This is a genomic window from Mycoplasmopsis bovigenitalium (assembly GCF_002356075.1).
In the GTDB taxonomy this organism is placed as follows: domain Bacteria; phylum Bacillota_I; class Bacilli_A; order Mycoplasmatales; family Metamycoplasmataceae; genus Mycoplasmopsis; species Mycoplasmopsis bovigenitalium_A.
This window is the reverse complement of sequence record NZ_AP017902.1, coordinates 173,015-288,357: the sequence shown is the minus strand read 5'-3', so window position 1 is coordinate 288,357 and position 115,343 is coordinate 173,015. Positions and strand designations below refer to the sequence as shown.

Here is a 115,343-nt window from a genome sequence, read left to right as displayed (position 1 = left end):
AACTTGATATTAATTTTTTTCACGTTGTCTCCTTTGTTCATAAGCGAACATACTCCACATAAATTACTTACAAGGTCCTCAACAACTTATGGCCTAGTAACAACCTTATGCTTCACCGTATAGTTGCTTTAATATTCTATAATAAAATATTTTTTTGCCTAATAAAAAGTTTAAATTTTTTGCATGGTTTCTAAACACCAAAAGAAGTTGTAACAAAAAATGCATTTTTGCGCGATTTTATGGCTAAAATCGTATTTTTTAAAAAATAATCAAATTCAATGTTTTGATCAGTCTTCTTGCTCAATTCATTTATTTCTGTGCAAATAAAACAAAAAAATTTACTAAACACCAAGAAGAGTTGTTAGTAAATATAATATTAATAATTATCATTTATTTTATATTTAAGCCAGCTATTAAATGTAATTTTATCTAATTCAGGTTTTTGTATCTATATTATAAATTTTACTTGGTTGACCTGAACTGGGACCAAAATCATAAATATTTTTAATTTGTGGAAAAACATCTTGTGCTTGTTTGAGTTCAATTGGCGCTTGTCCTGAAATGTTGGCGCTTGTCATATAAACTGGGCCATTTTTTAGTAAATATTCTATTAATTTAGGTTGGTTGGGCATTCGAAAACCTTGATTATTGACTATCAAACTATAAGCGCCAGGTCAATATTTTTTTGCAAATTCTTCTGCTTCACTATTTCATTGACTAAATTGGCGCGCTTGTTCAAGTGAGCCAACTAATATTATTATTTTTTTGTTTTTGTTTCGTTTTTTGAGTGTGTAAATTTGCTCAAGGGTTTGCTCACAAATTGGGCCCGCTATTCCACAAACAGTATCTGTACTAGAAATAAACAAATTATTGTATTTCATTGTTAACCGCCATTAATTTTTTGTTGTCAAAATCCAATTTTAGAATTTGATTTTTTTCTATTTTGAATTCAAAATCGAGTATATTGGGAAAAACAGAAGCAATATAGTTTAAAATAAATTCATAAACAACTATCATTGCAACAACGTCATTGTGACAGTATTCTTTAAGACTTTCAAGTTTAGCATTTCATTGAGTTTCACCAATCATACCCGATGAACGACTAATGGCAATTTCTAGTGCCATTGAACCATTTTTAACATCTAAATTTGCATATTCTTTAATTGAAAAGCGATATTTGTACTTGTTTTTACTAATCATTTTTTCAAGTTTTTTAATACTTGTGAATCCTAAAAGTTCAACAATTCTAATTAATCTTATATCGTTTATGCCTTTATTTAATTGAGATTGGGCATTTTTGCATACATTAACATAATCTTCAAGAGTGCCTGTAAAATTCTGAAAATCAAGGTCAAATATTGGGTTGTGGTATTTTGAATATGGCACATATTTAGTGCCAAAAATTAAATTATTTGAACTGATTGGTTTTTCAGCTTTATTAAAAAATCAAAGAAGGTCAAAAGTATTGTTTATTATGTGCAAAACAATTGATTGAAATTCTAAAAAACTTTTAATGTTGCGTTTTTCCATTTCATAAATGAATGCTTTATTGGATTTTTTGTATTCATTTTCAACAAAATCACGAATTTCAAGGTTTCTTGAGTTTTCATAGTTTTTATTAAATACAACATATTTATCGGCTTTATTTTGATAAACCTCTAATATGATGTCAACTAAATCAATTAATTCAAGATTTTTCGGGTCTTTAACAATATCATTTTGATAGTTTACTGCCCCATTAATAGTTTTAATTACTGACACTTGACTAGGGACTTGCCTTCAAGATTTTAAATTATCAAATAATGGAATTAAATTTGTTACCCCTTCATAGTCGTACCATACAATGCTTTGGTCTTTAACTAAAAGCTCGCTAATTAATTCAATTGCTTCAGAACTGAAATAGTTTGGAAATGCATACAATGAATCTACATTACTTTTTACAATGTTTATATAGTTTTGGTCAAGGATTCCTTTTTGGGCTGCGTTGCAGCCATTATGGCCAGCTGAAAATAAATATTTATCGCCTAAATAGAGGTTTTTTATTGTGTTATTTAATATTTTGTTTTTTGCTCAAGATGTATCACTATTTAGCACGCTAAATGTTTTTACACCATTTTTAATTTCTGAATATACAGGCAAAGTAATTTGACGTGCTTCAATGATTTTCGCAATCTTTTGGTCAAAATCAAATAAAACACATTTTTCGTTTTTATTGTATTTTAACTTGCTTAGATCTCCATCCTTATTTTGGCGCGGGTTAGCTCAAACTAAATTATTTTTAACTGCATTGATTATAGTAGTAGGAATGCCCTCGCAAATACCTTTTTGCATGACCCAACCAGCATTAATTTGTTCAGAAAGTTTAATTTCATTTTCTTCTTTATATAAAGTAACACCTTTTCTGCCAACTGATTTTGTTGATTGTGAAGATTGGATTCCTTCTGTAAAAACAAATGAAATAGTGCCTTTTTTATAGCGATTTGGACTAGGGTCAAAAATAATAAATTTCACATTTTGAACTACTAAACCGCAATTAATGGCAGTGTTATAAACGAAATGCGCTGTTAAATAATCATTTATTTTAGTACTTGATGTTGGTTTATATAAAAATAGTGTTTTGGATGTTTTATCATAAGCAAAACAAGTGGCTTTAACATAAAAATTTTCCTTAGTCTTAACTTTATAGACAAAAACAGGATCAATAATCAATTCTTTATCGTCATTAAAGATGAAATCAATTATGTTTTGATTAGCATTATGAAGTGTTTCCGTTGTATAGATTCTCTTATTAAATTGAACTTTTTCAATTGGAATATCAATACTTTTAATCAAAAAGTCTACCGCTTGAGAGTAAGCTTTTTCAAACATTCCTTTGTTTTCAGATTTATAGTTTCATTCATTAGATAAAAAGGCTTCATTTTGGTTTTTGTAAATCTTGTCTAGTAACTCATCTTCTTCATCATCTTCAATATCACTAAAAGCGAAATTATGCATTGTAGTTGATGATTTAGCTTCATTTGTTTTTTCTAATTCATACAATTTAAACTCATTTGCGTCAATATTAGGGATGTTGTATAAGCCATCTGAATCCTTTGGAGCTCAGATAAAATAATCTTGTGCGATATAACTATCCCGATAATGATTAAAAGTAATTACAACATCTTTTTCTTTATCTAACTTTTGAAAATTCGATATCTTCATCTATTTCTCCTAAAGCTTTTCATTTAGTAAATAAATTAAATCATTCTTCTTCATTGTGACAAGCTAGATATTCAACAACCATTGCATCTCTTCTAGCATCATAAATTGGACTAATGCCAGTTCTTGAATAGTGATTGTAAAAATCAATTATTTTTTGCAAGTCATCCTTAGAACGATTTGGGTCAACTGAAAAGGCGAATGATTCAATATGACGCTCAAATATATTGATATTTTGGGGGTCAAAATAATCATTTTCTTCTAGAAAAGCAGCAACAATTACATACTTATCATAGCCTAATAAATAGGCGTATAATTCAGCTTGTTTTCGATAATCTAGTGGTAAATTCATCCCATTATCTTTGATTCATAAATCTCTTTTTTTAGATTGAACAGATTTCATTTCTAAAACAATTTTTTTGCTTGGTATCAAGCCATCAGGAACTCCCCCTACTATTGGATGCTTATTTTTAAAATAATCATAACCCACATCTTTCGCAACTATGTGTTGAATATCTTCAATTTTTGTTTGTTTTCTTAATGCATCAAAAATTTTAGGTTCAACTGCTTCTCCAGCTATTACATATTTTTGCTTGAAAACTGGCATTGCTAGCCTTGCCATATGTAAAAAAGCTAAAAATTTGCCCTTGAATGCATCAGTTTCAAAAATATTACCAATTGAAGAACCACCAAACTTTTTAAAACCATTAAAAGAACCAGTTTCATTTGATAAAAGCTGATTGTGATATTCCGGTCTCAATTTTACAGTTTGACTTCTAATATCTAAATCGTAGTGCACACCATTATATTTCCGCATATTCCGCCTCTATTATTATATTAATTAATTTATAATTAATATAATACTGTAAATTTAGAAAAAAATAAATTTTTTCATATTTTTTTCAATTAATAATAGTGAAAAAATTGTAATAAAAAAACTCGCCAAGGAGTTTTTAACGAATAAATCCGCCAATTATAAGAATTATCAACGAAATTGCTATTCCAGTAATAAATAATAATAAAGCTCAAACTAAAATGTAGTCAGATAGCGTGTTGTGATGTTTTTGTTTGATTTCATTTTTTTCAACCACAACATCTTTTTCTGTGATTTCATCAAATGTTTTTGAATCACTTAACATACATTTTGAACACGCGTACAATTTGTCTGATTTTTCTTCTAATTTATCAAAGTTGAATTTTGCATTTAAAACTTCTGTTGAATGTCTGCCTTTTCATAGTTTGTAATTTACAAAAACCTTATTTAAGGTGATATTCACATCAATAACTTCAAGTCTTAGTGCTTCATCAAGTTTTATATTATTTGCGCCAACTTCAATTGCAGTTGGTTTGTCCTTTAAGTCAACATATAATTTAGCGCTTGCTACTAATTGTAAGAATTCTTCATCTGTCACAGCATCGCACGCAGGGTAAATTTTATCAACACCTTCTTTTGCATGTAGATAATTGAATGTAGCTTTTGTAGTTTTTGAGATAAAACCATCTTTTTCAAAATGATAAAACACAAAAGCATGCACATCACCAGTAACTGCAATAGATTCAACAACAAGTTTTAACACTGAATCAGTTTTAACTCTTGTTTTAGAGATTAAAATTGGTTTTCTAGCATTCTTAACATCAACGTAAATAATTGAATTTTCAATTAATTTGTCAAATTCTTCTTGAGTTAGCATTGCTTCGTTTTTTGCATTAGATTCTTTAATTTTAGTTGTTTTAGTGGTATCTTTTTTAGATTTTTTAGCTTTTTTAGATTCTGATTTTTCAATTAATTCTTCTTTATTAATGTATTCTATTGCATCCTCATCCTTAACAGAATTTGATTTTAGTTGCTCAAGAATATTTTTAACCATTTCAACGCCAGCAGTTCCTCTAAAAGCTGCATCACGGTGGAATCAAACTTTAGTTTTTTGTTCTAATTTCATTGATTGATTGATAAATTCATTCAAAGCTTCAGCAAATGTTTTAAAGTTTAAGTGTTTTTTCTGACCCATTTTTTTAAGGTTGAATGATAAGTTTCTATTTTTATCAAAGAATTCTGATAAATAGAATCTAACTAGTGTTGATTTTTTTGACATATTACCCCCTAAATAATATTAATGTTTAAATCTTACTCTAAAATAACTTGTTAATTAAAAAATAATTAAAAAAACACAATTTTTTCAATAAAAAGTGTCTTTAAAATCACTTATTTCAATATTATTTCAATAAAAAGGAAAATATGTTTAATTCATAACAGAAAAGTTAATTGATTAAATATTAGCTTTTCGATTTTAAGCAAGTTTAATTAATAATTTAACCTATCATTACTTCTTCTTGAACATAGTCATAGTGATATTTGTATGTTTTTTTGCCACCTCAAACAAGAATAGTGCTGCTAATTCCAAATTGTCCTATGAACATTACTAAAACAAATGTGATTTTTGAAGCTATATTTAATTCTTCAGATACCCCTATTGTTAGACCACTAGTTCCAAAAGCAGATGATACTTCAAAGATTAAGTGAACAAACCCATAGTCAGTACTTGATTTTTGACCATTATAAACTGGTGCACTTGAATAAGCAATAAATGTTGCAACAAATATTAAAAGAAGTGAAATACTAAAAATTATTGAACTCATTTTAACTGTTTCATCACTAATTTTTCTCTTGAATGCGCGAACACTATGACGTCCCGCAACCCTTGAACATAAAGAAAGAAATAGAATTGCTAAAGTAGTAGTTCTAATACCACCACCTGTTGATACAGGCCCTGCGCCAATAAACATTAAAATTGTCATAACCAATATGCTTGCTGGCGAAAGTGTTTGCAAATTAATTGACGAATAACCCGCAGAACGAGTAGATAAAGTTAAAAATAATAATGACCAAGTTTTCTCAACTCAATTGCCATGGTCTTTTTGTGCTCAAAAATGAATTGCACTATTTCGTGCCGCTAATTCAAAAGAAAGCATTAGCACAAAACCAATAAAAGTAGTTATAAAATAAGTTAGTACACTTAATTTAGTAATAAGTTTAAACACATATTTACGGTGTGTTTTTTTTCTGTTTTTAAATTTATATTTAATGTAGTTTGTAAGATCATAAATTACCGGAAATCCTAATCCACCAATTACAAATAGAATTATGAAAATGACTTGCAGTTCAATATTGTGATAATATGACATAATTGAATTTTGACCAATTATGTCAAAACCGGCATTATTTAAGGCAGAAATAGTATGAAAAAATCCATATCTGAATGCTAAATTTCAATCTTTATAAGGCGAAATAAATCGATAGTCACCATTAGCGCTTGAATAAGTAGTTTCTAAACCATTAAGTTCCTTAAATTGCCCTAATCCTCTTGGTTGTGCATAATAAAAGTAAAAAGTTAGTATAAAACCAAAGATAAAAGTTATGAAAAATAAACAGTAAAGTGAACGAATTATAATTTTTTTAGCAGTCCCAAAGTCATCACCACCTCGTTCATGAGCGCCCATACTCATTTCATTAATTGAACTCTTTGCTTTTGGAAATAAAATCGATATAAAAAATATCTTAAGTGAAAAAATTCCAACGCCACCTATCATAATTAAAATCGCTATGACCGCTTGACCAAAAACATTTCAAGTATCATAAGTAGTTTTAGTGACTAATCCAGTATCACTAAATGAAGAAGCAGTAATAAATAAAGCATCAAAATAACCAACATTATTTTTGCCTGTTTGAGAAATTGGACTATATAAAATTAAGCTACAAATTATGATTATTGCAACATAACTTAGAAAAATTATTCTAATTCCTGAAATTTTGGTTATTTTATGAATAAATTTTAAAAATTTTTGCTTAATTTCACCATTTTTTCAATGACGTTTAAGTTTAGACTTGCTCATAGTTTTAATTTTATTACATTATTTTAAAATTATTTATAAACTAAAATATAAATAAGAATTTTTTTAAGTCTCTATCATTATTGTACCGCTAAATTAAACAACTTTAAAATAATTTTTTTTATTTTTAAATATTTTTTTATTATTGCTCTTTATTGTTAAGTGGTTAAATATAAATGGGAGAGATTATTCTCTCCCAAGTGTGTTACTTTAGATGACGTGAAATTCTTTAATCTATTCCTAAAACGCAAGTATAAATATTTGTTTAATTCTCAATAATGATAGCTGCTCGACTCCGGCTGATTAATTTTTCTAAATTTTTAAACGTATTTAATATTCGATCTATTTTTTTGATCGTTAATCCTTTCTTAAACGTATTCAAAATATCATGGGCACCCGAATTTTGGGGTGTTTTTTATTTCAGCATGAACTCTTTATATATTTGGTTATTCTCTGTTTCTGAAATATGAAAATAATTATAAGTTGTATTTATATCCTGGTGTCCCATTTGTTTTTGCACCATTTTAACATTTGCGCCCTTTAATAACATATAAGTTGCAAAACTTCTCCGCAATGTATGCGCGCTGCATTTATCACCAAAAATCTTTTTAATATAAAGATTAAGCGAAGTATTTTTTTGTTTGTTTACCTTATTGCCATAAAATTTAAGTTTTTGCCAAGTTTCAACATTGTAGAGAATTTGGCGTTTTTTATTACCTTTACCAAGCACAAAAATTTTGCCGTCCACTTCTTTTAAATTTTTAAGGTCGCTATATCTGCAACCAGTCTCAAAAATAAAACGGGTTAATATTTTATAATAATGAAGTGCTTTGCTATCTGTTGCTAATAATTCCGTTAATTCGTAAATTTGTTCCCTTGTTAAAACGTCCCGATAAATTGAGTCGGGTTTTTTAATTTTTAACATTTTAACTTGTAAGTATTTCTCCTTTTGTTTTGTAAATTTTAAATAAAGTAAGTAAACAACTTTAAGCAAGTGCTGATAACCCGAACTTTTTGAGTTGTTGCATATAATTTTTAAAATATTAAAATGACTATTATTTTCTACGTCAAAAATCTTTTTCAAAATATAAGCGTAGCTTGTAATTGTTTTAGTTGATAAATTGCGGAACTCGCACCAGTTTATAAAACGCTCAACCATAATCACTCCTAAAGGTTTATTTATTTATTTATTTATTTATTTATTTATTTATTTATTTATTTATTTATTGACCATCATATTGACCATCATATTGACCATCATTTAGAGGTAATAATTTATTTAATTAATTTATTATTTTGTGCCACTTGTGGGAAATTATCAACCACGTATTTTTCTAGTGCTCTTATTGTTATAAAACTTAGATTAATTCCCATTTGTTTTTTTAATTCGTCTAATGCACCTAGCAGTTCAGGGCATCCATAAATAGTTATAGTTTTATTGTGTGGTCTTTGTTTGTTGTTCATATTTGCCTCCTATGTTTTAATTAACAAATTAACCGACAAAACTTAAAATTATATTTTTGCGATTTTTGTTTGTCCCCTACCACCAATAGTACACAGTTAAAACAAAAAAAAAAAAAAATAAAAAAATATAAAGCGGGCGTTATTTTATGGTTTAAGGTTTTAAGGTTTTAAGGTTCTGGTTTCATTAGGTTAATAAGGTTATAAGGTTAAGGTTATAAGGTTAAGGTTATAAAGTTAAGGTTAAGGTTATATAGTTGTAGTTATTTATATTTAGCAGTTATATAAGGGGGGATATATAAAAAAGTGGGGGTTATTTAAAAACCCACCCGCCTACCTTTTCGTGCATTTTTTCCAAAATTGTGGAACTTTTCCGCAAATCCTAAAAAACTTTAAAAGCCAAATTTTTGCAAAATCAGGAGTGAAACTTTGAATATCTAGTGAAGATTAGGCCCTAAAAATGTAAGAAAAACCCCCCCTCTAGTGAAAATTGACCCCAAAAAATGTAAGAAAACACCCCCCTCTAGTGAAAATTAGCCCCCTTTTTGTGAAAGGCACTAGAAGAAATTCAAAAAATGAAAAACGCTCCTAACTTTCACTAGACCCCCCTTTTTTAACGCAAAAAATAAGGCTAATTTTCACTAGACCCCCCTTTTTTAACGCAAAAAATAAGGCTAATCTTCACTAGATATTGCGTCCCCAAAAATGAACAAATTACAAAAACGCAATTTTTGCCCTTTTTTATTGCTTAATTCTCTATTTTTCTATTTTTACTATTATATTTATTTACTAACTACTATTAAAAAAATAAAATATATAAAAAATAGGGGTAAATAGGGGGTAAAAATATATAAATAAAAAAAATTTAAAGTAGTTTGGCAAAATTTTAATTTTCTAACCCTGAAAAATTAAGTTTTTAAATTTTTTTATTTCTTTTTCTTTATAATTTTTTAAGTATAATTACGGCTTTTAATTTTAAAAAGGAGTTAAATGTTCAACAACTTTAAAAACCCTAAACAAATTGAACGCTTAAAAACTGAAATATTAAATAACAGCAATGACCACAAGTTGTTAAATTCATTTATTGGAGAAATGACCCTTTTTGCTGTTGACGATTTAATAACCAAATTAAATGAATTACAAAATATTCACAAGGTTTGGAATAATGAAATCAAGGTTAAGCGTTTGAATGTGTTAAAGAAAGAGCTGGAGTTTTTAACATTAGAAATAGACGAAGAAAAAAAATCATTAAAAAAAGAGCGAGAAAAATTAAAGTCGGTGAATTTAAAAGACAGCGACGAGAATAACGAAAATATTTATTTATATGACATGGCGAAGAAGTGGTGCGTTAATTCAATTAAAATGCTTGACAAAATGAACCGACGCTTTGACGAGTTATCACGAGAATATACACTTTTAAAAAATGACAATGAATTATTTGCTTTCGACAGCAAAGGGCGACCAATTGCTAAAACTAGCGAAGTTCAAAACATTTTACAGTCAATCACCTTGCATATTAGTAGCAACTTGCAACTGAATATAAATTCGGAAAAACTTAAAAAATTAATAAGCAGCGAAGAAGTGCTAGAGGACGATTTCTAGTGGATTGTTTGGCATTACTTAAAAGCGATTACTGAAAAAAGGTTTTTGATTATTTTGAAACTAACAAACCAAGCGACCCCGTTTGTTCTTTTGCTTTTGAAGTTTTAGAAAATAAAAACAAATATTCAAGTATGGTAATTTTGGCAGTTGCCCGTCATTTACTTTTTTATTATCGGTGAAAAAATGAAAGCGACTTCCCTTTTTACTTTGACACAAGCACCTTGGACAAGTTGCAAAAATTCGCCAATAAGATAATTATTCCTGAAACTTCGCAAAGTTTTATTTTTCCAAATTTTAGGTTATTTATTGCGGGTTTTATTTTAGGTTGAAAATATAAGCAAGACCCGACTTCATTTATTACATCCGAAGTTTTTGACGTTGAAGCAAGAAAGCAATGGAAGTCTTCATTCTGAGCAATGATGGCTCTTGCTACTAGTCGGGGTTTACTTGGCGATGGTAAAAGTGAGGTTTATTTTTGCGGACCACATAAAGAGTCGAGCAATATCCCGTACAATATCGCACTTGGTTATTTAAAGCGTAATAAAGTTATGCAGAACAAGTTCGAAAGGTTTAATAGTATAAGAATAGTCTCACGCAATCAAGGGCTTATTAAAGCACTTCCTTTTGATAAAGCGGGACTAGAAGGGAAAAACCCGTCGCTTGTTATTTTGACTGAGTACCACTTGCACAAAGACGACACAATGCAAGAGTCGGCAAAATCTTCGAAAAATTTATCCCGTAAAAATCAGCTAATAGTTTATGACACAACAAAAGGGAACAACATTAACAGCTCCTGCTATTATCGAGAAAAAGACTATAAAACTTTTTTGATTGAACAAATACAAACCCCGCAAACTATTCACCCGAATTATGGCATTTTTCTTTTTTGTGCTGAATTAGACGAGCAAGACATAGAAAATTGAAAAAATAGCGATTTATGAGTTAAAGCAAACCCCGCCCTTGGTCTTAGTGTCTCGCTTCAAGATTTAGAAAATGAATTTGCAGCAATTACAACCGCACAAGCTGAAGCAGAATTTAAAGCAAAGCGCCTAGGGATTTGGAGCAATATCGGCACGGCACACTTTAACGTTAGTCAAGTTTTAGAGTGTTTAAATGAAAGTGCCCCAATTGTTGAGAATTGACTGCGCAATCACTCACTCTCTGAATTAAACGCCTTGGTTGGTCTTGACTTGTCTTCAAGCAATGACACTACCGCAATTGCCATAAATTGAGAGCTGCCAATTGAAGGTGGCGAGAGCATATATATTTTTAAGGTGCATGGCTTTATACCTGAAGGGCAATTAATTAAAAAAGAATTAAGCGATAGAGCAAGATACCGCGAGTGAGTAAATAAGGGAATTATGACAATTTCACCGGGCAACGTTATAGATTATTCGCTTATTGTTAACAAATTGCAAGAATGAAAAAATGAATTTAAGATAGATAAAGTTTTATATGACCGCTGAGAGTTTTTCGCCGTAAAGCAAAATTTAATTAATACGAATATTTTTCATGACAGTCAATTAAAAGAAGTAAAACAAGGGGTTTATTTGAACCCTGCTTTTCAAGAGTTCGAGATTAAATTAATGCGAAAAAAAATTCATTTTTTAGACTTTAACGAAATGCTTATTAACCATTTGCTAAATATTCAAATAAAAAACACATCGTCAAGTTCTGAAACCTTTTTTATTAAAAAATTAACCAATAATTCCCGCATTGACGCCTTTATTGCTTGCCTTAATACTTTAAGTGAAAGACATAACGTTAATTCTAATAATTCTGATTTAGTTTATGATATAATTACAACATAGGTCACCATAGGTGAATTACTTGCAATTTCACGTCAAAAGATAAATAACACGCGGAAAGGTCAAATGTCACGTATTGGCAACTTTTTCAAGCGTTTATTTAAAAAACCAAAAAGCCTAACTGCTAACGCTCAACGTTATCAGGATTTTTCGCATTCCCTTTTTGACAATTCTTCAAGTGATTTATTGCGAGCGCTAACCCCGAGTGAATTTCTAATGTTTGGCTTATGTGTTAGAGCAGTTCAACTTATCGCAAACGACGTGGCAAAAGTTAATTTTAACCACCGCAAAAAAACAAACACCGGAGAATGAGAAAACTTGTCACACTCTGACGTTCTGCACTTGCTGAATGAAAAACCAAATAACACTCAAACACCTTGAGAATTTAAAAAGACGATAATTTGGAACTTGCTACTTTATGGTTGCGCACCTATTTTGATTTTAAGAGACGAGAACGGCGACGCTTTGGAATTGCTCCCTGTTTATCCGTACTATATCCAAAAAGACGAAAGCGACGGCGAAGTTTCTTATACATATTTAAAAACTAAAAACCCTTTTAAACTTTACAAAGACGAAGTCATTTGGATTGACTACGAACTTATTGACGGTTTTGATAATTTAAGCATTAGGACTTTGTTCAAGTCAACAATTGCCAAAGTTCGAGAAAATGAACTAAGCACCTTAAATGCTATTAGAAACGACCTTCGCTACAATATGTTCGTAAAAATTAAAGACGCAACAAACAAAGAACAAAGAGAAGCAGCAAACCAAGCATTGAGCGCAATGGTAAGAGAGCAAAAAAGGACGGGTTCTTTTGGAATTGTTATCGACGAGAAGTGAGACCTTGGCAAAGCGTCCGACGTTATCAACATTCAAGTAGATTTTCAGACAAGAAACCAACTAGGACGAGAATTTGCCGCTTCATTAGGTATTCCACCTTCCAAATTAGGAATTGACGACCCTAACAAATACAATAGCAGTGCTGAATTAAACCGTGCTTATGTTGATAATTCTTTAAAACCTTTATTAATAAACATATGCCAAAAAATAACCCAAGTATTGCTGCCACATTATGAACAAGTTACTTTTAAGGTTCTTGACTTGCTGAGTGTTGACATTAAAGCGGTGCAAGAATTCGCAGCTAGTGCAATAAATAACGGTTATGCTACTGCCAATGAGATAAGAGAGTTGCTCGGGTTTGACAAACACCCAGACGGAGACAAACTATTAGCAAATGGTACACTTACCCCTGTTTCTTTTTTATCTCAGCAAACAAATCAAGACAACAACACAAAGGAGGTTAAAAATGATAAATAAACAATTGTTATATTTCAACCGAAACAAAGCACAATTAGACGGCAAGAAAATAGAAATGCGCATTGAGTTAGACAGTTGGTCTCCTGTTTATGTTGACGCATTAGGGCGCAAGTATCGCGAAAAAATAGCGCCCGACGCTTTTGATAAAGAAATAGAAGGTGGCAACAAGATAAATTCCTATTTAGACCATAAAATGTCTATTGAGTATCTTTTAGCGTCAACAAAAAACGGCTCGCTTGTTGTTGAAAAGAAAGACAAAACGATTTTTGCCACCTTTGAAGTTGACAATAACAACCCCCTACACTTAAAGGTAGCCAAATGAATTGAAGAAGGGGTGGTTGAAAGTAATTCGTTTATTTTTAACAATGTTGAATATGAAAGAATAAACCACGACAAATCAAGCGAGTTAGACTATGAATTGATTTTTACAAAAGGGCAATTGTTAAGCATTGACCCCGTATATGAAGGGTTTTATAGTCAGGACACTTGTCGCGTTTATTCAAAAAATGAAAATGAGCGAGTAATTGCCGCTGATTTTATAAACAAGGAGGAAAGAATGCAACAAAACGAAGAACAAGAAATTAAAACAACTGAACAAGTTGCAGAAAACAAAAACAATGACCAAATTGAAAGGGGACTAGAAATGACTGAAAAAATTACAAACATTGAACAACAATTAGACAAATTAATTGCTGCCAATGAAAAAAGAAACCAACAACTTAGAGAATTGGCAAGTTCAAAATCAAACGTTGAAAATGAAGAACTAAGCGAAAAACAATTCAAAGAATTACGCAAAAAAGCCAAATTATCACAAAAAGACAAAATCAGAATGTTTAATAAAACCATTGACTTATTAACAGAAGAACAAAAAAACGAAATTCGCCTAATTGACAGTAGCGTATATAACTCAATGTTTAAACGTTCACTAGACGCTACCACAGATTTAAAAGGGTTAGCACTAATCGAAAACTCAACACTTCCGGGGATTTTAACTGAAATTAATGCAATTTTCCCAGAGTTTACAGAATTTACCCAAGTATTACCATTAACTGGATTGGATGAAATTAGTAAATCAATTTATGTGCCAGACAAAAAACCAGTTACCGCAATTGCTGAAGGTGCTGAAGCGACCGAATTTGGTGGTCAAACATTTAAAGTAAAACTTAAACCTTCTCGTTATGTTTTAAAACTAACTCAAAACAACGCACTAACAAACGGGGACGAAGCGTGAGCTGCACAAATTCAAAACGCAAAAGACGGAATTTATAGAGGTTTAAGAAAATCGCTATATACTGGATTATTTGCTGGTGCTGCTTCAAACTTTAGCGCAAGTACATATACTGGCGGATTTACATTAGAAGCAAAAAGAACAACCGCAAAAACAAAAGAATTTACATTCGAAGACATTGAGGTAGTTGTTAAAGATTTAATCGCAAAATATGGGGACGCTGTTTTAGATAAATACATTATTGCAACACACCCAGACACATTGCAACACTTAGAACTTAAATGAAAAGAAGAAATCCTAGATGCAAGAAAAGCACTATATGACCCAGTCAAAAGAACTTATAGGGGAATTCAAATCATTATCTCTGACGACTTTGTCGACAAGACAATTGAAACCGGCAAAAACGTCGCTGCTATTTTTTCAAAAGACGCATTGCTTGCTTATGGTTTAACAATTACAGTAAGCGAAAACATTTACGTAGATATGGGAAAAGACTTATCGCACAAATATGTACAAACAAGAGGTGAAATTAAACTAATTGACCCGCACGTAAATTCAAGATTTATCCAAGTTAAGTAGTTGTGCGCTACTTTTCTTTATATTTTAAAGTTTAGGGGGTTTTATGTATCCAAATCAGGAAATATACGAGTGGTTATATGCTTTAAAATTACGCCTTGCAATCTCTGACGACTTGCGGGACGAGTTGCTTTTAAACTACATAGAAGTAGCACACAAAAACATATGGACGCAGTATTACGAATTAAAGTTAGAAAATAACGAAATACCCGACCATAACTGAGCATGAGATAAAACAACAAAGTTGGCGGTTCTGCATTTAGCGGCGACCTATTTTGAAAACCCCGACATTGTGCTACAAGCTGACAAAGTAAGCGATAAAAGAATGATTTATAGAATATTAGGAGGAAGGGTAAGTTATGCCAAGAGTTAATCACGTCGACGTTAGAAACTATAAAGAACCTTTTTTAGTTATTAAATGAGTGCGCAACAATTCTGACGGGTTAGAAAGTGCCAGAGAATTTAGTTCGCGGTTTGTTTATGGTTCTATTATGCGAGATAGAAACATTGCAACTAGTCCAAATGAAAGAAGCGAAACCGAAGTTTTAAGCATTAAAGTTTTGAACATTGGGACTTATATTGACGTGGGCGACTTAATTTACAGAGCGAAAAAAGTTTTTCAAATTACCGCCATTGATTCTGACCAATTCAACCGACAAGAACAACACATAAAGGCAACTTATGTGAGCGACATAGAAAAACAACCTGACCTTTTTGAATATGTTAAAAAATTGCCCTTTAATGAAAGCGTAAAAAAGGGTGGTTTTGCTTATGTTGATTGGGTAAATTCTGAAATAAAGAAATTAACAACAAAAGACGAGGATTTACTAAGCCAAATAAACGCAAATGTGGAGCAATTACAAGCAAAAGACAGCGAACTAAACAAACAAATTGCACAAACTACGGAAAATCTAACTCAATTAATCAATAAAAACACTTCTAACGACGAGAAAACTCAAGGTAGTATAAAAACACTATCTAGTGATTTGAATGAGTTTAAAAGCCAAATAAACGCAAATGTGGAGCAATTACAAGCAAAAGACAGCGAACTAAACAAACAAATTGCACAAACTAACGAAATTTTGGACGATCGAACAGTTAAAATCACCGAAAGTGTTGTTGAAGTTGAGCAAAAACTAACGAAAAATATTAAAACAGTAAGTGACGGAATAAAAGAGTTAGAGCAAAAGCATAAGGGAGATATTTTTAGCGTTAATTCTGAAATCGCCCAAAACAAAGAGCAAATAACCGACATTAAGGACGATATATCAAGAACAAAACAAGAATATAACGTGCTTTTTGATAATGTTAAACAAGACGTAACAAATTTAACCAAGCAAGTTAACTCAAACACAGAAAAAGCAATCTCGCAAGGTGCAACCGTTCTACAACTAGAACAAGATAACGAAACAATTCAGACAAGACTTAGAGAAATTACAGAGAAAAACAACACTCAAGACTTAGCAATTGAAAGCATGCAAAAGTTGCAAGAAGTCGGCAATTCTAAAATTTTAGAAGTTGACCGCAAACGTGAGGAAAATGTAAGCAGCCTAAGTTCTCAAATTGAAAAAGTTAGCGCAACTAATGAAGAACAAAGTGAACTAATAAATAAATTACAACTAGCGCTTACTGCTAACACAGAAGCAGACAGCGAAACATTACGTAAATTTAACCAACTAAGCGAAGAAAACAAGCAAAAGCACGTTGAGTTGCATGTTAAAGTTGCCGGCATTGAAAGAGCAAACCAACAAATATTAGAAAAAACTAACAAAATTGACACTATTGACAATTCGGTTAATGTATTAAATTCAAAACAAGCAAGGTGAGACACCGTCGCTTCTCAGTTTGACGAGTTTAAACATATGAGCATAGAGAATGGTCGACAATTTAGGCAATTTAAGAATAAAACAACAGAAGAGCAAGAACGCCAAAAGGATATTTTGTCAGGTCTTCGTGCTTCTGTTAAGGAAGTTGCAGATAGAAGAATATCGCAAAAAATCAATAGTATGTTTGAGCGATTGGTTAAGTTGGAAGAAAAAGCAAATTCGTTGAATGCGAGATTTGGAGATGTTGAAAGAAAAGCCGATGACGCTAATAAGCATTTAGGCAGCGTTCGTTTCGAAGTAGAGTGGGAACAGATTGGCAATATTACCAAAGATAATCCTACGCCGGGGACCGTTATTGGGTCGTTCGGTAATATTAGCAGTGGCGATGCTAATCACATTTATTTGTTCGCTTTTAATTTTAAAGTTTATGGCCGTTGGTTTGCTTATCAATACCTACAACTACAAAAAAACGACAAAGATTATCGAAATGTTATTATGGCTCCTATACATACTGACAAAGAATGAGACAATGATACCTTAGCCAATGACCCTGATTACCTTATTCTAAGTGTCAGTGATGGACGCGTTAAATACCATGGAGCAACTTCTGCAAGATGAGGAGATATTAAAATGCGTGATAGAGGACTTGAACAGGTTGAGGTTACGGTTTACAAACAAACATATAACCTTATTAAACCTTGGTAACTATGCCAAATAATAAAAATAACGACAATGAAAACAATTATTTTACCGCTTTATTTGTGGGGGTGTCGTGAGTAATAATTTTAATGATTTGATTAGCATAAGCGAGCCAAAAAAATTAGTTAAAGATTTTAATACTTTAATAAATAAGAAAATTAACCGCATAAAGTTTTTGCAAATAGCGCACGGTAATTCTTCTGTTTCTTGATTAAATACTCAAAGTAATTTAATAACTAACAAAGCCAAGCAATTCGCACCGGATAGTTCATTTGCTAATAAGCGAAATAATGCTACAAACAGCACAAGCAAACAAAGACAGCATGGCAAGTTAATAAATGAAATAAAGCAAACGACCACAATTTCAACGCAAGGTATTAGGAATTCAATTACTTTAAATAAAGAAATTAAGGGTTATCAAAGGGGTATTTATTTTTCAATAATTCGGGGTTATAGAAAGAACCAAGAAGGTAAAAAAATTAAATACAAATACTCAAAACGTGGTGCGCGGACTAATTTATTTAATCGCGGTTTTAGGGTTGTTCTTGGTAATAATAACAATTTTGTAAAGCGTTATATTCACGAAGTCTTTGTCCCTGAATTTAACAAGGAGAAATAATGACCCATAAATTAGCCCTAGATATTTACGAGTTTTTAAAAAGTAATTTAAAAAATTTACCGCCTTTTAGTTTTCAAATTATCGAACAAGACGGGGAAAATAATTCTATTTTATTTATAAAAGAACCAACGAGCGCATTTGAAAAGTATTTTAGCGATTTTGCGCAAAGGGTGCGCTTTCGAATTGTGCTAGTTAATAACAAATTAGCACACCGCGAACAACTAGAAACACTGCAAGGCGTAATTGATACTCTTTGCAATTATTGAGAAACTCAGAATTTTAAAATATTACAAAAGCAAGTTAATAACATTCCTGTTTTTCAAGAAACTAAGCACAATAATTGAGTTCAAATTGACCCCGTGCGTTTTAGTTTAGAAGCACAAGAATATTACGTTGATTTGGATTTACTTTATACACAAAAAGGAGGTGACAATGTTTAAGTCAAACAATACAAGTGAATTATGAATTGCAACCAAACCACAAGCTGACGAATTAGAAAAGGATTATAAGCAAATTAAGTTTATAACCGAATTAAAACACAACTACAACGTCAAAAAAGAAGACCGAACTTATTTCCATAATAAAGGCAAAACCACCGCTATTACTACTGGCGTTTCTGAGTCGCTTACTGTTTCCATTGATTACGATGACGAACAGCAAGCCCACAAGTATCTTTTAAAACTATTGTTAGGAGATATTGAAAACCTAAATAACCAATTCATAAAAGTTAAACTAAAAAACTTTTCAACCGGAACAAAAACCGCAGATATTGAAATAACCGGCAAAACTACCATTAACTTTAAAAACCATATCCCATCGGGAAACGCTGACGAAATTGTCAAATTACAAATTGATTTTATACCACAAGACGACGCTTGAAAAATTAGCGAAATTGAACACCAAGAAGACAATAGGGAGGAATAGTTGAGTAAGTTTGAATTAAAGGATTTAGAGCAATACAACGAGGACGATATTTTCGTCATTGACTCGCAAACACAGTTCAAGTTAGACACAAGCGCACATAGCATTTTTAAGTTGCAAAATTTCCTAAATAAAAACCAAAACTTTAACAATTTATCCGCAACACTAGACAAAGACTCGGACCTTGAATTTTTGCGCATAATGCTAAGCGAAAAAGACGCATTGCGGGTAGTTAATGAATTTAGCAAGAAATACAAAATGAGCACAATTCTTTATATTGTGCATGAAATGTTTTCGTTTTGATTTAAACAAACAACCGGACAAGATATAAACGCGGTTTTAGAAGCACAGCAAACAAAAAAGTAAATTCGCCCGTTATTGATTATATAAAAGACTTAGACCTTATTATTCCGGCACTAAAAACACAGTACAACATAGAACCAAATGAACTTTTAAGACTAAAAGCAAAAACCTTTTTGGTTTATATATCTGCACTAAATGACGAGCACTTGCTTTCTAAGGTTATTGTTGCACGGTCAAATAGTGGTGAAGATATGTCGGAAGAATATAAAAAATTACGAGAAATTTACAAGTTAAATGACAAGCAACAAAGCGACCCATTGGCAAATTTTGCAAGGTCTATGACTAAAAAGGAGAATATATGGCAGTAGGGCATGTTAATTTAGATATTAAGTTAAGAGCAAAAAACCTAAACGCAGAACTAGGCAAAATTGAAAAGCAATTCCAGTCAACCGTTAGCGGTATTAAAAATATGCTTATTGCTTCAAAACTCGGGTCTTTTTTACTGGCGGGTGCTAACGATTCAATAAACCAATATATGACAAATATGCGGTTGCTTGCTGGTCTTAGTGAGTCAGGTTTAGGCAAGGAAAACAGTACAAGACTTTTAGAAATTGCCGACGGTTTTGAAAACATAGGATATAACGCCGAAATGGCGGCGGATAGTTTCAACCAGTTTATTATTACAGGAAAAGCAACCGTGCTGCAATCAATAGGTATTTACCTTGACCAAAACCAAAAAAGCATTTTAGCGACCGCAACCGCACAAGACCGGCTAAATTGAGTTATGAGCGAAGGCAATAAAAAAATGCAAGAACAAGCAAAAAATATGCCCGAGCATATAAGAAACCAACTCCAACTAAGAAAAGCCATTGATGACACTAAAAAAGCCCTTGGTTCTTCGTTTTTACAAGTAATTAACAATATGGTCAACGCTCTTGGTGGTTTGGGCAATGCTTTAAGGATTGCAATTGCCGCATTTGCTGCTTATAAAATTGCCATGATAATTGGTAATGTTGCCATTGGTATTTCTAAGGCGATTGCTCTTGGTTCCGTGTTTTCTGCTCCTATTGCAATTGCCATGGGGGTTGGAGCATTGGCAAGTATAGGCGCTTTAATTGGTGCTGCTGGTTTGGCGTTTAGTTCAATTCCTAACTCTGACAATTCAAGCAAACAAGACGTCAACGTTGACGTAAGCAACGACATTGTTATAAATGTTTCAAGCGATAGATACGGGCGAGAAATCGTGCAAGGTGGCGGTAAATAATGCGTATAAAAGACTTCTCGGGAAATTTGCAGTTAATTATAGACGGAGACAACCAGTGAGCATTTAGCAAGGATATAGAATTCAACTACCACGCCACCAACTTTTCGCGGGTTGTTCTTCATAATGTAATTCATAAGGAAATTTTAGAAAGTGGGCTACATTTTAGCACCCACCCTTATATGTCTAAATTAGACACATTAGCACTAGCAACACTAACAAGCAATGGCAAGGCAATTTTTACCGGTCTTATTAATTCGCAAGGTCGTTATTCATTAAACCCCAAAGCAATAAAAGACAGAAGCATTGAATTAGTAGACATAAGACTTTGGTTATCTAAAAAAACACCCCCTGACCTAACTTTTGAAGACGTCAACCCGTCTGACGCATTGGACGCAATAATTGAAACAATGCAAGAACCTAAAATAAAGCGGGGCAAGGTATCTTTTTCGGATAATACGCCAATTAGTGCATATGATACAACCAACAAGTCCCCTTATAGTTTGCTTAAAGACGTTCTAGCAGTACAAACAAAATCCTTTTTATATTTTAACCAAGACCAAAACGGCAACTTGTTAATAAACTATGCTTCTGAATTTGATTTTTTAAATAGAGAAGTACCGGTTTTAAACTATGACAATTGAAGTGAATTCCAACTTTTAGACATTAAACTAGAAGAAAACACAGACGGTTATTTTAATAAGTTAAGGGTTGCGAGCGACAATGTTTTAAGCACTTATGAAATTAATGAAAAAGTTTCCGCAACTAACGAAATGAAGTCAATTTGAGTATCTCAACCAATCGGCAAAATTGCAAGCAATGGTTCCGAAGCAAAAAGTTATTATATTAAAAACAATAACACCGAAAAAACTGAACTTTTAGAAATTGCAACAAAAGAAGAATACACAAAAGGCAAAAAATGCCATTTATATTTCAATGAAGGTGAAAGGGAGTTAGTTTTTAACAATGTATGAGACTGAGACAATACTACCTTAAATATTTTTTACCATTCATTAAATAAAGGCGGGGTAACTGTTGAAAATGCGAGCGAGATTAGCAGAATTAGAGAATTAAACACATTTAATGGCGACGTTTTCAAATTCGAGCAATTCAACGACCTTGCCGACTATGGTGACCTTTTCAATAAAGCGAAAAATTATTTAAATATTAATTCAAGACCCCGAAAAGAATTAAAAATAATTACAACAAAACCATTTTTAGAAATTGGCGACTTTGTAGAGTTGGCGTTTAATGATTTCAAATTTGACGGGCGTTATGTTTGTTATGGTTTTAATGTGAAATTTTCCGCAAATGTTAACTCCTTGCATATAACCTACGACTTGCGAAATAGTTTTAACTCAGATACCTTAGTCAATTTTTACGACGATGACGGGTACAGAAAAAACCCGCTTTTATTAAGGACAAGAAATAAAACACTTTACAAATTTAAAGATTACGTAGTAAATGACGGTAATTTGCATTACTTATACAATTTTAAAAATTTAAAAACAATTAAAAACACTCAAATATTAGAAAAAACCAAAGTTATAAAAAGAATATAAAAAAAAAAACCACTAGGGTTTCTGTTTAACAAGTTTATAAGTATTATAAGAAGCATAACCGCCACTTGTTGCTGTAATAATTGACATAAATAGGGTTACAATAATTCAATTGGTTTTTATAGCATTAAGTGCTTGGTAATTCACCGTGATTGGGCCGAAATGTTCAACTCGTAAACTGTGCACTATTTTTCAAAGGTCTTTTATTGGAACTATATCATAAGGACTTGAAACTTGGAGACCTTTGTCATTAATTACCGTTGGTTTTGCATATATAACTCAGTTATTAGGGTCCGTTTTGTCAAGTGTTAAAATATCCGATCCTTTTAAGTCTTTTAGCCCTTCTTTAAAAATTTCTTGTAGTGCTTGTTCGCTCGCTGGTCCTAGAGAGTTTACAATTAGCGATTGATAAGCCGATTGTTTTCTAGAAAAAGCCTCAAACAAATAAACAGAATCCGGGTGAATTTTAATAGCGTCCTTCGTTAATTTTGTATTAATACCACTTGCCAATTTTATGAATTCTTTCTTTTCCGTTGGTTCAAAAACTCTGAAGTATAGTTCATTTGCTATTTTGTAGCTTTTAGTTATTGTAGCAACAGCATAAATTGCATAAATTAAAACAACAATGCTAATAGCAAAAAGAACCCAAAAAAATACTGTTTTTATCTTTCTTATTCTCATATTAAAACAATTATAACAAAAGGAGAACAAATGACTAAAAGTTGATTTAGTGCACTTGTTAAAGGTTTAACTAAAACCGACAATAATTTAGAGCCTTCTCAAAATGCGAATGACTACCAATATGAGGTCAAATTAGCACCAAAAGACATAGGGGTAAAGTTTTCGGCAAATATTGCAGAACTTGGCGTAGACTTTTTACAAGCATATCCCGAGTATTTGCAAAAAACAGAAGAAGTGCCGGGAATATTAAACACTAAGACGCTTGTTGCTCGCTTTTATAACTCAACGCGAATTGTTAACGTTTTTAATTATATTAATGGTTCATTTGTTGAAATTATCGACAATTACGCCGCAAAAAATAAAAAAGTAAAAGCATATTTTAAAGATCCACTAAATAAAAAACCATTGCCAAAATTTAGGGACGTTATCAAAACGCGAATTGGTTATCTTGTGGGAATTGTTGAAAATGCGGGTAAATTAGAATTTATAAAATTCAGTGACTTATTAAGTGAGCAAGCATTAAATAATTTAGATTTTTTCGTTGCTTTTAGTGTTTCATTGCCTTATTTTGACGATTTGTCCGCTAATTTAATTTTTGGATTGGATGAAAGTTTCGTGGATAATAATCTAATTGACTTGCTTATCTGAAACGAAACAACTCAAAGGATTTGATATTTTCAAATAAAAGCCGAACAAATTGAAAAAAACCCAATAAAAGTCAACTCCTTAATAAATTTTAAGGATAAACAAAACATAGACGAATTAAAGGTCACCAACGTTTCGAGTTTAATTATTACAACCGCAGAAAAGAAAAACACAAACAACAAAAAAAGCAATTTTATAATTGGCAATATTCTCGTTGGTGTTGATTATGGTTTTGGTTATGATGTTTTTAAACCTAATAAGGATTTGAAAATAACGGTAAATTATAACAAGCATGCAATACCTAGACCTGGTGATTATGTACATTTAAGAAATTGAGAGCATTTATTCGCAGAAATAAAAGGCGGTTATCATAATGGCGCTGCTGCCGCTTTAACTGATTGAAGTGAAACCATAGTTTTTAAAGCCAATCTCTCAGAATGACAAAGCAAAATAAAGCAGAAACTTCGCGAGTCAATAAGTTATAGCTGAGACCTTGAGCGTTCGTTTATAACTTCTAGAATTATGTTTAGAATGCCTTTAAAATACAATGGACCAAGTAATTTAACCCCCGGTGCTTTCATTGAGTACGCTAAGCAAAAAGACCCAGCGTTTAAGGCATATTATGAGCAGAAGGAAAGAGGAAGCATCCCTACTAACCTTATTAGAGAGTATTTTCATATTGAATTTATTAATGATAATCCCGGTGAATTTACTGCCTATTTAGCGGAGCCTGCTTGAGGTCATGATAATTTATATTGACCAATAACTCGTTCACTTACTGAAACATTTAGCAATGAGGATCGTTGAAATATCCTTTTAAATAATCCAAACCCCGAGGTCTTTATATCTTTAAGAATAATAAACCAAGAAAAAATTAATTTTAAACTTTTTACCGGTAATTTATTACCGATTTTTGAAAGAGAGATAGTTCTTTGGGGATACAAAGCGATAACTTCCGGATTATTCTCTTATAGAGATAAAGACATAGCGCTAATTAATAGCAACCTGACCATTTCAAGTGCTTTAAAATATGACCAAAGCGTAAGAAAAGGAAGCGAAGTTTTAAATATCAGTTTTATTAAAACCGATGACGATGAAGTAAATTTCAGATTAGAGCAAAGCGTTGAAAATATCCAAAAAACCGGCATTGGTTCAATTGGCAAATTAAACGAAATACTAATGCCAATTAGAGAAGACAACGGCAACTGGTCGCTTTATAGTTTTACGCAAGAAGTAAACGGCGAGACAAATTACAAAAACAAAGTCCAAAAACTCGCCAATATGAGCCCGCATGCTAATATTAACCCCCGAGTTATACCACTAAGACGAGAAATTTACGACATACCTTGGGTGTTTATTGTGGACGATAATTTTATAGGTGCATACAATGGCAATAAAACCCTTGTTATAGATAGCGGACAAATTGGAGCAAGTTTTAACACATTGCCAATTAATGAATTTATGGTGTTTAGAGAGCAGAATGCCGTAAGGTTCTTAGTTGATATAAATTCTAAAAAACGAATGATAAACCTACGATATGACGGTAAAGAATTTAATGAGAGCAATTGACCTTATATATTTAAACCAAATAACACAAGGCAAACGCTAAAAAATAATTTTAAACCGTCGCTAATTTATGAAAAACACGGCGAATTTTGTGTTCCTATTCATTCGGTAAAAGTAAATAACAATACAGTTAGTTTTATTGGCAACATTGACAAAAACACCTTAAATTCACCCAGTGGCATAGATACAAAACACACAATTCAATTTTTAGACAATAACGGCAATGTTATTGACGAGATAAGCGACTTTTTACAATATAAACATAAAAACGATAATTTACAAATGAGCCTATATAAAACGTTCAATTGAGTAGCATTTAAAAACAAAACAAAAAACGCCCAATGAAGCAATAACATTGCGAACTTGTTTTTAGACCCTACCATAATTGACCAAATGCTAATAACTCACTTGCGTTATGAAGTTTATAAATCGGATTACATTTTAAGAAATCAAGAGCCGCAATATGTCGGTACGTCAATTCAAACACACACGCAAAAAATTCTAGACCAAGAATTAGTTATTGAAAACAATGAGGCAAAATTGGTTATAGATTTTGCAGTAGAAAACGACCCACACAATGAAACAATTATCCGCAAGTTTCAAATAGGAGACGAGAAAACCAACCGCTTCGAACTACTTGACACAGTGCCGGAAATTATTACACCAAAAAGCGAAAAGGGCGGTTATGTACATTATGAACTAACAATTGGTCTTTTAAAACTCATATAAGGGAGCGCAAATGATAACACTTATTATAATGTGGATAATGAAAGCAATAGGTGCAACAAGCGAACAAATTTATAGAGTGCTGCCCGCTGTATCTGACTTAGACATAATCGAAAAAATAAAAGAGCTAGACATTTACAGCTATTTCGATACTTTGTCGCGAACTAATAAGGCAATAATTTATTTTGTTTTAACTTTTGAGTTAGCGAGTGAATTTTGAGCCTTTATGTTATTTTTAACAAGGTGAGTGCCTAAGAAATGACAACAAAGAAAAAACAGAGTGCAACACGACGCCGAAAACCTAAAAAGCATTAAATGAAAAATTGAAAACAACTTCGAACTAACAAGTAAAGAGTTGAAATTTTACAAAAAATACAGTAAGGCAAACACAAAATCATAACAATTGCCACAAGGAGAAAATATGAAAAAATTTAATAAATTTATTTTGGCAAGTACGCCAATTTTAACAATTGCGGGAATGTCAGTAATTTCTGCTTCTTGCTCACCAAAAAAAGTATACAAATACGCAAAAGAGAAATGAAAAAACAGAAAGAAAAACAACCCACAAACCCAACCAACACCAACACCTACAACTACACCAACAACTACAAGCCAACCAAACAACACAGCAAAATAAAGGAATAAAATGCATATTTGAATTGAAAGACTAAGCAACAAATGAAAAGCCGTGGTAATGTCAATTAGTGCTGTTGTGTTCATTGTGGCGCTTTGTTTGCTTATTAGTGCTGTTGCTAACGACGGGGTCAATAAATTTGCTAAGGTGTTTTATATTCAGGAAACAATCCAAATCAAAGACGACCGTTGAAAAGATTTTTTAGCATACGCACAAGAAGAAAAACTAGACCCTAAGCACATTAATAAATTGCGAGAAATCTTCGGTGAAAATTTAACAATAGAGCACGAGTATTTAAACTCGCTAGGTTTTTCATTCTTTAACTTCTCAATGGTCTTATTAATGTTTATATGCTACAACTCAATAAGTGCTTCTGTATTTATGACAATTAAATTAGTTGAAAACAACGTTGACAGATTAAGACGCGAAAGCCTAATTGACCAGTCTTCATATCATACAATTATTAAATTGCTAAATGAGCAAAGAGAAAAAAACATAAAGCAAAAGAATAGCACAATAAACATGGAGTTATTAGAGCAACAAATCGAGAACGAAGAACAATTAGCAAGTGAGGTAATTGACGATGAGTAATAAACAACCAAGCACAGAAGAACAACTAGTCAAATTTTTAGAAAAAGAGAAAAAACTAACCAAACCGAAAAAAACTTTTACTATTATGGGACTAAGTGGCGTTTCTCTGTTTTTAACTGTTTTTCTAATATTCTTCCCATTTAAAGACGGTTCAGTATTTGAGTTAATGCTTTTAGATTTTAAAAACAACACCTGAAACTCTGCGACTATATTTCAGATTATTCTACAAATTAGCGTTTGAGCGTTCTTAATTTGAAAACTAACAACCAGAATACAAGAAACCGTGCTTTATTATAAAAAGCGCAAACTATTCAATTTTGAAGTTTTAACAAAAAGCGCTATGAATTTACACACACAAGGAGGCATCGTGCCAAACATTTTAAAAACCAAAGATAAAGACAAATATATAAATTTTGTAGTGAACGGGATACTTGACGCTTTTATTAAAGACAGCGACCCGCTTTCGAGCAATTGTAGTCTAGAAATTAAAACAATTATCGAAGACGAAACACTAACAAGAAAGCAAAAAATCCAAAAAATTAAAGAATGCATAGAACGAGAAGGTCACAAAATAGACAACACACAAAAAGTCAAATCAATTAAGCAAGTATAGTTTTATTTTTAAAGGGGGGGGGGTTTAAACCAGGACAAAAAAAGTTAACACTGAGGTGTTGGCTTTTTTGTCCGAGTTTAAGGGGGAGGCTAACACCAAAAGTGTTAGCTTTTTTAAATTTTCAAATGCAACAAAAAGGAGAATACAAATGTCAAGACACTTTATCAAAGAAGAGTTTGATATGATTTATAAAATCTACAATGAATTTGGGTTAAAACAAACAATAAATTATATAAATGATATTTCGCCAGACACAAATTTTATAACGAGAAAACATCTACTTGAAAGAATCAGAAAAATTATAAGATACTATAATAATGGTATGCAAGATCAATTATTAGATAAAAAGGGTGCGAACAGAAAGCCAGGTAGTGGTAGACCTAAAAAACCAATCGAACCCGATTGAAACGAATTCACAAAAGAAGAATTAATAGAAATAGCTAAGAGATATTACGAGATCAATAAAAATAAATCAAAATCAGGAAAACTTAGTGAAGCTAAAAAACTAAATATTCCCTACAGTAAATCTGCAAAAATTTTTAATGTATGCAGACAAGCAGTAGCAAAATTTAAAACTAGAGTTATAAAAGTAAAGGAACACAAAAACGATGCAATAATTAGAAAATCCTTTCTTGATAACAAAGGTAGATATGGTCGCTTAAGGTTGAGTGCTTATATTTCTATGAAATATAATATTTACATTAACCCTCGAAGTCTTGGAAGAGATTTAAAAAGATTGAATTTAATATGCAAAATTAGAAAACAAAGAAGAAAGAGCGAAATTAAGAACACTAAATTCGCTTTGCCAGATATTGTTAAACGCGATTACAATGACAAATTAAACAGAAATATTTTCGCTACCGATGTTTCATATGTAAAAGCGCCAAGAGATGTTAAGGATAACCATGTATTTTTGTCTGTAATAATTGAGCATAAAACTAAAAAAATCAGAGATTTTAAATTATCTGTAAACAATGATATTGATTTAGTTATGGATAATATAAATACATTTATGTCTATCGATAAAGATTTTATTATTCATTCAGACCATGGATTTCAATACACTTCAAAAATCTATATTGACAAAATAAATAAAATGGGAGGAACTGTTTCATTATCCCGTGTAGGAAATTCTTTGGATAATAGGGAGGTTGAATACTGATTTTCTATTATAAAAAGCGAATGTTTAAATGAATTAGATTACAGTAAAATAACTTTAGAAGATCTGAAAAAAATAATTGCTGATTATATATTTTGATACAACAACTATAGAATTCAATCAATTTTAAATTGAAAAACACCACAGCAATATGCTATGATGTTAAAATAATATTAAACTGTTAACTTTTTTTGTCCTAGTTTAAAGCGGCCTATATTTTTTTGTGCCCCTAAAGCGCTAAATACGCAAAAAAATTCAAGCCCTAAGACTTGAATTTTTGAATTTATTTCCAAGGTGAATTTTGGTAGCTTGAACCAAGTAGATCATCAACTAGAGTATAACCAGCTTTAGTTAACTCGTCTTTGGTTGTGTATTTAGTTACTGTGCCCTTTTTAAAATCGGCAACTGGGTTAAATAAAACTTTATTTTCACCATTTGTAAATTGAACAAAGTAATGTTTTGAATTATCATTAGTTTTATTAAATGCTAATAATTGAACATCAGTTGGATTAGTTAAATACATTGCAAACGCAACTAACTGCGCAAAACCAAAGCTGCTAATTCCTTTTTGATAACGTTCTAGTGCACCATAGAATGTGCCGCTTTTATGACTTGTTTTATCGCCTTTAAAGTCCTTATCAAATATTGGATTAATTAGACTACTATTTTTAGTGTATCAAGCTTCAGGGTCGGCAGCAAATTCGCTTGCACGCACTGCTAAGTTTGGTTCTAATTCATTTTGACGCTCGCTTGTAACAAGTGCAAAACGATCTTCTTCTGATACTGCATAGTTCGCATTAACATATTTTTTAGGACTTGGACTATTTAAAACATAATAAATAGGTGCATAAACATCTAAATATTGTCTTTGTTCTGCATCATCTATTTTATAAATGAATTTGCTTAAAGATTTAACTGTGTGTTTATATGCTTCTTGTGCATTTTCAATAGTTGGATTTTTAATAAAGTCTTGATGCTCAACAATTTTTGAAATTAGTTGAGGAATGTTAATAACGTTACTAATTTTATTATCAATTGGGTTTTTATCAATAAATAAATTAATTGTTTTATTTTTAGCTGATGATTTTCTTTGGTTTTCAGTAGATTTATTTAACTGTGAGTAGGCAAAAGGAGTTTTACCTAAAATGTATTCTAAAAATGCTACTTGGGCTTCTAATTTAATATCTGCTTGCTTGCTTGAATTTTGTTCTTTATCTGTGTATTCGTTGTTTAATTCCAATTTATTAATTTTAAATGAGTGTAATAAGTTGGTTAGTGATAAGTATTTAACATCATTAAGATTCTTGAATGCTTTTTCAAAAACACTTAATACATTGTTGCGTTCTGCTTCATTGCTATAAATATTTTTGGCAATGAAAATTTTCTTGAATTCTTCAAAGTTTTTGCCGTTTAGAAAATTGTTTTTTGTGTCGTGAACGCGAGCTTTAGCAATCATTTCGTGGTCTTTAAAAGGATTAACACATGATACTGTAGCTAATGAGCTAATTGTTAGTATTGGTGCGCTTAATAATAATTTTTTATTCATATTTTACCTATAATGTCGCTGTATAGTTTCATGATTTAGCACCAAGATAACATATACAACTTGAAATTATTAAAACAATGCATGAGAATGATAATATACCAATACCATAAGCTTTGAAGGCTTGATAATCATTGATTAATGAACTATCAACTTCAACAGCTTTTATTGTATCAATATCATTAACAATCCGCGCAATTAAAACACTACAAAAGATAACGCACGCTAAAGCAATAAAACCGATAATACCTCATAAGATGGTGTTATACTTAACGTTAATTTTTTTCATATTTTATCCTTTAATTGTACTTCCTTGACGGCTAATTGCGTTCATAATTTTTCTACGAGCAACCAAGAAGAAGGCAAACATTGGCAGAATAACAAGAATAGCACCGGCCATTTTAATGTTGTAGAAGACTCTATCGTCGGCTGTAGTTGAAGAGTGGTCTTTTCCAACGTCAAATAGTCACACAGACATAACTCTATAGTTTGTACCAGCAATTAATGATGGTCATAGATATGAGTTTCATGAAGCAAGAGTTGTTAGAATAACAATTGTTAGAGTTGTTGGTTGTACCATTGGAATAGCTATTTTAAATAGATATTTAGCCCCAACAGCCCCATCAATCATTGCTACTTCTTTAATGCGGTTTGGAATTGATTCAAAAGCGTTTCTGTACATTAAACCATTGAATATTGAGGCGACAAAAGGCACAGCAATTATAAATAGGTTGTATGTAAATTCGCTAAATTTATCTGCTGGTCTTGGTATGTTATTAAGTTTAAATACAACTCATTGTTGTCCTGAAAGTAGTGCTACTTCAGGTAAAACTAATAACATCATCAAAAATCACCAAATAATTTCTTTACCTCTTCATTTTTTAAGACTAAATCCATAGCCAAGTAACATAGTAACAAACACTTTAAGAACAATTGAAAGTAGTACGTTAGCTAATGTTAGTATAAATGAAAATAAGTAAGTTTGTGGAAAGTTTTCTAGTCATTTAGCAAGTGCTTCTGGATTGTTAAATGGCGGGAAAAATGACTCACCAGATCCATTAGCAGCGGATGCTAAGTTTTTTGCAATATGTCATTCTTGTGGTCAAATACTTGATTGGCCTTGTTTAACAGCGTCGGCTTGGGTATTTGACATTGAAGAAAGCAAAATCATGTAGATAAAAGGTATCATAATTATCATTGCAAAGAAGGTTAAAAGGATAAGTTTAGCAAAATATTTAGTTAGAACTGTTGCTAGCGATTTATCAAGTACTTGCTGAGTAACTGAATCTCTCTTGCGTTTTAGCTTTCAATTCGCTAATTTCCGCTGAATTTTTAATTTTGTTTCAAACATCAGATTCTCCTTTGTTAATTGAAGCTAAACTTAATACCTTAAATCCTGCACGAATAATTGTTGAGTAAGAAACACCAATTATAAATAAGATAATTGATGCAGCACCAGCTAATTCATAGTCATTAACATTTTTTACATAGTAGAAAATGAATAACATTAGAGTTGATGCACCAGCATTAACTGCTAAGTCTGGTTTGTTTTCGAATAGAGCTAGTGGAAAGACTTTAATACCGTTTATGATACCCATTGTCATAATGAATGAAATTGTTTTTTTGATTGATGGCAATGTAATTGTGAAAAATTGTTTGCTTCCGCCCACACCATCAATTGAAGCGGATCTATATAGGTTTTTGTCTACGGATAACATTGCTGTTGTAAATAATAAAATATTAAATGCTAAACCGCCTCAAACACCATTAATAAGCATAACAACAATTGATTTAAAGGCAGCTAATCCACCAGCGGTGTCACCTAATCAGTTGACATCGCCATCAAAGCCGAATGCTCTTAAAATTTGGTTAAATTGTCCATTTTGTTGGAAAATTTGTACGAATGCTAGTGACACAGCAACAATGTTAGTAACGTAAGGTAGAAAGAAGATAGTTTGTAAAAAACCTCTTATTCTCTTACGGATAACTGATGCGATAAGTGATGAAACTAGCAATGAAATAATCATTGACAGTGGCAGTACTAAAATACCATAAATAAATGAGTTACGCACTGCGACTGCGAAAGTTAATAGACCAAATAATTTTGTAACGTTTTGGAATCCTACAAATGTTATTGTTTCAACGCCTTTTACTGTTTCACGGTGTGTAACCGCTGAAATAATATTAAAGATAAAAGGAATGACGGTGAATGTGAATAAAATTGCAAGAGCTGGCAAAATTAATAGAAATGCAATGATGAATGGAGTTCTTCGATCAACAACTGATTCAGAAATTGCATTATTTCTGTTTGCAAGCTTTTTAACTGCAAAGTTGAAGACAAATTTATTATTTGTGCTTAAACTTTTTTCACGAAAAAATTTATTTAACATGTGTATTCAATTCTATTTTCTGAAACAGCATCGAAAATATGTAGTCTATTAGTAGGTACGTTAAATTTGATTACATCACCAACTTTAAAGTCGTATTTATTTGAAATTAGGAAGTTAAGTTTTGTATCATCTTTTAACTTAACAATTAATTTAGATTCTTTACCGAATTGTTCGGTATTTACAACTGTTCCTTTGAATTGTGCTTTTTTGTTTGAAGCTGTAATAATTTCAAAGTCTTCAGCACGCACACCAACATTAACTTCGGCACTGTCTCTGTCTTCAAGAGTTATACCTTCGATTTTTACACCCATAATTTCTAGAGTGCCATTTTCATATTTACCAGGCATTAGACCCATTTCAGGCATACCTAAGAAGCGAGCAACGAATTGGTTTGCTGGTTTGTTGTATAGTTCCATTGGTGTACCCATTTGTTGAACTTTAGCAACCGACATGCAGACAATAATATCTGAAATTGACATAGCTTCTTCTTGGTCGTGAGTAACAAATACTGTTGTTATACCAAGACTTTGTTGAATTTCACGAATTCATTGACGTGTGTTAATACGTAATTTGGCATCTAAGTTTGATAATGGTTCATCCATTAACAAGATTTTTGGTTTTTTAACAATTGCCCGTGCAATTGAAACACGTTGTTGTTGACCACCTGAAAGTCTTGTTGGTTTTTTCTGAAGAATTGGCAAGATATTTACACGTTTAGCAACTTCAAGAACGTCTCTGTGCATTGCTTTTGCAATTGAAATGATGTCTTTGCTAATTTCAGTGATTTCATCACGTTCTTCTTTAGTAAAGTTGAAGTTACGTTGTTTTTTATCTTCTTCCATTGCTTGTTTAAATTTGTATTTTGCATCAAGTTCAGCTTCTAGACGAGCGTGTTCTTTTTGCATAATAATTGGAACAATTTTTAAGTTACGAGCAGCACGTTTAACTGCGTCTTTACTTATTGTTTTAATGTTTTGTTCTGCTGTACGCAATTCTTGTTTTAATTGAGCTAACTTATCAACATTTTTTTGCTCGATTTCAATTAATTTGATACCGTGTTTGCAAATTGTTTGGTTTCTAAGTAGTTTTCTTTCAAGTTTTGCAAGAAGAATTGCATCTTTTTGTGAGTAATCAAGTTTTTCAAGTTGAGATACTTTAGCGATTAATGCATCATATTTAGCAAGTAATTTGCTTAATTCTGCATGCATTAATTCTCATTTTTGCTCTTTGGTTTCTGCTTGCACACTTGGGCGAACGAATTTTAATAGACCTGATTCATTAATTTCAGGTAGAATTGTAAGCTCTTTTACTTCTTTAACAATACCGTTGGCTTTTTCAATTCCTTTTTCGTATTTAATGTTTGAAACAATTTTTTTGTATTCTTCTTTTAATTGGTCAAAACGCTCTAGAACGTTTTTGGCAAGAATTGTTGTTTGGGCATTGTATTTGTTTAGAGCTAATTTGTAATTACTTTGAGCGCTTGAAAGTTCGCTTCTTCTTTTTGAAATTGCTCTTGAGTATAATCTTTCTAACTCATTTAATGTTGCTCTTGTATTAATAACGTTTTTAAGATATTCGTCTCTTTCGCTTTCGCTAGCACCAAGTTTTGCTAGGTACATGTTATTAATTTTAGTTTGAGCTATTATTCTTTTTGTAATAATACCATTTTGTCATTCTGGGTCATTTTTTAATGGGAATGCAATGTTAGCATAAACACTCATGTGTGGATAAAGTGCATAGTTTTGGAACACAAAACCGATTTTACGTTTTTGTGGGGTTAATGTTGTAACATTTTTACCGTAAAAACGAACTTTACCACTGCTTATTGTTAATAAACCTGAGATAGCATTCAATGCTGTTGTTTTACCTGAACCACTAGGTCCTAGTAGAGTGACTAATGAACCTTCAGGGATCTTGAAACTAACATCATCTACAGCTAGAGTTTCACCAAAGTCGATATAAACATTTTTAAGTTCGATAGCAGGAAGATCTTTGTCTTCTTGTTGAGCGATTACTGAATTCAAAATTCTTTGATATTCAGTGTAATCTTCTTCAGTGTATTTAGTTAATTTAGTATTTATTTTTTTAAATAGTTCTTTAATAATTCTCATATCGATCCTTTATGCTACTCTGGTATGTAAGTTCTTTGTTCTTCAGCGTTGTAATATCAAATATAGTCTGGGTTTGTGAATGATTCTTCATCGTAAGGTCAAAATAGTTTTCATGAAGTATTTGGTTTTAGTTTATAAATTTTTTCGAAATCCTTAGGATGTTTTCCTGCGAAAAATCCTACAAATCCTGAACCAAAAAATCCTTTTTTGTTATCATACGCATATTTTAGTGCTAAAGCAATTGGATAGTATGTGTAATATTCAATGCTGTCAGCTTCGGTTGCTTTTTGAGCATTACTTGCGTGTGGCAGTGTTAATCCTGCTTTTGTTATTTCAACACAATAAGATGTATCTGCATCTCAGTAGTTTGCAGCTTCTGAGCCATCTTTTTTGAAAAATACATCAGCAGTAAGTCTACTAAATCCGTCTTTTGTGCCAAAAAATACGTGAACAACCTTGCCAATTGGCAATGTTTTTTCTGCAAATGCAGAAGCTTTTTTGGCTCAGTGTAATTCAGGGTTAACTGCTTTTTGGCTGCCAACTGCTTTTTCAGGCGTATCAATACCTGCAAGTCTTAGTTTTATATGATCACCAACATTTATACTATTTGATAATACTTGTTCAAGTGCTTCAACAGTGAAAGTATCACCATCTGAATGACCTACGATTTTGGCTTTAAAAACTTTTGATTTTACGAATTCTGAATTTTTATCTAATTTTATGTCTCATTTTCCTTCGCCTTTAACTTTAACATTTTTATTGTATAACTTTGTGTTTGTGCATGATGCACTCACAAAAGATGTTGTTAGGCTAAAACCTGTAATTAATAAGCCTAACTTTTTAAAGTTACTCATGTTCCCTCCGGAAAATAAAATTAAAACGAATATACCATTTGCAAATGCAAATGATATAGGGGAATTTATAGTTAATTATTTATTATTTAAACCTTTAGTTTTTTCTTTAATGTTACTTACTATTTTTTCAAAATCTGTAGTTCCTTTGCCACCACGCATTGATTCACTGCTTGATTTTAATATTGCATTCAATGATTCTCTAAATGGACTTGAGTTTTTGTCGTTAGGTTCTTCATATCATGTAATATTATTATCAACAAATAAATCATTTGCTAACTTAACATATTTGTTTTCAATTACAGATTCATCTTTTTTAACTTTGTCTTCAAAACCTTTGTATGGTATAACATATGAAGCTGTTTTTGAAATATAATCAAATGCTGTCATTTCAGTTTTTGATTTGCCAAATATATGTTTAGCATTTAGATCAGTCATGAATTTTAAAAAGTGCATAGTTGCTTTATTGTGTCTATCACCTTTGTCGATAACAAATAAGTTTGGACCTTGTAGAAAAGCACTTGTTCTTAGGTCTTCTTTTTTAAGTTTTTGAGGTGGAGTGATAACAACTAATTCTTCTTCTTGTAGAGAGTTATCATTTCCAATAGAAATTTTGTATTTGCTACTTTCTTCTTTAGATTTTGTAGCTTTAATTTGGAATAAAGTGTATTTTGTTTCTGTGTCTTTTGGTTGTGTATCTTTAGTTCCGTCTGCTTTTTGAGCAAAACTTCTTTTAACTTGTGTAATTTCACCTATTTCTTCAAAATCATTACCCTTGGCAAGTTCTTTAATCTTAGTTAGATTTTGATCATTGCTTTTTACATAGATAATTTGTGTATCTGTTTCAAGTTTAACAATTTTATCTATGATAGATTTTTCAGCTTTTAAGTAAACACCAGCAGGAGCTTTTTCATCAACTTTTTCTTGAAGAAGTCTTGTGTTATCGTTCATGAAAATTAATGCATTTTTGCCATTTGTGATTACTTTACCTGAGGTTAATGTAGGGCCATCATTAAATGATACAATAACAGATCTGTTGCCAGTGAAGTTATGTGTGTAACCCGCTGTCGAACCAAAGTTACCGCCTAATTTATGTTGTACTTGGTCAGATGATGAATATGAACCACCACCAAATATTTTTAAAGCACCTTTTTGAATTGCTTCTTTCATTAAATCATATAGCTCTTTGAATGCTCTGTGCACTTCTGAGTTATTGTCTTTAATGTTTTCAAAGTTAACTTTTGAAGTGCCACCTGAATCAGTAACAGCCATTAGCATTTTACTATCATCAGCATTTAGGTTTGAATACAGTGTTGTATTAATAATTCCTGAAGGGTCATCAATACCTAGCAATGCAACCGATGATTTTGAAACATTTGATGATGTTTCAAAAATTTGAATTGCATCAGTGATGAATTTAAGAAGAGATGAAAAATCTTTGAAAATATCTTCTTTAATTGTATTTTCAGGATATCTTTCTTTTGTAAAGATTTTTTTGATATCTTCATTACTTTTTGCTTTACCAAAGTAACCTTCACCTTTAATTACTTCAATATCTTCTTCTCATGAATTATCATCTAATTTGAATTGTTTAGTTAATTTAGCATCGATTGTTAATCCAGCTTCTTTTAATGTTTTAAAAACATATTTGTAAATTGGACCATTTATACCAAAAGCAACTGTTGATTTAAAAAATGGAACAGAGTATAGACCGTTAGGTTTAACACCTGAGATTTTATCATTTGTTTTAGTGAATCTCGGATCTAGCAAATCTCTTGAAATTGCTAGATTACCAAATCTAGCTTTATCACTAATATCAACTTGTTTTCCATAGTTAACAATCTCACTGATTGTTGAACCATAGTTAACTGTAATATTTGGCAAGCTAGAAATATTTTTGTTTTTTAGGTTTGTAACAATGCTTCCATGACCTGCACCATAACCTGAACCTATATTATCTAATTTAACTTTTATATGTTCAGCTAACTCAGCTTTTATAGCTTCTAATTTTTTATTTAAAGTTTCTTTTTCTTCTTTTTTATCTTCTTTTTTAGCTATAGCAATTTTTTGCTCAAGTTCTTTTATTTCTTTATTTTTTTGTGCATGATATTCATCAACTTTTGCATTGTAGACTTTAATTACATCATCCAAAGCGTTTCATTGATCTTTACCTCTTGAGAAGGTTACATCAAAACGTATTACATCTTCTTTCTTGCACGATGCAGCTAACAATGGAGATGAAATAGCCAATGTAGCAGACATTGCGCCAAGCGTCAATAGTAATTTATTTTTATTCATATTACCTTTCTTGCGATGCGTCCATCGCTGAAATACCAATACTTATAAATAACATGCGTACGTAGTTTTTATAAGCTTAAATATTATATATTAATAATAAAAAACTAACCTATTCAACCCTAGCCTTAATAAAGTTAAATGTGTTAGTAAATATTATTTGTTTTGGATTTAATCTTTGATTAAATGCCAAGTTATCTTGAAAATTATCTTTGTAATTAATCAATTCTTTGTTGTTAATTTTTTGTTCTCAACTAAGGAATTTTTCAAAAGTTATTTTGAAATTTTGTGCTCAAAGATTTGCTTGATTTTTAAGGTGTTTATTATTGATTTGCTCACTTGAATTAGGCCCTAATTTATTTATTAAATTAACTAGTTCTAAATATTGACTAAACACTGTTTTGTAGTATTCATTTTTAATAGGGTAAACAGTATCAATTACTGAATTTATTTCATCAATATTAATTTTAAAATTATTTACATTCTCAATTGGTTTTTCAATTGAATTGGTTAAAAATTCAATATACATTAAATGAATAAAATCAATTTCAATAGCTAGAATATTTTTATCACTATAAGAGATTATGTTACTTTCAAAATTAATGTTTGAAATTTGATTAATTTTATCAATTAAATTATGATAATAATTCAAATCTAACTTAGTTATTTTAGTTTGTAAATCGTTAATAATTTTTTTAGATTGCTCTTTTACTAATCCTATTTTGTTGCTGTCTAAATAGATTTTTTCAAGCACTTTTTCGTTTTTTTCTTTTGTTAAAAAAGTTTTCAGTTTTTCTAAATCCTTATTGATTTTTTTAATAATTGAGCTGCTTTTAATTTTTAAAGCTTTTTGAGCAAAATGTGAAAAATTTTCATATATAGACTTAACTGCGTAGTAAAATTGCTTAAAATTTTTGCTATATTCTTCAATTTGTAATTTAACTTCGCTGCTTAGCGAATCAAATTTTGCTTTTTCTTGATCAAAATTTACTGCGTCATTATTAGTTAAAATATTTTTTATTTTAATTAGTGATTCATTTACTCTTGATTGAAAATTTTTGCTTTGTTGTTGATTATTTTTTATGTTATTTTTGTAAATTATTAAGTCATTTAAAAAATAATTTTCAATTAATATAAATTGGTCTTTTTTATCCGCTTGTACGTATTCTTTATTAATTTGAGCAAATTTTTGATTGGCTAATTTAACTTGTGTTTTGAAAGCTTGATATTCATTTTCGGCATTAATTTTGCCACAGGCACTCAGTGCTAGAGGCATAGCAATAACAAATAATGGATTTAATAATTTTTTAAATTTCATAGAATTATTATATATAAGATTTAGTTTATGTATTTAATTATTAACATATATAATTATTCATTATTAGGAGGTCAATATGTGAACATGAATTTTATTTGGTGTTATTGTTGCAGCACTGGTAATTTATTTTATATATTCATTTATAAAGGATAAAATTTCCAAAAAACGTCGTAAATTAAAACAAATCGAATTAATTAATAAAACTGAAGAATACAAAAAACATATTGTATTAAGATTACATTTTTTAATTAAGCATAATCAAAAATTAATTGATGAATTTGTGCCAAGTATTGGCGAGTATAAAATGAATTATATTGTTGATACTGCTCGTAAATATCTAATTGAAAAACAAAAAGAATCTGATTTTAAAGAATTAATTATTGATAATATTGATGCAAAAGATATTTTTACTAATTACACTTATTTAAGGGATGTTCGGTCAACTAATTGAAGAAACCTTAAGGATGTATATGAATTTATTAATTCAAGAATGTTTTTAATAGACGAGCAAGTTGAAAAAGATAATTTTGAATTAGCTCAAAAAGAAATTGAGGAGTTTTACAATAATGAAATTCAGAGAACTTAATACACCAAATAAGTTAACAATAATTAGAATTATTTTGGTTGCTCCTTTTATAATTTTGGGTTGTTTATACTTGATTTTACAAGAATTTGTGGCACATAGTTTGTCTAATATGAATGGCAATATAAATAATTTTCTTAATATAGACAAGCAAATATTTGTGTGAGGAATTGTTTCAAGAATAATATTAGTCTTAATGTTTTTAATTTTTTTAGCTGCTATGATAACTGATTATTTCGATGGAAAAATAGCAAGAAAAAGAAATCTGATAACATCTTTTGGCAAATTATGAGACCCAATTGCTGATAAGTTAATTACAACCTCCGCATTAATTTTCTTAGCAGTAATTACAAGAGGATATGTTTCATTTATAATTGTTACACTACTGATTTTAAGAGATTTAATTGTTGATGGTTGCCGGGTTGTAATGAAAGAACACAGACAAGATATTTCAGCGTCAATTTGAGGTAAAATTAAAACTATCGTTCTTACTGTTGCAGTGTGTTGAATATTATTTTTCAATATTGTTTGACCTTCTTTGGATGTTATAGGTTTTATGTCAACAAAAACTGACGTTTATAATCATAGTTGAATAAGAATTTTAATTTGATTTGTTATAAACATTCCTTTATTAGCGTCTCTAGTTTTAAGTTTTATTTCTGCATTTTTCTACATTAAAAAGGCATCTAAATTAACAAATCATTCACAAATTCACCGCGGCGCAGAAGATTATAATATTCATCCAAGTTATAAAAGTAAATTTAAAGACGAAGAACCTGCGCAAATTGTCGAGCAAGACGACAATTCAAAATAGAAATTTAAGCCTTTTAGGCTTTTTTTATTAAAAAAATGAGCTTAAGAGCTCATTAGTAATGGTTTTTAATGCGGTCGAAGTTTTTTTGATTTTTAATTTCGTATCATTTTACAATATCTTCATCGCTATAATTTAACAATTTGGCGCAGCCAAGCGATAATGCTAATAAGTCGGCGATTGTTTCTTTGTTAATTTCACTTTTTAAATTTGAAGCAATTTTAAATATTTCTAATATTTGGTCGGTTGGATATTTTGAAACAATTTTTGGTTCAATAATTGGGTGTACTTCTAATTTGTAAGCATATGAACCTAGAAAATGCAATACGTCTGCAAATTCTTCTAAAATAGCACTATGATTAATTTCTTTGTGTTTTTTTCAATATTTAAAACATTGAACTTCGTTTGCAAATTCTGCAAACTCGACAAGAAGCGCTAATGATCACTTAGCTCTTCATTCATCAGTTGTAACACTGCTTAGATCTTCGCGGGATGAAATAGCTAAATCTAGCTCTTTTTGTTTTTTGAAAATATTAGTAAAATCCATTATAACTCCGTTACAAATTTGTGTATGGTTCAACCATAAGGTGTGTTGTGACATTAATATCACTAAATTTATTTTTTATTTGTTTGCATATATCAATTGCAAAAACTTGTTCATCAAGATGCGATAATTCTAAAACATCAATATTATGTTCTTTATACAGCAATCACTCATTTCATTTGATATCGCTTGTAAGTATTAAATTCGCTTGGTTTTTTAATGCCAGCGCTAGTGTTGCGGGGCCTGATCCGGAAAGAATTGCTATATTTTGGTAGATTTTATTTGTGTTCATTGAATTTGTTCTAAATGAATGCAAATTCAATGAATTGGTAAATTTTTGCTTTAGATCGTTGATTGATAAATTAGCATTAATTAAACAAGGATATGGCTCGGCAAAATTAATTTTATTTTGCAATCCAAGTGCGAATGCAATTTGGTGTGAAGTTCCTTCAAAATTGTTGTCATAGTTTGTGTGTAATGAAAGAACATTTATTCGGTATTTTTTTAGATTCCTTAAAATTGTGGCTTTATAAGGCGCTAATTCAAGTTCATCTTTTCATGTTGGCGCAAATTTAAAAGGGTGGTGAACAATTATTAAATTAGCACCTTGTGAAATTGCTTTATTTAACACGTCGTGAGTTAAATCAATTGCGCAAACTATGCCATTTAATTTTTCACTCAAGTTAAATTTAACACTAAAGCCAGCAGGATCTCAAATTTCTGCTTTTTCAAGCGGGTATTTTTCAAGTAAATATTTAGTTACTTTACGAATTTGCATTATCTGTAAAAGTCCTTTAAATTTTTACCTTTACGAGTAGAATTCTTTAATTTACGTAAAATTTTGTTTTCAATTTGGCGGATACGCTCTTTAGAAACTCCTCGTTCTTTTGCTAAATCTTCAAGAGGAGTAATTTGGTATTTTTCACCATTTTCATCAACGCCGACTCCATAACGCTTGCAAATTAGTGCGTATTCATCTTTGTCTAATGATTGGGTTAAAACTTCATTCAACATTTCACCAAGTTCTTCTTGTGATGCGTAATCAATTGGATTTACGACGCTTTCGTCTTTTACAAAGTCAGAAAATGATGAGTCATTTTCTTTACCAATTTGTTTGTCTAGTGAAATTGGGTCAATATTTATTTTACGGATATATCTAACTTTTTCTGCAGTATAACCTTGACCAAATTTTGCGGCGATTTCTTCATCAGAAGGCTCGGTTCCGTATTCTTGGTGCAATTCTCTTTCAATTTTTGTAATTTTGTTTATTGTTTCTACCATGTGAACAGGTACACGAATTGTACGGGCTTGGTCAGCAACTGCTCTAGTTATTGCTTGACGAATTCATCAAGTTGCATAGGTTGAAAATTTAAAACCTTTGCTTACATTATATTTTTGGACTGCTTTAACAATTCCAGAGTTGCCCTCAGATATTAAATCGATAAAACTTAAGCCACGATTTTTGTATTTTTTAGCATTATTTATAACTAAACGAAGATTACGTTTAATTAATTTATCACGTGCGCGCTTGCCACGAAAACCACCTTTTTCCATTTCGTAAGCAAGTTTTTCTTCTTCTTCTTTTGTTAAAAGTTTTCCATATTTACCAATTCAACGCATGTATCATTTAACAATATCGTTAGTTTCGGTTAATTTGTTTCTTAAATTGCTAGTTGAAATATGGTCTTCTTTTGAAAGGTCAATCTCTTCGTCGTCATATGTTTCGATTTCAAGATCATCGTCAGTTATATCTTTAGATTTTTTCTTGGTTTCTTTTTTCTTTTTTTCTTCTTTTTTTGCAACAATTATTTCTTCTTCCTCATCATCATCGTCATCATAGCTTGAACTATCGGTATATTCATAGTCGTCATAGCCATATTCTCCTGTATATGAGTCGTATTCGTCATCGTTATCAAAAGAAATTTCGCTATCTAGATTCTCATCAAATTCTTCTTCAATGTCAATGTGCTTTTTAAATTCATCACTTTTACTTGGCGCACCTTCGTCAGATTCTAGATTTTCGTCTATTTCATCGTCTATTTCTTCATCAATTTCGCCAAGAATATCTTTTTCATCAACAAAATCAAAATCTCCATCATCGGCTTCGTCAGAAATTATGCCTTTTTCATGAAGTTTCATTAGCACTTCATCCATTAATTCATCCGGAATTTCGACTTGAATTTTATCTAAATAATCATAAACTTGAGTTTGAGAGAGTTGTTTTTTCTTAGTTGATTTGGCATGGTCTTCAACCATATTCAAAACTGCTTGCAGTTCGTTATTTGTTTTTTCCATATTTCCCCTCTATTTTTTTAATTAATTGTCGTGTATCTTCTGTTTGTTGTTCAAGAGCAGCATTACTTGAAGAAAATAAAAACTTATTATCTGGATTTATTATTTTGCTTGTGTTAGTTTTAAAGCTCTCGATTTTGGCCAGGTCATAAATGAACATAAAATCACTTATTTTCTCTGCTTGCGAATTATTTGAGTTAAAACTTTTAACTAATTCGTTTAGCTTTAATGATGGCTCAAAATTATCGCTTAGTTGTTGAATCATGCGGTTTTTTTGTTCGCTAGTTAACTTAGGATTGTTGGTTATATTTTGGTAAATATCAATTTGATAAGGTTCTCAACCGTGTGTTTTTCACCTTAGTGTGTTTTCATTAGCGGCTTTTTCAATGAATAATTCTCTTAAATCGTCGTGGTATAAAATTAAATAAAATAATTTATCAACATTGCTTAATTTGTTAATTTTTTTGTTTTTCTTTTTAGAAATTGCAAAGTTTGGAGTTTGATTAATTGGATCATTGCTAAATATAGGAGTATAGTTGTCTATGTTATTTAAATGAGCAAAATTGTTAAATTCATAATCAGCATCAAAATCATTAAAAGTTTTATTTAAAGAGCCTGATTCTATGTCTTTTGAAGCATCATATTTAAATTTTTCTTTGATTTTATTTATGTAAAATTCTTGCACATTAGTTGGCGCGAATTTAATATATTCATTGAATTCACGAATGAATTTGGATATATTAGTTAAATTATTTTGTTCTCCAGATGAAACATTGTGTCTAATTATTAGTGTATTGAAAATGAAATCCAAAGAATCAACTGAGTGATTGATTAATTCATTAATTTTGTTTAGCCCTAGTTGATTTAAAATTTCATCAGGGTCCATTTTTGTTTTGTTATTAACGATGTTTACATTGATATTGTTAGCCAATAAAAATTGTGCGGATTTTATTGAAGCACTTTGTCCTGCTTCATCACCGTCTAGAAAAAGTATTATTTTTTTATCTTTTAAAAAAGGTAAATGTTTAGAGGTTAGCGCTGTTCCCATAAGTCCAACAGAGTTTTGGAAGTTGGCTTTATAAAGAGCTATTATGTCAAAAAATCCTTCACAAATTATCAAAGTATTGTCTTTTATATTGTTTTTTGCAAGGTAATAATTGTATAAAATTTGCGATTTTTGGAACAGCTTAGATTCTGAACTATTAATGTATTTTGGTTTTTCATTTTTGTCAATAGAACGCGCACTAAAACCAACAATTTTGCCATCATTATTTCTAATGGCAAAGGTAACTCTATTTTTAAAAATGAAAGTATTGGTATTGGGGTTTATTAAGCCGGCGCGAATAAAAAGCAATTTATTTTGGTTGATTTCGTCGCCAAATATTTTTTCAAAGACTAATGGGTCAGCATAACCAATATCAAAATCATTAATTAGTTGTGGTGTTAATTTGCGAGAAGTGTAAAAATCATTAAGTTTGGAATTTTTTAGTTTGTTAAATTCTAATTTGAATAGAGAATTTACTCTTTCTAGCAAATCAAATATAGCTAAATCAGTTTCATTGTATTTTGAATTAGCATCATAAAATGTGTTTTGGTCATAGGAAATATTGTATGCATTGAGTAAATACTTTAAAGCGTCTGTATAAGTTATTTTTTTGAATTTTGAAACAAATTTAACAACATCTCCACCCTCGCCACAAACGAAACATTTAAATATTTGTTTGTGTGAACTTATATTCATTGATGGGTTTGAATCGTCATGAAAAGGGCATAAAGAAACATAACTTTGACCTTTACGAGTTAAAGTAATGTGTTTTGCTAATTCATTCACGATATCAATTTTGCCAATGATATCGTCATGGATTTGTTTCAATTTTGTGCTCATAATTTAAAAATACTTGTGTAAATCAGATATTTTTACTCTGATTTGTTGCATAGAGTCTCGGTCTCTTAAAGTAACTGAATTATCTTCTAGTGTGTCAAAATCAATGGTTATGCAAGTAGGTGTACCAATTGCATCTTGTCTACGATAACGTTTACCAATTGAACCTGCTTCGTCATAGGTTACACTGATTCCACGACTTTGTAATAATGAAAAAATTTCATCAGCTTTTGGACTCAACTTCTTAACAAGGGGTAGGATTGCAAACTTGTAAGGGGCTATGTTTTTGTTTAAGCGAAGAATGATTCGTTTTTCATTTTCCAATTCTTCTTCATCATATGATTCAATCAAAATCGCGAACATCAATCTATCAAGACCCATTGAAGGTTCTATTACATAAGGAATGAATTTTTCATTGGTGTTAGGGTCTAGGTATTCTAAATTTTCGCCGGTTGCATTTTGGTGTGCCGTAAGGTCAAAATTAGTTCTGTTAGCAATTCCTAATAATTCACCTCAACCAAATGGGAAATTATATTCAATATCGCTAGTTGCTGATGAATAGTGAGCTAACTCTTCTTTTTCGTGAGCTCTTAGTCGAGTATTTTTTTCACTCAATCCTAGATTTTTAACGAATTCCAATGATTTTTGAATGTAATAGTTAAAAATTGATTCAGCTTCGTCGGGATGAGTGAATACTTCAAGCTCCATTTGTTCAAATTCTCTTGTTCTGAAAATAAAGTTTCCTGGAGTTACTTCATTTCTAAAACTTTTACCAACTTGACCTATACCCATTGGCAATTTCGATCTTGTAGCTCTTTGTACGTTTTTAAAGTTAACCATAATACCTTGCGTCGTTTCTGGCCGCAAGTAAACTTTACTTTTTGATTCTTCAGTAACGCCTTGTTTAGTTTCAAACATTAAATTGAATTTTCTAACATCACTCCAATTAGTTTTAGAGCCTTCATATTCCTTTAAGTTTTCAACTAAAAATTCTTTCATTTCATCAAAACTTAGTGTTTCGGCATTGATATTAGGGTTTAATTGTTCAATTAATTTGTCAGCACGGTAGCGTTTTCCATTAACTTTGTTTTCAATCAATGGATCATTAAAGTTAACAACGTGTCCTGATGTAACTCACACTTGTGGGTTCATTAAAATTTTCGAATCAATTAAATGGTTGTTTTTTTCTTTTTTAATGAAAAAATCTTTTCAATAATTTTCTATATTGTCTTTAAGTAGTGAACCTAATGGTCCATAATCCCACGTATTTGCTAAACCGCCGTAAATTTCACTACCTTGAAAAACAAAACCAAAAGTTTTTAGATGGTTTATCAATAAAGAGATATTTTTATCTTTGTTTAACATATTTTTTAATTTCTACTTGTTGAAAATACCATTGATTGTTAACGAATCAATTAAATGCAAACCAACTAAAACTACTACAGCAATTAAAACAATTGCTAAAAGAAATACAAACAATCATGTTCATCTTGACTCTTTTGTAAAGTAGTAATTTGTTGTTCTTGCTATTTCATCATTTTTAGCTTCTTTAACTTCTGTTTTTAGCTCAATAATTTCAATTGCTTCATCTTCTTTTTCTTGGTTTTCTTCAACAACTTCTTTCATTTCTTCTTGTGTTGTTACTGTAGTTTGTGTTTCTTGAACAGGTTCATGCATTTCGGTAGTTGATTCTTCAACAAAGCTTGCAGTTATATGAGTGTATTTGTATTCATTAACTGGCTCAAAAATAATAAATTTATCATTGTTTAATACATATGATGTTTCAAATGAAACTAATTCAAAAATTCCATTTTCATTTTTTGTATACGCTTGTGTTTGAGGTGCATCTTCAACTGTGTAATCGATGCAAAGTTTTTGGATTATGTCGCTTATAGCAATTTTTAATTCTTCAAATGCTAATTTTGTTTCTTCATGGAAACTATAAGTTTTAACTTGTAGTAAGTCCGTGATTAACTCTTCAACGTGAGCAAAATTATGTTTAATTCTAAAGTATTCATCTTGACTAACTCTAGTGTGATCTAGGTTTTGAGAAATTTTTTGTACTTTATTCTTGTATTTTCTAAGTGAGTCTAGCAAAACATCTTGCTCTAATGAAATGTAGTAAGCTAGCTCTGTTGAGGCCATTATTTTGTTTGACATTAATACTCCTAAATTAATATTTAAATCTATATAAATATAGATAACAAAATTATATTAAAAAAACAAAAAATGATAGCAATTTTTTAAGCAATTATTTTTTACCAATTCAATTGAAAAATGAATTAATTAGTAAAATTACAAGATATCCAAAGCTGAGTGTGTTCATTTTTAATAATCTCTTATGATATTTTAATTTTCATTTATAATACAAATATGAATAAAAAAGGTGATATTTTATTTGGAAAAATAATTCATATTTGCAATGACGGAATAACAGTGCAAACTACTAAAAAATATGTTTTTGAAATACCTAAAAAAAACATAACCGATTGAGGTTGAAAAAACTTGTATAATGATTTTAAACTACGTCATAAAGTTAACTTCTATGTTGAAGAAATTAATAACCAAACTAAGACTGGAATAGGTAATTTTAAAATGAATCATAGTTACTATTCTAAAAGTCCATTCATTGAAGAATTGAAAGAAACAAAACATGGTTTTGAGAACCTAAAAAAATCAATAAATATGGAAATACAAAATTATAAAGCACGCAAAAGAGGATAATCATGGCAAGGTTAAATCTTAAATTTTATAATTATTATCCGGACTTTAATAATGATGATTTAGTAGCAAAAGCAATTGACATAATTCATAGAATTAGGCGAAAAAATATAGACGGATTTGAAAACTTTGGTTTTCATGAACTAGCGCTAAATTTCAGCGCGAATAATATTTTAGAAATTCAAAAAATTTCACAATTAATAATTTCCAAAAACACTAAAACCTTAATAATTTTCACAGATACAATTACTTATAATAATTTTGTTGGTGGATTAGATTTTATATTCAAATTCGATACCTTAACAGATAACAAAATTAATTACATATTCATAAATTCTGATGAACCAATAAATAAATGATTTAGTCAATTTAAATATATAAAAAATACATTTGACTTCGAAACTACTTCTTTTATATTTTCAAAATTATCCGAATTCAATTTAAACTTTATTGAATTCGTAAAAATGATGTTGAATTATTTACAAGTAAATTTTGGCTATTATCGCACATTAGATAAGTCTTTTATTATTGGTAAAGAAATAATTGAGCAACAGTTAAATTTTATTGATGTTGAAGAAAAAAACCGGTTAATAATACCTAATATCCTTGATGAAAAACACTCATTTTTTAGCGAAATTAACCTTTTATTATTATTTTTAAAAGGCGTTGATATTTCCAATGTTTTAGAAGGATATGTAGTCGCAAGTCAAGATTATTCAGGCGAAAATATTAAAGATAACTTAGCTTTTCAATACGCATATGCTTTGGCAGAACTTAAACAAAACAAACAGACGCATTTATTGACATTTACAAATGAATCGGTCAAAAATCTATTCAATAATTATCTATTATTAAATAATTCAAAAAGCATCAAAAATAACTTTTGGTCAACATCAATTATTTTTCCTAATGATATTTATACCTATGGACCATACACGCTAACTATGAATAATTTTTTTGTAAGTTTAATTCATATTAATAGTTTAAAACATGACTATCGAATAACACCTGAGTTGCTGGTTAATGATGGTGTGCCAAAATTTAAGCAAAACAGGTTAAGCCACTTTACATCATTAAGTTTTGATGGGATTCTTAATACATTCAACAATGTCGCACACACTCAAACAATTGTTATTGAACTAAATTCTAATTCAGAGTTTGTTTTAGGTTCATTAGTTTGTTTTATTTATTGAGCAAACATATTCGAGTGATACATAAAAAGAAAAAATCCATTTAATTAGGAGTTAAAATGAAAACAATAAATTTAAAGATTGATAAAGCAATTAAATATAGCGAACTTGACAAGTATCAAGAAAAAGTTTCTAAAATTCATAATTCAATTAAGGCAAAAACAGTTACTGAAAAAGATTGATTAGGTTGAATGGAATTACCTTTTAAACTAAATAATGATGAATACCAAAAAATGACCAATATCAATCAAAAATGAATAAATATGGGAATTGAAACAGTTGTAGTTATTGGAGTTGGTGGCTCATATTTAGGCGCGCTTGCTGGCTATGAATTTATCTATGGACAATACTCAATTAAAAAACCTAGTATGGAATTAGTTTTTAGTGGCTACAATGTTAGTTCAGAAAGTCTTGCATCGCAATTAAAATATGTTGAAAATAAACGCTTTGCAATTAATGTTATTTCAAAAAGCGGTAAAACTCTTGAAACTGCTATTGCATTTAGAGAGTTTAGAAAGCTTTTAGAAGCAAAAGTAGGGGCGGTAAGGGCAAAAGATTTAATTGTTGCAACAACTGATGAAAAAAATGGTGTACTGCGCGAATTAGCTGATAAAAAGGGCTATAAAACATTGATAATTCCTGATGATGTGGGTGGTCGTTTCAGTGTTTTAAGTCCAGTTGGAATTTTTCCATTCATGTGTGCAGGATTGAATACAAATGACATTTTATTAGGAGCACAACAAGCTATTAAAGATAACTCGTCGCATCTTATTAAAGACAATGAAGCATATCAATACGCTGTTACAAGACACATTTTAAGCAAGCAAAATTACTCGCTTGAATTATTTGTTTCATATGAACCAAAACTAAGACAAATTCAAGAATGATGAAAACAATTATATGCAGAAAGCGAAGGGAAAAATGGTAGGGGAATTTTTCCCGCTTCAACAATGTTTTCAACGGACTTGCATTCACTTGGTCAATTTATTCAAGAAGGGTCTAAAATCTTATTTGAGACTTCACTGGTGTTAAAAAACCCTAATGTTGATTACTTTTTGACAAAAGATGAGGAAAATTTAGATAAAATCAATTATCTTGATGGAAAATCATTACACAAAGTAAATTGAGCAGTATTTGAAGCGACCTTGCAAGCACACAATATTGACGCAAACATTCCCAATATAGTAATTGAGTTTGATAAATTTGACGAATACAATTTAGGTTATATATTCCAATTCTTTATGATTTCTTTAACTATGTCAGCTTATTTACTTGGAGTAAATCCATTTAATCAACCTGGCGTGGGTGTATATAAGTCAAATATGAGCAAAATTCTTCCTGAAATATAAAAAGCCGAGCAAACGGCTTTTTATTTGTCAAAAACATTATTCATTGCGTTCTTTTCGGCAGTTAATGAATATTCATCAGTTTGATTATCTTCGCTAATTTCAAAATTCATTGAATCATTTGATTGAGTAATTTGAGTTTCAGAAGTGAAAAAATCGTCATTTTGCGCATTGTCATTTAATTGATTTTGTTGTGTAGAATTTTCCCTAAATAAAGATTTTTCCATTGAATTAGTTAATTCATCTTCATTTATTTCATTAGTGAATTTATCTAATTCTTCATCAATTTGTTCTTGTGTGATAGAAGCATTATCATAAAATAAATCAGTGTTATTTTTTTCTTCAACAAAATTTTCTTCTTCACCCTCTAAAATATCATAGTTTTCAGTGTCGTGTCTTAAATTATTTTTGTATTGTTCAACACTAGTAACGATATTTTCTTCTTCAATTTTATTAATTGTAGTTTGCGATTCATTGTTTGGCTCAAAAACCTCATTTGTTGTTTGAATTTCAGTAAATGAGTAGATTTTTTCTTTAATTCTACTTGATAATTCATGTCAATTAAGTTTAGAAACCTTGAACAAATCATATTTCTTGGTTTCAATAAATTTGCACAAGTCATTAAACTGTAAATATTTATCATAACTTCCGGAATAATCGAAATTATCAACAATAATTACAAATGCATTTTGACCATTTTGTTTAATTAAAAAGTCAACATTTATTGTACCTAGTGTTTGATGTTTATGAATAGAAATTCAATTCTTTCCATCTGAAATTTGGTGTAAATAATTTTCAATTTCTATAAATAATTCGCTTTCTTCAATTGCGAATTCAGAATCACTATTTAATTTTCTTTTTTTACTGATATTTAAAAAGTCTTTTCTTTGTTCATCATTTAATTCTAGGAATTCGAGCCACTTTTTAAAAGCATAAAGATTTTCATTTTCAGTAGTTATTTTAACATCTTCGGATTTTAATGATTTAACAACAATCATTTTATCTTTTGCACGAGAAATCGCCACGTTTAATGCATTTTTACCGCCTGGACGACCAACATATGTTGAGTGAATAGTTGCATTCTTATCATATCCAACCATTGCAATAACCAAGTCAGCTTCATCGCCTTGAATATTTTCAATATTTCTAAGTAATAAAGTTTCATTTTTCATTGCAATTTCCAATTCAGGATATTTTTCAAAAATTGTTTTTGTTAAATATTCTTGTTGTTTACTATTGAAGCACAATAGAATGATTTTTTCGTAATTGTTTAATGAATCTTTAGTTAAATTAAGGGCTATTTGAGTTTCAACAAGGTTTTGGTTATTTTCTCATACTCCATTCGCCTCGATTACTTCAACAGGTTTTGAATTTGATTCAACCAATCCCGAATCAATAACATCTAAGTCAGAATTGTAAAAATGTTTAGAACTAAATGTCATTAATGCAGCATGATTTGAACGATAGTTTTTGTTAAGTAAAATATTATGGATTTTGACAGCTTGACCAAAGTCTAGCAATGATTCGGTCATTCCGTAAACTGTTTCATCATCATTAACCCTGATTCCAAATCAGTTAGAAGGCTTCATTTGTTCTTGGTCACCTGCTAAAACTTTAGTTTTTGCTAAATATACAACAGGCAATCCTTTTTCAACAAATATTTGGCTTGATTCATCTAAAATTGCATAGTCAAATTCATTTTTTTCTCAACTTGACATATCAACTTCAGGGGTAATAATAACAATTGGGAACATTTTTTTAATTAATGAAGTAAAGTAGTTAATAAATTTATATGGCTCTAATTTAGCTGTTCTTATTGTTGAAGAAAATTCAGTGTATTGCTCTTTTTCTTCTTGAGTAAGATTTTCCATTCGCTCAATAATATATGTTGCAATATATTTTTTTAATTCATTTTCATCACTAATCAATTCATTTTGCTTGATATTGGTAATTTCAAGCATGTTTTTGATTAAGTTAAAATCATCTGGTTCAAGTTCGCTTACAATTTGAGTTAGTTCGGAAACATTAAGACCTGTATTATTGAAAATATTGAATATTTTTTCAGTAGTTTGTGAAACTTTTCTTCTTTTTTGTGAGAAAAATGACCATTGCACTTTGTTATTTTTTAACATTCATTTTTGAGCTTCTCTAAGAGATTCGAATTTGACAATCTCTGGATAAACTAAAATATTTGGTAATTGAAACAGTAGATTTCATGCCTCAAAAGTTAATTTTTCAAAATACGGCTTAATTCTACTTAAAATTTTAGCAACTGAATCAAAGCGTGGATTTTGTTTTAATTCACCAATTTTATCAACAAAGTCTTTTTCGCTTTTATTAATAATTGACAATCTTTTTAGCTTGTTTTCTTCATTAAAATATTCAAGAAAATCTATGTATTGTTGTAAAGGTTTATAGAAAGCTTTTTTGTTCGCATTAGCCCTTGAATACAAAATAGGCAAACAAAATATTCTCAATGAACCAAGTCTTTTTAAAATAACATCAAGTGCCGCTTTTTTCTGAGAACAAACTAGTGCTGTTTTTTTATAAACTAGGATATTTGCAAGTAAATTTACAATTGTTTGCGATTTACCTGTGCCCGGAGGGCCTCAAATCAATGTATTTTGCAACAATGAAGAAGCAATTGCCTTGTCTTGACTATAGTTTGTTGGAGTTATTTTGAACAAACTTTTGCGCTCATCGAATAAATAATCATCAATTCTTTTTGAATGGATTGCTTTCCGAAAATCGGAAGTAAATATCGAATTTAATTCGTTATTTTTGATTATTTGCATCATTCTATTTCTTATATAGCCACCAGAAGGTTGGAATAAACCAAGCACCATCCCAGGGCAAAATTCAACAGATTCATTTACAATCTCTTCGCTTAAATAATTATTAAAAATACTTGTTGGTTTAGGAATATTAGTATAAATTTTTGACCAAACTCCACGCACTCTTTTGACCACTTCATCAATGGATAGTTCTGAAATATCAAAGTTTGTATCAAAATCAAAATTGGCATTGGTTAGTAAGAAAAGTAATTTTTCATTAGGTTTAATATCCCCAGCTGATTGCAATTTTGGTCTAGCATTCTCGATAACTAAGTTTACTTCCTTTAAAAATAGTGGTCCATAAACGGCTTTATCTTCAATTTTTACTTTTACAAACATAAAACCAATGTGAATAGGTCAAGTGTTGCTTTGTTCATTAACTTCTTTAGCTTTAGTTAAAAACATTTTTCACTTAACAGATTGCTTTTGAAATTGTTTTTGTAACTCTTCAATAATTCTTGCTTTGGTTGAAATAAAATCTCTTTTAAGTCCCTTGATTTTATTCTCGTGTTCGATATCAAAACGATTTAAAATCTCAATAACTTCATCAGCTTGAGTGCATTGCGCAATTTGGTCCGCAGCAACACTTAATTTTTCTTCAATAATATCAACTTCAAAGTTACTTTTGTAATATATTTCATTGCAAACATTTTGTCCAAATAATTTAAATAAGTCAAAATTATATTTATTATCTACCTTGGTCAAAACAGCACTATCATTTGGCGCAACATCAAGTAAATTAGCTAAAATTGCCTTATATTTTTTTTCGTTTTCTGTGAACATTAAAAGCCTCCATTGATTACAAATTAACATTATAAATTATATTTACATTCTAATTAATTATTAAAACAAAATGCAAAAAAACTGGCTAATTGCCAGTCATTTTTTTGAGTTCAATTGCATAATCATATATTCTTTGCTGATACATTTCAGTGTTAAATGGTGCAGGAGTTTGAGTGTGAACTCATAAAATTACAATGTAATTTACTAGCATTTTATGACGCAATAAAAATAATGGATTATATTCGCCATAAGCCTCTAAAAATTTTTGTTCCAAATCTTTACTCATATTGCTTGATTCGATTATGTATGCCAACTCAAAATGTTTATCTCCCATTGTGGCATATTCTCAATCAACAAAGTAAATTTTGCCATTATTTTCAATCATATTGAATGGCCACAAATCATTATGAAGTGGAGTTGAGCGGTCCATTTTTGCTAGCGTTTGGTTTATTGAGCGATAAAAATCATTTAAAACAGGAACATTTTGTTTTAGTTCATTAAAAGTTTTGCGATAGCTTTTTATTCTAGCGGCAATATTATTTTTTGGGAATTTTAATTTTGAATTATGGATGATTTTAATTTGTTTTGCAATTAATTCAATGTTGTCAAAATTTATTTGTGGTTCATAACCTTCAATAAATTCTCATTTTATCGTATTGAATTCATTTTCAATAAGTTTGGGAACAAAATCAAATTGTTTGAGTAATGAATAATCAATCCCGTGATTGAAGCCGTTGCGCATTTTTTGTTGCACAAAAACATCGCCTTCGCGATAAGAAATATTAGTATGTCCTTTATCTATTTTAATTTTCATGATGCTCCCTTACAATTACTGAATTATTTTAACAAATACTCAATATTTTATATTAAAATTAAATAATATTATATTTATGCATTTTCAAGGAGGTTAAAGTGGACAAAAGTAAAATTCGAAATTTTGCCATAATTGCGCATATTGACCATGGAAAAAGTACATTAGCTGACCGTATTTTAGAACTTACGCAAACAGTTGCAAAACGTGATCTAGAAGAGCAAATTTTAGACACAATGGACTTAGAAAGAGAACGCGGAATAACAATTAAATTAAACGCAGTTCAAATCAAGTATAAAGATTACATTTTTCATTTGATAGACACTCCTGGGCACGTTGACTTTACTTATGAGGTTTCGCGTTCTCTAGCTGCTACCGAGGGTGCACTTTTAATTGTTGATGCTACTCAAGGGATAGAAGCACAAACTCTTGCTAATGTTTATTTAGCAATTGAAAATAACTTGACAATTATCCCAATAATCAACAAAATTGATTTGCCTTCAGCAGACATCGAGAGAACTAAAGAAGAAATTGAAAGAGTTATTGGTCTTGATTGCTCGAATGCTGTAGCAATTTCAGCAAAAACTGGACTAAATATTGAACAAGTTCTTGAAGCTATTGAAAAATATATTCCAGCGCCAGTTGAGGCAGATGACAATAAACCTTTACAAGCATTGATATTCGACTCATACTTTGATGAGTATCGCGGCGTTGTTATGTTAGTGAGAATTGTTCAAGGTCAATTGAAAAAAAATGACAAAATTCAATTTATGTCCAATGGAAAATTGAATCAAGTTTCCGAGCTTGGTGTGAAAAGTCCTTGAGAAGTTAAAAAAGATGTATTGCGCGCTGGCGAAGTTGGTTGAGTAGCCGCCACAATTCGCGATGCTCGCGAAGTTAGTGTTGGTGACACTATAACTCTTGCAGAAATGCCGGCGGAAAAACCATTGCCAGGTTACAAGAAAAAACAACCCGTAGTTTTCACTGGATTTTACCCAATTGATACAAGAGACTACATGGAATTAAAAGAAAGTTTGGAAAAAATTTCTTTATCAGATTCATCAATATCTTGAGAGCAAGAAACATCAAAAGCGCTTGGTTTTGGTTTTAGAGTTGGTTTTTTAGGCATGTTGCATATGGAAATTTTGCAAGAACGACTAAATCGAGAATACGCAATTTCAGTAATTGCAACTTCACCATCAGTTGAGTACAAAGTTTATAAAACTGACGGAACATTAGAAATGATATCTAATCCATCTTTATTACCTGATAAAACATACATTGACCGCATTGAAGAACCATATATTTTTGCAACAATTATTGTGCCAGATAACTTTATTGGAAATGTTATGGACTTGTGTCAAAATAAACGAGGCGTTTACAAAGACATGGAATCATTAGATGGGAATCGTAGCAAAATTACTTATGAAATGCCACTTGCCGAAATTGTCGTTGACTTTTTTGACAGATTAAAAAGCTCAACAAAAGGTTATGCATCATTTGAATATGACTTATTTGGCTATAAAGAAACTGATTTAGTAAAAGTTGATGTTTTACTAAATGGTGACAAAATTGACGCCTTTACAATCATTACTCACCGTGATAACGCTTATCCAAGAGCTAGAGAACTTTGCCAAAAATTAAAAGAAGCAATCCCAAGACAAAACTTTGAAGTCCCTGTTCAGGCTGCAATTGGCGGAAAAATCATTGCACGTGAAACAATTAAAGCATATCGAAAAGATGTTACTGCTAAGCTTTATGGTGGAGATGTAACCCGCCGTCAAAAACTTCTTAAAAAACAAAAAGAAGGTAAAAAACGTATGAAAATGCTAGGTTCAGTTGAAGTTCCGCAAGAAGCATTTTTAAAAATTTTAAAAACAAATATTGAGAACTAAAACGACTAATTTCGTAAAATTATTTTGAGGTAAATATGCAAAATGAAAAAACAATAGATCAGCCTTTAAAAGAATTTGGTCAATACGATGAGCTGAATAATCAAATAATTGACAAACATTTCCAATATTTTGTTGAAAAATCCAATATTAATGTTGAACAAAACATTGAACAAGTTAAAAAAATTAATAAAACCGAAGCGAAATTAGCTTCAGTAAATAATCATCTAAAAGGATTGATAACAGGCTCAATTTTTAACATAATAGGTATAGTTGCATCCTCGATTACAGCAATTGTTGGTTTGATATTTGTGATAAAGTACGCGATTTTACCAAAATCGCAAATGTTTATTGGCGGAATCATTTCATTATTGCTTGGAATAACATTATTTGTTTTACTTCTTGTTAATCAAATTCTTAACATTAATAAAAAAATAAAATTAACTAAAAATGAAAAAAATAAAGTAGAAAAACTACTTTTTGATGAAAAAGAAATTGCATATAATCAGACACTTCCATTAAGATTATTATTCAAACCAGGAACAAAATTTAAAATTTTGTCAGAATCATTACCAATAATCAAATTTAATAGAAGCTTAAAAATGTCTGATATTGCCAATTTAAAAAATAAATATGGTTATATAGATGAGTCATATGACGCTGAAAAAATGGCAACCTATGTTCAATCCGGCTCAATTTATGGAAATCCATTTATTATAAAGACTGAAAAATCACACCAAATTATTGATAAAACATATCATGGCACATTGACCATCCAATACAGTGAAACATACACAAACTACGATGGAAAAGTTTCTCAAAGAACAGTTACTGAAGTATTACATGCTCAAGTCATAAAACCTTATCCGCTTTTCACAGATACATCTTGAATAACATTTTTCTCAATGGCGGCGCCTAATTTATCATTTTCAAGAAATTCCCAAAAAATACATGAATTGTCAGAAAACCAAAGAAAATCATTAGTTAAAAAGACACAAAAACAGATTGATAAACGCAAAAATACTGATCGCAATTTCACCGCGCTTGCTAACACAAAATTTGAAGCTTACTGAAATGCTCCAAACAGAGATAATGAGCTTGAATTTAGATTATTATTCACACCACTTGCACAACAAAATTTATGTGACTTGCTTGAAAATAATCAAATAGGTGTAGGAGATACATTCTCATTTCATAAAAATAAAAAAGTAACTCAAATATTCCATGACATATTGCAAAACATAAATTTAATTGATAATCGACATGATTTTTATGAATATTCATTTAATACAATTAAAGAAAAATTTTACAAATTCAACAAGGAGTGCTTTAGAAAAATTTATTGAGCATTTTCTCCATATTTTTCAATCCCAATTTATCAGCAAACAAAAGATTTTGATTGAGAATTCGACAACTCAAATACTTCACCATTAAGTGCATTAGAAGTTGAAAGTCAAATTAATCTTTTACCAAGAAAACTATTCGATAATCCAAACACAAAAACACAATCAATATTAAAAACAGTTCACATAACTAAAGGCGAAAATATTCAAGAATCATATGTTTATTCGCTAGGTTATGATGTATTCAAAAGAGTTGACTATGTACCAGTTCGAGGTGGTGATGGCGCAATTCACCATGTTCCAGTTCATTGAGATGAATATATTGAACAAATAAATAAAACAAAAATTGAATTAGTTCCTTTTGAAAATCAAGTGGTTGATGAAGATTGAGAAGAAAAAAACAAAAAATTCATTACCAATGACTCTTATATTTCAAGTGGTTCAATCATTAAAGTTTTATTGTTGTCTAATCTTCCAGAATAACGCTATTACTTATTAATAAAACACTATTTAGAGTATAATAATTACACAAATACTTTTAATTAACTTTTAGGAGATTTATTATGTCAAATCAATTAGATGAAATGAATGGCCCAACATTAGAAAATGGTCGTGATGTTAATGTTATAAATCAAAGAATACCTGTTAAAATTGGGGCAGGAACTAAAGCATTTATTGTTATTTTATGACTATTATTTATTATTCCTGGGCTAATTTTTATGCTTAAAAAAGTTCGGGCAAGAACATATCTAGCACAAGTTGAACAAAAAATGCAACACAATGCTTCTCAAATTGATAACTACCTAGAACAAAGAGTTATTATTATGCAAAATATGGCAAGCATTGTTGCAAAATCTGTAGAGCTAGACAAAGATGTTATGAAAACTGTCGCTGCATATCGTAGTGGTGTAAACATTAATGAAGACACAAGAAATGATGTTGCAACAAATATTGATACAACCATCAGAGGCTTACATCTACAAATTGAAAACTACCCAGAACTAAAAGCACACAGCGCACTTAGAGATGCAATACAACAAAACTCATACCTACAAAAAGAAATTACAGCAGCTCGTGAAATTTACAACGACACTATTCTAGAATGAAACAGCGCAATTCAAGAATGACCTACAAAAATGGTTGTTGCTGCGGAAAAAGGTTACACAACCAGAATTCCATTTGCTACAAGCTCAGAAGTTAAACAACAAGCAAGACAAAACTTTTTTGAATAAAAGCAGTCTTGCTTTTTTTGTTTTCAATTGAATTTTCAATTCATTTTGGAAAAATTAACTTACATTAAACACTAAAATCCATTTATACACATTAATAGAATTGAATATTAATATCTATTTGAATAATTTAATTTAATATTATAATTACATAGATAATTTGAAAGGCTGATAATGAGTAATAAATACGACAAATATATTTCATCTTATTTTCACAGAACAGAAAAAATAATCGAAACATATAATCAAAACAATGTTATCAAATTGCAATTTTTTCAACGAACTGATAATGCAATGCTAGCAGGCATGGATGAAGTTTTATGATTACTTAAAAATAATACCGATACTTCTAAATACAAAATAAGATACTTGAAAGACGGAACAATAATAAACAATCTTGAAATCGTTCTTGAACTTGAGGGTCCATATCAATATTTTGGCAAATATGAAGGCATTATCGACGGTATTTTAGCTAGATCTTCAAGCATAGCAACTAATATGCGCAGATGCATTGAAGCAGCAAATAATAAAACCATAATTTTTATGGGCGATCGAATGGATCATTGATCGATGCAAGAAATTGATGGTAAAGCCGCAAAACTTGCTGGGTGCAAAATAATGTCAACCGATGCACAAGATTTAAGTAATGAAGAAACCTTTGGCTCAGTTCCTCACTGCCTAATTCAAAACTTTGGCGGCGATACCGCCGCTGCAATGCTTGCATACCAAAAATTATTCCCAAACGATAAATTAATTTCGCTTGTTGACTACAATAACAATGTTATTGACGATTCTCTTAAGTCATTTGCCGCTCTAGGTGATAATTTGTGAGGAGTGCGTATTGATACCTCAAAAAACATGAAAGACCATATGTTTGATAACGAAGAAGATAATCCCGAATTTTATGGTGTAAATGTTGAACAAGTTAAAAGACTAAGAAAAGCATTGGATAAAGTTGGCGCTCAAAATGTAAAAATTGTTGTAAGTAGCGGATTTAATGACCAAAAAATCAAAAAATTTGAAGATAACAACGCTCCAGTAGATGCTTATGGAGTTGGTCAAAGCATATTTAAACCAAATGTTTCATTTTCTGCTGATGCAACAATGTTAAATGGCCAAAAACAAGCAAAAGAAGGCCGTTGATACAGAACTAATGAAAGACTTATTGAACTAAAAGGTTAATAATGAGTTATCAAATCGACCCAAAAATTATTTTTTCAATTATTGGCCTTAATTTATTATTGATTTTTATTGGTTATTTAATAGGTTCACTAAATACTTCAATTATTTTGTCTTCAAAATTAAAAAAAGATGACGTGAGAAATCATTTTAGTCAAAATGCCGGCGCAACCAATTCATTAAGAGTTTATGGCAAAAAATTTGCTTTAACTGTATTTATTATTGATTTTTTCAAGGTTATAATACCATCTTTAATTTTTATAATTCTAATAAGATATGTTTGATATGATTTTGCCAAAATTTACTGAATGAGCCCGCAAGCAATTGGTTTTGGTGTAATTATTGGCCACTGTTGACCTGTATTTTTTAAATTTAAAGGCGGAAAAGGTGTTGCTTGCACATCCGCTTTCGTACTTGTAATTAATCCAATTTTATGAGTTTTTGCCGGAATAATCTTTTTTAGTTTTGCATTCAAAACTAAAAAAGTATCACTAAGTTCAATGTGCACTGCATCAATAATTGTTCCATTTGTTTTCATACCTTGATTCACACAAGGAATGCCAGGTTATTGATTGAATTTTATAAATTATAGTAACAATATTTCATTAAATAATTTACAACCATATTGATTTGTATCAGGTATATTTTATTTAACTTCAGTAATAATTATTATTGTTCTTCATAGAAGTAATATTAAAAGACTCTTAGCAGGTAAAGAATCAACATTATCTCTTAAAAGCGCAAAATAGGTTTAGCCTATTTTTTTCTTTTTCAATTGAAAAATAATTGAAATAAGAAAAAAATATATTCAAAAATTAAGCTAAACAACATTCTAAGAAACTTATTATTAATATTTAGTATTTAGTTTAAAATAATATTATATTAATTTAATTAAGTTTAGGAGACTAAAATGATAAATGTTAATACATTTAAAGGTGGAATCACTTTTGAAGATGAAGGCGAAATTTTTGTAGTTATTGAAGCACAACACTCAAAACAAGGCCGTGGACAAGCAAATGTTAAAGCTAAAGTTAAAAACTTAAGAACAGGTGCTATAACAATCAAATCATATACTGGTGGGACAATGATTAAAAAAGCCCACATTGATAAACGTCCAATGAATTACCTTTATTCAGATGGTGAAAACATTATTTTAATGGATAACGAAACATACGAACAAGTTGAAATTCCATTGAAAAATGTCGAATGAGAAATGAACTTTTTAAAAGAAGGCTCAACTGTAAAAATTCGTAAATTTGGCGAAGAAATTCTTGACGTTGAATTAGATGCATCTGTTACACTTGAAGTAACAGAAGCGCCAGATGCTGTTAAAGGCAATACAACAAATAATCCTCAAAAGAAAGTTAAGGTTGAAACAGGTTTTGAACTTGAAACACCAATGTTTATCAAAGAAGGGGATGTTATTGTAATCTCAACTGAAAGTGGTAAATACATTAGTAGAGGAAATAAATAATGGTTGGAATTACAGTTTCTAGTGGTTACAATCAAAGTTATACTGTTTCTGGTGATGCTATTTGTCAATTAATTAGTCAGTGTGCTTGTGATACCAGTTTTTTGAAATTAGACGCAGAACCAAAAATTATTTATAACAAAGACTACTCAAACGCGTCGTTTATTATTGATGTTAAAGTCAAAAAAAATAAAAATATTGCCGAAATTATTGAAAATTTCGCAACAGAATTTGAAACTCGTTTCAAAAGTTTAATTGATATTAAACCACACGATATAAGAGTTTGCTACGTTGGTAGTTATTAATTTTATCCAACCGCTTTTGTGGTTGGCTTTATTTATTTAAAGTAAGGAGGGCTAATGAATAAAAAAGTTATTTTAGGAATGTCTGGCGGCGTTGATTCATCAGTAGCTGCCGCTTTATTACTTGAACAAGGTTATCAAGTTGAAGGCTTATTCATGAGAAATTGAGACTCATATGTCAACAATGATTTTTTAGGCAATAATGAAATAAATAATCCAATTTGCCCTCAAGAACAAGATTACCAAGATGCGCTAAAAGTAGCAGAAAAATTAAACATTAAACTACATAGAGTGGATTTTATTAAAGAATACTGGGAAAATGTCTTTGAAAATTTCATTGAAGAATACAAAAAAGGACGCACACCAAACCCAGATATTCTTTGCAATAAACACATTAAATTTTCAGCCTTTGCAAATTACGCTTTTGACGTATTAAACGCAGATTATATTGCTATGGGTCATTATGCAGACGTAAAAAATGGTAATTTATACCGTGCTAAAGACCAAAATAAAGACCAAACCTACTTTTTAGCACAACTAACAAATGAGCAACTCAAAAAAGTTTTAATGCCGCTTGCTAAATATGAAAAATCGCAAATTAGACAAAAAGCTAAAGAATTAAATTTAATTACAGCCTCAAAAAAAGATTCAACGGGAATTTGCTTTATTGGTGAGCGGAATTTTACTCAGTTTTTACAAAACTACATTCCGGCGCAACCAGGCGACATAGTTTCAATTGTAACAAATAAAGTAGTTGGCAAACACGATGGATGTTTTTATTACACATTAGGACAAAGAAAAGGTTTAAATTTAGGTGGAATGCAAGAGGCTCATTATGTTTGTGGCCACGATGTGCAAAAAAATATTGTCTATGTTGCCCCATCCTCAAATTTAAGTTATTTGGAATCAGATTCACTATTAGCAAGCAATCTAACATTAAACAATTTAGACTTTAATCCTAACAATTTAACAGCTAAATTTAGATATAGACAAAGTGATATTCCAGTTACAATTGAAATTTTAAAAGATAATTGAATAAAAGTGCATTATCCAAGTAAATCGCAAGCAGTTACACCAGGCCAACAAGTTGTTTTATATGACGGTGAAAAATGTATTGGCGGAGCAATTATTGAAAAAATTTATTCAAATAACATTGAAAAAACTTATGTATAAGGAGCTAGCATGAATTCAAAAGAAATAAGAAATAAATGACTTGATTTTTTTGAATCAAAAGGTCATTTAAAAATTGAAAGTAAAAGTCTTATTCCAGTTAATGACCCATCTTTATTATGAATTAATTCAGGAGTTGCAACACTTAAAGATTATTTTAGTGGCAAAAAAATACCGCCAAAAAATCGTTTAACAAACTCACAAAAAGCAATCCGGACAAATGATATTGAAAACGTTGGAGTAACCTCAAGACACCACACATTTTTTGAAATGCTTGGTAATTTTAGTATTGGCGATTATTTCAAAGATGAAGCAATAGAATTTGCTTTTGAATTTTTAACTAGCGAACTTAAATTAGACATAAATAAACTTTATTTCACCTTCTTTGAAGAAGATATTCATACAAAACAAAAATGGTTATCATTAGGCGTTGATGAATCTCATATAATCTCAGGTTCTAGAGATACAAACTTTTGAGACGTTGGTGCTGGTCCTTGTGGCCCATGTACTGAAATATTTTATGATAGAGGTCCAAAATTTGACTCTCGTGGCATTGAACTACTAAAAAATGATATTGAAAATGACCGTTTCATTGAAATTTGAAACATTGTTTTCAGTCAATTTAACAATGAAGGCGAAAACAAATACACTGAATTAGCACAAAAAAATATTGATACGGGTGCTGGACTTGAAAGAATTGCTTCAATTCTTCAAGATGCACCAACCAACTATGATTCTGATTTATTTTTGGGAATTATTCGCGAAATTGAAAAATACACTAATGTAAAATATGATGTTGAAAACTACTTCACAAAAGATGAAAAACAAAGCGAAATAAACACATGCTTTAAAATTATTGCTGACCATATTAGAACTGTTGCTAACGCACTTGGTGATGGCGAATCAATTTCAAATGTTGGTCGAGGCTATATCATTCGTAGATTAATTAGAAGATCTATTTATAAAGCAATGCAGCTTGGGATTAAGGATTTATTTTTACACAAATTAGTTCCAGTGGTTCATGATTCATTGCCTTTTGAATATGATATCAATAGTGTTTCACAAGCAATACTAGCTGAAGAAGAAATTTTTGCAAAAACCATTGAAAATGGTAAAGAATTGTTAGAAAAACACATTAAAAATAACACAAAAATATTTGATGGCGAAATTGCTTTTCACTTACTTGAAACATACGGATTTCCAATTGAACTTACTGAAGAAATACTTGCTAAAAAGGGTATTTCAATTGATTTAGATGGTTTTGAAAAAGCAAAACAAAAACACATTGAAGCAAGCAGAGGCAACAAACAAAGCGGTATGCAAAAAGCAATTAACTCATTATCATTAATCAACTCTAAAGTTTCAATATTTACCGGATATGAAACTACAAGAGGAACCGCTAAAGTAATTGATCTATTTGATACTGAAAAACGTGTTGATTCGGCAAATGGCAAAGCGTACGTTTTATTAGATAAAACACCATTTTATGCAACTAGTGGTGGTCAAAAACACGATGAAGGTTACATACTTCAGGGTGAAAACAAAATTAAAATCATCGATGTTTTTAAAGACAAATTCGGGAATAATATTCACTTAGTTGAAGGGAAAATTAATTCAAATGAACCAGTTGAATGCTTTGTTGATGAATATGTTCGTTTGAATTGTGCTAGAAACCACTCGGCAACTCACTTAATGTTCTCAGTTATGAGAAAAGTTTTAGGGCCATATATTAAACAATTAGGTTCTGACATCAATGAAAAAAGATTTACTTTTGACTTCCCGGGAGATTCGCGCCCAACCGATGAACAAGTTAGACAAATTGAATTGGAAATGCGCCAAATAATTAAAAATGATATCAAGCGTGAATACATAATTTCAACAATCGAAGAAGCAAAAAACTTACATGCTGTTATGACGATTGAAGAAGACGAATATATGGATCCTAAAGCTGTTAGAATTGTTAAATGATCAAACATAACTAGTGACCTTTGTGGAGGTACACACTTAGACCATAGTTCAATTTTAGAAAACTTTAAAATAACAGAAGTTGAGAAAAAACAAGTTGGAGTTTATCGTTTTAGAGTTGTTACATCAAATAAACTTGTTAATGAATGACTAAGAGAGCAAATACAAATTTATAGCGAAGAGCTCGCAAATATTGTTAATAAAATCAAGGCTATGGATTCCACTTATAATTTAGAAACACAAAACGATAATAATCTTGAAAATTTATTGAATAATATTCAAAAATCAATTGAAAAAGCTAGAGAAGATTTTAGAAAAATAAATAAAGAGAAAGCAAGTGTTGAGTTTGAAATAAGTCATCAAGATGCTTCAGAACTTGAAAAAGGCAAAAAATTCTATATCAATTTAAATGTAGAATCTTCTCAAATCAAACAAGCAGCATCAACACTTAGAGAAAAATTCCCAAATGCTACTATTGTTCTTGCTAGCGTGAATGGAAATCAAACATTACTTGCTATTGCTTCAAAAACAAAAGATTCAAACCAATTATTCAAATTAATTGGCAAAAATTTAAATGCAAAAGGTGGTGGTTCAGCTATTTTAGCAATGGGTAAAATTGATTCAACAACTGAACTTGAACAAATAATATTGGAGGCAATTAGTGCGTAAAATTTCGTTGGATTTAGGAACCAAAACTTGTGGTTTTGCAATCACTGATTCAATGCAAATTATTGCCAGTGCCCTTGAAACTATTCGTTTCGAAGAAAACGATTTTGATAAAGTCATAGACCATATAAAAAAATATTTAGCTAAATATAATGATATTGATGGATTTATCATTGGAATACCGCTTAGAAGCAATGGTCAAAAAAGTGAAAGAACAATTTTAATTGAAAATTTCGCAATAAAAATCAATGAAATTTTTGACCAAAACGTTTATTTAGTGAATGAATATGGAACAACAATAAAAGCCGAAAAAACTCTTAAGTCAGCTAAACTAAATTACAAAAAAGTGCGCGAAATAAAAGACTCTTTATCTGCAGTTATTATTTTGCAAGAGTTTTTACAATATGGCGGAAAGTTGGTTAAATAATGCCACAATGATTAAAAATTGCATTATGAATTTCAGTAGGTGTTGTAGGTTTTTTAGGCATCTCAGCATTTATCATTTCTTTGGTTAAAGTAAAAAAAATTAAAGATAAATATCTCAATGATAAAGACGCACTAGCTAAGAAACAATTAATAGAACTTCGGGGTGATAATTGAGGTAAATTACCATATGAGTTAAAAGAATTTTATAATTCAAAAACTAACGATAATGATATTGATAGTTGAATAAATACAGTATTTTTAAACGATTATAAAACACTTTTAATTGCAAGTAAAAACTTAGACTATGAGCTTGTTTGTTTGAATTTACTTTCGCCAGCTAAAATTACAATAAATAAAAATATTTTTGATGAAAGTAAATATACTCAAGCATGCGAAATAAACACTGAATTAAGCAACAAAAAAATCAGTGTTTTATCCCAAAACGAAATTAAAGATTCCAAATTTGATTTAATTTATGCAACAAATATCATTGAAAATAACACTGATATTTTCGCAAACTACTTTAATTTATTGAATAATAATGGTATGTTAGTTATCCGTCAAGATGACACAAATAAAGCTAAATTACGCGAATTGATTTCGGATTTAAAATTTGCCCAAGTAACATATGAAGTTTCAAGTGTTGCAAGTAAATTTATTTACATTGTAAAAAATGCAAATATTTCTTAAAAATATAAACAAAGTTGATAAAATAAAAAATAATTACAAAGGAGATTTCTATGTCAAAAATTCAAGACAAAATTTATTTAGCCCAAGAAACACTAGATAAATATAAAGCTGAGTATCATGAATTAGTTAATGTAAAACGTAAAGAAGTTCAACAAGCACTAAAAGAAGCTCGTGCACAAGGTGACTTGTCAGAAAACGCGGAATATGACGCGGCTAGAGACTTACAAGGAGTTGTTGAAGGCAGAATTCTAGAATTAGAAGCAATAATTGAAAAAGCTGAAGTAATTAGCACCAATGAAGCAAGAACTTCGACCAAAATCGGTGTAGGTTCTACTGTTAAATACGAAAAAATTGATAGTGGCGAAATTAAAACAGTGACTATAATGGGTATTCACGATAGTGACCCTTTAAATGGCAAAATCTCTAATGTTTCTGCATTGGCTTTAGCGCTTAGCGATGGCAAAATTGGCCAGATTGTTGAAGTTGATGCTGCAAGTAAATACTCAATCAAAATTCTTGATGTTGAATATAAATAATTTATTAAGTAATTAAGTAATGCAAATTATTTTAATTACTTTTTTTAAACTTTTTATTTACGAATTTTAAGGAGCAAATATGATAATTGGCATAAGCGGAATGATTGGTAGCGGTAAAAGTTCACTTACAAAAAAACTTTTAAACCATTATAAAGATTCAATGATATTGAATGAATTTGAAGAAAATGACGAAGAGTTTAATGTTTTTTTAGAATGATTATACAAAAATGAAGAAAATATAACAATGAGCTTTCAATCTTATATGATTGAACGGCATGTTGATAAATTTTCCGAAATAAAACAATTATTTATTGAAAAAGGAAAAAATATTTATAATGACCACCTATTTTTAGACCGCTTTGCAATTGAACACTACATATTCGCTTCCGTTATTCTTCAAGACAAAAACCCACGTTATCAACAAGCCTATGATTCAATGTTTAAGCAAATGATAACAAATGAAGAAACTCCCCATTTTGCAATTTTTTTAGATATGACACATGAAACATTTAAAAAGAGACTTTTTGCAAGAGGTCGCGAGGTAGAAGTTAAAAACTATGAGCAAAATGCAGAATATTTTGCAAAATTGCACTCTGTATATAAATCAAAATTTGAACAATTGGCGAAATTATACAAAATGCCATTCTATATAATCGATACAAACAATTTATCTGAAAATCAAGTTTTACATCAAGCCATCAAGATAATAGATAATCATTTAGTGAATAAGAAAGGTTAAAAAATGATAATTGGTATTAGTGGAATGATCGCAAGCGGCAAAAGCACTCTTGCAAAAAATTTAGCAAAATTCTATGATAATTCAATATATTTAGAAGAATTTCAATCTGAAGATAAAATTTTTAACCAATTTATTGAATGATTTTATAAAGGTGTAAAAAATATCAATTTAGCATTTCAAGCTTACATTTTGGAATCCTCAGCAAATACTCTTAGAAGTGCTCTAATTGATTTTTCAAAAAGCGGCAAAATTTGCCAAACAAACCATATTTTTCTTGATAGATTTAATATTGAACATTACATTTTTGCATTAATTTCAATGAAAAACAAACCAGCAAAATTTATTAAAGCTTTTGACCAATTGTTTAATAAAATGATTGAAAAAGAGCAAAATCCTAATCTAGCTATTTTTATTGATATTGACTTTGATAATTTCAAGGAACACTTATTTAAACGTGGTCGCGAAAGTGAAATTAAAAACTATGAGCAAAATGAAGAATATTTTAAAGAATTGCACGCTCTATACAGACATCTTTATGAAAAACTCATGAATACGTACAAAATCCCATACGCAATAATTGATGGAAATAATAAAAATGAACATCAAATTTTAGCTGAAGCAATAAATATAATTGAAAAATTTGACTTTTCAAAATAAATTATAAAATTATATAAAGGACTAAATATGGACAAAAGATTCACAAAAATTTTATACACTCAAACAGAAATTGAACAACGTATTAAAGAGCTTTCGCAATGAGTTAACGAAACATACAATAACTCTAAAGATTTAGTTATTGTTGGATTGTTAAAAGGAGCTATTCCCTTCATTGCTCAATTAATAAAAGGTGTAGATATTGAAAATGAACTTGCTTTTATGATTGCTTCGAGCTATCATGGTGCAAGCCAATCAAGCGGGAATGTCAAAATTATTATGGATCTTGAAGTTGATATTGAAGGAAAAGATGTTTTGATTGCAGAAGATATCATTGATTCTGGAATTACACTTGATAAAGTAAAAAATATGCTTTTACAAAGAAATCCAAAAAGTCTAAAAATAATTACTTTACTTGACAAACCATATAATCGAAAAGTTAATTTAGAAGCTGATAAAGTAGGTTTTTTAGTTCCAAACGAATTTATTGTCGGATTCGGGCTAGATTACCAAGAAAAATTTAGAGGAATACCATTCATTGGTGTATTTGATCCCAAAAAATAAATGACACGATTTCCTGTGTTTCCCACTTTTATAGTGTTAGTTAGCAGTTTAAAAAGATTTTATTAACCCATACTATATATAGTATGAATTTTTTTGTATTTTTTTATTTCATTTAATTACAATTATGATAAAAAAGGATAACGGAATATGATTTCATTAAAAAAATTGTAACTAAAAATTAATTAAAAATAACGAAAACCACTTTAAAATAGGGGTATTCGTTATTTTAATCTATGAAATTGGGAAACTCAGGAAAATTGACTGCGTTTATTTTCTTTTTAGGTTAGATAAAGAAATGTTTAATGTTATCATCAATAGAGTTCATGATCCTGTATAAATTAATGAGCCCCATCATTTAATGTCTTGACCAAATAAAATATTAAAATCATATATTGCGTGTTTTCCCGAGTTTCCCAGTTTCAAATAATAAAAATAACGAATAAGCCTTATTTATAGTGCTTTTCGTTATTTTTATGCTATTTTTTAATTACAATTTTTTTAATAAGATCATATTCGCTTCAAATATCTTTTATTGTTTTCGAATCTTCTCTTTGTCTTTTAATGATTTCTTTTGTTTTTGAGTTGATATCAACTCTTTCTCTTAGTTTGGATAATATATTAATAAGTTTTTGTTCAGATAAATGGTCAATTACACCATAATCCTCATAAAACTTGTTTATCTTATAAGTAATAAGTTTTAATAAAACAAGTGATATAAAACATAATATTGAGTGTGCTATTATGTGTTCGTCTAGTCTCACATAAACCGGTCTAATTTGTAAAAAACTTTTTAATGCTCTAAAATTTGTTTCAATTTTTCATTGGTTCGCGTACTTTTCAATGATTTTTTCAGCAGAAATATTTGAAATATTTGTTTCATAAACATAGATACCATCAAATTCAGAATCTTTTGTGACTTTTTCAAAGTCTAATTCAAATTTAAACTTAGATATTTGTTTAAAGAATTTGCATTTTTTTGTACCCAACATTTTTGTTGAATCAACATAACCGCTTTTGTCTTGTTTTTTACGGAAATTATCAATCAAAATTCCGCGATCTTCTCTATCTTTTTTTGCTCTTGTTTTTGAATAAGTTACAATTCTTCTTCTTAATTTACCATTAAATCTTGTATTTTTTCAATTAGATTCATATTCTGTTTCTTTGTATCTAAATTCAGAATCTCCAATGTATCCTTCGCGATCTAAAATCCAATTTTTAAAATTCTGACTACCAGATTTTGCTCTATATGAGATTATAAAATTGTGTCCTCTTTGTTCTAAAAAACGGATATTTGCATTTGTACTCATCCCTCTATCAGCAATAATTGTTATATTTTTTATGCCAAATTTAGTTTCAAGTTCTAATATAAATGGAATCATTGTTCTTGAATCCCCTGTATTTCCCTTGAAAACTTTCATGTAAATAGGAATACCATTTTTGTCGCACGCAAGACCAATCACAATCTGATCTTCTTTGAATTTGGCATCTTTAGAATACCCAGGAACCCTAAGTCCTTCGCGGCTAAAACTTTCAAAATACACTGTAGATGAATCAAAATAGATTTCATCTAATTTACTTTTTGTTTCCGATTCAACTAATTTATTTATTGAAAAAAGCAATTGGTCTTTGTTTTCGTGAACAATGTCTAAAAGTCTATAAAAGCTATTCTTAGAAGAAAAGATATTTGTTGAATATTCATCTGATTCATTAAATGAGTTGTATATACTTGTGGGATTAATAATTCTTTTCGCCACTAAGAAATTAAATATTTCATTCATATTTTTATGTCTTGTGGCTTTTAATTGTTTAAATATGTTGTGTTTTTCAATAAATTCACTTATTAATTCATTGCCAACGCAAATACTTGTATGTTGGATTTTTTCTTTTTCAATCGAGTGTAGAAGCGCATGTTTAACTTTATCTGGATTATCCTGTCTAGTGAAGTTTTTAAGTTTGTTTTTTATTATCTCGATTGCGTTTTCGTTAATTTCAAGTAGTTTTTCTACATTTCCTAAACTAAACCATCTTGTTGGATTTTTATTGAATCCGTTTGACCAGCCAACATATTTATATAAAACGCCCTTTTTATTTCCATGAACATTAAATAGCATCAAATCTTGTTTTTCCATATTCTTATTATATCATAAACGTAATTAAATGCAATTATAAAATTAAAAAATATGAAAAATTCCATACTATATATAGTATGGAGTGAAAAAAATAGTTAAATTAGATTAATTTATCGCTTAAAACTGGGAAACGCAGGAAAATAACGAAAACCACTTTAAAATAGGGGTATTCGTTATTTTAATCTATGAAATTGGGAAACTCAGGAAAATTGACTGCGTTTATTTTCTTTTTAGGTTAGATAAAGAAATGTTTAATGTTATCATCAATAGAGTTCATGATCCTGTATAAATTAATGAGCCCCATCATTTAATGTCTTGACCAAATAAAATATTAAAATCATATATTGCGTGTTTTTCGCTGAATAATTTTTGAATAATAGGGTCTTTTTCTGAAAAGATAAGTCCTTGGGTAATAAAATGACGAAACATGTTGGAAATGTGAGTTGATGGAATTAAAGAGCTAAATTCAGCAACTGCACGCGGAAAAGTGTGTAATGGGACGAATGCACCAATTAAAAAGCCGGCAATTGCACTTAAGCTAGCACTAATAGCGCTAAAGGCAGAAGTATTATTTAAAAAACTTAAAACAAAGACAAATAATGAACTATTTAAAAATGCGGCCAAGATTATTAACCCTATGACAATAAATACCTTAGCTGTGTCAAATGAATAATAAGTCTTTGTAACACTCGAATCATTAAGAGTGTTTGCTAACTTCGAAGGATCTAGTGTTTTTAAAATTTCTGGAATATTAAACATATTTTGAAAGTCACTGTTTTTAACTTCTACTACCAATGTTTTATTAATACCCATTCAACATATACCGATAACAAAAATAAATAGAGTAATGCAAATGTTCAAAATTATATTATAAATTAAATAGCTAAATCTAACAATTCCAGCTCGCACAGGCGAAATGTACAAATCGTTAAGAACTTTACGTTCTGTGTCGGTAACCATAATCGATGAAAGACTAATAGCATTAGTAAATGAGGTAACTGAAAGTAAACCAATTAGCATTGATATATCGGCATATTGATCTTTTATTTTTGCGGGCAAATACTCAGGCATTTGGCTTAAATAAATTTTTCGTGCAAACAAAACGAAACACAAAAGAACAATTAATGGCGACATAAAAGTAAAAAATATTCTTCTTTTATCTTTGAAAAAAATAATTAAATTACGTCTTGTTAAGTGCATTAATTTGCTCATTTTATTTGTGTCCTTTCTGTGTTACGTTTAAAAATACCTCGTCCATTGTTCCTTTATTGAATTCAAAATCTTTTAGTTGAGCTATATTTCTTGTAACGAATTCATGCCCTTGCGCCACTGAATCGAAACGAATAATGTAACTCCCATTTTCAACTTCGTAGTTAATGTTTTTACTTTGAGTGATTAATTCTTTAAGTTTGTCTGTCATTTGATATATACGAAGTATTGAAGATGAATATTTTGTTTTTAAAGCAGCTGGTGTGTCTTCAACTAGTTTTTGACCTTTTTCTAAAATTATGACCCTTGAGCAATCATCTGCTTCTTCCATATAGTGAGTAGTTAGCATTATTGTAAGTTTTCTTGTTCTTTGTATTTTCTTTAAAATTTGTCAAACAAGTTTTCTTGAATTAGGATCTAAGCCTGTTGTTGGCTCATCTAAAAAAAGAATTTTTGGGCTATGAACCAATGCCCGTGCTATGTCTGCTCGTCTTTTCTGGCCACCTGATAAAGTACCATAACGCCGAGATGCGAAATCATTAAGTTGAAACTCATTTATGATTTTATCAACAACGGAAGCCACTGATTCACCTTGCATATAATCTTTATAAAGAGTTGCTCTAACCATAAGATTTTCGCGAATTGAAAGCTCAGGATCAAGAATTGATTCTTGAAAGACAATACCTACTTGATTCCTAATATCAAGTTGGTTTTTATCTATGCTCAAACCATTAATAAAAACTTGTCCTTTATCTCTTTTTAATAGTCCTAGAATAATGTTTAATGTAACTGTTTTACCGGCCCCGTTTAGACCTAAATAGCCAAATAACTCCCCTCTTTTAACACTAAATGAAACACCTTTTAGTGCTTTATTTTTTTTAAAGCTTTTTTGCAAATCCTTTATCACTATTATTTCATCATTATCAAAGCTATGTTGTGCTTTCATTAAGCCTCCTGTTTTCTATTTATTTAATTATAAAATATTATTAGTAATACACATTACTAATATGACGAGTTTACTTAATGCTTTATTTAATTGTAATAATATTTGGGTTAGTTTTAAATAATTATTAAATTGTGACTACTATGTTTTACGCTTAAATTTTTGATTTCAAGATAAAGATTTAATGAATATTTCAATATTAACCTTGAACTATCAAATATTAAGACACTAAGAGCGTAGATAAGTTAATGCGAATAGAGAACGTTTTGTTAATGATAATGATTTTCCTGTGTTTCCCACTTTTATAGTATTAGTTAGCAGTTTTAAAAGATTTTATTAACCCATACTTTATATAGTATGGAGTGAAAAAAATAGTTAAATTAGATTAATTTATCGCTTAAAACTGGGAAACGCAGGAAAATTTAAAAAAGCTAACACTTTTGGCGTTAGTTCCCTCTCTTAAACTCGGACAAAAAAGCCAACACCTCAGTGTTAACTTTTTTTGTCCTGGTTTATTTTCGTGTCATTTTCTTTAAACAAAAGCAAAAATAATCCCAATTATTATTAGTACAACTGCAATAGCAATTATTATCAGAAAAACTAATTTATTATTTTGAGCATTATTTCTTGCAATAGATTTGTTATTAATATTTTGCAGTTCATTATTTAAAATTTTAATTTCTGCTCGCGATTCTTGGTTTGATTGTCCCAATTCTAGTTTTTGAATTCTGCGTTTTAATCGATTTTCACGGTTACGTTGACTAATACTAATTAATCCTGAACCTAAACCCAGTTTAAAAGAAAGAATGAATACACCATAAGCAAGACAAATTACACCGCAAATGAAAAAAGTATCACTTAAAATTTTATATACATTTCCATTATATTTTTTTTGATAATATGAAACAGTAAAATATATACTTGAAACAATAAGTGATACAAGCACTGTAATAAGATGTAGTCATTTGCGATTTTTCATAGCAAAATTATAAAGCAAAATTACAATATATTATTTGTTTATTATTTTACCATTTCAATTGTAAAATGAATAAATTAGTAAATTTTGCTTATTAATTAAAATGTTTATATAGATTGATATAGATTAATTTTACTAATAACTTCTAAATTATTAATAATTTTCATAGTTAATATGGGCTAAAAAAACAAAAATACTGCTTTTAGCAGTATCTTGTTATTTTACCTTTTAACTGTTAAACCAAAAGGTTTAGATCATTCTGCGGCTTGTTCTTGAGTGCCATAAATGAAGTGATTTTCCTCTACTTTGAACAATTCAGGAATATTTGGGTATGCTTGCCCTTTGAAATAATCTAACTCAAAACTAATGTTTTCAAATTTTTCGTTTGCGTTAGATATTTTCGGTATTGCCTTGAATAGGTTAATTGTATATGGATGGATTGGTTTTGAGTAAACTTTTTGAGTATCTCCTGATTCAACAATTTTTCCATAGTGCATAATCTGCACTCTGTTTGCAATGTATTCAATCATTGATAAGTCATGTGCGATAAAAATCATGCCAATATTTTTCTTCTCACAAAGGTCTTTTAGAAGGTTCACAACTTGAGCTTGAATTGAAATGTCTAATGAAGCAATAGGTTCATCAGCAACGATAACTTTAGGTTCAGTTATTAGAGCACGAGCAATAACAATTCTTTGACGTTGACCACCACTAAATTCATGAGGATAACGGTATGCAAATTGTTTTAATAGACCAACATCTTCAAGTGATTTATATATCGAAGTTTTTATTAATAGATTTGAAATTAATATTTTGGCAATAATATTGCCTGAAATTTTCTTGAAAAATTTAATTATTTTTGAATCAACTGCATTTTCAGTATCAATACCAAGCAATACTTTAATAGCTTTGATATCTTTATTTAAATATTTAACTTCAATTTCAAATGATTTTAAAGTTAATAATTTAGATTTATATTTTGATTCATAAATTTTTATTAATTTTGAGTATTCACTTATTGAAGTCTTGTCTGCTTTTGATTGAATTAACTGTTTTAAATTCTCTTGTAAATGTGCAATGAATTTCTTGTGTGCTTGTTCAACAAGCGCATTTGTTTCACTTTGAATATCTTTTAATCCTAAATATTCTTTACGTTCAATTTCAACCTCAGATAAAAGTTGTGCGAATTCTTTTTTATGTAGAATTACATACTCATCAAGCATTTGTTTGTTGACTATTTTTGCTTTTTCATATTTTTCTTTTGCAATCTCAACATCTTGTAGAGTAGCAGATTTTTTATGTTTATCAAAGCCTTTTGAGTTCTTGTCAATTTTTTTACGTAATGAATTGATTTGGTCAATATATTGGTCAAAATTTTTCTTATTTAATTCATTTCATTTTGATGGATCAAAAACAAATTTTTCATTAATTAATGTTAATATTGTATTTTTTAATTCTGGAGAATATTTTAATTCTTGTAAGTATTTAGTGAAGAAATCTTTTGAATAAGATTGAATTTCACTAATTAATTCACGAGCTTGGGTATATTTTAGTGATAACAAATGACCTTTCAACTCTTTAACAAGTGATCTTAGTTTTTTTGTTAAAAGTTGATTTTTTAGATTGTGTGTATAAATGTCTAAATTTGTTGATAGTAATTTAGCATTTCGATAAATTATTGAATCTTTTTTGAATTCATCGATAAAGTTGTTAAAAGTATTGACAACTGTATTTTTTTCTTCTTTAAAAGCTTTTTTAATATCAGATATTTCTTGTTTTCATATTGATATATTTTTGATTGAATTGTATTGTTTTAAAGACATTTTCGATAATTTTAAAGTCTTTAAATATTCATCTTTTGCAGCTTTTAATTCGCTTTCATCTAATTCTAGATTACTATTTCTAAAATCACTTTGTTTTTCATAGTAAAAACTCATTAATTCATCAGTATTTGAGTATAAATTACTTACAATTTGACTTTCCATCGTTTGTTTTTGTTCAAGATAGCCAAAATAAGCATTGAAATTATCTTCTAAAGAAATTGAATCATCAATTTTGTAATTTTGTAATTTAGCTAGTCAGTAAGGGAAAAAATCTTTAGCTAACTCATTAATTGATTTTAAATTTTGCAATTCAAGTGATTGATATTTCTTTTGAAATGTGTAAAAGTACATTTCTTTAATATCAACTCAGTCTTTGAAAATATCATTTATTTTATTTTTGATTATTCCATTGACAATTAAGGGTTCTTTTAATGTTGAATAAATATTTTTCTGACCATTAAGCGAAGCATGAGGGTCTTGAAAAATCATTTGAATATTTTTACGTAAAAATTTAGTTCTAGAACGCGAAATTCTACGTCCACTAATAACTTTGCCATCAAGTGTAACAAATCCATTAAAGTCTTCATATAAACGCATTAATGAACGGCCAACAGTTGTTTTACCTGATCCGGATTCACCAATTAGCCCAACAATTTCGCCCTTGTTTACACTAAAACTAATATCATCAACAGCTTTATTGACTATTCCAGCATTACTAAAGTATTTTTTAAGAGATTGAATCTCTAATATTGGTTTATTAGTTTTCATCGTCTACAAATACCTTTCTAAAGCTTTCTAATCTAACTTTTAAATCTTGTGGAATTTCAATTTTTGGTGCATCTGGGTGTAAAAGTCAAGTTGCTGCATCATGGCGCGCTTCAACTGGTAATAAAGGTGGCTCTTTAAGAAAATCAATTTCCAGTGCATACTCATTTCTTGGCGCAAAAGGATCGCCTAGTGGCAAGTTTGCCATGTCTGGTGGAGTACCTTTAATTGAATAAAGACGCTCTTGACTGTTTTCAGGTATAGCCGAAATTAATGCTCAAGTATATGGGTGTCTAGGGTCAGTAAAAATCTGTTTTCTAGTTCCTCTTTCAACAATTTTGCCAGCGTACATAACATAAATATAGTCACAGAATTTAGCAACAACACTAATATTATGACTAATTAAAATTATTGAAATGTTCATTGTTTGTCTAATTCTTTCAAACAATGCAAGAACAGAAGCTTGAACTGTTGGATCAAGAGCGGTAGTTGGCTCGTCAGCAATAATCAATTTAGGTTTTAGTGCAACAACCATTGCAATAACTACACGCTGCTTCATACCACCTGAAAGTGTATGTGGATATCTATCAAAAACAGCATCCGCATCTCTTAGACCAAACTCATCAAGTAGAGATACTAAATAGTTTCTTTTTTCAACATAACTTTTTTCTTTTCACTCTGGATTTAAATTCAAAGCGTCTAAAAGTTGTTTACCAATTTTACGGGTTGGATTCAATGAAGTAAGAGGGTCTTGGGGTATATAACCAATGTAGTGTCCTCTAATTTTTTGTCATAAATTTTCTTTTTTAATTTTATTTAAATCAAGATCTTCAATTTGCATTTTATCAGCAAGAAAATAAGCGCCATCATTGACATTTATTAAAGCTTTTGATGTAACTGATTTACCTGAACCTGATTCACCAACAAGTCCTACAATTTCGCCTTTTTTGATTTTTAAATCTAAGCCACGTACAATTCTAATGAAATTTTTGCGACCATTTTTGAAGTCGACTCTTAAATTTTCGATATCTAAAAGCAAATCTTCTTTAAGTGGATTAGTTTTAATTAAATCTATATTTGACATAGTTTATCCTATCTTTTTAATTTAATAACTTTTGGATCTAATGCGTCATGTAGACCAACGGCTATAAATTGTAGACTTATTGAAATGCATAATAATATTGATGCTGGAATAATTAGAAGTCAAACGTTATTTTTTGAATCTTCTAGGTTATCAAGCATGAATTTACCTAAGTTTGCTGATGAATCATCTTTAAAGAAACCAAGGAATGCTAGCGAAGCAATCGAAAGAATAACACTTGGAATTCTTCTTACATAACTCATTGCAATTTTACCTAATATTGCAGGTAGTGCGTGGAAAAAGATTTGTCTTTTTTCACTTGCACCAATACTTTTAGCAGCTAAAATGTATTCTTCATCTTTAACAGTAATTATAAATAAACGAGTTACACCAATTGGGCCAGTTCAACCAACGAATAATAGACCAGCAATTAACACTCAAGGATTAGTCCCTCAAATTGAAACAAATAATAATAGTCAAATTATTGATGGTGGCGATGTGAATATCTCAATAACACGCATCATGAATGTGTCAAGTCATTTACCAGCGTTAAAACCTAAATAAGCGCCAACAAATACACCAATAATAATTTCTACAGTCGCTACAAATAATGCAATTCAAAGTGATTCAAGAGTACCTTTTCAAACAGTTGTTCAAATATCGGTTCCAGCATTATTTGTACCAAAAAATGTATGAAGTTTTGGTATAGCATTCTTAAATTCAGCAAGTTGTTCAGCTGTAATAATGGCATTAGGGTCTTTATCTAGAATTTTAAAAATTTTAGAATAAAGTTGCTGACCTTCAAAATATGAATAAGCATTATAATAAAGTATTTGGCCTGGCACTATTTCTTTAAAATTCGCATAATCTTTTAAATATTTACTATAAGGCTCACTTGATCATCTATATAAGTTGGTAATTTTATTATTATCTGTTGTTTCTGTTCATTGTGCAAATATTGGTGGCAGACTTTGGAAGTCTGAAACTTTTTTATCAACTGGTAAATAATAATCAATTGGTTTTACTGCGGGATAAGGAGAAGAAAAACTGACAACTAAAGCGGTAATAATGATTGCTAAAAAGACACAAAAAGCAATAACAACCATTGGATTAGTGAAAAATCTTTTTAATATTTCGATCGCTAATATTTTAGGTTTGCCAGCGATATTGTGAGTGTATTTTTGCTGTTTGACAAGTTTTAACTTATTTTGCAGCTCATCACTAATACCGTAGCGTTGATTAAATTTTAAATTTTCAGCCATTATTCTCCTTTCTATGATTGTTCATTAAGTAATTTGTATTGTTGTGCTCTTATTTTTTTTGCATGCAATATTGCAAAAATATTTAGTCCGCTTGAAGCTTGATATTTAATTCTTGGATCAATTAGTGGATATGAAATATCAACTATGATTTGAGTGAATAGACCTAATGCAGTGAAGAATAAAATGTTGAACATTAGGATATTTATTTCACCTTTAGGGAACGAGTTGGCAATTATTGTTGAAGTACCTGGAATAAATCAGAATTGCTCAACGATAATTGAGCCAGATAATAAGATTAAATATGATGGAATAATAATTGTTGCTAATGGGATTGAAATGTTTCTAAAAACGTATTTTTTAAAAATCTCAAAATTTCCCAATCCTTTGGTTTTAGCAATCAATACGTAATTTGATGTTAATACAGTTACAACTTGGTTTCTTGAATAAAGTGTATATCCCGAAAGCGAACCAAGCGAGACAACAACGATTGCTGGTATAACTGATTTAATTGTTTGAGCTCAAGTTGCTCCTTGTGAATATGGCGATATAAATCTAATATCGAAACCTGCTTTTTGGAATATACCAAGAAACATTGGTGCCAAAATAAAGCTAGGTACTGCAATGAAGACAAAGACAAATCCACTAATTATTCAATCAACTCATGTACCACGTTTATATCCCGCAATAATACCGACGATAACGCCGGTAGTTGCTGAAATAATAAATGAAGGTAGTGAAACTAAAATACTTCATTTTAGTGGCTCGAAAAATAATTGCGGAATTGATTCATATGCTCCTGATTTATCAAATATCTCACCATATTGAAATTTGAATATATTGGCAAAATAATTGCCAATTTTTGTAATGATTGGAATCGCGTTATATTGTCTAGATAATTCCTCTAAACCTCTCCTTTTCTCCGTGTCTGTTTCAGCGATTAACTGAATTTCATATGGGTTTTTAATAAATATAACAGTTAATGTGTATGAAAAGATTAAAATAACAAATAATGTAAGAATGGCTAGGCCAATTCTTTTTGATATATATTTAAACATTTAAATTATTTAGAAAATTATTTTTTTACTATAACGTGTGCGTCCATGATTCAATCTTGATCGGCTCCAACGAATGGGAACACGAAGTTAGGGTTTACTAATGATTCTGAGAAACGATCTAATGATGTTAATTTTTTAGTATCAATAAGGGTTCCAAAGTAATCGCTAAATTCTTTTGTTAATTCAATGATTTCGTCATTAGTTTTTTCTCTTAAGTGTGTGTTGAAGAAACGAGATGTAATTGTTCCAAAATCTGCATCTGTTTCTTTGGTTTCTGTATTTGGTACTAATTTACCACCCTCAAGTTTGTATTCTCTTAAGTGGTGAGCTAGTTTGTCTAGATCACCAAATGAAAGTTCATGTCATTTTGTGTGATCAACAGTTAGTGTGAATGATTTTTTTGCAACTTCATCTGTTATAAATTTATTAAATGCTTCACTTAAAGCAAATAATTTAGGGAATGCTTTTTTAAATGCTTCTTTGTTAGTGTCTGTTCCTTGAGAAAGAATAGCTAGAACTGGGCCAGATTGTGTTAAGTTTACAATACCATCAAATCCAGATCCAGCACTATCAGTATCATAACCTCATCCACCAATAGTAAATGGAGAACGTCCTTGTAGGTGTTGTGCTCAGAAAAGACCTACTTGAGCTTTATCATATTTAACTGCTTTAAATTCTAGACGTGGGTCTAATTCTTTAAATAATAGTGGAAGTTGTTCATAAATAGTTTGCATTTTAGCTGGTGTTCAGTTAACTCATCTAAATGTTAATTGTCATTCAACTTTTTGATCCGCTGGAATTTTAGCATCGTCTAGTAATTTTTTGATTTCTGCTTTAACTTCTGCAAAGTGAGGTGATTTTAGTTTTTCTAATTCACTACCTGATGTTGTTACAATTTTACGATAATCTTCAGGTGTTTTAGATGTTGATTTAGTTAGGTCTGATTTAACAAAGGTTGTAGTGTTAATATCTTCATATGCGTCACGCATTGATTTTTTAGCAGCAGTTGATTGATCCTTGCCAGCAATTTTAGCATCAGGCGCCATTGCAGCTACATACATTTTTGATTTACCTTCTGTTATAAAGCTTGCAACATGTTGATAGTTAATTGCTCTAGAAAGTAATGATCTAAATACATAACCTTTACCTGTGTAGAAGTGTTGTGTGTCAGCGCCTTTTACTGCATCTTTAACAATATCTTCTCTAGTTTTGCCATACAATAATTTAGCAAAATGATCATTGTATGTTAACTGATCAACTATTGTTTTTAAGTGATCTGGATTATCTACGCTAAAAGGAACACCTTCAGAAAATTCATTAGGTAATGCAACAGTTGGTGTAAGGTCGAATACTTGTTCAAGTTGCAGTGATGATTTGTTTAATGACTGGTTGTATTGAACGCCATATTTTTGAGGGTTTTGAATAATTGAAGTTTTTTGTTTGTCAGGAACCATTGTTCAAGCCAATCTAGCAATTCTACCTTTTAGATAATCGTCATATAAAACTTCTTTTAATTGATCAACTTTAGCTTCGGCACCAAAGTATCTAAGAACTTGTTTTTCAATAGTTGTTGGATCTTTAACTCATTCTTGGTCAACATAGTGAGGGTTTTTTTCATATGTTTCTTCTTGAGTATCTCTGTTGTATCCTTTATAAATAAATGGACTAGCATATAATAAGTTTTTGCTGTTAAATCCATATCAGTAAACGCCAGCTTGCGATAATATGTTATCTGTTGGAATATTTTTAATTTTTTCAAATGATTCACTAGATAATTGTTTTTCAGAGTATGACTCTAGTGCTGGAATTTGTTTTTGTTTTGATACTTCTGTAATATATTGGCTAGGAGCAGCACTAAATTCTTGAGATGAAGTTAAGTTTTCTAACAATAATTCAAAGAATGCTTTACCTGTGGCAATTTTATTAAATGTTATTTTGTCGCCTTCTAAGAATTTAGATTTATCATTTAAATCTTTAATTTCTACTCCATATAATCCAAATAAATATGCGTTAGGGTAACGGTAATCTTTGCCATAGTATGAAGAGTTTTTTGAAGCAATTTCTCTTAGAGCTGTATCTAGCGCTTCTGTGTCAACACTTGTATTTTTAGCTGCATTTTTTCTTTGTGCTTTACCTAAAAGTTGAGTTCTCATTCATGAAATGTATCAGTCTTCTGGAACTACATCATATTTTGTAAGATTGCCTTGTGCATCAACTCATTTAGTCCCTTTACGAACTTCAATTTGTAATTTAGTAGCTTTCTCTAAATCTTTTTCAAATTGTTTAGAGTTAATACTTTTTGCATTTGTTGATTCACCTTTAATAACAGCTTCATGGTAGTAGCCATCAGCGTCAGGTTGTTGAAGTAATTGCGCATCATCTGAATCATATTCTTTAGCATGTCCATCAACTATCAAAATAATTTTGGCAGCATGTTCTAATTTATATTTTCAAAATGATGGTTGTTTAATTTTTGTTACTATTTTATTGGTTTTTTGGTCAAATTCTCTAACCAATTCAGGTTTGTTATATGTTTTTTTTCTAATTAATAGTGAAGCAAGTGAATCTTCATGTCTAGCTTGTCAACCACCATAACCATTTGATTTATCTCTATCAAATTCTTTAGGAATATAACTTGCGTTAATTCCACTTCTTACTATTCTTTGTTTTGCATCATGTGCAAAATCAGCTTTACCACAAGCAGCCGCTAAAGCCAGTGGAGATAATGTTACTAGAGCCAACGGTGCTAAATAAAATCTTTTTCTCATAAATTTCCTTTCGAATAAATTTAATTTACGTTATGTTTAGCATCGTGAAATAAAAATTTTGTAAGACTGGCCTAGTCTTACAAAATAATAATTGATTTATTAGATTGTAGACTATAGCGCCAATGGATTTCCAAAGAGTAACAAACTGTTATGAATTGTTACCACCTTTAATTTGTGCCCAAATTAAAGATTCGGCCTTCCTATCCTTTCAATAGCATCTTTGCATGCCTGCTAAACTATTTACTATTATGGAAAGCTCCTCTATAGTATCTATAAAAGCAGGTCTTAACCTGCTTTTGAAATTTTTATTTCCTTATTCAAAATAAAACAGGTTAACTCAAATTAGAAATAGCTCAGTATGCCATTCCATTAATATTTGAATTACGTTTCATTGAATAAGTTTTTAACATAACGCAATTATTTTAGCACTAAAAAATCATTTAACAAAGTATTTTTTATTTTATGTGAAAATGTTTTCATAAATGCGTTTTTTTATTATATATAAGGTATAAATGATTTATTTATATTATTGATTGCTAGCATTAATCTTTTGCATCTTTTTCCATTTTTTATTTTTTTGTTTTGTTTTAACTAATTAACAAATTTGTTTAAGACTGTAATGATTAATGCAATGTTATAAAATCAAAAATTAAATTTAGTGCCAACATAAAAAGGATAAAAACCGTATGTGTAATAATATTAGAGTTAACACATTAAAACAAAATTTTCAATGATTTTTTAGTTTATTTTTATCAAAAATTAATAACAATGGCAAAAGAATTAACTACCTTTCAAGACATTTAAGTGATTTCTCTATATATTAATTTGTATAATTCTATAATTAATCGAGACACAATTAAATTAATGTAAAATAATACAAAGGAGGCTAAATGAGTTATAAACCAATCAACAACACTTCAACAATCGAGATTGTTAAGTCAAATAGTGATAGTGCTATTGAAGACAAGAAAATAGCAAAAGATCCCCAAAATCAAATTTCTCCGCGTGTTTGAAGAGTAATTAGAACTGAAAGAAACATAAAAATTATCAATTTAACAATTAGTTATACATTGATGATGGCTTCATTACTTATTGTAATTTTGGCTTCATTAAAAATTGGTGTATTTGCTAATGGTTCTGTTGGTTATATTATTTTATGTTCTATTGTTGCATTTTTATTTTTTACCTTTGGTACTATAAATACAATTGAAAACGCTCAATGAAAAAATACAATAAAAAAATATCGTGAAGCACTTAATAGTGGCGATAATACTTCAAGCAGTACATTTCACCTTGCCTATCGGAGAATTGTTTTAAAAGGTGTTAATCTAACATGAGCGCTAATATTCGTTTTAACTTATGTTGGTTTATTTACAGCTATTGTATATGGACTTTATAAAACCAATGTCATAAAAGTTGAATATGAACCAAATTTTAAAATGATTTTAGAACTTAGAAAATGATTGGACCAAGCTTTTGTTAACACTAGTTTATTGTGCTTACTGTTAACTATTGCATTGGTTGCTTTAATTGTTTTCTATATAATAATGTGTTTAATTGACAAAAAACGTTTAGCAGACCTTGATGATTTTCTTGGTGAAAAAAGCGTCGAAATTCATGAACAAATAAACAAAGCCAAAAAAGACAGAAATAAAGCTTTAATGATTACTTATTTTGTTGTTGTAGCTGTTACAATTTTAATTCCTTTAACCTTAGTCATATTCGCAATTTGAAGATTAATTCGCAAAAAGAGAGCAAAAATTTCAGCAATATAAAATGATGCGCGAGGCATCATTTTTTTGGTGAATTTACATATGGTACCCAAGACAGGACTTGAACCTGCACGGATTTCTCCAGTAGATTTTGAGTCTACGGTGTCTACCATTCCACCACTTGGGCATTTGCAAAACTATTATAAAATATTTTTTAATAATTCAAAACTATTGAATACAAAATTGATAAATAAATGATCATGTATAAATTTAGTCTTATTTTTCAATAAAATACTTAAATTCACTCATATTTCTAAATTTTGCCTTTTCAATCAATCTGGTATAATATTAAATTAATCATTTATAATTTATATAATAAATTAATAAATTTGCCTTAAAAAACTAAATTTTAATAATGATTAGTGGGGGGGTTCTATGAGAAAGAAAACGAGAAACACATTATTGGGTCTAGCAGCTATTTTGACAATATGCGGCACAACTTCTGCCACGCTTTCAACAGTAATAAGCTCAAAGAAACATATTTCAGAGCAAAAAATTGTTGAGCAAATTGGCAAACTTATAGAACAAATAAATACCGATATTCAAACCCTTGAATCTAACAAAAACTCTGTTGATACATTGAAAAAAGCAATCGATAAAAGCAAAAAATCCCTTGAAAAATACAAACAAAAGTTCAATGAATGGAATAAAAACGAATATAAACAATACAAAAGCATTCAACAACCTCTTGCTAATTTTGGTTCGTCAATAAAAGATTTAGAAAACAAAATAAAAGAATCTGAAGAAAAATTAAAACTAAACATCCAAACAATCCAAAATATTGTTGATAATGCTAAGAAAACATCAGATGAGGCTATTGAAAAACTTGAAAAAACTTCTGAAATAAACCTCCCTGGACTAAAACAAGCAAATCAAGAGTTACATAATGCCGCTAATGAACTTAAAAAAGCAAAACAAAAAGCACAAGAAATGAATTCTGAATCTCATGTTGATGATTTAGTTTTAAAAGCCAAAGAAGTTCAAAAAGCGGAAGAAAAAGTAAAAAACTTAATAAATACAATTCAAAACCAAACCGATAAGCAAAAATATGATTCTTATCAAGATGAATTAAACAAACATATTAATATTTTGAACAAAAACATTGAAGAGTCAAATAATTTAAATGATGATTTATCAATCCTTGAGCCATTTACTAAAAACTTTGAAAAGAATAACATTAAAGCCAAAGATGCTCATAATTTCATTAATTCAATTAAAGAACCTTTACCACAAGAAATTACTAATACCAATAACAAATTAAAAGATGTTATTGAAAATTCTGAGCAAAAAATCAATGAATTAAAATCTAAAATAAACAATATTAAATCTGAAATCAATAATGAATTAAATTTACTAAATCAATCACAAAATGAATCTAAAAGTAAAATTGATTCAACTAATGATATTGAAGTTTTAGCAGATGAATTCAACAATTCAAATCAACGATTAAATGTTGAAATTCCAAAATTAAATAACAAAATAGATAAATTCAAATATCAAGAAGCTTCACCAAAAGTTATTCAACTAATTGAAAATGAAAAATCATTAGCAAACGCTATATTACAAAAATTAAAAAATGATGCATTAAGTCATTTAAAAGGTGCAACTAATTTATCAAACCAACAAAATGAAGCTTTCAAAAATCAAATTGAAAATGCAACTACTCCGCAAGAAATAAGCAAAATTAAAAATGATATTTCATTAGCAAATTCAAAAGAAAAAGTAAAAAAAGATATTAATGAAATTTATGAATTATTTAACAGTAAATTTAAGCAAAACTCACTAAAAGAAGTTGAAGAAGCATTAAATCGAGAACAAGTTTCAACTATTTCTAAAAAATTAAGTGATTTGCACAATCACAAACAAGATGCTAAATCTAAGATTGTTAATGAATTTAACAACTTATCTAATTCGCAAAAAGAAGATTATGTTAAAGAGATAATTAATGCCAATACAATTGAAAAAGTTAATGAAATTGTTAATGAGGCACAAAAATTAAATGAAGATAAGCAACATAAAATAAACAAAATCAATGAGTTAGATTCATTAACAAGTGAAGACAAGAAAAAATTATTAGATGAAATTTATGAATCAAATTCTATTGAAAAAAATCCAGAAAAAACCCCTGAAAAAGTGCTTGATAAAGCAACTAAATTAAATAACACCAAAAAAGAATCTATACAAAATATTGAAAAACTTGAAAATTTAAACAAAGATGAAAAAGATATTTTTAAAAATTTAACAATTAATGAATTTGACGAATCAAAAATTAACCAAAATACACAAAAAGCTATTGAAGAAGACAAAAATAAAGAATCAATAAAACAAGAAATAAGTTCTTTAAAAAATAAAAATTTATCTGAAAAAGAGGTTAATAATTTTATTAATGATGTTAACAAAATTAACGTTCATAATGAGAATTCAAAACAAGAATTAGAGCAAATTAAAAATAATGCCAAAGATATCAATAATGAAAAACAAAAACTAATAGATAAGATAAAAAAATTAGATTCTAATTCAATTGATAAAGGCCAATTAGAAAAACAAATTATCAACGCTAACGGAAAACATGAAGCACAAGAAATTTTTGATAATGCCGAACTTCAAACAAAAAAAGATAAAGCAAAAAATAATATCAATGAACTTCAAAATATTGATAGTGAAAAACAAAACTTTATAAATAGAATTGACTCAGCAAACAATAAAGAGCAAATAAATAATATTGTTCAAGAAGCAAACGAATTAAATGAAAGTAATTCAAATACTTCAAATACTTCAAATACTTCAAATTCCTTTGCTAATACAAGTTCCACTCAACCAACAGTTAATTTACATTCTAAACAAATTGCAAAAGAAAAAATTGATAAATTAGAATATTTATCAGAAGATGAAAAACAAGATTTTAAAACAAATATAGATAATTCAAATGATGATCAAGAAATTGAAAACCAAGTTTCTAATGCTCAAACAAATAACCAAAATAAACAAAATATAGTTGAAAAAATCAAAGATCTTGATTTAATTTCAACTAATGGAAAAACAAGTGCTGAAGAATATGTAAAAAATAATTCACTTGAGAATTCAAATATTAAACACGAAGAACTTTCGGCAATAAATGATGAAAAATTAAAAATTAGAAATCAAATTAATAATGCACAAAGTGTTGGGGATATTGACGCTGATACTAAACGTGAATTACTAAATAAATTAATCAATAACGATGATCAAGCAACACTGCAGGCAATTAAAGATGAACTATCCAAATACCAAGTAAATAATAACGAATTAATAAAAGCAATTGCAGACTTCAAGAAATTATTGGATAAATTCATTAAAATAAACGAAAAAGTTAGCTTTAGTGAATTGAAAAACCTAAACCAAAAAATCATCGATAATCTAGACAGGAATATAAAGGATTACGAGCAAAAATTAGACAAGGGAATTAACAGTAAATGATTAGTTAGTGATTATGCCGCCAAAGTCAACACCGCAAATGTAAATTCAAGCTATTATATAAACAACCTTGAAAAAGCTATCGAATTCATTGGCGAAAAATCAAGAACTCAATCAATTAATGATAAATACTTAGAAGAATATCATAAAGATATTTTGAAAAAATTCGATACAGAAATTAAATGTATTTCAACTAGAAATTTTGAAGATTTTAGAATTTTTGCGCAAAGTCTATCAAAACTAGAAAATATCAATTCATCGCCAATCAAAACAATAGCCAATGAATTATTCAAAAATGAAATAATTCATTTAGTTGGTAATGGAATTTGGTCAATTTCAAGTGAAACTGTACCACATAATAATAGAAATGGTTATAAAACAAAAGTTGCCAAAATTTATTTTGAACAAGGTTCTTCTGCAAGTAATCCAAAAATCACGATTGACGAATCATACTATCGTGAAAAATACAAAAAATTCGAAATTAAATGATATGGTAATGAGGGATGAAACCAAAGCGGTGCAATAAAAAATGGTAACAGCTATGATTACTTAAGTGATGGTTTAATTTTTGCATCAAACGATGAATTTGACACAAAATTCAAAATCTGGATCAATGGTAATGACGCACTTTACATTGAAAATATTCCAAGCAAAGAAGAATATATATCTAAAAATTTAGCAAGTGAAATTCAAAAAGATTCTGACGCAAGTCACCATATAAAACCTGAACACCTTAAATTTATAGATTATTAGTTCTTAATAAATCAAAATTATCTTATTTATAATATTAAATACAACAATTTAAAGCGCCAATTAGGTGCTTTTTTGCTCAATATTTTCTAGATTATCAAAAGTTTATAGTTTCCCACTTTTAAGTAATAAAAATAACGAATAAGACTTTTTTATAGTATTTTTCGTTATTTTTACATTACTATTTAATTACATTTTTTATAATATTCAAATTTAAAAAAACATTTATTAGAAAATTTTTTTAGCTTATTCAGTAATTAATTATTGCCAGTTAACTTGAAATAAAAAGGTGGAAATCCACCTAAATTTTTCGAACTATTTTTTTAAATAGTTTATTTTTTTACAAATGTATTTATTATTATTTGTAGCTTTTAAAATAATATCTCCGTCATTTTTAGTTCTTCAGGAATTAATTCAGAAAGCTCTTCATTTCATTTAAGTGCTTGTAAAAGTACAGTTTTATCTCTTTTTAACTTATTGGAAGCATATGCGAAAGCTTCGCCAAACGAATTGTCAATTGCTTTTAAAACAACTTCTTTATCATTTTTTAATTCTTTTGAAGCAAACTCTAATGCTAAGCCCTCTATATTAATAGCTTTTAATACTAATTCTTTATCATTTTTAAAATGTTCTGGCAAATATTTAAGTATATATATGTTATAGTCAATTGCATCCAACATAAACTTGCGGTCATTTTTTATTTCATCGCAAGCATATTGAATTGTGCTTGCATCTTCATTAACAGCATTTAATATAATATCTGTATCATCTTTTGATAAATGATATCAATCTGAATTTATAAATCTAGTATGGCTATCAATAGCACAAATAATAACTTCTTTATCAGTTTTTAATTCTTTTGAAGCATATTTTAAACATTGAGATTCAATTAAAAGTGCAGCCAAAATAAATTCTTTATCACTTTTTAATTCATCAGAAACATATTCTAAAACTTCTGGTCTTCTATCAATAATTCGCAATAAAAATTCTTTATCATTTGTTAACTCTTTTGGAGTATTTTGCATATATTTGGGATTGTTTTTGATGGCTCAAACTCAAAAACTAGCATTTTTTCAATCTTTTACAGACAAAACACCTTTTTTAATCGCAGTTTCTAAATCTTCAACATTAAATTTACCTTTTAAATTATTTATTTTTTTAGTATGTAAAATAAAATTATTTAAAAATTCTTTTTTAGAATCCTTGTTTGTTTTAAAACCAAAGATTGGGTTTTGGTGCATTCCATAAAGTTCACCCTTTGCCTCAAAATACAAATATTCATTTTGCAGCAAGAATTGTTTTAGTAATTCTAGCGCTTGTTGTTTTAAAACAAAAGAATCAGCTGTTTTTATTTCAATATCATTGTAAAAATCTTCAACAGATGAATATGATATATTTATTTCTTTATTTTTCTTATTCATTTTAAACATCCTTTACAAAACAAAATATGCCAATATAATGTTGCATAAAATCGAGTAATAAGATTATGCAATATTTAATAATTAATTAAATTATATATTTTTATGTTGCATAAATTTAATTTATAAAAGTAAATTAGAAGATAAAAAAGATTTTTGAAAAACGGAATGATAAGTAATTGCGGGTACGGTTTAAATACCATACCGTTTTTTATTTGTAAACAATATAAACCAATATAAATCAATATAAAACGATATAAAATGATATAAACAATTGAGAAATAGGAGAATATTATATAATATGAAAGATTGATTTTAATTATGAGGCAGATTATGAAAACAGAAATTACAGATAAATGGATTAGTACGGATGAAGCTGCAGAGTACCTTGGTGTTAAAGCAACTACAATTCGTGAATGGATAAAAAAAGATAACGGAATACCTGCACACAAAATTGGGCGTTTATGAAAATTAAAAAAAGAAGAGCTCGATGAATGGGTGAAAAGTGGAAAAGTGCTGAGTGAGATGTAAATGAAAAAATTTAAAATTTTAGATTTATTTTGTGGCGCGGGCGGTTTTTCTTGCGGATTAGATCAAATTTACGGTTTCGAAACAAAAGTCGCATTAGATTATGACAAAAATGCAATAACTACATTTGAAAAGAATTTCCCAAATGCAAAAGCTATCTGTGGAGATATATGTAATGATGATGTAAAAAATGAGATTATTAAAGCTTCAAAGCAATTTGGAATTAATATGATTGTTGGCGGACCTCCTTGTCAAGGATTTAGTTTAAAAGGGAAAAATCTTGGCTTAGATGATCCAAGAAATTTTTTATTTTTAGAGTATGTAGATATAGTTAAAAAAATAAAACCTGAAGTATTCATAATTGAAAATGTGAAAAACATGATTACTTCTAGTAATGGATATTTCATAAGCCAGATATATGATAAATTTACTAGTTTAGGATATACATTGAATCATGGTATTTTAAATGCTCATGATTTTGGAGTTCCGCAAAGTAGAGAAAGAACAATTATAATTGGAACATTAAATCCGAATGGAATAAAGTTACCACAACCTTGTGGTGATAAAAAAACTACAGTTAGAGATGCAATCTCAGATTTGGCTTATTTAAATTCTGGGGAAGGGAAAAATGGCACAAGTTATATTTATCACTCACAATCTTTCTATCAAGAAATATTAAGAAACAATTCTGAAGTTTTGTGGAATCATAAAGCAACAAACCATTCACAGATTGCATTAGCTAAATTATCTCTTATTCCACCAGAGGGCGATAAAAGATTTTTGCCAAAAGAAATGCATGGTAATCAAAAGTTTATGACAACTTGGTCAAGATTGGTTTGGGATAAACCAAGCCCTACAATTGATACCCGATTCGATACTCCATCAAATGGTAGAAATTCACATCCTATTTTAAATCGTGCCATCACCCCTAGAGAAGCCGCAAGAATTCAAAGCTTTCCAGACACTTTTATTTTCTATGGTCCGAAAACATCAATTTGCAAACAAATTGGGAATGCTGTACCACCATTATTAGCTAAAGCGATAGGAGAACACATAAAAGAATCATATGAAAGGAACAAAAATGACAGAACTTTATAATGATGATGCTTATAAAAGCATAAAAGAATTTCAAAAAAAAGGTATAAAAGTTGATCATATCATAACTGATCCACCATACAATATTTCTAAGGATAATAATTTTGTTACTATGAACAATCCAAGAAAAGGGGTTGATTTTGGAGAATGAGATCGTGGAAAATTTGATTTGTATTCTTGGATTCCAAAGTATGCAAATATTTTAAATAAGAATGGTAGCATGATTATATTTTGTTCATACCGTTATATAAGTTATTTGATCGATGTTCTTGAAAGCAAACAGGCAAATATGGTTGTTAAAGATATTTTGATTTGGCAAAAATCCAACCCAATGCCTAGAAATATAAAGCGAAGATATGTTCAAGACATGGAATTTGCAATATGAGCAGTTAAAAAAAATTCAAAGTGGACATTTAATAAGCCAGATAGTGTTCCTTATCTTAGAAGCGTTTTTACAAGTGGTGTGGTATCTGGGAAAGAAAAACTTGCTCACCCTACACAAAAAAGTCTTAAAGTGATGGATAGCATAATTAAAATACATACAAATCCTGGGGATACAATTATGGACCCGTTTATGGGGAGTGCTAGCATTGGGGAAGCCGCTATTATTAATAATAGAAATTTCATTGGGGTCGAATATGATGAAAACTATTATCAAATTGCAAAAAAAAGATTAGAAAAATTTGATGCTATAGATTAAGAAACAAGGTATATAAGATGAATATATTAGAATTAAAATCTTGTCAAATTAATAGAGCTTTAGCTTATACGCTTGGGTTAATTTATCCTTTATATAAAGAAAAGAAATTAGGAAAAACACAATATATTTTAGGGTGTGTAAATCATAACCATGGTAAAGTAACACAAAGCGAATTAGCTGAGCATTATAAAAGTGTTCTTCAATTAATAAATAAGGATATGAATAAAAATAAACCTATACTAAAATCAAATAAGACTTCCGATCACACCATTTCCCCTAAAGATGGTTTTACTGTTCTTATTGAAAAAAGTGATCTTGACACTGAAGAATGTCTTGCAATTTTGACACAAAAAGTAAAAGATATAAAAATGAGTTCAAAAGATATAAAAAGAGAATTTGTTAAAGGGTGTTTTGACGGAAGGTCCTCTTGGGATAAAACAGCTCATTATTTGTCAATTGATGTAGATAGAAATTATGATAGGCAAGATTTAATTATTGATATTATAGAAAGCTTAAATATTAAATTAAATGTGAATAGAAGGGGGAAAAACCATTCCAAAAACGACCAGTTAAGAATAAAAATAGATTCATTAGATTATTTTATGTCTAACATTGGACTGTATTCAGTTTGTAGAACGAATATTGTCAAAAATGCTTTGCAAAAATTGTAATTGGAGATATTATATGAATATTTTGTATGATAAAAAGAAGAAAGAATACATATTAGGAGATACAAAATTCACAAAAGATGAATTTGTGCAATATATAGAGAGTGATATGTTGGAAACAGTCCTTTCAAACGAAGATATATCTTTAGAAATGGATAAACGCAGCCAAGATGAAGAAAACAAAAAAGATATGGAAGATGTGTTTTGCACTTCATATAATAGTTTAATTCCTGCAAATCGCATTATCTTTGGAGCACCGGGTACTGGTAAAAGTTATACTCTAAACAATGATTTGGAACTGCTTTTAGGGGAAAACAATGAAGATGAATATGAGAGAGTAACATTTCATCCAGACTACTCATATGCAAACTTTGTTGGTGCTTATAAACCTGTAATGGTTGAAAATTCTTTCGAAAATCTTACAGAGATTACAGAGAAAGATGTTGTTTCTCTATTAACAGATAAAAGTAAATCAGCTCAAGAAAAGTATGACTTATTGTATGATAAATTTAAGGAAGACGGACTTACTCGATTACCGTTATTATTAGGCTTATACACAGATGATAACTTTACTACCAGAAAAGTAGATGGATCTGCTGCCATTGGTGATAATAGTGTAGAACGAAATCATGGAAAAGCTATTAGACCATATGTAAACTTATTTAAACCAGTATCTAGAAAAAAAGATATTTCGTATGAATACGTTCCTGGTCCATTTATGAGAGTTCTTGTTAAAGCTTTGAAAAATGCAATGACTGATAATCCTAGACCTTTTGTACTGTTAATAGAAGAAATTAATCGCGCAAATGTTGCTGCAGTATTTGGTGACATTTTCCAGCTATTAGATAGAGATAGCAAAGGTGTAAGTGAATATAAAATTGCGACTACTAATGACATGAGAAGATATTTATCAGAACAATTAGGAGTCGAAGAATCAAATCTTGAGACTATAAAGATTCCAAATAATATGTTTATATGAGCTACTATGAACAGTGCTGATCAAGGTGTATTTCCAATGGATACTGCATTTAAAAGAAGATGGGATTTCACATATCTAGGGATTGATGACAGTGATGACGCTTTGCGTGGAAAATATGTTATGCTTTCCGATAAGAAGACACAAAAAGTCGAGTGGAACAAATTGAGAAAAGCTATTAACAAATTCCTTTCTGATAATAAAATCAACGAGGATAAACAATTAGGGCCGTATTTTCTTTCTAAAGATATTATAATTCCAGAGCAAGGGGATGAAATTAATAGAGAAAAATTTATTAGTGCATTTAAAAATAAAGTCATTATGTACTTGTTTGAGGATGCTGCCAAACAAAAACGATCAAAACTATTTGAAGGGTGTTCAAAAGATAGCACGAGATATTCTCAAATTTGTAAAGAATTTGAACAAAAAGGTGTTGGAATATTCAATGCTGATATTATATTGGATTGCGATATTGAAGATGTTGAACATGAAAATGACAACTCAAATAATTAGGGGGGGGGGGGCTTTTTCTATGATCTCCGAATTCATAAGAGAACAAATACGTTATACTCAAAAGGAACTTTGTAGTATCTTGAAATGTAATGAAGATGAAGTCGTAATATTAATTAGAAAGTTAAAAGAATATGGTGTATTAAAAGCTGTAAAAGCTTCTGATAAACAAAAGAACATGGATGAACTACTATATGAAGATATTGAGATATCCGATGTTGAAGTGGGCAAGAATGAATATTTTTATGTATTTACTTTTGTTGGAGTTATTGTTGTAGCAGGTAGGGTGCTTAAGTGTTATCCGAAGTATTTGTTAAGCACTAAGAATCCTACTAACGAGCTAAAACAAATAATAAAGGTTCTTGAAAAATACAATTCTTCAGAACAAACTATAAGAATGTTTAATGATAGTAGTGAAAGTAGTTCGTTTAATCTTTTAGCAGTAATCTTGTTTTTATTAAATGATTATTATGAAAATGGAATTTATAAAAGCACAGAAGATATTGTTGAATTCAATGGAACAGGAGAAATTCTATGGGATAAAACTATAAATGAATCATTTGCAGTTTTATCAAATGAAAAACCATATTATATAGAATTACACACTCGCAAAAGAGTTACTAATGAATTTGATTATTTTACTCGGCTTCATCAATGAATACTAACAAAGATTTCTGAAGAATTAAAGAAAGCTAATCTTCTTGATTTATTTGAAATCACAGAAGTAGATTTTTCTGATGAGAAATTAGATGATTTTGGTGATGAAGATTATATTTTATATAGAATTGAAAAAGAACTAAATGTACAGTTTAACACGAGAAAACAATTAGTTTTAATGACCATATATTCTTATATAAACGAAAAAGGTAGTCTTTATAATCTTGATTGCTTATCTTTGTTTGGGACTAATAGTTTCAATTTGGTTTGGGAAAAGATTTGTGCGCACATTATGAACAATCAATTGGAAAATAGTTTGGGCGCTTTGAACCTTCCAGTGCTTTTAAAAGATGGTTATGATAAAAAGAAAAAATTAATAGATTTAATTGAAAAGCCTTTGTGAACTATTACAGGCAAAGAGGCGAAAAATACTTTAATACCAGATTTGGTATCCATCTTTCAAAATGATGGTAATTATGAATTTATTATATTTGACGCAAAGTATTATAACGCACATTTGGAAGACGGAATTACACCAAGTGGACAACCAGGAATAGAATCAATTACAAAACAATATTTATATCAATTAGCTTATCAAAAATTCATAAATGATCATGAGTTTTCCGCGGTTAAGAATTGTTTTCTTCTACCTTCAGAAAATGATTATATAGAAAATAAAGGTGAAGTAAAACTTGAAATGCTAGAAAATCTTGGACTACAAAATGTTCAAGTAAGATTTATTCCCGCAATAATGGCTTATGATCTATATCTCACAGAAAGAAAAATGGATTTTAATCTTCTAAATCTATAAATATTTGAACAAACTGTAAATATTGTATTTAAACAAGCAGCTAGTACCACAATGACTGGTTGTTTTTGTAATCAATAGATATAATTAATCGCATAATGGTTGTCCCACGTTCCCCAGTTCATCCAAAAATATATGAATTTTAAGCCTATATGCTTTATTGTATGTTCAAGTGCAACACAAATTAAGGTAAAAAATGTGTGTCTTGAACTTTTTTTGTTTCTATTATTTTTTTAAAACAAAAAAAGCTTCAAATTGCACAAGAGCTTCACATGAATAACAGCATTAAAAAATATAACCATATAACAAAAATGCAAAAGAAGCATTATAAATAGAGTAATGTTTTAATTATTTTCACAAATTTAAATTAAATATTTTTCAACACATTGAAATAAAAAGGTGGAAATCCACCTAAATTTTTCGAACTATTACTAAAGATTAGTTTATTTATGTTAAAGTTAAAAACTGGTTAAGGGTAAGAGATACAATTGAATTCCTTGGTCTATAAGAGATTATTAACATCCCTAATTTTAAAGGGGTCGAATTCGACTCCTTTAAAATTAAAGCAAGTAGCAATACCTTTACATTATCGCCTTAAAAATGGATTAATAAAACAAATGCAAAAGGAATATATGTGAAACGCGGGAGATATGGAGGTACTTTTACACATAAAGATATTGCATTTAAATTTGCTTCTTGGAATTCATGATTGAAAGTTCAAGTGCAACACAAATTAAGGTAAAAAAATTTAATTGTGTGGTCTTGAACTTTTTTGTTTCAATCATTTTTTAAAATTAAAAAAGAAAAAAGCTCCAAATTGGACAAGCACTTTGTTTGATTTTTGCATTAAAAAATATAGCCATATAACATCAAATGATGCAGAAGCATTTATAAATAGAGTAATGCTTTAATTATTTTGACAAATTTAAATTAAATATTTTTAAAAACTTTCCGAGTTTCCCAGTTTCAAATAATAAAAATAATGCATAAGCCTTATTTATAGTGCTATTTGTTATTTTTTATCTATTTTTTTAATTACAATTTTTTAATAAGATCATATTCATTTCAAATGTTTTTTATTGTATTTTAATCTTCTCCTTGTCTTATAAAAAATATTTTTTGGATTTAAAAAGATATTAAAAATTAGGTCTAACAAAATATAGCATTTAATTTTTAACAAAAAAATAAAGAGGAAAACGTATACAAAATCAAGAACTAAATAATTTAGAAAATAAAGTATCAACAATGTAATTGATGAATTATTAGATGATGTAGCAAACTTACAAGGAGTTAATAGTAATAACTAATAAATAAAGGAAAAAATGAAAAGCGATAAACAAAAAACGTTTTATAGAATTCGGGGAAGGAAAGGTAAATATACTAAGCCCTTAGGAGCAACGAAAAATTGAGACGTGGCGGTTCAATGAGTTGTAGAAATAGCGGCAAAGAATAAATGGGATATAATAGAAATAGAAAGATGCAAAGTAATGAAAACTTTTAGGGTAAAAAATGAAAAAAATTAAATTGTTAAGTGTAGCACCATTAGCATTATTGCCATTATGTGCGACAAGTTGTAATATTTATCAATTGTTTGTTGACAAGCAAAACAGAGGGAAAGTTGGATCTGGCAAAAATGGAGCGATTATATTACCGGATAATGGAAATAATCAAGGAAGCAGTGGGCAAAATAAACCTACTGAAGAAGTTGATAAAACAAAAGTGTTTGAATATAATGGACTTAAATTTAAGTTAAATAAAGAAGATGATTTTGATAAAAATGAAGTGTTCTATGCTAATGATGTGTTAGAAAATGATTCGCAAAAAATAAAAGAGAAAATACCAAAAATTAAAGATTATTGAGTGGAAGAAATAGCGATTCAAGGAGTACCTAATATAAGTTATGTTTCTCGTTATATCAGAAATATTGATTTAATAAAACGCTATAAATTATCTGATAAAGAGCAAAGCGTAGCAAGCGAAGAGCAACTAAAAACACTTATTAAAAAACTTAAAGGAATATTAGAGGTTGAACCTACAAGTAATTCAGACGATAGCAACTCAACTGATATTGCTTTAAAAATACTAAATAAAACTTATTTAAAAAAATATTTAGATTTTTATAAATCCAAATTATGGCTTGACTTTAAAACGCTAAATCCGCGTAATGCGGGGCATTTAAAAGGAGAGAATTGACCCGAACATCAATACGATTCTTATTACTCGACATCACCACTTGAAAAAGACCCAAATCGACAATTAATTTTTATGGAAAATGGTATTTATTATAATGGCTATAATTTGCGTTGAAAATTAGATAGAGAATATTCAACTGATTCAACTTTTAGTCCAGATAACAAAGATTTGCTTTTCTCAAAATTGTTTTATGAGCAAGATCCTGCTTTTAAGGTTGCTTATAGCAGAAATCCTAAAGAGGGAGAACCGGGTTCAAAATCAAATCCGATACCTAAATTAGGAATGGATTTCATTGATTACTTTATTATGGGTAATGCAAAGTCAGTGTTAATGCAGAGTGTGCAATATAACTTATTAAAAGCATATTTAAATTATTTAGATATGATGCTTAATGATATTAAAGACGAAAGCAAAACAATTAAAGAGCAACTAATTGCCAAATATGATGTGATTAGAAAGTTTGGCGAAGCATTACTTGAATATCTAAAATTAGAGCATATTATGGGCTTAACGATTGATGAGCAATTATTTGTGTTCCCTGGCACTGATAAAGGCGATTTTAGAGATACTTATGTATGAGCATATAAACAATATGAACAAGTAATTTTACCCCTTACAAAATACCTTGAAAAAGCATCGCTAAACGAAGCACTAGATACATTTTCAAACAGCAACCCGAATATCGAATACTATAAAGTTATATGAAAAAATATAGAACAAATAGACGGAATAAAAAGTCCTGCTTTAATGGATAAAGATTATTCTGAATCTAAATTAAATAACATACTAGATAAATTTAAACCTTATGGTTGAAAATATAAAAATTAGAATTAAATCAATAAACTAGAACAAAAAAGTTAACACTTTGGTGTTGGTTTTTGCCCTGGTTTGCTGTTTAGAGTTGTTTAAAATTTAGATAACTCTAAACAGTACATAGAAGAAAAAAGAAAGGGGATATATTTTGGCAAAAACAAAAAAAGAAAAACTAGAGGCAAAGGGTTTTGAAATACAAATTTATACAGAAGATTTTAAAAATGATTATATAAGTCTAACAGATATTGCAAGGTATAAAAACGAAGATGATCCACGATTTGTTATTCAGAATTGGATGAGAAATAGAAATACACTAGAATTTATAGGTTTGTGGGAGATATTAAATAATAAAAATTTTAACCGTGTGCAATTCGACACGTTTAAAATGGACACGGGTCTTAATAGATTTACAATGACACCACAAAAATGGATTGAAAATACAAATGCAATAGGTATTGTTTCAAAGGCTGGAAGATATGGTGGAACATATGCTCATTTTTATATAGCCATGGAATTTGCTTCATGGATATCTCCTGAATTTAAGCTATATTTAATCCAAGACTATAAAAGACTTAAGTCGGATGAAAATTCTAAGTTATCCCTTAATTGGAATTTACATCGTGAAATCTCTAAAATTAACTACAAAATTCATACAGATGCTATCAAGGAATATCTGCTATCTGATTTAACAAGTGAACAATTATCATATAAATATGCAAGTGAAGCAGATATGTTAAATGTTGCCTTATTTAATAAAACAGCTAGAGAGTGACGAGATGAAAATCCAGAACTTAAAGGAAATATAAGAGATTATGCAAGCTTAAATGAATTATTAGTTCTTGCCAATATGGAAAGTTTTAATGCAATCCTTATTGGCAAAGGTATGGATCAAAAAGAAAGAATGATAGAACTTAGAAAACTCGCAAGAAGACAATTGACATCACTTGAAAAACTTAATGATAGTGACATTAAAAAATTAGAAAGCAAGTAATAATTAATTGTTAGTTTGTGATTGAATAAATAAGAACCTATAAAATTAAGTTTGTTATGCAAGCAAAATTGCTTGCATTTTTTAATATAAAAAAGATGAAAAATAACCACCAAAGAATAAATCAGCACTCGCAAGTTTCAGAGTCAGCCCCAAAATATAAGAATTTATAAGCCTCTATATTTGATTGTAAGTTAAGTTTAAAATGCTTAATGCTTAGTGGCATTTTGATTTTTAATTATTAATTTTGCAATTAACCAAAATTTAAAATTAAATTATTTTAGTAAATATATACTTTAATTTTCTAATTATGCAAGCACAAAATCTATAACATAAATATAATATAAATATTAGGTATAAAGGAGAGATGTTTTTGGATAATCAAATCAAAATATTTGAAGGTAATAAAATAAGAAGTATTTGGGATAATGAAAAAGAAGAATGATATTTTTCGGTAGTAGATATTATTGGCATTCTTACTGAAAGTGATAATGCTAGAAAGTATTGGAGCGTTTTAAAAACAAGGTTAAAAAAAGAAGGAAATGAATTGGCTACAATTTGTAGCCAGTTGAAAATGGAAGCAACAGATGGCAAGCTTAGAAATACTGATGTATCTGATATGCAAGGAATATTTCGTATTATACAATCTGTACCATCGCCAAAGGCAGAGCCATTTAAAATGTGGCTTGCTGAAGTTGGGAAAGAAAGAATTGATGAAATAATTGATCCCGAGCTTACCATTGATAGAGCCTTAGAAACCTATCTTAAAAAAGGTTATAGCAGAGAATGGATTAATCAAAGGCTACAAGCCATACAAGTTAGAAAAGAACTTACTGATACATGGCAAGACCACGGTGTAGAAAAAGGTAAAGAGTATGCCATACTTACAAATGAAATCACAAAAGCTTGGTCTGGTATGACAACAAGAGAGTACAAAGACTTTAAAGGCTTAAAGAAAGAAAATTTACGAGATAATATGACAACAACCGAAATTATCTTAAATATGCTTGCAGAAGCAGCTACAAAAGATATAGCGAATGCAGCAAATCCACAAGGCTTAGAAGAAAATAAAAAAGTTGCAAAACGTGGCGGAAGTATAGCAGGTAATGCTAGAAAAGAGATTGAACATGAAACTGGAAAGTCTGTCATAACTTCAAAAAATGCCATTGATTTTGGGAAACTCATAGAAGATGTAAGTTCTAAAGATTTTAAGGATAAAGACAAGAAAGATAAAGATAAGAAAAAGGATTAGAAGATAACAAATAAATAAAGGTTGAAAAAGAGAAATAGAAATATATATATATATCGCTTGATTGTAAGTTCAAGTGAACACAAATTAAGGTAAAAATTTAATTGTGGGGCCTTGGACTTTTTTGTTTCAATCATTTTTAAAATAAAAAACAAAAAAGCTCCAAATTGGACAGGAACTTCATATAAATTATTCCATTTAAAAATATACCCGTATTTTCTAATTATGCAGGCATAAAATTAATAACTTAATTATAATATAAATATTAAGTATGAATATAAAGGAGAGAATATGGGTAATAAGATTATTTCAAAAAACGAACTTGGTGCAATTATTTGAGATTCGGCTAGTAAATTAAGAGGCAATTTAGATGCTAATGAATATAAAAACTATATTTTAGGTTTGATTTTTTATCGATTTTTATCAAAAAAACAAGAAGATGAGCTACTTAAACAAGGTGTTGACCGCTCGGACTTAAAATATTTTTCAGCCAAAATCAACTGAGAAGAAATTGATTTTGACCAAACCGAAACTTTAAATGACCACCAACATATGCAAACAATTAAAGATAGAATTAACACTGACTGTGGTTATTTTATTTACTATGAAAATTTATACCAAACATGAACTAGTCAAGAATCAAAAGACAAAAATAAATTTAGTGTTAGTGTGCTGTCAGAAGCAATTAACGAATTTATTCGTTCGATAACTAATGGGTGTCGTGAGCTTTTTGAAGGTATATTTTTTGTCTTTGAAAATGAATTAAGTAAATTAGGAATTAACTCGGATGAACAAACAGAAAAATTACTAAAATTAATGGAAAACATCCAAAAAATCCCAACTGAAAATCAAAATTATGATGTTTTAGGCTATGTTTATGAATATTTAATTGGTAAATTTGCTTCTAGTGCGGGTAAAAAAGGTGGTGAATTTTACACTCCACATGAAGTATCAACACTTATGGCAGAAATTGTGTCTTATCATTTAAAAGACCGTGAAACAATTAAAGTTTATGACCCAACTTCTGGTTCTGGTTCACTACTTTTAACAATTGGTGAAACATTTAAAAAATACTCAAAAAGTTCAAGCCCAGTTGTTTATTACGCACAAGAACTTAATAAACAAACATTTAACTTAACACGTATGAATTTGGTAATGAAAGGGATTAATACTGCTAATATTCATGTTAGAAATGCAGATACACTAGAACAAGATTGACCATTTTTTGATAACAATGGTTATTACATTTACCAAAGTGTTGACGCTGTAGTTTCTAATCCACCATACTCGCAAAAATGAAATAATGTAAATAAAGAAAGTGACGAACGTTACAAAAGTTATGGTGTAGCTCCTTCTTCAAAAGCTGATTATGCGTTTCTTTTACATGATTTATACCACTTAGACCCAGATGGAATTTTAACAATTGTGCTGCCACATGGTGTTTTATTTAGAGGCGGCAGTGAAAAAGAAATAAGAACCCAGCTAATTAAAAAAGGTCAAATTGACACAATTATTGGCTTGCCGGCTAATATCTTTTATGGCACAGGTATTTCAACCATTATTATGGTCATTAAAAAGCAAAAACCAACAAGCGATATTCAATTCATTGATGCCTCACAACTTTATGTTAAAGATGGAAAAGATAATAAACTGGAAGCAAAACACATTCGTAAAATTGTTGACACTGTTAATAACCGTAGAGAAATTAAAAACTTTTCAAGAATTGTTTCTTTAGAAGAAATTGAGCAAAATGACTACAACTTAAATATATCTCGCTATATTGACAACTTTTCAAAAGATGAAACACACGACTTATATTCTTCAATGTATGGCGGCGTAAGCGAAAATGAACTTGCTAAGTATTCAGAATTTTTAAATAATTTCCCAACAGTTAAAGAATCGCTTTTCAGTGATGCTAAACCAGGCTATTATTCAATTTTAAGCAACGAAAATGGCGAAATTCGAAATTCGATTGTTGAAAATGAACAAATAAAAGCATATTTAGAGAAATTTAAACAGATTGCTAAAGATTTTTATAATTATTTACTAAATACATGCGGCAATTTGGATAATTTAAAAAATATTAAACATAATCTAGAAAATAAATTGATTGACTATATTTTCAATAATATTGAAGAATTAGCATTCATTGAAAAATATGATATTTACCAAATATTAATGAACAATATTGAAAAAATCAAAGACGATTTAGAATTAATATCATATTATGAAAATAATGAATTAAGCATTGATGAATTTTTAAAAGATTCTGAAATTTTAGATGTCAAAAGAAAAAAAGACAATTCAATTGTTGAATGAAATTCACAATTATTTAGCAATGAATTTATCTGCCAAAAATATTTTGCAAGCGAAAATAGCCAAATAAAAGATTTAAAAGACGAATTAACAGATATTGAATCAAGAATTAGTGAAATTGAAGATTCAATTGATGAATCAGAGAAAAATGAACCAATATTTATTGAAGGCAAAATAGATACCAAAGAATTACAAAAATATGCTAAAAGTATCAAGGAAACTCCTGAAGCTGATTCATTTGAATCTCAAATTTTAGAAATCAATGATTTAATTAACCAAAAAACAAAAGCAAGAAAAACACTAAGCAATTTAGAGCAAACATTGGTTATTGAATCATATGAAAAATATACCTCGCTTAATAAAGATGAAGTTTTTGCACTATTAATAGACAAATGGTCAGAGCCAATAATGAAACAAATAAGTAAACAAGGAACAGAAATTATTGATGATTACATCGCTAAATTTGAAAACCTTGAAAATAAATACAAATACACTTTAAGTGATATTAATTCTCAAATTCACGATAATGAACAAAAACTTGTTGAATTATTAAAAGACTTAAACGGTGAAGAAAGTGATATGCAAGCTATTAATGAACTTATTAGTATTTTAGGTGGTAAATAATGTCTAACTCATTAAAACCAGCCATTAGATTCAAAGAATTTACTAACGATTGAGAACAACACAAGTTTAATGAATTACTAATTAAAATAGTTGATAAAGGTCATCCAAATATGCCAACTTTAACCGCTTCTGTAACTGGAGATGTATTTCGCAGAATCGATACAGGGTATACTGTAAGCGTATCAAATGCAAGTTTAATGAACTATGTTCGAGTTTTAAAAAATGATTTCATACTTCACCTCTCATCTTTTAGAAGTGGTTTAGCATTCTCAGATTTTGATGGTATTACTTCACCAGCATACATAGTTTTAAGGCTAATTGGTCAAAATGTTAATAACCCAAAATACTGAAAACACTTTTTTAGAACTGAAGCATTTATAAAATCATTAGTTCCATTCACATACGGATTAAGAGTTGGTAAAACAATTAATCTTGATGAGTTAAATTATTCAATACTTAATGCTCCGTCATTTAAAGAGCAAACAAAAATTGCTTCATTATTAGAGTCAATTTTTAGCTCAATCACCCTTCATCAGCGTAAGTTAGAAAAGCTAAAAAACATTAAAAATATGCTTTTAGAAAAGATGTTTGTAAATGCATAAACTACTTAAACCAGCAATTAGATTCAAAGAATTTACTAACGCTTGAGAACAACGAAGAGTTGGCGAACTATTTAACATAAGTCGCGGTTATGTATTGAGTAAGGGTGAAATGAAGCCATATAAATTTGGTGATTTTATCTACCCTGTTTACTCATCTCAAACAGAAAATGATGGACTTTTAGGTTATAACAATAGTTATTTACACGAAAACTCTATAACTTGGACTACAGATGGAGCAAATGCAGGAACCGTTTTTTACAGAAAAGGCTATTTTTATGCAACAAACGTCTGTGGGATATTATCTGAAAAACTAATGAAACCAAACTTGTTTTATTCAAAGTCTATTGGAAAAATTACTCAAAAGTTCGTTAATAAAACAAATAACCCAAAGTTAATGTCAAATGTTATGTCTGAAATAATAGTTAAGTATCCCAATATAAATGAACAAAACAAAATTTCTGAGATATTACAATCATTTTACACCTCAATCACCCTTCATCAGCGTAAGTTAGAAAAGCTAAAAAACATTAAAAATATGCTTCTAGAAAAGATGTTTGCAGACGAAAAAACACTAAAACCAGCCATTAGATTCAAGGAATTTACTAACGCTTGAGAACAGAGAAGGTTGGGAGATATTGCCGATAGATACGATAATCTGCGTGTTCCAATTAGTGAACATATGAGGGAAAAGGGCAGCACCCCATATTATGGAGCTAATGGAATTCAAGGCTATATAAAGGGACACACACATAATGGAGAGTTCGTTTTGGTTGCTGAAGATGGCGCTAATGATTTAAAAAACTATCCTGTTCAATATGTAAATGGCAAAATTTGAGTTAATAATCATGCTCATGTATTAAAATCTAACAAAAATAATTCAACATTGTTTTTAAAGTACTTAATAAACGCAAATGATTTATCAACTATATTAGTTGGTTCTGATAGAAAAAAATTAAATTCCAATGATTTGATGAGCATGAATTTTTGGGTAACAGATTTTAATGAACAACAAAAAATCTCTAGTTTATTTTTAAATTTAAACACCTCAATCACCCTTCATCAGCGTAAGTTAGAAAAGCTAAAAAACATTAAAAATATTCTTTTAGAAAAGATGTTTGTAAATGCATAAACTACTTAAACCAGCCATTAGATTCAAAGAATTTACTAACGATTGAGAACAACACAAGTTTAATGAATTACTAATTAAAATAGTTGATAAAGGTCATCCAAATATGCCAACTTTAACCGCTTCTGTAACTGGAGATGTATTTCGCAGAATCGATACAGGGTATACTGTAAGCGTATCAAATGCAAGTTTAATGAACTATGTTCGAGTTTTAAAAAATGATTTCATACTTCACCTCTCATCTTTTAGAAGTGGTTTAGCATTCTCAGATTTTGATGGTATTACTTCACCAGCATACATAGTTTTAAGGCTAATTGGTCAAAATGTTAATAACCCAAAATACTGAAAACACTTTTTTAGAACTGAAGCATTTATAAAATCATTAGTTCCATTCACATACGGATTAAGAGTTGGTAAAACAATTAATCTTGATGAGTTAAATTATTCAATACTTAATGCTCCGTCATTTAAAGAGCAAACAAAAATTGCTTCATTATTAGAGTCAATTTTTAGCTCAATCACCCTTCATCAGCGTAAGTTAGAAAAGCTAAAAAACATTAAAAATATGCTCTTAGAAAAGATGTTTGCAGACGAAAAAAACCTTAAACCAGCCATTAGATTCAAAGAATTTACTAACGATTGAGAACAGAGAAGGTTGGGAGATATGTGCATTATTTCGACTGGTAAACTCGATGCAAATGCAATGGATAAAGGCGGAAAATATAATTTTTATACCTCTGGTGTTGAAATTTATAAAATAAATAGGTTTGCTTTTTCAGGTGAAGCAATAACGATTGCTGGTAATGGAGCAAATGTTGGATATATGCATTTAGCAGAAGGACAATTCAACGCGTATCAAAGAACATATGTTTTACAGGCGTTTTCGGAAAATAGAATATTTTTAAATTATGCAATTAAAAATGCATTAAATAAAAAGATACAAGAAGAAGTTAGAGGTTCGGGTATACCTTACATTGTTTTAGATATGCTGAACAGTTTGAACCTTAATATTTCATCGAAAAATGAACAACAAAAAATCTCTAACACATTCTTAAATTTAGACTCCCTAATCACCCTTCATCAGCGTAAGTTAGAAAAGCTAAAAAACATTAAAAATATGCTTTTAGAAAAGATGTTTGTAAATGCATAAACTACTTAAACCAGCAATTAGATTCAAAGAATTTACTAACGCTTGAGAACAGAGAAGGTTGGGAGATATTGCCGATAGATACGATAATCTGCGTGTTCCAATTAGTGAACATATGAGGGAAAAGGGCAGCACCCCATATTATGGAGCTAATGGAATTCAAGGCTATATAAAGGGACACACACATAATGGAGAGTTCGTTTTGGTTGCTGAAGATGGCGCTAATGATTTAAAAAACTATCCTGTTCAATATGTAAATGGCAAAATTTGAGTTAATAATCATGCTCATGTATTAAAATCTAACAAAAATAATTCAACATTGTTTTTAAAGTACTTAATAAACGCAAATGATTTATCAACTATATTAGTTGGTTCTGATAGAAAAAAATTAAATTCCAATGATTTGATGAGCATGAATTTTTGGGTAACAGATTTTAATGAACAACAAAAAATCTCTAGTTTATTTTTAAATTTAAACACCTCAATCACCCTTCATCAGCATAAGTTAAAAAATCTTAAAACATTAAACAGCAACTTGATAAAAATGTTTGTCTAAGGAGAATAAACAAATGATAGAAAATAAAGATAGTGAAAGAAAATTTCAAAATGATTTAGTCAACGCCTTGCAAGAAAACGGCTGAAGAAATATAAACAGGGAAATTAAACCAGTTTTAGAATCATGCACTATAGAAGATTTGTGAAATAACTTTTTTAAAATTGTTTATCGCAATAATAAGGATAGATTAAATAACATTGACCTTACAGATGGCGAAAAAGAGCAATTAAAAGAGAAAATTAAACAATGTAATAGCACAGCAGCTGCTAATAAATTAATAAATAGCGAAACAATTGCTATTAAAAGAGATAATAAAAAAGATACAGAAAAATATGGCAAGGAAATATATTTAAAAATCTTCAGTAGAAAAGAGATTAATGCTGGTGATTCAATTTATCAAATTGCCAAAGAAGTAGAGCTGCCTTGAAAAGCAGTTAACCGCAAGCATAGAGCTGATGTTATTTTATTAATTAATGGTTTGCCTTTATTCCATATTGAATTAAAGGCAAAAGGAATTAGTATATCAAAATCAATAACCCAAATTTCTAACTACATTAATTCAGGTGGTTTTGACGAAATTTTAAAACTAGTTCAAGTTAGTGTTGCTATGAATCCTGAAGAAATGAAATATATGCCAACAGATCATTCTGGTCAATTTATTAATGAACAATCATTTAGTTATTGACACGATGACCGAAACAATGTTTTAAGAGATTGAAGAGATGTTGTCAAACATTTTCTATCAATTCCAATGGCACACCGACTTATTGCTGACTTTACAGTTTGCCAAGAAAATGAGATTAATCCATTAATTTTAAGAAGCTATCAATTTCATGCAATTGATAAAATTGAAAGAAAGTTTAGAACGGATAAAAAAATTTTCTTTGACCCAAATCGTTCTGGATGTGCAAAAGTTGGTCATATTTGACACTCAACAGGTTCTGGAAAAACTCTAACTAGTTTTAAATTATCGCAATTATTACTTGAATGAAATATTGCTGATACAGTTGTTTTTGTAGTTGACAGAACCGAATTAGGGACACAAAGTTTTAGCGAATTTAGCAGTTTTAAAGGCGGAAAAGTCAATGTTGAAATAGCTTCATCAACTGATGACCTTATTTCTTTAATAAAAAAAGAAAATTTAATGAACACTATAATTGTTGGTTCAATCCAAAAACAATCTAGAGTAAATACAAAAAACTTTTCAGAAAGAGAAATAAACAGAGCGGCTTCACAAAAAATTGTCTTTATTTTTGACGAAGCACACAGAAGCACATCAGGTGAAATGATTAAAAATATCAACGAAACATTCCCTAATGCTGCTTTAATTGGTTTTACTGGCACACCACTTGGTAAAGAAAACTCAAAAAATGGTCTTGAAACTAAAGATATTTTTGGTGAACTCTTACACAGCTACACATTAAAGAATGGTATTCAAGATAAAAAGATATTAGACTTTAATATTGAATATAATATATTTACTAAATACATTGAAAGTGCTATAAAAAACATTAAAGAAAGTGCTATAAAATTCGTTAAAAAAGGTTTGTATACTGACAAAATTAGCAAAATAGTAGATAAATTAAGTCATTTTAGAGACCTTAATAACGATGATAAAAAAATTAATCGAGATTATGAAGATGATTTATTGAGGGGTGGGTACTATGATGATAAACGCTTTAAAAAATTGATTGTTGAGGATATATTAAACACTCAAGAATACTTTTTAGACGATAAACGCTATAGTGCTATATTTGCTGTTAAAAGCATTCCAGATGCTATTGAGTATTTTGAATTATTTGCAGAGGCTTGTGATAATAATGAAAAATACAAAGACTTTAAATTTACTGCTCTTTTTGACCAAAGCCTTGACCGCGAAGAAGAGTTAACAAAAACTGAATACAAAGCAGATGCTATTAATAATATCATTAATAGATATAACAATGATTTTAGCAAAGTAATAAATGTGAATGATAGTGCTCAATTTAAGCAAGATTTATCAAAAAGATTATCACGAAAAGGTAATTTTAATAACATTGAAAATAAAGATAAATTGCAACTTTTAATTGTAGTTAACCAGATGCTAACTGGTTTTGACTCTAAATATATTAATACAATTTATTTTGACAAGGTTATGACTTATGAGCATTTAATTCAAGCTATTTCAAGAACTAACAGAACACTTCCTGGCAAGGATTTTGGTAATGTAATATTCTATCGTCAACCCAACACAATGAACTACAACCTTGATAAAGCTCTAAGCAAGTATGCAGATATAAATATTGAATCAATACTTACTACAAGTTTTGAAGATCGTCTATTAAGCATCAATAATACATTTGCAGAAGTAAAAAAATTTTTCTTAATGTATAGTAAACACACCTGATTTGGCTCAATTTACCCCGAACAACACAATAATAATTTGCAATACACAGAAAACATGAGAAAAGCTAATAAATTAATAAATAAAATTATTAATGATGTAAGAGCAGCTAAGATTATGGGCTTTAGTTGAGAAAGAGCAAAAAATCCTAATGACATTTGTAGTACTATAACATATACAGAACATGATTTTGATGCGTTAGTTGCTAGAAACGAGGATATAACTCGCTATTTGAAAGAACATCAAAAAGAAAATCACGCTTCTGGCACTAAAGATGAATCAGATCCTCTAGAATTGCAAAATTTATCAACAGAATATAGCCCTTATCGGGAAAAAATTCCATTAAATTTAGCTAAACTTAATGATATTATCAAATTAGATCGCACAAGAGAACGCATCGTGCATGCAATTGCAAGTTTTACAGCTGAACACCAAGAAATATTATTGCGAATTTTAGAACCATATTTTAATAATCAAAAAAACTGAGATTATCTAGACATTAATGAAGAATTTACTGAAGCTATTTTAAATATCGAGAGTGAAATTCTAAAAGAATTTTGCAACGAGTGAAACTTTGATTCTAAAGCTATTAATAAAATCATTAACTCAACTGAACCAATCAATGTTAATAATAGATTGCATGATTTATGTGAAAAATCATATACAAATGAAATAAGGGAAAAATTTGCACTAAAACTAAATAGAAAACCAAAAAAAGCTCTGCCAGCAGACTTTATTTCGTTTGTTGAAAAATGAATCGAAGAACAAAAAGACAAAAAATAGCCACAAAAGTGGCTTTTTGTTTTTTATGGGTGTAATAATAATTTTTTAATTAAGTAGTGATATCGATCTCATTACTAAGTCAACATCTTTGTTTTCTAATTCATTAATAATATGTAAATAAACTTTCTCGGTGGTGTTCATACTAGCATGACCTAAACGCTTAGCTACTGAAGCAATAGAAACTCCAGCATAAAGCAATAATGAAGCATGAGTATGGCGCAAACCATGCACACTAATAACAGGAATGCCTGCCGCATTGCAACGGCGCATTAATACATCATTAATAGTTGAGTTATAAATACGCTCTTTAGTGACAAAAATCGGTTCATTTTCAGGCATATTTTTAATGATTCCAGAAAATTGACTTACTGTCATTCAGTCAAGTTGGATTTTTCTTATACTAGACTTGTTTTTGGTTGGCAGAAAGCCACCCTGCTCTTTATAATCCCAAGTTTTTGACACATTTAGAGTTTGCTTTGCAAAATCAAAGTCTTGTGGTGTAAGTGCCAATGCTTCTGAATATCTTAAACCTGTTTTAGCTATCAATAAAATAAGTCAATCCATATTGATAAAGTCTTTTAATTTTAAATTTTTAACTAATAATTGCAATTCAAATTGACTCAAATATTTAACTTTTTTCTTACGAGGATTTTTACCTTTAATTACCACTTTACGAGTAGGATCATTAGTCAAATATCCATCATCAAAAGCATCTAATAAACAACTTTTTAAATGATGATGAAAATCCATTGTAGTTTGTCTTTCATGAGTTAGTGCATACTCATTAAGTATGCGTTGATATAAAGTTCTATCCAAATCGCACAAACGTACATCTCTAGCAATTTTAATTATCCAATCTAATGTCAATTGATATTTTTTAAAACTTATTTTTCTTATTGAACCTTTTTTATATACATCAATTCAATTTTGAAAATATTTATATAAAAGTATTTCTGATTTTTTCATTTTACCTTTCTACACCCATATAAATAAATACTTTTTTATGTATAAAAATGAAAAAAATCAATAATAATGCTTACGCTGATGAAGGGTGATTGAGCTAAAAATTGACTCTAATAATGAAGCAATTTTTGTTTGCTCTTTAAATGACGGAGCATTAAGTATTGAATAATTTAACTCATCAAGATTAATTGTTTTACCAACTCTTAATCCGTATGTGAATGGAACTAATGATTTTATAAATGCTTCAGTTCTAAAAAAGTGTTTTCAGTATTTTGGGTTATTAACATTTTGACCAATTAGCCTTAAAACTATGTATGCTGGTGAAGTAATACCATCAAAATCTGAGAATGCTAAACCACTTCTAAAAGATGAGAGGTGAAGTATGAAATCATTTTTTAAAACTCGAACATAGTTCATTAAACTTGCATTTGATACGCTTACAGTATACCCTGTATCGATTCTGCGAAATACATCTCCAGTTACAGAAGCGGTTAAAGTTGGCATATTTGGATGACCTTTATCAACTATTTTAATTAGTAATTCATTAAACTTGTGTTGTTCTCAATCGTTAGTAAATTCTTTGAATCTAATGGCTGGTTTAAGGTTTTTTTCGTCTGCAAACATCTTTTCTAAGAGCATATTTTTAATGTTTTTTAGCTTTTCTAACTTACGCTGATGAAGGGTGATTAGGGAGTCTAATTCAATAAAAGTGTCCGAAATTTTTTCTTGTTCTATTAATGAAATTGGGCTTGTTATTTGAAATTTTTTAATTTCTGATTGGTGAATTCTCTTAGAACCAGTTCCGATAGAATATGATTCTTTAGATTTGTAATAGTCTGGTCTAGCAATAAACTGATATAAAAAATATTTATTTATATTTTCTATATTGAATGATGGAACATCACCAGATGTACATTTTCCGCTATAAATTGGGCTTATTAGTGCAATTGAACCATTAAAAAAGTTTTGCTTTCCATAAATTAATTGTCCCGCAAGCCTTTTATAGTATTGTGTTGCACCAAATGAAAACTTATTTCTATTGCCGCCAATTCTAATACCAGTTAAATTTAGTCCAATAGTTATTAAGTCATTTTCATCTTCTACTTCGACTTTTTCCAGGGGCGGATCAAATAGAAAATCTCCCAACCTTCTCTGTTCTCAATCGTTAGTAAATTCTTTGAATCTAATGGCTGGTTTTAATGATTTATGCATTTACAAACATCTTTTCTAAAAGCATATTTTTAATGTTTTTTAGCTTTTCTAACTTACGCTGATGAAGGGTGATTAGGGAGTCTAAATTTAAGAATGTGTTAGAGATTTTTTGTTGTTCATTTTTCGATGAAATATTAAGGTTCAAACTGTTCAGCATATCTAAAACAATGTAAGGTATACCCGAACCTCTAACTTCTTCTTGTATCTTTTTATTTAATGCATTTTTAATTGCATAATTTAAAAATATTCTATTTTCCGAAAACGCCTGTAAAACATATGTTCTTTGATACGCGTTGAATTGTCCTTCTGCTAAATGCATATATCCAACATTTGCTCCATTACCAGCAATCGTTATTGCTTCACCTGAAAAAGCAAACCTATTTATTTTATAAATTTCAACACCAGAGGTATAAAAATTATATTTTCCGCCTTTATCCATTGCATTTGCATCGAGTTTACCAGTCGAAATAATGCACATATCTCCCAACCTTCTCTGTTCTCAAGCGTTAGTAAATTCTTTAAATCTAATAGCTGGTTTTAGTGTTTTTTCGTCCGCAAACATCTTTTCTAAAAGCATATTTTAATGTTTTTTGGCTTTTCTAACTTACGCTGATTTTAAATGTATATCATCTTTAACCATATTTATCATTAATATTTATGTTGTAAACCACTTTTTTATTTAAAAGTTTTGGGAGTCTAAGCACAAAACTTTTTATTTTTAGAAGTTTTGGGAGTCTAAGCACAAAACTTTTTATTTTTAGAAGTTTTGGGAATCAAATCACAAAAAAATCATTATAAATTAATGAACAAATTGATGATGTTTAGTGCTACAACACAAACTTTCATACAATAAGTTCATTGAAAAAATAAGGATATTTAACAATATTTTTTAATTGCTTTTTTAGATTGATTTTTTATTTAAAATTAATAAATAAAAGGAGTAATATGGCTATTGGAATTGTCGCAGAATATAACCCATTTCACAATGGTCATATTCGCCAGTTAAATTGAATAAAAGAAAATTTTCCTA

At 29.5% G+C, this 115,343-nt stretch carries 96 protein-coding genes, 1 tRNA gene and 1 riboswitch (2 of these 98 running past the window's edge); of the genes, 58 read left to right on the top strand and 39 right to left on the bottom strand.

The features are described 5' to 3' along the window. The 8 genes from rpsJ to MBVG596_RS01140 form a co-directional block, all read right to left on the bottom strand. Positions 1–41 carry the start of a 30S ribosomal protein S10 gene (gene rpsJ, locus MBVG596_RS01175; protein WP_004421675.1) on the bottom strand. It extends 286 nt beyond the left edge of the window, so 41 of the gene's 327 nt are visible here — the first part of the coding sequence; the start codon lies at positions 39–41; its stop codon lies beyond the left edge, outside the window. Between the two features lie 384 nt (positions 42–425). Then, complete coding sequence (locus MBVG596_RS01170) at positions 426–881, bottom strand: L-threonylcarbamoyladenylate synthase (RefSeq protein ID WP_096385887.1); 456 nt, start codon at positions 879–881, stop codon at positions 426–428. Then, positions 868–3,201, bottom strand: a complete 2,334-nt coding sequence (locus MBVG596_RS01165; RefSeq protein WP_096385882.1) for a UU173 family protein — start codon at positions 3,199–3,201, stop codon at positions 868–870. Before MBVG596_RS01165 ends, MBVG596_RS01170 begins: the two co-directional genes overlap by 14 nt. Then, positions 3,170–4,015: an MAGa7180 family putative nuclease gene (locus tag MBVG596_RS01160; RefSeq protein ID WP_096385877.1), complete on the bottom strand. Its 846-nt coding sequence runs from the start codon at positions 4,013–4,015 to the stop codon at positions 3,170–3,172. Before MBVG596_RS01160 ends, MBVG596_RS01165 begins: the two co-directional genes overlap by 32 nt. A 136-nt stretch (positions 4,016–4,151) precedes the next feature. After that, positions 4,152–5,291 carry a hypothetical protein gene (locus tag MBVG596_RS01155; RefSeq protein ID WP_096385872.1) on the bottom strand — a complete coding sequence of 380 codons (1,140 nt, stop codon included), beginning with the start codon at positions 5,289–5,291 and terminating at the stop codon, positions 4,152–4,154. 217 nt (positions 5,292–5,508) lie between these two features. Then, positions 5,509–7,089 (bottom strand): TrkH family potassium uptake protein, encoded by a 1,581-nt coding sequence (locus tag MBVG596_RS01150; RefSeq protein ID WP_096385868.1) that lies wholly within the window; start codon positions 7,087–7,089, stop codon positions 5,509–5,511. A gap of 412 nt (positions 7,090–7,501) precedes the next feature. Next, a complete protein-coding gene (locus tag MBVG596_RS01145; protein ID WP_096385865.1) occupies positions 7,502–8,245 on the bottom strand; it encodes a tyrosine-type recombinase/integrase in 744 nt (247 codons plus the stop codon). 116 nt (positions 8,246–8,361) lie between these two features. Next, positions 8,362–8,550 (bottom strand): hypothetical protein, encoded by a 189-nt coding sequence (locus MBVG596_RS01140; protein ID WP_096385862.1) that lies wholly within the window; start codon positions 8,548–8,550, stop codon positions 8,362–8,364. 987 nt (positions 8,551–9,537) lie between these two features. Here MBVG596_RS01140 and MBVG596_RS01135 point away from each other — a divergent pair. From MBVG596_RS01135 to MBVG596_RS01075, 13 genes are all read left to right on the top strand, one after another. Beyond that, complete coding sequence (locus tag MBVG596_RS01135) at positions 9,538–10,149, top strand: hypothetical protein (RefSeq protein ID WP_096385859.1); 612 nt, start codon at positions 9,538–9,540, stop codon at positions 10,147–10,149. Continuing rightward, positions 10,149–11,960 carry a terminase TerL endonuclease subunit gene (locus MBVG596_RS01130; protein ID WP_096385857.1) on the top strand — a complete coding sequence of 604 codons (1,812 nt, stop codon included), beginning with the start codon at positions 10,149–10,151 and terminating at the stop codon, positions 11,958–11,960. Before MBVG596_RS01135 ends, MBVG596_RS01130 begins: the two co-directional genes overlap by 1 nt. 63 nt (positions 11,961–12,023) lie before the next feature. Then, positions 12,024–13,274 (top strand): phage portal protein, encoded by a 1,251-nt coding sequence (locus MBVG596_RS01125; RefSeq protein WP_096385854.1) that lies wholly within the window; start codon positions 12,024–12,026, stop codon positions 13,272–13,274. Beyond that, entirely contained in the window at positions 13,264–15,081 is a 1,818-nt protein-coding gene (locus MBVG596_RS01120; protein ID WP_096385852.1) for an HK97 family phage prohead protease, read from the top strand. Before MBVG596_RS01125 ends, MBVG596_RS01120 begins: the two co-directional genes overlap by 11 nt. 43 nt (positions 15,082–15,124) lie before the next feature. Continuing rightward, positions 15,125–15,451 carry a head-tail connector protein gene (locus tag MBVG596_RS01115; protein ID WP_096385849.1) on the top strand — a complete coding sequence of 109 codons (327 nt, stop codon included), beginning with the start codon at positions 15,125–15,127 and terminating at the stop codon, positions 15,449–15,451. Further along, positions 15,438–17,609, top strand: coding sequence for a hypothetical protein (locus MBVG596_RS01110; RefSeq protein ID WP_096385846.1), 2,172 nt, complete (start codon positions 15,438–15,440; stop codon positions 17,607–17,609). The genes MBVG596_RS01115 and MBVG596_RS01110 overlap by 14 nt, the downstream gene beginning before the upstream one ends. Positions 17,610–17,676: 67 nt before the next feature. Further along, on the top strand, positions 17,677–18,222 hold the full coding sequence (locus tag MBVG596_RS01105) for a hypothetical protein (protein WP_096385843.1): 546 nt from the start codon (positions 17,677–17,679) through the stop codon (positions 18,220–18,222). Then, the gene (locus MBVG596_RS01100) at positions 18,222–18,662 is read left to right on the top strand and encodes a hypothetical protein (protein WP_096385840.1); all 441 of its coding nucleotides are present in this window, start codon (positions 18,222–18,224) and stop codon (positions 18,660–18,662) included. The genes MBVG596_RS01105 and MBVG596_RS01100 overlap by 1 nt, the downstream gene beginning before the upstream one ends. Further along, complete coding sequence (locus MBVG596_RS01095; RefSeq protein ID WP_004421622.1) at positions 18,655–19,146, top strand: phage tail tube protein; 492 nt, start codon at positions 18,655–18,657, stop codon at positions 19,144–19,146. Before MBVG596_RS01100 ends, MBVG596_RS01095 begins: the two co-directional genes overlap by 8 nt. Beyond that, positions 19,147–19,509, top strand: a complete 363-nt coding sequence (locus MBVG596_RS01090) for a hypothetical protein (protein ID WP_096385837.1) — start codon at positions 19,147–19,149, stop codon at positions 19,507–19,509. An 11-nt stretch (positions 19,510–19,520) separates the two neighbouring features. After that, positions 19,521–19,814 carry a Gp15 family bacteriophage protein gene (locus MBVG596_RS03855; RefSeq protein WP_096385834.1) on the top strand — a complete coding sequence of 98 codons (294 nt, stop codon included), beginning with the start codon at positions 19,521–19,523 and terminating at the stop codon, positions 19,812–19,814. Further along, positions 19,805–20,710: a hypothetical protein gene (locus tag MBVG596_RS01080; RefSeq protein ID WP_096385831.1), complete on the top strand. Its 906-nt coding sequence runs from the start codon at positions 19,805–19,807 to the stop codon at positions 20,708–20,710. Before MBVG596_RS03855 ends, MBVG596_RS01080 begins: the two co-directional genes overlap by 10 nt. Beyond that, the gene (locus MBVG596_RS01075) at positions 20,710–22,269 is read left to right on the top strand and encodes a hypothetical protein (RefSeq protein ID WP_096385828.1); all 1,560 of its coding nucleotides are present in this window, start codon (positions 20,710–20,712) and stop codon (positions 22,267–22,269) included. Before MBVG596_RS01080 ends, MBVG596_RS01075 begins: the two co-directional genes overlap by 1 nt. A 12-nt stretch (positions 22,270–22,281) precedes the next feature. Here MBVG596_RS01075 and MBVG596_RS01070 read toward each other — a convergent pair whose 3' ends face one another. Next, positions 22,282–22,947: a hypothetical protein gene (locus MBVG596_RS01070; RefSeq protein ID WP_096385825.1), complete on the bottom strand. Its 666-nt coding sequence runs from the start codon at positions 22,945–22,947 to the stop codon at positions 22,282–22,284. 30 nt (positions 22,948–22,977) lie between these two features. On the opposite strand from MBVG596_RS01070, the gene MBVG596_RS01065 reads away from it, so the two are divergent. The 6 genes from MBVG596_RS01065 (at position 22,978) to MBVG596_RS01040 (ending at position 29,052) form a co-directional block, all read left to right on the top strand. Beyond that, positions 22,978–25,887 carry a hypothetical protein gene (locus MBVG596_RS01065; RefSeq protein WP_096385822.1) on the top strand — a complete coding sequence of 970 codons (2,910 nt, stop codon included), beginning with the start codon at positions 22,978–22,980 and terminating at the stop codon, positions 25,885–25,887. Between the two features lie 37 nt (positions 25,888–25,924). Further along, complete coding sequence (locus MBVG596_RS01060; RefSeq protein ID WP_225247180.1) at positions 25,925–26,284, top strand: hypothetical protein; 360 nt, start codon at positions 25,925–25,927, stop codon at positions 26,282–26,284. Positions 26,285–26,305: 21 nt separating this feature from the next. Then, positions 26,306–26,521 carry a hypothetical protein gene (locus MBVG596_RS01055; protein ID WP_096385816.1) on the top strand — a complete coding sequence of 72 codons (216 nt, stop codon included), beginning with the start codon at positions 26,306–26,308 and terminating at the stop codon, positions 26,519–26,521. 9 nt (positions 26,522–26,530) lie between these two features. Then, a complete protein-coding gene (locus MBVG596_RS01050) occupies positions 26,531–27,109 on the top strand; it encodes a hypothetical protein (RefSeq protein ID WP_096385813.1) in 579 nt (192 codons plus the stop codon). After that, entirely contained in the window at positions 27,102–27,722 is a 621-nt protein-coding gene (locus tag MBVG596_RS01045) for a hypothetical protein (protein ID WP_096385810.1), read from the top strand. The genes MBVG596_RS01050 and MBVG596_RS01045 overlap by 8 nt, the downstream gene beginning before the upstream one ends. Positions 27,723–27,870: 148 nt before the next feature. Then, positions 27,871–29,052, top strand: a complete 1,182-nt coding sequence (locus MBVG596_RS01040) for an IS3 family transposase (RefSeq protein ID WP_096385807.1) — start codon at positions 27,871–27,873, stop codon at positions 29,050–29,052. 112 nt (positions 29,053–29,164) lie between these two features. On the opposite strand, the gene MBVG596_RS01035 is transcribed toward MBVG596_RS01040, so the two are convergent. From MBVG596_RS01035 to MBVG596_RS01000, 8 genes are all read right to left on the bottom strand, one after another. After that, positions 29,165–30,427, bottom strand: a complete 1,263-nt coding sequence (locus MBVG596_RS01035; RefSeq protein WP_096385804.1) for a hypothetical protein — start codon at positions 30,425–30,427, stop codon at positions 29,165–29,167. A gap of 7 nt (positions 30,428–30,434) precedes the next feature. Next, positions 30,435–30,713: a hypothetical protein gene (locus tag MBVG596_RS01030; RefSeq protein ID WP_004418939.1), complete on the bottom strand. Its 279-nt coding sequence runs from the start codon at positions 30,711–30,713 to the stop codon at positions 30,435–30,437. A 3-nt stretch (positions 30,714–30,716) separates the two neighbouring features. After that, on the bottom strand, positions 30,717–31,775 hold the full coding sequence (locus MBVG596_RS01025; protein ID WP_096385801.1) for a carbohydrate ABC transporter permease: 1,059 nt from the start codon (positions 31,773–31,775) through the stop codon (positions 30,717–30,719). After that, positions 31,684–32,814 (bottom strand): carbohydrate ABC transporter permease, encoded by a 1,131-nt coding sequence (locus tag MBVG596_RS01020; protein ID WP_004418943.1) that lies wholly within the window; start codon positions 32,812–32,814, stop codon positions 31,684–31,686. Before MBVG596_RS01020 ends, MBVG596_RS01025 begins: the two co-directional genes overlap by 92 nt. Then, positions 32,808–34,925, bottom strand: coding sequence for an ATP-binding cassette domain-containing protein (locus MBVG596_RS01015; protein ID WP_096385798.1), 2,118 nt, complete (start codon positions 34,923–34,925; stop codon positions 32,808–32,810). The genes MBVG596_RS01020 and MBVG596_RS01015 overlap by 7 nt, the downstream gene beginning before the upstream one ends. Before the next feature lie 14 nt (positions 34,926–34,939). Then, entirely contained in the window at positions 34,940–35,779 is an 840-nt protein-coding gene (locus tag MBVG596_RS01010; RefSeq protein ID WP_096385795.1) for a thermonuclease family protein, read from the bottom strand. 75 nt (positions 35,780–35,854) lie between these two features. Further along, positions 35,855–38,074: a P68 family surface lipoprotein gene (locus MBVG596_RS01005; protein WP_096385792.1), complete on the bottom strand. Its 2,220-nt coding sequence runs from the start codon at positions 38,072–38,074 to the stop codon at positions 35,855–35,857. Positions 38,075–38,183: 109 nt separating this feature from the next. Next, entirely contained in the window at positions 38,184–39,389 is a 1,206-nt protein-coding gene (locus MBVG596_RS01000) for a hypothetical protein (RefSeq protein ID WP_096385789.1), read from the bottom strand. A gap of 76 nt (positions 39,390–39,465) precedes the next feature. Between MBVG596_RS01000 and MBVG596_RS00995 the strand changes: the two genes are divergently transcribed. Both MBVG596_RS00995 and pgsA read left to right on the top strand, forming a co-directional pair. Then, complete coding sequence (locus MBVG596_RS00995) at positions 39,466–39,975, top strand: MHJ_0274 family protein (protein ID WP_096385786.1); 510 nt, start codon at positions 39,466–39,468, stop codon at positions 39,973–39,975. Further along, positions 39,956–40,786: a CDP-diacylglycerol--glycerol-3-phosphate 3-phosphatidyltransferase gene (gene pgsA / locus MBVG596_RS00990; RefSeq protein WP_220096505.1), complete on the top strand. Its 831-nt coding sequence runs from the start codon at positions 39,956–39,958 to the stop codon at positions 40,784–40,786. Before MBVG596_RS00995 ends, pgsA begins: the two co-directional genes overlap by 20 nt. 52 nt (positions 40,787–40,838) lie before the next feature. Here the strand turns inward: pgsA and MBVG596_RS00985 are convergent, their stop codons facing one another. From MBVG596_RS00985 to MBVG596_RS00960, 6 genes are read right to left on the bottom strand one after another with little or no spacing between them, the layout of a single operon-like run. Then, positions 40,839–41,330: a dUTP diphosphatase gene (locus tag MBVG596_RS00985; protein WP_096385783.1), complete on the bottom strand. Its 492-nt coding sequence runs from the start codon at positions 41,328–41,330 to the stop codon at positions 40,839–40,841. Positions 41,331–41,340: 10 nt separating this feature from the next. Next, the gene (locus MBVG596_RS00980) at positions 41,341–42,105 is read right to left on the bottom strand and encodes a Nif3-like dinuclear metal center hexameric protein (protein ID WP_096385780.1); all 765 of its coding nucleotides are present in this window, start codon (positions 42,103–42,105) and stop codon (positions 41,341–41,343) included. Then, positions 42,105–43,622: an RNA polymerase sigma factor gene (locus tag MBVG596_RS00975; protein WP_096385777.1), complete on the bottom strand. Its 1,518-nt coding sequence runs from the start codon at positions 43,620–43,622 to the stop codon at positions 42,105–42,107. Before MBVG596_RS00975 ends, MBVG596_RS00980 begins: the two co-directional genes overlap by 1 nt. Further along, entirely contained in the window at positions 43,606–45,504 is a 1,899-nt protein-coding gene (gene dnaG / locus MBVG596_RS00970; protein ID WP_096385774.1) for a DNA primase, read from the bottom strand. Before dnaG ends, MBVG596_RS00975 begins: the two co-directional genes overlap by 17 nt. Before the next feature lie 3 nt (positions 45,505–45,507). After that, positions 45,508–46,866 carry a glycine--tRNA ligase gene (locus MBVG596_RS00965; RefSeq protein WP_096385771.1) on the bottom strand — a complete coding sequence of 453 codons (1,359 nt, stop codon included), beginning with the start codon at positions 46,864–46,866 and terminating at the stop codon, positions 45,508–45,510. A gap of 12 nt (positions 46,867–46,878) precedes the next feature. Then, the gene (locus tag MBVG596_RS00960) at positions 46,879–47,661 is read right to left on the bottom strand and encodes a hypothetical protein (RefSeq protein WP_096385768.1); all 783 of its coding nucleotides are present in this window, start codon (positions 47,659–47,661) and stop codon (positions 46,879–46,881) included. 213 nt (positions 47,662–47,874) lie between these two features. On the opposite strand from MBVG596_RS00960, the gene MBVG596_RS00955 reads away from it, so the two are divergent. From MBVG596_RS00955 to MBVG596_RS00945, 3 genes are read left to right on the top strand one after another with little or no spacing between them, the layout of a single operon-like run. Next, positions 47,875–48,225 (top strand): RNA-binding protein, encoded by a 351-nt coding sequence (locus MBVG596_RS00955; RefSeq protein ID WP_096385765.1) that lies wholly within the window; start codon positions 47,875–47,877, stop codon positions 48,223–48,225. A 2-nt stretch (positions 48,226–48,227) separates the two neighbouring features. After that, positions 48,228–49,463, top strand: coding sequence for a glucose-6-phosphate isomerase (locus MBVG596_RS00950; protein ID WP_096385762.1), 1,236 nt, complete (start codon positions 48,228–48,230; stop codon positions 49,461–49,463). Between the two features lie 8 nt (positions 49,464–49,471). Then, positions 49,472–50,761, top strand: a complete 1,290-nt coding sequence (locus tag MBVG596_RS00945) for a glucose-6-phosphate isomerase (protein WP_096385759.1) — start codon at positions 49,472–49,474, stop codon at positions 50,759–50,761. Between the two features lie 20 nt (positions 50,762–50,781). On the opposite strand, the gene MBVG596_RS00940 is transcribed toward MBVG596_RS00945, so the two are convergent. Then, positions 50,782–54,375: a DEAD/DEAH box helicase gene (locus tag MBVG596_RS00940; RefSeq protein WP_096385756.1), complete on the bottom strand. Its 3,594-nt coding sequence runs from the start codon at positions 54,373–54,375 to the stop codon at positions 50,782–50,784. Positions 54,376–54,460: 85 nt separating this feature from the next. Beyond that, positions 54,461–55,189 (bottom strand): phosphotransferase family protein, encoded by a 729-nt coding sequence (locus tag MBVG596_RS00935; protein ID WP_004418969.1) that lies wholly within the window; start codon positions 55,187–55,189, stop codon positions 54,461–54,463. Positions 55,190–55,287: 98 nt separating this feature from the next. Between MBVG596_RS00935 and lepA the strand changes: the two genes are divergently transcribed. From lepA to hpt, 15 genes are all read left to right on the top strand, one after another. Continuing rightward, positions 55,288–57,081, top strand: a complete 1,794-nt coding sequence (lepA, locus tag MBVG596_RS00930; RefSeq protein WP_096385753.1) for a translation elongation factor 4 — start codon at positions 55,288–55,290, stop codon at positions 57,079–57,081. 35 nt (positions 57,082–57,116) lie between these two features. Then, on the top strand, positions 57,117–58,904 hold the full coding sequence (locus tag MBVG596_RS00925) for an MAG1210 family protein (protein WP_096385750.1): 1,788 nt from the start codon (positions 57,117–57,119) through the stop codon (positions 58,902–58,904). Between the two features lie 80 nt (positions 58,905–58,984). Next, positions 58,985–59,653, top strand: a complete 669-nt coding sequence (locus tag MBVG596_RS00920) for a LemA family protein (protein WP_096385747.1) — start codon at positions 58,985–58,987, stop codon at positions 59,651–59,653. Positions 59,654–59,824: 171 nt separating this feature from the next. Continuing rightward, a complete protein-coding gene (locus MBVG596_RS00915) occupies positions 59,825–60,832 on the top strand; it encodes a nicotinate phosphoribosyltransferase (protein WP_096385744.1) in 1,008 nt (335 codons plus the stop codon). Positions 60,833–60,834: 2 nt separating this feature from the next. Continuing rightward, positions 60,835–61,578, top strand: a complete 744-nt coding sequence (plsY, locus tag MBVG596_RS00910; protein WP_096385741.1) for a glycerol-3-phosphate 1-O-acyltransferase PlsY — start codon at positions 60,835–60,837, stop codon at positions 61,576–61,578. A 161-nt stretch (positions 61,579–61,739) separates the two neighbouring features. Then, a complete protein-coding gene (efp, locus tag MBVG596_RS00905) occupies positions 61,740–62,303 on the top strand; it encodes an elongation factor P (protein WP_096385738.1) in 564 nt (187 codons plus the stop codon). Next, positions 62,303–62,605 carry an MMB_0454 family protein gene (locus MBVG596_RS00900; RefSeq protein ID WP_096385735.1) on the top strand — a complete coding sequence of 101 codons (303 nt, stop codon included), beginning with the start codon at positions 62,303–62,305 and terminating at the stop codon, positions 62,603–62,605. Before efp ends, MBVG596_RS00900 begins: the two co-directional genes overlap by 1 nt. A gap of 54 nt (positions 62,606–62,659) precedes the next feature. Then, positions 62,660–63,775, top strand: coding sequence for a tRNA 2-thiouridine(34) synthase MnmA (gene mnmA, locus MBVG596_RS00895; protein WP_096385732.1), 1,116 nt, complete (start codon positions 62,660–62,662; stop codon positions 63,773–63,775). A gap of 9 nt (positions 63,776–63,784) precedes the next feature. After that, positions 63,785–66,406 carry an alanine--tRNA ligase gene (gene alaS, locus MBVG596_RS00890; RefSeq protein ID WP_096385729.1) on the top strand — a complete coding sequence of 874 codons (2,622 nt, stop codon included), beginning with the start codon at positions 63,785–63,787 and terminating at the stop codon, positions 66,404–66,406. Further along, a complete protein-coding gene (gene ruvX / locus MBVG596_RS00885) occupies positions 66,399–66,830 on the top strand; it encodes a Holliday junction resolvase RuvX (protein WP_096385726.1) in 432 nt (143 codons plus the stop codon). The genes alaS and ruvX overlap by 8 nt, the downstream gene beginning before the upstream one ends. Then, positions 66,830–67,519, top strand: a complete 690-nt coding sequence (locus MBVG596_RS00880) for a BC85_0335 family putative methyltransferase (RefSeq protein WP_096385723.1) — start codon at positions 66,830–66,832, stop codon at positions 67,517–67,519. Before ruvX ends, MBVG596_RS00880 begins: the two co-directional genes overlap by 1 nt. Before the next feature lie 50 nt (positions 67,520–67,569). After that, positions 67,570–68,055, top strand: a complete 486-nt coding sequence (gene greA, locus MBVG596_RS00875; protein WP_004418999.1) for a transcription elongation factor GreA — start codon at positions 67,570–67,572, stop codon at positions 68,053–68,055. Between the two features lie 79 nt (positions 68,056–68,134). Then, positions 68,135–68,794, top strand: a complete 660-nt coding sequence (locus MBVG596_RS00870) for a deoxynucleoside kinase (protein ID WP_096385720.1) — start codon at positions 68,135–68,137, stop codon at positions 68,792–68,794. 3 nt (positions 68,795–68,797) lie between these two features. Then, entirely contained in the window at positions 68,798–69,451 is a 654-nt protein-coding gene (locus tag MBVG596_RS00865; RefSeq protein ID WP_096385717.1) for a deoxynucleoside kinase, read from the top strand. Between the two features lie 27 nt (positions 69,452–69,478). Continuing rightward, positions 69,479–70,012, top strand: coding sequence for a hypoxanthine phosphoribosyltransferase (hpt, locus tag MBVG596_RS00860; RefSeq protein ID WP_096385714.1), 534 nt, complete (start codon positions 69,479–69,481; stop codon positions 70,010–70,012). Positions 70,013–70,488: 476 nt separating this feature from the next. Here hpt and MBVG596_RS00855 read toward each other — a convergent pair whose 3' ends face one another. From MBVG596_RS00855 to MBVG596_RS00815, 9 genes are all read right to left on the bottom strand, one after another. After that, the gene (locus MBVG596_RS00855) at positions 70,489–72,141 is read right to left on the bottom strand and encodes an IS1634 family transposase (RefSeq protein WP_096385711.1); all 1,653 of its coding nucleotides are present in this window, start codon (positions 72,139–72,141) and stop codon (positions 70,489–70,491) included. Between the two features lie 219 nt (positions 72,142–72,360). After that, entirely contained in the window at positions 72,361–73,341 is a 981-nt protein-coding gene (locus tag MBVG596_RS00850) for an ABC transporter permease (RefSeq protein ID WP_220096504.1), read from the bottom strand. Positions 73,342–73,354: 13 nt separating this feature from the next. Further along, positions 73,355–74,296 (bottom strand): ABC transporter ATP-binding protein, encoded by a 942-nt coding sequence (locus tag MBVG596_RS00845; protein ID WP_096385705.1) that lies wholly within the window; start codon positions 74,294–74,296, stop codon positions 73,355–73,357. A 529-nt stretch (positions 74,297–74,825) separates the two neighbouring features. Beyond that, on the bottom strand, positions 74,826–75,272 hold the full coding sequence (locus MBVG596_RS00840; RefSeq protein ID WP_148664006.1) for a DUF3899 domain-containing protein: 447 nt from the start codon (positions 75,270–75,272) through the stop codon (positions 74,826–74,828). Between the two features lie 218 nt (positions 75,273–75,490). Continuing rightward, positions 75,491–77,860 (bottom strand): ATP-binding cassette domain-containing protein, encoded by a 2,370-nt coding sequence (locus MBVG596_RS00835; protein ID WP_096385699.1) that lies wholly within the window; start codon positions 77,858–77,860, stop codon positions 75,491–75,493. Further along, complete coding sequence (locus MBVG596_RS00830; RefSeq protein ID WP_004419016.1) at positions 77,850–78,941, bottom strand: ABC transporter ATP-binding protein; 1,092 nt, start codon at positions 78,939–78,941, stop codon at positions 77,850–77,852. The genes MBVG596_RS00835 and MBVG596_RS00830 overlap by 11 nt, the downstream gene beginning before the upstream one ends. A gap of 8 nt (positions 78,942–78,949) precedes the next feature. Beyond that, positions 78,950–80,200, bottom strand: coding sequence for an ABC transporter permease (locus MBVG596_RS00825; RefSeq protein WP_004419017.1), 1,251 nt, complete (start codon positions 80,198–80,200; stop codon positions 78,950–78,952). Between the two features lie 11 nt (positions 80,201–80,211). Then, a complete protein-coding gene (locus MBVG596_RS00820; protein WP_096385696.1) occupies positions 80,212–81,255 on the bottom strand; it encodes an ABC transporter permease in 1,044 nt (347 codons plus the stop codon). Positions 81,256–81,272: 17 nt separating this feature from the next. After that, the gene (locus MBVG596_RS00815) at positions 81,273–84,023 is read right to left on the bottom strand and encodes an OppA family ABC transporter substrate-binding lipoprotein (protein ID WP_096385693.1); all 2,751 of its coding nucleotides are present in this window, start codon (positions 84,021–84,023) and stop codon (positions 81,273–81,275) included. 106 nt (positions 84,024–84,129) lie between these two features. Next, positions 84,130–84,295, bottom strand: a riboswitch (Lysine riboswitch). Between the two features lie 618 nt (positions 84,296–84,913). On the opposite strand from MBVG596_RS00815, the gene MBVG596_RS00810 reads away from it, so the two are divergent. Continuing rightward, entirely contained in the window at positions 84,914–85,798 is an 885-nt protein-coding gene (locus MBVG596_RS00810) for an MSC_0882 family membrane protein (RefSeq protein WP_096385690.1), read from the top strand. 40 nt (positions 85,799–85,838) lie between these two features. On the opposite strand, the gene MBVG596_RS00805 is transcribed toward MBVG596_RS00810, so the two are convergent. Then, positions 85,839–85,922: transfer RNA gene (locus MBVG596_RS00805), tRNA-Leu, on the bottom strand. Between the two features lie 248 nt (positions 85,923–86,170). On the opposite strand from MBVG596_RS00805, the gene MBVG596_RS00800 reads away from it, so the two are divergent. Continuing rightward, complete coding sequence (locus MBVG596_RS00800; RefSeq protein ID WP_096385687.1) at positions 86,171–90,001, top strand: GA module-containing protein; 3,831 nt, start codon at positions 86,171–86,173, stop codon at positions 89,999–90,001. Positions 90,002–90,369: 368 nt separating this feature from the next. Here the strand turns inward: MBVG596_RS00800 and MBVG596_RS00795 are convergent, their stop codons facing one another. Beyond that, the gene (locus MBVG596_RS00795) at positions 90,370–91,419 is read right to left on the bottom strand and encodes a DUF4116 domain-containing protein (RefSeq protein WP_172412423.1); all 1,050 of its coding nucleotides are present in this window, start codon (positions 91,417–91,419) and stop codon (positions 90,370–90,372) included. 330 nt (positions 91,420–91,749) lie between these two features. Here MBVG596_RS00795 and MBVG596_RS00790 point away from each other — a divergent pair, with 330 nt between their 5' ends. The 16 genes from MBVG596_RS00790 (at position 91,750) to MBVG596_RS00715 (ending at position 112,138) form a co-directional block, all read left to right on the top strand. Continuing rightward, a complete protein-coding gene (locus tag MBVG596_RS00790) occupies positions 91,750–91,947 on the top strand; it encodes a helix-turn-helix domain-containing protein (RefSeq protein WP_096387391.1) in 198 nt (65 codons plus the stop codon). Then, positions 91,948–93,042, top strand: coding sequence for a DNA cytosine methyltransferase (locus tag MBVG596_RS03825; RefSeq protein WP_172412422.1), 1,095 nt, complete (start codon positions 91,948–91,950; stop codon positions 93,040–93,042). Continuing rightward, positions 93,011–93,739 (top strand): DNA-methyltransferase, encoded by a 729-nt coding sequence (locus tag MBVG596_RS03820; protein ID WP_225247179.1) that lies wholly within the window; start codon positions 93,011–93,013, stop codon positions 93,737–93,739. The genes MBVG596_RS03825 and MBVG596_RS03820 overlap by 32 nt, the downstream gene beginning before the upstream one ends. Before the next feature lie 17 nt (positions 93,740–93,756). Next, complete coding sequence (locus MBVG596_RS00780) at positions 93,757–94,410, top strand: hypothetical protein (protein WP_096385681.1); 654 nt, start codon at positions 93,757–93,759, stop codon at positions 94,408–94,410. A 13-nt stretch (positions 94,411–94,423) separates the two neighbouring features. Next, positions 94,424–95,896, top strand: a complete 1,473-nt coding sequence (locus MBVG596_RS00775; protein WP_096385678.1) for an AAA family ATPase — start codon at positions 94,424–94,426, stop codon at positions 95,894–95,896. Then, positions 95,871–97,361 carry an LlaJI family restriction endonuclease gene (locus MBVG596_RS00770; RefSeq protein WP_225247178.1) on the top strand — a complete coding sequence of 497 codons (1,491 nt, stop codon included), beginning with the start codon at positions 95,871–95,873 and terminating at the stop codon, positions 97,359–97,361. The genes MBVG596_RS00775 and MBVG596_RS00770 overlap by 26 nt, the downstream gene beginning before the upstream one ends. A 1,319-nt stretch (positions 97,362–98,680) precedes the next feature. Continuing rightward, a complete protein-coding gene (locus MBVG596_RS00760) occupies positions 98,681–98,881 on the top strand; it encodes a hypothetical protein (RefSeq protein ID WP_096385675.1) in 201 nt (66 codons plus the stop codon). Then, positions 98,868–100,379, top strand: coding sequence for an MAG3960 family lipoprotein (locus MBVG596_RS00755; protein ID WP_096385672.1), 1,512 nt, complete (start codon positions 98,868–98,870; stop codon positions 100,377–100,379). Before MBVG596_RS00760 ends, MBVG596_RS00755 begins: the two co-directional genes overlap by 14 nt. A 133-nt stretch (positions 100,380–100,512) precedes the next feature. Then, positions 100,513–101,355 carry a KilA-N domain-containing protein gene (locus MBVG596_RS00750; RefSeq protein ID WP_096385669.1) on the top strand — a complete coding sequence of 281 codons (843 nt, stop codon included), beginning with the start codon at positions 100,513–100,515 and terminating at the stop codon, positions 101,353–101,355. Between the two features lie 370 nt (positions 101,356–101,725). Then, positions 101,726–102,604 (top strand): BRO family protein, encoded by an 879-nt coding sequence (locus tag MBVG596_RS00745; RefSeq protein WP_172412421.1) that lies wholly within the window; start codon positions 101,726–101,728, stop codon positions 102,602–102,604. Between the two features lie 288 nt (positions 102,605–102,892). Beyond that, entirely contained in the window at positions 102,893–105,541 is a 2,649-nt protein-coding gene (locus tag MBVG596_RS00740) for a type I restriction-modification system subunit M (protein ID WP_096385663.1), read from the top strand. Next, positions 105,541–106,143 (top strand): restriction endonuclease subunit S, encoded by a 603-nt coding sequence (locus MBVG596_RS00735; protein WP_096385660.1) that lies wholly within the window; start codon positions 105,541–105,543, stop codon positions 106,141–106,143. The genes MBVG596_RS00740 and MBVG596_RS00735 overlap by 1 nt, the downstream gene beginning before the upstream one ends. Continuing rightward, complete coding sequence (locus MBVG596_RS03815) at positions 106,136–107,272, top strand: restriction endonuclease subunit S (protein ID WP_096385657.1); 1,137 nt, start codon at positions 106,136–106,138, stop codon at positions 107,270–107,272. Before MBVG596_RS00735 ends, MBVG596_RS03815 begins: the two co-directional genes overlap by 8 nt. Continuing rightward, a complete protein-coding gene (locus tag MBVG596_RS03810; protein WP_225247177.1) occupies positions 107,265–108,419 on the top strand; it encodes a restriction endonuclease subunit S in 1,155 nt (384 codons plus the stop codon). The genes MBVG596_RS03815 and MBVG596_RS03810 overlap by 8 nt, the downstream gene beginning before the upstream one ends. Continuing rightward, positions 108,412–108,972 carry a restriction endonuclease subunit S gene (locus tag MBVG596_RS00720; protein ID WP_096385654.1) on the top strand — a complete coding sequence of 187 codons (561 nt, stop codon included), beginning with the start codon at positions 108,412–108,414 and terminating at the stop codon, positions 108,970–108,972. The genes MBVG596_RS03810 and MBVG596_RS00720 overlap by 8 nt, the downstream gene beginning before the upstream one ends. A 13-nt stretch (positions 108,973–108,985) precedes the next feature. Further along, positions 108,986–112,138 carry an HsdR family type I site-specific deoxyribonuclease gene (locus MBVG596_RS00715; protein ID WP_096385651.1) on the top strand — a complete coding sequence of 1,051 codons (3,153 nt, stop codon included), beginning with the start codon at positions 108,986–108,988 and terminating at the stop codon, positions 112,136–112,138. Positions 112,139–112,183: 45 nt separating this feature from the next. On the opposite strand, the gene MBVG596_RS00710 is transcribed toward MBVG596_RS00715, so the two are convergent. Genes MBVG596_RS00710 through MBVG596_RS00700 form a run of 3 tightly spaced genes read right to left on the bottom strand, consistent with a single transcriptional unit; the run spans position 112,184 to position 114,890 of the window. After that, the gene (locus MBVG596_RS00710; RefSeq protein ID WP_096385648.1) at positions 112,184–113,104 is read right to left on the bottom strand and encodes a site-specific integrase; all 921 of its coding nucleotides are present in this window, start codon (positions 113,102–113,104) and stop codon (positions 112,184–112,186) included. Positions 113,105–113,113: 9 nt separating this feature from the next. Next, positions 113,114–114,313 (bottom strand): restriction endonuclease subunit S, encoded by a 1,200-nt coding sequence (locus MBVG596_RS00705; RefSeq protein WP_096385645.1) that lies wholly within the window; start codon positions 114,311–114,313, stop codon positions 113,114–113,116. Further along, on the bottom strand, positions 114,306–114,890 hold the full coding sequence (locus MBVG596_RS00700; RefSeq protein ID WP_225247176.1) for a restriction endonuclease subunit S: 585 nt from the start codon (positions 114,888–114,890) through the stop codon (positions 114,306–114,308). Before MBVG596_RS00700 ends, MBVG596_RS00705 begins: the two co-directional genes overlap by 8 nt. Positions 114,891–115,258: 368 nt before the next feature. Between MBVG596_RS00700 and MBVG596_RS00695 the strand changes: the two genes are divergently transcribed. Beyond that, positions 115,259–115,343: the beginning of a nucleotidyltransferase gene (locus MBVG596_RS00695; protein WP_096385640.1), read on the top strand. It continues 809 nt past the right edge of the window; the window shows 85 of its 894 coding nt (coding positions 1–85); it begins with the start codon at positions 115,259–115,261; its stop codon lies off the right edge, out of view.